We start from the raw sequence: 112126 nt of genomic DNA on the forward strand, positions 1-112126 counted from the left end.
CGCCCGCCCCGCGCCCCGCACGACCACACCCGCCCCGCCCCGCGCCCCGCACGACCACGCCGCCCCCGGAGTACGCGTCATGAGCATCTCGGTCGTCCTGTTCACCAGCGACCTGCGCCTGCACGACCATCCGCCGCTGTGCGCGGCCCTGGACGGCGCCGACGGGACCGTCCCGCTGTTCGTGCGGGACCCCGCCGTCGACGCCGCCGGGTTCGCGGCGCCCAACCGGCTGGCGTTCCTCGCGGACTGCCTGCGCGATCTGGACGCCGGGCTGCGCGAGCGGGGCGGCCGGCTGGTCGTGCGCCGGGGTGGCCTGGTCGAGCAGGTGTGCCGGGTGGTGACGGAGGCGGACGCCGACGAGGTGCACATGGCGTCCGACGTCAGCGCCCACGCCCAGCACCGCGAGGAACGGCTGCGCCGGGCCCTCGAGGCCCAGGGGGTGCGGCTGCACGTGCACGACACGGTGACGACGGCCGTGGCCCCCGGCGCGGTGACCCCGGCCTCCTCCGACCACTTCGCCGTGTTCACGCCCTACCTGCGGCGCTGGTCCGACCACCGGCTGCGGGACCCGCTCGGCGCGCCTCGGGCGGTGCGGGTGCCGGAAGGGGTGGGGTCCGAGCCGCTGCCCGGGCGCAGCGGTCTGTCGGGGCTGTCGGAGGGGCTCGCGGCGGGCGGTGAGGAGGAGGGCCGCCGCCGGCTCACGGCCTGGCTGCGCGGCGGCATCGCGGCCTACGAGGACCGGCACGACGACCTCGCCGGTGACGCGACCTCCCGGCTCTCGCCGCACCTGCACTTCGGCACCCTCTCCCCCGTCGAGCTGGTCCACCGCGCCCGCCGCGAGGGTGGCGCCGGCGCGGACGCGTTCGTACGGCAGCTCGCCTGGCGGGACTTCCACCGGCAGGTCCTCGCGGCACGGCCCGCCGCCGCCACGGCCGACTACCGCACCCGCGGCGACCGCTGGCGTCCGGAGCGGGAGGCCGCGGGGGACATCGCCGCGTGGCGGGAGGGCCGTACCGGCTACCCGATCGTGGACGCGGCGATGCGCCAGCTGCGGCACGAGGGATGGATGCACAACCGGGGGCGGCTGCTGACGGCGAGCTTCCTCACCAAGACCCTGTACGTGGACTGGCGGGTCGGCGCCCGGCACTTCCTGGACCTGCTGGTCGACGGCGACGTGGCCAACAACCAGCTGAACTGGCAGTGGGTGGCCGGCACGGGCACCGACACCCGGCCCCACCGGGTCCTGAACCCGGTCCTGCAGGCCAAGCGGTACGACCCCGAGGGGCGTTACGTCCGCCGCTGGGTGCCCGAGCTGGCGGAGGTCGAGGGCACGAGAGTGCACGAGCCGTGGCGGCTCGGCGACGACGACCGTGCCGCGCTCGGCTACCCGGCCCCGGTCGTCGGGCTCGGCGAGGGCCTGGAGCGCTTCCGGCGGGCGCGCGGCCGGTGAGCACCCCGACCTCCGTGTGCGCCCCACCGCCAGGCCTTCCAGCTCTACGCCCCCACCTCTACACATAAGGAAAAAATAAGCGCAAAATGGTTGAAGGTGGCTTCAACAGCACCCCGCTCATGGAGCGGCCAGGCCTGCAAGTCAAAGGAGACGAGTCATGGCCGACGTCTCGCACACCAGAGGTGACATGGCCAGCCATCCGGACGTATCCGAGATGCGGGACCGTTACGACCGCGTCCTCGGAGGCCGCGACGTGACGCTCCTGGACGGACCGGTGTTCCTGCTCGGTCTGTACTGCGCCGCGTCCCCCTGGATACTCCACTACACGACCAGCCAGCCCCCGCTGGTGACCCACAATCTGATCATGGGCATCGCCATCGCCCTCCTGGCCCTGGGATTCACCCGCGCCCCTGAGCGCATGTACGGCCTGAGCTGGGCCTTCTGCGCGCTGGGGATCTGGATGATCATCGCGCCATGGATCGTCGGGGACAGCCCGGACGCCGGCGTGGTCGTGAACAACATCGTCATCGGTGCGCTGGCCGTGGTCCTCGGCCTGCTGTGCGCCGGCACGGCGGCGAGGAGCACCACCAGGCGGTAGCGCACGACGGAACGGGACATCGCGTGGGCCGGTCCGCCCGACGGACCGGCCTCCACGTGCCCGCGACGCAAGTCTGTTCGACCGGATGGGGACTGTCCGCCGATCCTCGGGGAACCCGCAGTGACGCGGGCACAGTCCGCGTGACGCGGGACCGGAGAAGAGGAGCGAAATGGAGATCTCGGGGATCATCAGTGCCATCGTGATCGGCATTGTCATCGGTGTGCTCGGACGCCTCGTCGTACCGGGCCGGCAGCACATCGGCGTGCTGTGGACGATCCTCGTCGGCATCGTGGCCGCCCTGATCGGTTCGGCGATCGCCGCCGGTCTGGACGTGAACGACACGAACGGCGTCGACTGGATCGAATGGCTCATCCAGATCGGTCTCGCGGCCGTGGGCGTCGCCGCACTGGACCGTGCGAAGGCCCATCGCTGACACCCGCGCGGGAACGCACCGCGCACCAGGCAGAGGCCCGCGACCGGCTCTCCGGTCGCGGGCCTTCGCGCGGGCGGACGGTCGCGTCAGGGCGTGTGGACGTACGGTGTCGTCGTGGTCAGCGGCTCGAAGCCGAGGCGCTCCAGGATGGGCCGGCTGGTGCTCATCGCGTCGACCTGGAGGTACCGGTAGCCCCGGTCCACGGCGGCGCGGGCGCGGTGCGCGACGAGAGCCCGGTAGATGCCGCGGCCCCGCCAGCCCTCGACGGTCCCGCCGCCCCAGAGTCCCGCGAACCGTGTCCCGGGCACGAGTTCCATGCGCGCGGCGCTCACCGGCACCCCGTCGTCCGTCACCGCGACCACGGCCAGCACCGTGTCCGCGCCGGTCGCGAGATGCGCGAGCAGTTGGTGCCGGATGCGCGCGCCGTCACCGCCGAACGCCCTGCGGTGCACCTCGGCGACGAGATCGGCGCCGGCGGCGTCGGTCACCGGGACGAGGCGGACACCGGCCGGCGGCCGGACGTCCAGGTCCAGCGCCGCGGCCTCCGCGATCATCACCGTCTCCTCGGGCTCGGCCGTGAAACCGGCGTCCCGGAGCCGCCGGCCCAGGTCGACGGGGCGGTCGTGGCCGTACAGCTTCCACTCGAATTCCAGGCCGAGCCCGTCGAAGTGGGCGATCTGCGCGGCGATCGCCGCGTCGGCCGTCGTCCCGTCCAGCGCCGACCACACGACGCCGTTCCAGCCCTGGCCTGACGACACCTGACGGACGACCGGGCCGGCCCGCTCCACCACGACGTCCGGGCCGTCCGGCCGCGCGTATTCGCGAAGATCGCGGTCGAACAGGGCGAGGACGGCGGCGGGATCCATGCGGTCACCTCAGCACCAACCCGGTGCCGGGGCAAGCGCTTTACCGCGTGGCCGGCCCCTCGCCGGGCCCCACCGCGCCAGGGGTGCCGTCCGTCGGCGACCATGGGAGAGCCGGAGGAACCGCACCTGGAGGAGGACCCGCACCATGGCCGTCGAGGACGCCGAACTGCCGTACCTGCGCCGCTGCGTCGAACTGGCCGCCGATGCCCTGGACGCCGGGGACGAGCCCTTCGGCTCGGTCCTGGTGGGAGCGGACGGGAAGGTGCTGGCCGAGGACCACAACCGGGTGGCCTCCGGGGACCGCACCCGGCACCCCGAGTTCGAGCTGGCACGCTGGTCCGCCGCGCATCTGTCCCCGGCGGAACGGGCCGCGGCCACGGTGTACACCTCCGGCGAGCACTGCCCGATGTGCGCCGCCGCGCACGCCTGGGTGGGCCTGGGACGGATCGTGTACGTCGCCTCGTCGGAGCAACTGAGCGGCTGGCTGGCCGAGTTGGGGGTCGGCCCGGCGCCGGTACGGCCGCTCCCCGTACAGGAGGTGGCACCCGGTGTGACCGTCGAGGGCCCGGTCCCCGAGCTGACGGAGGACATCCGCGCCCTGCATGCGCGGTTCCACGGGCGCGCCGGCTGACACCCCGTCCGCCCGAGATGCAGGCGCCGATCGGCGGTGCCTACGATCGTAGAATGGGCACTGACCAGGTGGGGATCCCGGTCTCCTCCGACCGTGCGGGACGCCGGTCGTGGCCGTCGCCTCGGCGGCTGATGTGGGCCCTCCTCGTCCTGGTCGCGACGGCGACGGTCGTCTACATGACGGTCCCGGCCGCGCTCACCCCGGTCTGGGCACTGATCGGCCTGCTCGGTGTCGTGGCCATGCTGGTCGGCATCCATGTGAACCGGCCCGCCCGTCGCTGGCCCTGGTGGGTCCTGGCCGCGGGGCTGCTCTGCTTCATCACGGGCGACACGTACTACAACGTGATGGAGACGTACTTCCACGTCGAGAACCCGTTCCCGTCCCCCGCCGACGCCTTCTACCTCGCGAACTACGTGCTGTTCGCCGTCGGCCTGTCCGGTCTCATCCGCTACCGCTGGACCGGCCACGACCTGCCCGGGCTGGTCGACGCCCTGATCCTGACCGCGGGACTCGCGCTGCCCGTCTGGGTGTTCCTGGTCCAGCCGCTGACCGAGATCGACGGGCTCACCTGGCAGCAGCGGGCCATCAGCATCGCCTACCCGCTCGGCGACGTCCTCGTGCTGGCCCTGCTCGCCCGGCTGCTGACCCCGAGCGCGGCGAGCCGGCACAACGTGTCGCTGGCGCTGCTCGTCGTGGGCACCGTGACGCTGCTCGGCTTCGACATCACCTACGGGATCATGCAGCTGCACGACGAGTGGCGGACCGGCACCCTGGTCGACGCCGGGTGGATCGTCTTCTACACGGCGTGGGGCCTGGCCACACTGCACCCCGCGATGGTGGAGCTGACCGCGGCGGAGCCGGTGAGCGAGTCCCTGCTCCCGCCGCCACGCCGGCTGCTGCTCCTCGGGGTTGCCACGTTCGTCGCCCCGACGGTCCTGCTGTTCGAGGGACTGAAGGACAAGCCCCACGGTGTGCCGGTGATCGCCGCGTTCTCGGGCACGCTGTTCCTGCTGGTCATCCTGCGTCTGGCCGGCATGGTGGTGGCCCACCGCCGGGCCGTGGAGCGGGAGCTGGCGCTGCGCGCGGCCGGTGCCTCTCTGGTGTCGGCGGTCCGGCAGGAGGAGGTCGTCCGCTCCTGCGAGGCGGCCGTCGACCGGCTCCTCGGGCCCGCCGTCCGGCACCGCACGCTGCTGCTGCCGGCCGAGCGGCTGTCGGCGCTCGCCCCGCGCCACGCCCGGCTGGTCGGCGCCGACAGCCTGGAACCCGAGGTCGCGGCCCGACTGGACGGCCTGAGTTCCGCCCTGGTCTGCCCGATGGTCCCGCCCGACCGTCCGGCGGGCGACATCCCGGGTGTGCTGCTGGTGGCGGGGCCTCCGGCACGGCTCAACGAGACCCGGAGCTCGCTGGAGATCCTCGCGTCGCACGCCGGCCTCGCCAAGGAGCGGGTGGTGCTGCGCCAGGAGGTCATCCGGCGGGAGAGCGAGGCGTACTTCCGCACCCTGGTCCGCAACGCGTCCGACGTGATCCTGATCCTGGAGGACGACGACGTGATCCGGTACGCCAGCCCGTCCGCCGCCACCGTGTTCGGCACCTCGGACCTGGCGGGTCGGAGGCTGCCGGAGCTGGTGGACCCCCGCGACCGGCTGCGGGCGGCCCGGCAGCTCGCGGCGGTCCGTCAGATCGGGCCGCGGGCCACCCACGACCACTGGTGGGTGCGGCATCCGGACGGGCAGGTCGAGGTGGAGGTGCGGTGCAGCGACTTCCGTGACGAGCGCACGGTGGCCGGGCTCGTGGTCACCCTGCGGGACGTGACCGAGCAGCGGCGGCTGGAGCACGAGCTGACCGAGCGCGCCTTCCACGACTCGCTGACCGGGCTGCCGAACCGGACGCTGCTCCTCGAGCGGATCGAGCGGGCCCTGCTGCGGGGCCGCCGCGAGGCGTCGCTGACCTGTCTGCTCTTCATCGACCTCGACGACTTCAAGCTGGTCAACGACACGCTCGGGCACTCGGCGGGCGACCATCTGCTGAAGGACGTCGGGATCCGGCTGTCGCGGACCCTGCGCCGCACCGACACCGCTGCCCGGCTCGGCGGCGACGAGTTCGCCGTCCTGATGGAGGACGCCCGGCAGCCCCTCGACGCCGAACTGCTGGCCGCGCAGGTCATCCAGACCCTGAGCCGGCCCTTCGCGCTGGGCGGCGAGTCCGTGACCGTGTCGGCGAGCGTGGGGGTGGCCACGGCACGGGACAGCACGGACGCCGACGAACTGCTGGGCCACGCCGACCTCGCGCTGTACGCGGCGAAGGCGGCGGGCAAACGGCAGTGGCGCCGCTTCCGGCCCCTGCTGCACAGCCGCATGATCGAACGGCACGACATGCAGAGACGGCTCGCCCGAGCGGTCGCCGCCCAGGAGTTCGCGGTGCGCTACCAGCCCGTCGTGGACATCACCGCCGGCGAGGTCGTCGGCTTCGAGGCACTGGCGCGCTGGCCGCACACCGCGCAGCGGCCGGTCACACCGGAGCAGTTCATCAGCCTGGCCGAGGAGACCGGGCACATCGGCGCCCTCGGCTCCTGGGTGCTGGAGAAGGCGGCCCTGGACATCGCGGGGCTGCAGGAGGAGCGCGTGCAAGGGCGCCCCCCGTACGTCAGCGTCAACGTCTCCGCCCGGCAGTTCCGCGACAACGGGTTCGTGCAGCAGGTCGACCAGGCGCTGCGGACGCCGGGGCTCGCGCCGGGCAGTCTCCAGCTGGAGCTGACGGAGACGGTGCTGCTGCGCCGGGACACCCAGGTCCAGGCGATGCTGCGGTCCCTGAAGGACCTGGGGGTGCACATCGCGGTCGACGACTTCGGCACCGGGTTCTCGTCGCTGCGGTACCTGCGGGACTTCCCGATCGACGTCCTGAAGATCGACAAGTCGTACATCGACGACATCCCCCGCGACGCCCAGCAGGTGGCGCTGGTCGAGGGCATCGTGCACATCGCCGACACCCTGGGGCTCCAGGTGATCGCGGAGGGCATCGAGGAGCCCGAGCAGCGGGACCTTCTGGCCAGGATGGGCTGCCGGTTCGGGCAGGGCTACCTGTTCGCCCGGCCGATGACGCTGGAGCAGAGCCGGCAGGTGCTGCGCCGCGACGGCGGCCGGGCCGCACCGGCCACGGCCGAGCGGCGCAGCGACGGCGACCGCCGGGTGCTGCCGGCGCGCGGCCGGCGGGCCGCGCGGGAGGCCGACCTGGACCGGCTGCGCCGCACCAGCCCGATGACGGACGCCGTCCTGGACGAGGTCCGCGGCCGGCACATCCGCAGCCGGGGCCACTGGCTCATCGACTTCGCGTCCTGCAACTACCTCGGCTTCGACTGGGACCCGGAGATCGCCGCCACCATCGACCCGGCCGTACAGGAGTGGGGCACGCATCCCAGCTGGTCCCGGCTGCTGGGCAGCCCGCGGCTGTACCCGCGCATCGAGGAGCGGCTGGCGGAGCTGCTGGGCGCCCCCGACACCCTGCTGCTGCCGACGCTGACGATCATCCACACCTCGGTGATCCCGGTCCTCGCCGACGACGGGCACGTCTTCGTGGAGGCGACCGCGCACCGCACGGTGTACGACGGCTGCACGGTGGCCCGCGGCCAGGGCGCGACCCTGCGCCGGTTCCGCGCCGAACGCCCGGAGGAGCTGGACGCGTTGCTGGCCGCGGCCCCTGCGAGCGCGCCCCGCCTGGTCTGTCTGGACGGGGTGAACAGCATGACCGGCAACATCCCCGACCTGCCCGCGCTGGCCTCCGTGTGCCGTACCCACGGGGCCACGCTGTACGTCGACGACGCGCACGGCTTCGGTGTCATCGGCGAGCGCTCCCCCACCGAGCCGTGCCCGTACGGCACGCGGGGAAACGCCGTGGTCCGGCACACCGGCGAGTCGTACGACGGCGTCGTCCTGGCCGCGGGGTTCTCCAAGGCGTACTCGTCGCTGCTGGCCTTCCTGGCGCTGCCCGCCGAGCTGAAGAACCGGCTCAAGACGGCCGCCGCCCCCTACCTCTACTCGGGTCCCTCCCCCACGGCCTCCCTGGCGACCGCGCTCTCCGGGCTCGACGTGAACGAACGGCGCGGTGACGCCCTCAGGGCCGGCCTGTTCCGCCTGACGACCCGGGTCCTGGACCATCTGGACGCCCTGGGCGTGCACACCCTGAACACCGACCGTCTGCCGATCGTGGAGGTGCCGCTCGGCGACCCGTCCGACCTGGAGCAGGTCGCGCGGTTCCTGTGGCAGGAGGGGATCTATGTGACGGTGGCCGCCTATCCGCTGGTCCCCCGTGACCGGGTCGGTTTCCGCGTCCAGCTCACGGCGCTGCACACGGACGAGGACATCGACCGGCTGAACGACGTCCTCACGCGGCTCGCCGCGCGCTACCCGCTGCGTCCGAAGGGCTGAGCCGAGCATGACCACGCACAACGACGACGTGGACTGGGACCGCTGGCCGGTGGTCGACTACCTGGCGGAGAACTACCGTGAGGTGCACCCCTGCGACGCGGCGGTCATCGCGCATCACTCGGCGTTCTACCGCCGGCTGCCGCCCGGCTCCCTCGGCCGCTCGGTGGAGTTCGGCGCCGGACCGAACGTGTATCCGCTGATCCTGGCCGCCGCGGCGAGCCGCCGGGTTGAGGCGGTGGAGGCGGGCGCGGGCAACGTGGCCTATCTGGAGCAGCAGATCCTGGACGGCCCCGACGCCAGCTGGCTGCCGTTCCACGAGCTGTGCCGCCGCCTGAATCCCGCCCTGCCCGCCACGCTGGCCGGGTCGCTGGCGCCGGTGCACGTGGTCCACGCCGACGTCCGTGAGCTGCCTCCCGGCCGGTACGACCTGGCCTCGATGCACTTCGTGGCGGAGGGCGCCACCGAGGACCGCGCCGAGTTCGCGGCGTTCTGCCGGACGTTCGTGGGGTGCGTGGCGCCGGGCGGGTATCTGGTGGCGGCGTTCATGGAGAACATGCCGACGTACCGGATCGGCCCGGCCTCACGCTGGCCGGGCTGCCCGGTGGACCCGGACATCGTCACGTCGGTGTTCGCGCCCCTCACCCGCGAGCTGGCGGTCACCCGTATCGACGCCGACCCGACGCTCCCGGACTACGGCGACTCGGGGATGGTGCTGCTGGCGGGGCGGGCGCGTTAGCCGAGCTCCAGGGTGGTCACGCCGAACACCCGCTCGTGGGCGTGGGGCCGGACGGGGCCGGTGTACATGCGGGCCGTCTCGAACGACGGGGTGAAGCCGGCCGCCCGGACCAGAGCGATGCCGGCCGGGTTGGTCTCGGGTACGTCGACGGCGACCTCGCGGCCGCCGGTGTGGGCGGTCAGCGCGCCGAACAGGGCGCGGGCGTCCTCGGGGCCGTCGGCGAAGAGCGGGCCGACGCGCGGGCCGTCGTGTCCGGGCCGGACGACGCCGTACCCGGTGACGCGGGTGCCGCGGCGGCGGACCACGGCGTGGTGGCCGGGCGCGCCGAGCCAGTGCCGCAGGAAGCGGGGCCGGTCGGCGGGGGTGCACAGCGTGTCGTACGCGGCGATGTCGGCGAAGTCCTCCGGCCGCACGGGGCGGACGCCCGCCGGTGCGGTGGCGGTGGTGGGGGCGACGCCGGTCCAGCGGGTGGTGCGGTGGGCGTGCACGAAGCCGGAGCGGCGGTAGTTGTCCTGCTGGGCGACGACGCCGTCGAGGCCGACGGTGCGGTTCCCGGCGTGGGCGAGCGCGGTGTTCCAGGTGGCCAGGCCGAACCCGCGGCCGCGCAGGCCGGGGCGGACCAGGTAGCAGCCGAGGAACGCGTAGTCGGGGCCGTAGGTGACGACGGAGATCGCGGAGACGGGCTCGCCGTCGATCCGGCCGAGGAAGAAGCCGTCGGGGTCCTGGGCGAAGAACGCCGGTCCGTCGCCCGTCCCCGGGTTCCAGCCCTCGGCGGCGGCCCATCCGCTGATGACCGGCCAGTCGTCCGGTCCGGCCCGGCCGACGACGAGGTCCGTGGGGGCCACGAGGACCATGGGGCGCTCCGTTCCGTCAGGGTGCGGTCACGCGGCATCCTCGCGGACGGACCGGTGGGCGGTCACGACATGATCGAGCCGTTGCCGGGACGGCGGCACCTCGGGCATACACGTGTTCGGATGCCCGGACGCACGGAAGGCCCCACCTCTCGTGTCCAGCGGGTGGGGCCTTCACGCGATGCCTGACGACGAGGTCAGCGCACCGCCTGGGTACGGAACCGCCGGTAGAGGACGGCACCGCCCAGAACGAGCGCCGTGGCGCCCGCGGCGAGGGACGCGGTCGCGTCCGCGCCCGTGTGGGCGAGGACCGCTCCGGCCTCGTGCGGCACGTGCGCGGGCGGCATCGACCGCGGCTCGGGAGCCGTCGGCTTCGCCTTCTCGGGCGCCGGCAGCGTGGTGACGGGCGTCTCCTCACCGGAGACGTTCGCCGACTCGTTCTCGATCGCGGCGTTGCCGGCACCGATCACGTTCACGCTGTTGCCGGTGACGTTGACCGGCACGTGCACCGGCAGCTGAATGACGTTGCCGGACCCGAGGCCGCCGGACTCCGTCGAGACGCCCTCCGCCTTCGACCCGCTCACGGAGGACGTGGCGGACGTGCTGTCCTCCTCCTTCTTGCTGTCGCTCTTGGCGCCCGCGTCCTCGTTGACACACTTGTTGCCCACGGTGGGGTTCAGCAGCCCCACCACGTTCACGGTGTTCCCGCACACGTTCACCGGCACGTGCACCGGAACCTGGACGGTGTTCCCGGAGAGCACTCCGGGCGAGTCGGCCGCGGCACCGTCCGCCGCGGAGTCGGCGTAAGCCGGGAACGTCACGGCCATCGCGCCCGAGGCGGCAGCGATGGCGATCACACCGTTTCGGGTAACCCGTCTCATAGGGTCCCTGCCTTCCAGACATGGTCACGAGCACTCGCCCGCACCGGATAAAACGCGAGCGATCCATCCGAGTTATGGCTTATCGGCCATTCACCCCATCGAGTGCGGGGTTGTCGAACTAGGGGTAAAAAGTCCGATCACTGCACATGTCGCCCGGTCGGCGGTGGTCCCTGTCCGCCGTTCGTGCGGAGGCGTCCGTTCCGGGTGCCGCTTATCGTGAGCCGAGGACGCCGCTTCCCGGCCCGCGACGGGCGTCCCTGGAGGCTTCGATGCCGGCAAAGCTGTCAACGCGCCCCACCCTGTGGCGCGGCGCCGCCGTCACCTGCGCGGTCGGACTGGCCGTGGTCGGCACCGGTCTGCCGACGGGCAGGCCGTCCGAGTCCGCCGTGTCCCGCTTCTACGACCAGAAGGTGGCCTGGGGCAAGTGTCCTGGCGAGGGCATGCCCAAGGACATGCAGTGCGGCAAGGTCACCGTGCCGCTCGACTACGGCCACCCCCGCGACGGGACACTCGAACTGGCGCTCGCCCGTTATCGAGCGACCGGCGACCGGAAGGGTTCGGTGCTGGTCAACTTCGGCGGGCCGGGCGGCGCCGGCGTGCCCGAGTTCGCGGGTGCGGGCAAGGAGTTCATGAGTCTCACGGACGACTACGACATCGTGACGTTCGATCCGCGCGGGGTCGGCCGCTCCTCACCGGTCAGCTGCGGGGACGGCAAGGAGCAGATCGACCTCCCGGACGACCCGGCGGAGGTCCGGCGCGATCCACGGGCCGTCCTCGACGGGCTCCGCGAGGCGGCCGCCGCCTGCGCCCGGCACTCGGGCCCGGTCCTGCCGCACATAGGCACCGTCGACGCCTCGCGCGACCTGGACGTGATGCGCGCGGCGCTCGGCGACAAGAAGCTCAACTACCTCGGGTTCTCCTACGGGACGCGGCTCGGCGCGGTGTACGCCGCCCAGTTCCCGGACAAGGTCGGCCGGTTGGTGCTGGACGGTGTGGACACGCTGACGGAGCCGCTGACCGAGCAGGGGGTGGCAGGCGCCGAGGGGCAGCAGAAGGCGCTGGACGAGTTCACCGACTGGTGCGCCGAGGACGTGGCGTGCCCGTTCGGGCAGGACGCGCGCCAGGCCCGCAGATACGTCGTGATGCTCGTCGACTCGCTGGACAAGGACCCGGTGCCCTCGGTCTTCGGCGAGCCGTTCACCGGGCAGGACCTGGTCGCCGCGATCAGCAGCGCGCTGTACAGCAAGGAGCTGTGGCCCACCCTGGAGCGCGCCCTCGCCACGCTGGTCGAGGACGGCAGCACGCACGCCATCGAGGCGTTCGCCGGCGGCGGGGGCTCCCCCGTGCGGCGGGCGAAGGCCGGCGACCGCGACGGCGGCCTGGTCGACGCGGAGGACGTCCCGCTCGACAACCCCGCCGCGGCCATGATGGCGATCAACTGCGCCGACGACCCGGACCGTCCCACCGGCCGGCAGATCGTCGGCGGCCTGGACCGGCTGCGCGCCCGGTACGAGGAGGCCTCCCCGGTCTTCGGCCGGCAGCGGCTGACCGAGGTGCTGATGTGCTACGGCCGCCCCGCGGGCACGGATTTCATCCGCGAGGACGTCAAGGACCTGGACACACCGAAGGTGCTGCTCGTGGGCACCCGCGGCGACCCGGCGACGCCGTACCGCTGGACCATGGAGACGGCGCGACGGCTCGGCTCCGCCGCCGTGGTGCTGGACAACAAGGGCAGCGGGCACACCGGTTACGCCTCCTCCAAGTGCGTGCACGGCACGGTCGACGCGTTCCTGCTGTACGGCACGCTGCCGCCCGACGGCAGTTCGTGCGCGCCCGACGAGGACCGGCGGTAGTCCCGCGACCAGGTGAGAGATTGCCCCAAATGCCCTAAAGGCGAATCGGTCCTATCGTCGTCTTATGGAGCACGCACTGAGTCCCACGACCCTGTCCGAGCTGCGGCGCCCGCGCCCCTACCCGGCCGTGTCCGTGCTGACGCCCACCCATCGCCGCGAGCCCTACCGGGCCCAGGACCAGGTCCGGCTGCGCAATGTCGTGGCCGAGGCCAAGAAGCAGCTGGAGACCGATCCGTCGGTGACCCGGGAGCGCCGGGCGGCGGTCGAGAGGGAACTCGACCAGGCCCTCGCCGAAGTGGACCTCACCTACGCCGAGGACGGCCTGGTGATCTTCGCGGCCCCCGGCGAGCACCAGGTGTGGTCGCTCGCCCGTACCGTGCCCGAGCGCGTGGTGCTCTCGGACACCTTCCTCACCCGCAACCTCGTCTCCGCGCAGGCCGCCGAACGTCCGTACTGGGTCTGCTCGGTCGCCGCCGACCGCGCCACCCTGTGGACCGGCACCCTGGACCGCATCACCGAGGCCAGGACCGGGGGCTTTCCCCTCACCCGGCGCCCGGAGAACTTCGACGCCGAACGGCGCGAGCGGATCGGGGACACGCCGAGCACCTTCCGCGACGAGGACACCCGGCACTTCCTCAAGGAGGCCGACTCCGCGCTCAGCGCCATCGTGCGGCGCCACCCCCGGCGCCTGTACGTCACCGGCGAACCGGCGGCGCTGTCCCTGCTGGACGAGATCGGCGGCGCCGCGAAGCTCGCCGTGCACATCCCGCACGGCGGTCTGGCGCACGGCACGCGGGACGCGGTGTGGCAGGCGGTCGCGCCCCGGATCACCGCCGACCTGCGGGAGAGCACCGACGAGGTGATGCGTGAACTCGTCGCGGCCCGGGGGCGCAAGGCGTACGCGGCCGGTGTCGACGAGGTCTGGCGCAGCGCCCGGGAGGGCCGGGTGCGGCTGCTGGCCGTCGAGGAGAACTTCCGTATGACGGTGCGCGGCGACGAGGGCGACCATCTGGTCCCGGCGGCCAGCGGCGAACTCGACGCCCGCGAGGACATCGTGGACGAGATCGTCGAGCAGTGCCTGGAGACCGGCGCCGACGTCCGGTTCGTCCCGGACGGCACCCTGGACGACGCCGAACGGATCGCGGGCGTGCTGCGCTACTGACGATGACGATGACGAGGGACGAGGGGGCGACGAGGAGGTACGGCCGCGGTCGGCCTCCTCGTCGTGCCACCCCCAGGACGTGTCTCGCGTCGCGGGCCTGACGGGACCTGCGCCCTGGGTCACACGCCGCCGAAGAGCGCGCCCAGGCCGCGTTCCACGGCCTCACCCAGGTCCTCCTCGCCCGGCGCGACCACGGCGCACGTCCGCAGCAGGAAGCGCTCGAGGGCGGGCGTGTCGAACTGGAGGAGCGCCATGCCGTGCGGGGAGTGCAGTTCGACGACCGTGCGCTCGCGGCCGCAGGGCCACACGCGCACGTCGCCGTCCCCGGCCGGCCCGCGCAGACCGGCGTCCAGCAGTCCACGGGCGAACGTCCACACGGCGCCCCGGCCGTCGAGGGAGACCTCGCCCGGAAAGTCGAGATGCACCGCGAGCGGGTCCGAGGACCGGTACCGCAGCGTGGCGGGGACGGGGAGTTCGCGCTCCTCGCCGGTGATCAGACGGGCGCGGGCGGGTTGCTCCAGGGCGATCTCCATGGACACTCTCCCCGTGTCGGCGGCGGTGATTTTTGCGGCTTGCTTTTAGGACCCCGCAATCACCTTTCGCATGACACCTGTGCGCGGATTCTTTTTGTGAGCTGCATCACGCCGGTGAAGGCGCAACCATCCGGCACACGGCCGCCACCCGTATCGCTAGAACACGTGACCGTCGAACACGCGCATGAACCTCGTGCGACGACCCCGACGGCCCCCCACATCACGTACGCCGCATACGACATGCCCCTCCCGGGCACGTACACCATGCGTACCGCATGACCTGTTCCTGAAGACTCTGGCATATGCCGGACGCACCACCGCATCGGGTGTTGCCAAATCCCTTACGGGGCGTCGCGGGCTGTGCGACAGTCGTAACGGTCCCTCCGTCGTTCCTGGTCGTACCGTCCCCTCATCGGAGAGCGTCATGCCGCCCCATGTCTCCGCGGACCGCCCCGCCGCACAGCCACCCGGACCCGGTCCGGTCGACGCGCTGATCTCGCAGACGCGACGGCTCAAGGGCGAGGTGGACGCCGTGCGGCGGGACACCCCGAGCGACGCCTCCGGCCCCCGCGAGCGCTGGCAGCGCGCCCTGTGCGACCTGGCCCTGCACCAACTCGACGACTTGGACGCGCATCTGGCCCAGCTGCGGGACGGCCCCGCCCAGGCGCCCCGGCCCGACGCGGTGCTCAGCCGGGTCGGCAGCGCCGAGTGGAACCTGCTGACGGACGAGGCGAGCTGGTCCGGCGAGCTGTACCAGATCCTCGGCCGGGATCCGGCCGCGCCGCCGCTGACGCTCGACGAACTGCCGTCCCTGGTGCACGACGAGGACCGCCGCCGGCTCACCACGATGGTCACGGCCTGCCTGATCGACGCCCAGCCGATCGACGGGGAGTTCCGGATCGTCCGGCCGGACGGGCAGGCGCGGACCGTGCACATGATGGGCGAGCCCGTGCTCGACGCCGACGGCGCCGCGGCCTCCATGTGGGCCGTGCTCCGGGACGTCAGCGAGGTCCGCCGCCGCCGGCACACGGTCAGCGAGACCCGTGACGCGCTCCCCGGGACCCGGCGTCCCGCGCAGGGGGAGCACCGCCTCGCGGCCGGGGCGCGCGAGACGGTACCGCCGCCGTGGGGGGCCTCCCTGAACCCGGCCCGGCGCGAGCCCGGCACGCTGGACGTCGCGGCGCACCGGCTGTCGTCTCCCGCCGGCACACCGATCGGGGTCGACTGGTACGACTCGCTCGAACTGCCGGACGGGGCCGCGCTGTTGAGCGTCGGCGACCTCACCGGTCACGACGTCGCCGCGGCCTCGGGCACGGCGACGCTGCTGGGCGCCGTACGCGGCATGGCGATGGCCGGGACCCAGCCGGGACAGCTGCTCTCCTGGCTGGGCCAACTGCTCGACACCGGTGACCAGCCGGCCCTCGGCAGCGCCGTGTGCTGCCGCTACCGGCCCGCCACCCGCACGCTCACCTGGGCGAGGGCCGGACACCCCGCCCCGCTGCTGTTCCGCGGCGGCACCGGGCGCAGGCTGGACTCCCCCTGCGGGCCCCTGCTCGGGTCGACCCCGGGTGTCGGCTACGGCGACGCCGAGGAGGCCCTCCAGGCGGGCGACCTGATCGTGCTGCACACCGACGGACTGCTGCCGGGGCACGACGACATGGACGCCTCGCGCCGGCTCCTCGACCTCGCCCCCCGCTTCGTCGAGGCGGGCACCGCACAGGACTGCGTGCGGCTGGTCGCCGAGGAGTTCGGTGACAGGGAGCACCAGGGCGGCGCCTGCGTGCTCGTGGCCAGGGTGACGGCCTAGCCGTCACAAAGACGGCCGTCACGGAGACGGACCGCGCACTCCGAGCGCACGCTCCTGCTTACGCCTGGGCGCTGGTACCCCCCTGCGGCTTCCTCGCCTTGGGCAGCGCAAGCCGGATCTCCTCCCGCAGCTCATGGATCTTCGGGTAGCTGGAGTACTCGGCGGTGAGCCGGTACATCTGCCGGAGCCGGTCCCATGTGCGGCCCGAGGAGTTGGAGCCCATCGACATGAGCGCCAGCCGGGCATAGCGGTCGGCCTGTTCGGGGTCGTCCGCGATGAAACAGGCGGACGCCATGGACAGATGGTCGAAGATCTTCGACCGCTCGCGCCCGTCGACGCGCAGGGCCAGGGCCTTCTCCGCGAAGTGCTGGGCCTGGGCGGCCGCACCCGGCTCGAACTCGGCCAGGGTGCGGTAGGCCAGGGCCTGCATGCCGTACAGATCCTCGTCCTTGAAGGTCTGCATCCAGCTCGGCGGCGGTACGTCGCTCTTGTCGGAGACGAAGAGGTCCTCGGCCTGTCCCAGGGTGCGGCGCATGGCCTGGCCCTTGCCCATGGACGCCTGGGCCCAGGCCTCGATGGTGTGGAACATGGCCTTGGTGCGCGGCAGGACCTGGTCGCCCGAGCCGGACTGGGCGAGCTTCATCAGGTCGAGCGCGTCGTCGGGCCGGCCGAGGTGCACCATCTGGCGCGCGGCCCGGGAGAGGGCCTCCCCGGCGCGGGGCCGGTCGCCGCCCTCACGGGCCGCGTGGGTGGCGATGACGAAGTACTTCTGGGCCGTGGGCTCCAGGCCGACGTCGTGCGACATCCAGCCCGCGAGCACGGCGAGGTTGGCGGCGACGCCCCACAGGCGCCGCTGGAGATGGTCGGGGTGCCGGTAGGCGAGCATGCCGCCCACCTCGTTCAACTGGCCCACCACGGCCTTGCGCTGGAGTCCGCCGCCACGGGCGGCGTCCCAGGCCCGGAACACCTCGACCGAGCGCTCCAGCTCCTCGATCTCCTGCGATCCGATGGGTGCGGCCTCGTAACGGTCGAACCCGGCGGGGTCGGCGTGCAAGGGGTCGTCGAACTGGGGGGCGTCGGCCCTGAGGGCCGGGTCGGTGCGCAGCCAGTCGTGCATGGCGCTGCTGAGTGCGGATCCCGCGGCGAGCGCGGCACCCGCGCCCACCAAGCCGCGTCGGTTGAGCATGAGGTCCATTCCCGTGAATTCGGTGAGGACCGCGGCGGTTCGCTCGGGCGCCCACGGCACACCGTCGGGATGCTCCACGCTCCCGGCGTCCTGCCGTCTCCCCGCACGCCCGTGCCGGACCAGACCGAGGTCCTCGATGGTCACGACACGGCCGAGACGCTCGGTGAACAGGGCCGCCAGCACCCGCGGCACCGGATCGCGCGGGATCTCTCCCATGTCGATCCACCGCCGCACCCGTGAGGTGTCGGTCGCCAGCTGGGGGTGGCCCATGGCCGCCGCCTGCCGGTTGACCAGCCTCGCGAGTTCGCCCTTGGACCAGCCGGCCAGGCCGAACAGATCCGACAGACGGGTGTTGGGTTCTCCGCTCACGTCAAGCCCCCAGGTTCTCGGCTGAGTTGACAGTAGCCCGGTGAAAGGTGCCCCGGGACTATTCGCCAGGGTTCGCCAGGGTGCGCCAGATGGTGTGCCACTGGGCGCCGGGTGTCAGGTAGGAATGCGCCACCCCGACCCGGTCGCCGGGGGCCACTCCCCAGGGTGTATCCGGGCGGCCGGGTCGGATGGCGCACTGTCGTCGCAGGCACACGAAGGGATCTGTTTCTCCCATGTACGCAGCATCGTCCTCCGTGTCCGCCCCGCCCCGGCCGCTGCGTGCCCGCCCGGCGGGTGGCGGTCCCTACCTCGACCCCGCCCGTCCGGCGCCCGCCCCCGTGCTCGGCGCGGGCCGGCCACGGCGCCCCGCGGGGCTCGGCACCCAACCGCTCAGCGGGAGACTCGACTTGTCCGGTCCCCAGGGCGCCCAGCTGCGCGCGGCGATCGCGTCGGTGCACCGGATCTGTCCGGAGTTCGCGCCGGTGCAGGTGCTGCGCCGCAGCGGACGGTCCGTGCTCCTGGTCGGCACGACCGGTCGCAGCACGGCGGTCGCCAAGTGCTTACTCGACCAGTCCCCCGCGTGGGCGGAGCGGATCCGGCACGAAATAGCGGCCTACCGCTCGTTCGTCCGGCACCGCCCCCCGGTGCGGGTGCCGAGACTGATCGCGGCGGATCCGGACAACGGCACCCTGGTCATCGAACGGATGCCGGGCCGGGTGGCGGCACTCCAGCGGCATCCGGTGGAGGCCCCGCCGCGGGCGGACATCAGAGCGGCGCTCGGCGCGATCTGCCGGCTCAACGCATGGCGGCCGCCCGCGGGGACGTTCGACGCGCCGCTGGACTACGCGTCCCGGATCTCCCGGTATCACGATCTGGGTCTGCTCACCGACCGGGACATGGGTGACCTGCAGAAACTCCTGCACGGCATCGCGGCCTCCGCGGGCCGGCAGGGCATGGGCCAGTTCTGCCACGGCGACGCACTGCTCTCGAACATCCTGCTCTCACCGGCCGGTCCAGTGCTGGTGGACTGGGAGCACGCGGGCTGGTACCTGCCGGGCTACGACCTGGCGACGCTGTGGTCGGTGCTCGGCGACGCGCCGGTGGCCCGGCGGCAGATCAGCCAGATCGCCCAGTCGGCGGGCCCGGCCGCCCGGGACGCCTTCCTGGTGAACCTGGTGCTCGTCCTGACCCGCGAGATCCGCACCTACGAGATGGCGGTGCAGCGTTCGATGCACGACCCGGCCCCGACGGCACCGGGAACGGCCCACCAAGGTGCCGCGCCGTCCGGCGAGGAACAGCGGCTGCTGCTGAGGCGGCTGCACGACGACTGCCAGCTGGCCCGCCGGGCCGTGCGTGCGGCGGTCGGCACTCGCTGACGGGGACGGCGGCCCGCGGCGCGCTCTCTGGAGACAGAAGCGTTCCGCGGGCCTTCGTGCGTCCGGTCATTGGGGTAGGCCACTGACGCCGCGCAGGCCCGGCCGCCGCCCCCGCGAAACTCCCGGGAACACTCGGTTGACATGGGTATTCGCCCAGCCCTTGGCATGATTGACGGATCGTCGGACAGCGGGTACCACTGACCACGCCCGGCCCGCACGGCTCACCGCGCACGACCGTCCCAGGAGGCTGCTTTGCGAGGATCCGTCACCGCCGTCGCCGCCGCGGCCCTGTTGGTGCCCCTGCTCGGCGCCGCCCCGTCCGGGGTCAGCGCCGACTCCGGCGACCGGCTCCAGTCGGCGTTCACCGCGGCCGCCGCCGAGTACCACGTGCCGTCGAGCGTCCTGCTCGGCGTCTCCTATCTCCAGTCCCGCTGGGACGCGCACAGTGGCGCGCCCAGCGTGTCCGGCGGCTACGGACCGATGCACCTGACCGACGCGCGGGCGGCGCTGGCCGGCCCGGCCGCGCACCACAGCGAGGGCACCGAGGACCCGCGCGGCGACAGCGCCCGCCCGGCGCCGCCGCCCGTGGCGAAGGCGCTGAAGACCGCCGGGATCCCGGCCCGGCTCAGGACGCTGCCGAGGGCGGCGGAGCTCACCGGGCTGAGCCCCGAACGGCTGCGCAGCGACCCGGCCGCCAATGTGGCGGGCGGCGCCGCGCTGCTCGCGGCCGCGCAGCGCGAGCTGGGCGAGCCGCTGAGCTCCGACCCGGCCGACTGGTACGGGGCGGTGGCCCGGTTCTCCGGCGCCGACGACACGTCGACGGCCACGGCGTACGCGAACGACGTCTTCGAGGTGCTGCGCACCGGTCAGGAGCGGCGCACCGACCAGGGGCAGCGGGTGTCGCTGGCCGCCCGTCCCGGCCTCGCCCCCGATCCCGCGCAGCTGCGGCACGCCGGGCTGCGTCGGGCGAGGGCCGCGGAGACGGAGTGCCCTCCGACGGTGTCCTGCGAGTGGATCCCGGCGCCCTACGAGGAGTTCGGGGACGGCGACTACGGCAATCACGACCTGGGCGACCGACCGGCGGACCAGAAGATCGAGTACATCGTCGTCCATGACACCGAGGGCGCCTGGGAGGGCGTCCTGGACATGGTGCAGGACCCGACCTACGTGTCCTGGCAGTACACGCTGCGGTCCACCGACGGGCACGTCGCCCAGCATGTGAAGGCGAAGGACGTGGCCTGGCACGCGGGGAACTGGTACGTCAACGCCAAGTCGATCGGCCTGGAGCACGAGGGCTTCCTGGCCCGCCCGGACTCCTGGTACACGGAGGCGATGTACCGCTCGTCGGCGCGGCTGGTGGCGTATCTCGCCAAGAAGCACGGCATCCCGCTGGACCGGCAGCACATCCTCGGGCACGACACCGTGCCGGGCCCGACGACGTCGACGATCGGCGGGATGCACACCGACCCCGGCCCGTACTGGGACTGGCGGCACTACTTCGAGCTGCTCGGCCGGCCCCTGGCGCCGACCGCCGGCGCGAAGGGCGGCCTGGTGACGATCCGCCCCGACTACGCCACGAACCGGCCCGAGTTCACGGGCTGCACGACGGCGGGCGAGCGGTGCGCCGACCACGGTTCCAGCGCGGTGCGGCTGTACTCCGGGCCCGGCACGTCGTACCCGCTCATCAAGGACATCGGTCTCGGGTCCACTCCGACCAAGGACGTCAACGACCTGTCCTCGCGGGTGTCGACCGGGCAGCAGTTCGCGGTGGCCGGCCGGGACGGCGACTGGACGGCGATCTGGTACCTCGGGCAGAAGGCGTGGTTCAGGAACCCGGCGAAGACACCGACGGCCGTGCACGCGGTCGGTGACGTGGTCACGCCGAAGGACGGCGCGCAGAGCGTGCCGGTGTACGGACGCGCCTACCCGGAGGCGTCCGCGTACCCGGCGGACGTGCCCGTGCAGGCGGTGTCGCCGCTGCCGTACACGCTGCCGGCCGGGCAGCGGTACGTGGTGGGCGGCAAGGTGCGGGGCGAGTACTACTACGCGGTGACCTTCGACGAGGGCTCGCACCGGGTGGTGCGGGGCGAGGACCAGTACTACGAGATCCAGTACGGGCACCGGGTGGCGTTCGTCCGGGCGGCCGACGTGAAGGTGGTGCGGTCGGGCGGCTGACGGGGCCGCCCCGCCGGGCTCAGCCCTGCTGGAAGAGCTCGGCGGGCAGCGGCTTCAGCAGCGCGTACAGGTCGTCGGTGATGGGGCGGTCCCAGGCGGCGATGGTCACCAGGACGTTGTCGCTGCGGTCGAACTGCACGCAGGAGATACGGCTCTCGGAGAGCTTCAGCCGCCGCACGATCAGCAGGTTGTCGCCCTGCATCACGGGCACGTCCTCGCTGCCGACGACGGTGACGTCCTCCTCGTTCTCCAGGGCGAGCAGCAGCTGCGCCACCTCGAACGGGATCTCGCCCTCGTCGGTCTCGCGGGCCGGGGAGCCCTCGGGCAGATTGCCGATGATCATGGCGGGACCGCGGCCGCCGAAGAGGTCGTACCGCAGGAAGACGCCCTGGCAGCTGCCGTCGGGGGCGGGCAGCAGCCCGGCGCCGAGGTTGCCGGGCCAGTCGCCCGGGTCCATGGCCAGTACGTCGAAGTCGGGCCCGGCGGGCGTGGCGCTGCGGCGGCGGAGGAACGACATGCCGCCATGGTACGTGGCCGGGCCTCTTCCACGTCGTGCGGGCAGGTCGTGCGGGACACCGTTCCCCTGGTCCGCTCACTCCTCCGCGGAGGCGGGCGGGACCACGGCCACCGGGCTCGCGGCGTGCAGGAGGACCGCCTGGGTGACCGAGCCCATCATGCGGGCCGGGGCCAGCAGCCGGCGGCGGTGCCGGCCCACGACGACGAGGGCCGCGTGCCGGCTGGCGGCGACGAGCTGACCGGCCGCGTCGCCGGGGGCCACGACCGCCTCGGCGCGCACCTCGGGGTGGCGGGCCCGGTGCGGGGCGAGGAAGCCCTCGGCGAGGCTGCGGGTCTCCGCCTCGACGGCGTCCTGGTCCTCGTCCGGGGGCAGGATCTGCGCGGTGGCCGTCGTCCACAGGTGCAGCGGCCAGGTGTAGGCGGCGACGGCCTGGAGCCGGGCGCCGCGCCGGGCGGCCTCGGCGAAGGCGAAGGACAGCGTGGCCTCGTCGGGGCTGTCGACCTGGAGGCCGACGACGACGCGCGGCCCGGGTCCGACGGGCACGGCGCCCTCGTGGACCGGGCGTCCCGGCTTCGGCACGACGACGACCGGGCACTCGGCGTCCCGGGCGGCGGCGAGGCCGGTGGAGCCGAGCAGGAGGCTGGCGAAGCCGCCGCGGCCCCGGGAGCCGAGCACCAGCAGCTGGGCGGTCGCACCGAGCGCGGACAGCGTCCCGACGGCGCCTTCCAGGGCGTGGTACGCGATCGGCGGCCTCTTGTCCCGGCCCTCCAGGTAGCGGCGCGCGAGGTTCAGGACCGTGTCGTCCTCCGGTTCGGGACGGCCGACGGGCAGGGCGTCGGGCCTGGCCCAGGCCGGGTACTGCTGGACGTGGACCACGCTGAGCTGCGCGTCGCGCGTGAGCGCGGCCTCGAACGCCCAGTCCAGTGCGATCAGGCTGTCGTCCGAACCGTCGACCGCAGCGATGACCGGCAGGGTGCTCATGGGTTCCTCACCTCCGGAGTACGACCTTCGCGCCCCGGGGCCAGCCTGACGCAGGCACCGGCCGGGGGGCGGCTGTCCAGGTCGCGTGTCCGGAAAAACGGGTGCGACACACCCGGATCGGCTCCGGAACGATCCCCTACGTCAGGTCGAACTCGCCTTCCCTGGCGCCCGACACGAACGCGCCCCATTCGGCCGGGGTGAAGATCAGGGAGGGGCTCTCCGGCCGGTCTCCGTTGCGCATGGCGATGAAGCCCTCGACGAAGGCGATCTGGACATCGCCGAGGCCACGGCTGCTCGAGTGCCAGTCGGCGTTGCTGAGGTCCAGCTCCGGCTTGTCCCAGCCCGCGAGCGGCGACTGCTGCTGGATGGTGCTCTCGGCCACGTCCGTGCTCCTCCCGGTTCGTCGTCCGCGGCCAGCCTAGCGACCGGTTCCTGGTGCCAACAGGCCACGTGAGGCGGACCTTTGTGCCAACGGTCGCCGCCGTCGCACGGGGGTGCCGCTCACGCGTCCGGCGGGGCGGAGCCCACGAGCCACATCGCGAAGAACTGCGAGCCGCCGCCGTAGGCGTGCCCGAGGGCCCGGCGGGCCCCGTCCACCTGGTGTTCCCCGGCCTGCCCGCGTACCTGGAGGGCCGCCTCGGCGAAGCGGATCATGCCCGAGGCGCCGATCGGGTTGGTGGACAGGACGCCGCCCGACATGTTGACGGGCAGGTCGCCGTCGAGTTCGGTGACGCCGGCCTCGGTGAGCTTCCAGCCCTCGCCCTCGGCGGCGAAGCCCAGGTTCTCCAGCCACATCGGCTCATACCAGGAGAACGGCACGTACATCTCGACGGCGTCGATGTCGCGGCGGGGGTCGGTGACGCCGGCCTGCCGGTACACGTCGGCCGCGCAGTCGCGTCCGGCCCGCGGCGAGACGAAGTCCTTCCCGGCGAACAGGGTCGGCTCGCTGCGCATCGCGCCACCGTGCACCCAGGCAGCCGGCCGGGGCGAGCGGGCCGCGCCGGCCCGGTCGGTGAGGACCATGGCGCAGGCGCCGTCGGAGGAGGGGCAGGTCTCGGAGTAGCGGATCGGGTCCCACAGCATCGGCGACGCCTGGACCTTCTCCAGGGTGATGTCGTGCTCGTGGAGGTGGGCGTACGGGTTCTTCAGCGCGTTGCGCCGGTCCTTGTAGGCGACGAGCGAGCCGATGCCGTCGGGGGCGCCGCTGCGCCGCATGTAGGCGCGCACGTGCGGGGCGAAGAAGCCGCCGGCGCCGGCCAGCAGGGGCTGCTGGAAGGGGATCGGCAGGGAGAGCCCCCACATCGCGTTGGACTCGGACTGCTTCTCGAAGGCGACGGTGAGCACGGTGCGGTGGACGCGGGCGGCGACCTGGGTGGCGGCGACGAGGGCGGTGGACCCGCCGACGGACCCGGCGGTGTGCACCCGGAGCAGCGGCTTGCCGACCGCGCCGAGGGCGTCGGCGAGGTACAGCTCGGGCATCATCACGCCCTCGAAGAAGTCGGGCGCCTTGCCGATGACCACGGCGTCGACGTCGGCCCAGGTCAACTCGGCGTCGTCCAGGGCGCGTCGGGCGGCCTCCCGGACGAGTCCGGCGATCGAGACGTCCCGGCGGGCCGCCACGTGCTTGGTCTGGCCGACGCCGACCACGGCCACGGGTTCCTTGCTCATCGCGGATCCCCTTCGAGTACGGCGACCAGGTTCTGCTGAAGGCAGGGGCCGGACGTGGCGTGCGCGAGCGCCCGGTCGGACGCGCCGCGGTGGATGCGGGCGGCGGCCTCGCCGATGCGGATGAGCCCGGCGGCCATGACGGGGTTGGCGGCGAGGGCGCCCCCGGAGGGGTTGACGCGGACGGTGCCGTCGAGCCGCAGCGCCTTGCGCAGGACGATCTCCTGCGAGGTGAACGGCGCGTGCAGTTCGGCCGTGTCGACGGGCCGTTCGAAGGCTCCCGCGTGTTCGGCGGCGAGCCGGGTGGAGGGCGAGTCGGTCAGGTCGCGTACGCCCAGGGCGTGCGCCTCGACGCGGTGGTCGATGCCGCGGATCCAGGCGGGGCGTGCGGCCAGGGCGCGGGCCCGCTCCCCCGCCGCGAGGATCACCGCGGCGGCGCCGTCGCCGACGGGCGGGCAGTCGCCCCTGCGCAGGGGCCGTACGACGTGGTCGCCGTGCGGGACGGGGCCGCGCAGCTGGGCGTGCGGGTTGCCGGCGGCGTTCTCCCGGTCGCGGGCGGCGACGGCGGCGAGCGCGGGTTCGTCCGCCTCGCCCGCGTCGATCAGGGCCTGCGCCTGGAGGGCGGCCAGGGCGATGGAGTCGGGCCAGAGCGGGGCGACGTAGTAGGGGTCGAGCTGGCGGGTGAGGACGTCCCGCAGGGAGCCCGGGGAGGACTTGCCGTAGGCGTAGACGAGGGCGGTGTCGGCGTCGCCGGTGAGCAGCTTGGTCCAGGCTTCGTACAGGGCCCAGGCGCCGTCCATCTCGACGTGCGACTCGGAGATCGGGGGCCAGGCGCCGACGCCGTCGAGGGCGAGGGTGAAGGAGAAGGCGCGGCCGGCGAGGTAGTCGCTGGAGCCGGAGCAGACGAAGTCGAGGTCGGCGGTGCGCAGTCCGGTGCGCGCGAGCACGTCGTGCAGGACGGGCATCAGCAGCTCGACCTCGGACAGCTCCTCGCCGGCGCGCCGGTGGTCGGTCTGGGCGAAGGCGACGACGGCGATCTCGCGGTTCACAGCAGCTCCCGGTAGGTGTCGTAGTCCGCGTCGGGCTCGCCGGTGGGCCGGTAGTGGTCGGGGTGGCGCGCGCCCCCGGTCCATACGGGTTCGACGCGCAGCCCCATGCGCACCTGGTCGTAGGGGATGCCGCCGATCCGGCCGTGCAGGGCGAGATCGGCGCCGTCCAGGGCGATGTGGGCGTAGACGTACGGCACCTCGATGTCGAGGCCCCGCGCCTTGATGTTGACGACGCAGAAGGTGGTGACGGTGCCGCGGGGGCCGACCTCGACCTGTTCGGACGTGGCGACGCCGCAGGTGGGGCAGGCGCCTCTGGGCGGGACGTACACCTTGCGGCAGGAGGGGCAGCGTTCGCCGACGATGCGCCGCTCCGCGAGGGCTTCGAGGTGGGCGGTCTGGGCGCGGCCGGGCGTGTAGGTGTAGTCGAGGCGGGCGGGGGCGACGATGCCGGTCACCGGGTCCGCGAAGTCGCCGCGGTGGCCGTCCGGTTCGGCGGCCGCGCCGTCGTACGGCTCGAAGCAGGCGATGTCGGTGATGGCGCCGGAGCGTTCGGCGGCCCAGCGGACGCGGACCCGCATGCCGGTGCGCACGGTGTCGGGGCCGGGGGCGTCGAGGGCGTGCAGGAGGGCGGTGTCGGCGCCGTCGAGGCGGACGAGCACCCAGGCGAAGGGGGTGGCCAGGGGCTGGCCGCGGCGGGGGGCATGGTTCCAGGCCCAGGTGGTGACCGTGCCGGTGGGGGCGACCTCGACGAGGTCGCGGATCTCGTCGGCGGTGACGGGGTCGTACTCGACGGGCGGGACGAGGGTGCGGCCGTCGGTGGTGCGCACGCCGAGGACGACGCGTTCGCGCAGGCCGGTGAGGAAGGCGCTCTGCACGGGTCCGAGGGAGCGGGTGAAGGGGAACTCGACGACCAGGGGGGCTTTCAGGACGTCCGGCACGGTGACTCCCTCGCTAGGCGCGTTTGTAGACGGGTGGCCGCTTCTCCGCGAAGGCGCGGGCGCCTTCCCTGGCGTCGGCGGTGTCGAAGAGGGGCCATCCGCGGGTGAGTTCGGCGGCGAGGCCGTCGGTCTCCGTCATCTCGGCCGTCTCGTACACGGACGCCTTCACGGCCTCCACGGCGAGCGGAGCGCAGGCGTTGACGCGGTCGGCGATCTCCAGGGCCTTCGCGAGGGCGGTGCCGTCGGGCACGACGTGCCCGATCAGGCCGATGGCCGCGGCCTCGCGGGCGCTGTAGGGCCGTCCGGTGAGCAGCATCTCCAGGGCGTGGGTGCGGGGGATCTGACGGGGCAGGCGCACGGTGGAACCGCCGATCGGGAACAGGCCGCGCCGGACCTCGAACAGCCCGAAGACGGCCGACTCTCCGGCGACCCGGATGTCGGTGCCCTGGAGGATCTCGGTGCCGCCCGCGACGCAGTGCCCCTCGACGGCGGCGATCACCGGTTTGCGCGGCCGGTGGTGGCGCAGCATGGCCTTCCAGTGCAGGTCGGGGTCGGCCTTGAGCCGGTCGCGGTACCCCTCCCCCGCCATGCCGTCACCGGCGAGGGCCTTGAGGTCCATGCCGGCGCAGAAGGCGCCGCCCGCTCCGGTGAGCACGACCGAGCGGATCGCGTCGTCGGCGTCGGCCTCGGCCCAGCCGTCGTGGAGGCCGACGAGCATGGGCAGCGACAGGGCGTTCCTCGCCTCGGGCCGGTCGAGCGTGAGCACGAGGGTGGCGCCCTCGCGCCGCACGGTGAGGTGTTCGGTGCCGCCCATGAGCCCTCTCCCCTCTGCCGGAACGAGAACAGGTTGCAGGAGGCGACGGAGCACTTCAAGGGTTTTCTGACAGACAGTCAGATTCTTTTGCGCGGAGGGTTCCCACTTGTGCCGCCCTTTGCTCTGATGACCGGCGAACCGTCACACAGCCAGGCCCAGCCGAGGTCAGGAGGAGCGGTGGAGTACAACCTCGCCGACCTGTTCGAGTCGGTCGTCGACGCGGTCCCGGACCGTGAGGCGCTCGTGTACCTCGACCACCCCCGCTCGGGCGCCGAACGCCGTCTGACCTACGCCGAGCTGGACGCCGCCGCCAACCGGATCGGCCACCACCTGATCGACAGCGGCATCCGTCCGGGCGAGCACCTGGGCCTGCACCTGTACAACGGCGTCGAGTACCTGCAGACGGTGCTGGGCTGCCTCAAGGCCCGGATCGTCCCCGTCAACGTCAACTACCGCTACGTCGAGGAGGAACTGGTCCATCTGTACCGGGACGCCGATCTGGTGGCCCTGGTCTTCGACGCCGAGTTCACCGAGCGGGTGGCCGCAGCGCTGCCCGGCGTCGAGGCGCTGCGGCATCTGGTGCGGGTGGGCCGGGCCGGGCCGGGCGCCGCCGCGACGGCCGCCGTGCCCTTCGCCGACGCGGAGGCCGCCGGGTCGCCGGAGCGCGGGTTCCCGGCCCGGTCGGGCGACGACCAGTTCATCGTCTACACGGGCGGCACGACCGGGATGCCGAAGGGCGTGATGTGGCGGCAGGAGGACCTGTTCTTCGCCGGCCTGGGCGGCGGCGCGCCGACCGGGGAGCCGGTGCGCAGGCCGCAGGAGCTCGCCGAGCGGGTCGTCGCGAGCGGTGACGGCATCACGTTCTTCCCGACGGCCCCGCTGATGCACGGGACGTCCACCCTGACGGCGTTCATCGGCTTCGGCTTCGGACAGCGCGTGGTGATCCACCGCCGGTTCGTGCCGGAGGAGGTGCTGCGCACGGTCGAGCGGGAGCGGGTGACGAGCGTGTCCCTGGTCGGCGACGCGATGCTGCGGCCCCTGGTGGACGCGCTCGACGGGCCGTTGAAGGGCACGGACTGCTCGTCCCTGTTCAGTGTGTCGTCCTCCGGCGCGGTCATGTCCGACACCGTGCGGCGGCAGTTCCAGGAACTGGTCCCGAACGCGCTGCTGCTGAACAACTTCGGGTCCTCCGAGTCCGGCTTCAACGGCACGGCGACGGCGGACTCCGGTCCGGAGCGCGGTTTCCGCATCCGCGTCAACTCCCGTACCCGGGTGGTGGACCCGGTGACCCGGGAGCCGGTCGGCGCGGGCGAGGTGGGCCGGGTCGCGCAGTGCGGCCATGTGCCGCTCGGCTACTACAACGACCCGGTGAAAACCGCCGAGACGTTCTTCGAGAGGGACGGCGAACGCTGGGTGCTGCTCGGCGACATGGCCACGGTCGACGAGGAGGGGGTCGTGACCGTGCTGGGCCGCGGCTCGCAGTGCATCAACACCGGGGGCGAGAAGGTGTACCCGGAGGAGGTCGAGCAGGCACTCAAGTCCCACCCCGACGTCTACGACGCCCTGGTGGCCGGGGTGCCGGACGCGAGGTGGGGCAGCCATGTCGCCGCGGTGGTGCAGGTGCGCGACGGGGCGCCGCGGCCGTCCCTGGAGGACGTCCAGACCCACTGCCGCACCCGTCTCGCCGGGTACAAGATCCCCCGGCAGCTGGTGATCACGGACGCGATACGACGGTCGCCGAGCGGCAAGGCGGACTACCGCTGGGCACGGGAGGTGGCGGAGACCGCCGATCGGACGGGACGTGGGGCGTAGTCTTTGCCCGCGATTGACCTGCGGATCTGAACGGACGGCGGGGGCGCGCCGTACGCGAGGGAGGCGGTCCCGACCCACGGGCCCGGTCCGCCGTACCAGCAGGGAAACCGCACGGAAGGACTTCGGGTGTCGCACCTCACGCCCTCTCGCCAGCTGCCGGACACGGACGCGGACGCCGACGGGAGCCCGGACCCCGACGTGACGGCGACGGAGGAGCCCGGCAAGGACTCCGAATCCGGCGTACAGGAACCGGACGCGCAGGATCCCTCACCCTCCCCCGGCGGCTGGTTCGGCTGGCGCCGGCGTTTCCCGCGGACTGCCCGTGGGGTGTGGCTGGGCACGACCGTGCTGGCCGCCGTGCTGGTGTACGTCGTACTGATCGTGCCCAACCGGCTCGACCGGATGCCCGTCGAGTCGTTCTTCCGCCTCCCCGTCGAAGCGCTGTTCCTCGCGGGCCTCCTGCTCGCGCTGCCGCCGCGGCCGCGGCGGATCACGGCCGCCGTCCTGGGCGTGTTCCTCGGGATGTCGGCCGTCCTGAAGTGTCTCGACATGGGCTTCCGGCAGACCCTGGCCCGGCCGTTCGACCTGGTCTTCGACTGGGTGCTGCTCGCGGACGCCGCGGACTTCCTGAAGGACTCGCTCGGCCGCACGGGCGAGGCGCTGGCGGTGATCGGGGTCGTCGCCCTGGCCGTGGCCGTGCTGGTCCTGAGCGGGCTCGCGATGCTGCGGCTGGCGGACGTGCTGGCCCGCCACCGCCGGGTGGCCGCACGTTCCACGCTGGTCCTCGGCGTCGTGTGGATCATCTGCTTCACCCTGGGGGTGCAGTCCGGCGGCGTCACGTTCGCCACCAAGGGCTACGCCCAGTACCTGTCGAACCGTGTGCAGTACGTCCGCGACGGCCTCGCCGACGCCGAGGTGTTCGAGAAGCAGCTCACCGCCGACGCCTACGCCAGGACGCCGTCCGACCAGCTGCTGACCGGGCTGCGCGGCAAGGACGTCATGCTCACCTTCATCGAGAGCTACGGCCGGGTCGCCATCGACGACCCGAAGATGGGACCGGCGGTCGACGCCACGCTCAGGGCGGGCGACGCCCGGCTGAAGGCCGCCGGCTTCTCCGCGCGCAGCGGCTGGCTCAGGTCGCCGGTGACGGGCGCCGGCAGCTGGCTCGCCCACTCCACGTTCCTGTCGGGCCTGTGGGTGAAGAACCAGCAGCGCTACCGGTCCCTGACCACCAGCGACCGCGCCACCCTCACCAGCTATTTCCAGAAGACCGGGGCCTGGCGGACGGTCGGCATCGTCCCCGGCGTCCGCAAGGCCTGGCCCGAGGGCAAGTACTTCGGCCTCGACCACATCTACGACTCCGAACACCTGGGGTACCAGGGCCCGTACTTCAGCTGGTCGCCGGTGCCGGACCAGTTCAGCCTGGAGGCGTTCCAGCGGCTGGAGCACGGGAAGAAGAACCGCGACCCGATCATGGCGGAGATCATCCTCGCCTCCAGCCACAACCCGTGGTCGCCGATCCCCCGCATGGTCGACTGGGACGACCTCGGTGACGGATCGGTGTTCGACGGGATCGAGAAGAAGGGCACCGACCCGGCGCAGGTCTGGAAGGACTCCGACCGGGTGCGCACCGAATACCGGCGTGCCATCGAGTACTCGGTGCAGAGCCTCACCGAGTGGGTCGAGCGCTACGGCACCGACGACACGGTGCTGGTCTTCCTCGGCGACCACCAGCCCGTCCCGACGGTCACGGGAGGGAGCACGAACAGGGACGTGCCGGTCACGATCGTGGCCCGGGACCCGAAGGTCCTGGAGCGGATCGAGGGCTGGGACTGGACGCCGGGCCTCAAGCCCGCCGACGACGCCCCGACCTGGGGCATGGACCGGTTCCGGGACCGCTTCCTGACGGCGTACGGCCCTCAGGGCCGCTGACCGGCCTCCAGGAAGGCCCTGATCCGCCGGACGAACCACACCGGGTCGTCCAGCCACGGGTAGTGCCCGGCGCCGGGCTGCACGGCCAGTTCGGCGCCCGGCAGGGCGGCCGCCGTACGCCGGGCCAGGGCGGGGCTGGGGCCGCCGTCTGCTCCGCCCGCGAGGACGAGGACCGGGGCCGTCGCACGGGCCAGGGCGGCACGGGTGGCCGCCGGGTCGAAGGCACCCTCGGAGAAGTACACCTCGGCGGCCTCGTCGTTCGACTCGTCCTCGGCGCGGGCGTCGTGCTCCCGGGCGGCGTCGTCCCAGCGGCCGTAGAAGAAGGGGGCGATGGCCGGGTCGAAGTCGCCGTCCCCGGTCAGCCACCGCTCGAACAGGGGGTACGCCTCGGCGAACCAGGGCTCGCCCTCCCGCTGCCGCGCGGCCGCCCGGCGCTCCTCGGCCGTGGCCGGCATGCCCAGGACCCACGGGGTCGCGGTGACCAGCGCCAGCCGGTTCACCCGCTCGGGATGCCGGGCGGTGTACAGGAGCGCGAGGCTGCCGCCCGCCGAGTGGCCGAGCACGTCCACGCGGGACAGCCCCAGGTGCTCCCGCAGCCGCTCGACGTCGTCCACGAGCCGGTCGCAGCGGTAGGTGGCGGGGTCGGCGGGTGTCCCGGAGGCTCCGGTGCCGCGCAGGTCGAACAGGACGAGGCGCCGGTGCGCGGACAGCCCGCCCAGGTCGCCCAGGTAGGCGGAGGCCCGCATCGGTCCGCCCGGCAGGACGAGCAGCGGTTCGCCCTCCCCTCGGAGGTGGTAGGCGAGTTCGGTGCCGTCGGTGGCGCGCAGGGTGGGCATGGGCCCGATCATGGTCGTGGCACGCGCCCGCCCGCAAGGTGATGCGGGGGCGCCGGCGACGACGGCCGTTCTCAGGGGCTCAAAAATCCGCCCGACCCCCTTGCCTGATCACGCACCGCCTGAATTACTGATCCCGAAAGACCCAGACCGAATGATCGGTCGTCCGGATTGGTGCGGTTGGTGGGAGATCTCCCTATGACGGATGTGACGGACCTGCGGGACGCGGGGGAACGCCTCGACCTGGAGGGGCTGCGGGCGCTCCAGCTGGAGCGGCTGCGGGCCTCGCTGCGGCACGCGTACGACAACGTGCCGTTCTACCGGGAGTCCTTCGACAAGGCCGGGGTACGGCCGGAGGACTGCCGTTCGCTCGCCGACCTGGCCCGCTTCCCCTTCACGGCCAAGGCCGACCTGCGCGCGAACTACCCGTACGGGATGTTCGCGGTGCCCCAGGACCGTATCCGCCGTCTCCACGCCTCCAGCGGCACCACGGGGCGGCCCACGGTCGTCGGCTACACCGACGGCGATCTCTCCCTGTGGGCGGACATGGTGGCCCGCTCGATCCGTGCGGCGGGCGGGCGGCCGGGCGACAAGGTGCACGTGGCGTACGGCTACGGGCTGTTCACCGGCGGGCTCGGCGCGCACTACGGGGCCGAGCGGCTCGGCTGCACGGTCATCCCCGCGTCCGGCGGCATGACCGCCCGCCAGGTGCAGCTGATCCAGGACCTCAAGCCCGAGATCATCATGGTGACGCCGTCGTACATGCTGACGCTGCTCGACGAGTTCGAACGGCAGGGCGTCGACCCGCGCGGGACGTCGCTGCGGGTGGGGATCTTCGGGGCCGAGCCGTGGACCGAGCAGATGCGGCGCGAGATCGAGGAGCGCTTCGCGATCGACGCGGTCGACATCTACGGGCTGTCCGAGGTCATCGGTCCGGGCGTGGCCCAGGAGTGCGTGGAGACCAAGGACGGCCTCCATGTGTGGGAGGACCACTTCTTCCCGGAGATCGTCGACCCGGTCACCGGTGAGCCGCTGCCCGACGGCGAGGAGGGCGAGCTGGTCTTCACCTCGCTCACCAAGGAGGCCATGCCCATCATCCGGTACCGCACCCGGGACCTGACCCGGCTGCTCCCGGGCACGGCCCGGGTGTTCCGGCGGATGGAGAAGATCACCGGGCGCAGCGACGACATGGTCATCCTGCGCGGGGTCAACCTGTTCCCCACCCAGGTCGAGGAGATCGTGCTGCGCACGCCGGGCGTGGCCCCCCACTTCCAGCTGCGGCTGAGCCGGGAGGGCCGGATGGACGCGCTGACCGTGCGGGCCGAGGCCCGTCCGGACGCGTCGCCTGAGGTCCGGGACGCCGCCGCGCGGTCGATCGCGGCGGCCGTGAAGGACGGCATCGGGGTCTCGGTCACCGTGGAGATCGTCGAGCCGGAGTCGCTGGAGCGCTCGGTGGGCAAGATCCGGCGGATCGTGGACCTGCGTTCCAAGTGACCTCGGTGACCTCGGTGACCTCTAGGCGGTCTCCCTCGCGAACCGGTCGCGCAGTTCGCGCTTGAGGATCTTGCCGCTGGCGTTGCGCGGGAGCTCGTCCACGAACACGACCCGCTTCGGGGCCTTGAAGTGGGCGAGCTTCTCGCGCGTGTGCTCGATCAGCTCCGCCTCGCTGACCTCGCCACGCGGCACGACGACCGCGGTGACCGCCTCGATCCACCGGTCGTCCGGCAGCCCGATCACGGCGGCCTCGGCGACGGCCCCGTGGGTGTAGAGGGCGTCCTCGACCTGCCGTGAGGCGACCAGGACGCCACCGGAGTTGATGACGTCCTTCACCCGGTCGACGATCGTGAAGTAGCCGTGCGCGTCACGCACCGCGAGGTCGCCGGAGCGGAACCAGCCGTCCCGGAAGGCCGCGGCGGTCTCCTCGGGCTTGTCCCAGTAGCCCTCGCACAGCTGCGGGGAGCGGTACACGATCTCGCCGGGCGTGCCGTCGGGCACGTCCTTGCCGTCCTCGTCGACCACGCGCGCGTCCACGAACAGCACGGGCCTGCCGCAGGAGTCCATCCGGCCCTTGTGCTCGTCCGGCGCGAGGACGGTGGCGAGGGGGCCGATCTCGCTCTGCCCGAAGCAGTTGTAGAAGCCCAGCTTCGGGAGCCGTTCGCGCAGCCGCTCCAGGACGGGCACCGGCATGATCGAGGCGCCGTAGTACGCCTTGCGCAGCCCGCTCAAGTCGCGGTCGGCGAAGTCGGGGCGGCCCGCGAGGGCGATCCACACCGTGGGCGGGGCGAACAGGCTGTCCACCCGGCCGGCCTCGATCAGGTCCAGGAGCCGGTCGCCGTCGGGGGCGTCCAGGATGATGTTGGTGGCGCCGACCGCGAGGTAGGGCACCAGGAAGACGTGCATCTGCGCCGAGTGGTACAGCGGCAGGGAGTGCGCGGGGCGGTCGCCCGCGCTGAGGTCGAGCGCGGTGATGGCGCTCAGGTACTCGTGGACGAGCGCGCGGTGCGTCATCATCGCGCCCTTCGGCAGGGCCGTCGTCCCGGAGGTGTAGAGGAGCTGGACCAGGTCCTCGGTGCGCGGCTCGGGGCCGTCGTAGGGCTCCGCGCCGGCGAGCCGGGCGAGCAGGGAGTCGTCGGCGTCGCGCAGCGCCAGGGTCCGGGTGCCCTCGGGCAGCCGGGCGGCGAGGCCGGGGTCGGCGAGGACCAGCGCGCTGCCGGACTGGTGCACGAGATAGGCGAGGTCGTCGCCGGTCAGGTTCTGGTTGACCGGGACGTGGACGAGGCCCGCGCGGGCGCAGGCGAGGAAGCCGATCAGATAGGCGTCCGAGTTGTGGCCGTAGGCGCCGACCCGGTCGCCGGGGGCGAGGCCCTGGCCGAGCAGGACGGTCGCCGCGCGCGAGACGGCGTCGTCGAGTTCGGCGTACGTCCACGAGCGGTCGCCGTACTCCACCGCCGTGCGTGCCGGGGTGCGGTGGGCGCTGCGCCGGAGCACCCCGTCAACCGTGCTGCCCTGTCCCTGCGTCATGACTCATGATCCTCGGTGCGCCGCCGGGGACAGGTCAAGCATCCGGGGGGTCGATTGCACCGACCAGTAGGTACGCTCAACCGCTCCTTCCCTCAACGACGTCGGGAGGCACGATGCGCACCACCCGTCTGAGACGACTGGCCGCCGCGGCCACCGTCCTGTTCACCGCCACCGCGGCCCTGCCGGCCGCCGCGGCCGAACGGCCGGGCCGCCACGACAACCCCTCGCACGGCGGCCTGTCGGCCGAGATCCGCTACACCGAGTACGGCATCCCCCATATCGTCGCCGGCAACTACAAGTCCCTGGGTTTCGGCACCGGTTGGGCGCAGGCCGCCGACCAGGTGTGCACCCTCGCCGACGGGTTCCTGACCGTGCGCGGCGAGCGCTCCCGGTTCCTCGGACCGGACGCGGCGACCGACTTCTCGCTGTCGTCGGCGGGCACGAACCTCTCCAGCGACCTGTACTTCCGCGGGGTGCGCCAGACGCGGACGGTCGAGAAGCTGCTCGCGCGGCCCGCGCCGCTCGGCCCGAGCCGTCAGGTCTCCGACCTGCTGCGCGGTTTCGCCTCCGGGTACAACGCGTGGCTGCGGCAGAACCGTGTCACCGACCCGGCCTGCAAGGGGGCCGCGTGGGTGCGGCCGGTGACCACGCTGGACGTGGTGGCCCGCTTCTACGCCTTCGCGGTGCTCGGTGGCCAGGGCGGTTCCGTCGACGACATCACGGCCGCACAGCCGCCCACCGGTGCCGCCGCCGGCGCCAAGAGCGCCGCGCCGGACGCCGACGCCGTGATCCGGGCCGTGCGGCAGCGGACCGCCGACGCCGCCATGGGGTCGAACGCGGTGGCCTTCCGGGGCGACACCACGGCGAGCGGACGCGGTCTGCTGCTGGGCAATCCGCACTACCCGTGGCAGGGCGGCCGCCGGTTCTGGCAGTCGCAGCAGACCATCCCCGGTGAACTCGACGTCGCGGGCGGGTCGTTGCTGGGCTCCCCCACGATCTCCATCGGCTACAACGCGCATGTGGCGTGGAGCCACACCGTGTCGACGGGTGTGCCGTTCGCCCTGCGCCAGCTCACGCTGGATCCCGCCGACCCCACCGTCTACCTCGTGGACGGCCGGCGCGAGCGGATGACGAAGCGGACCGTGACGGTGCCGGTCAAGGGCGCCGCCCCGGTGACCCGCACCCAGTGGTGGACCCGGTACGGCCCCGTCGTCGCCGATCCCACCGGGAACCCCCCGCTGCCCTGGACGGCGACGACGGCGTTCGCGCTGCACGACCCGAACGCCGCGAACATGCGGTTCGCCGACACCTCGCTCGGCTTCGGCAAGGCCCGGAGCACGGCCGACGTGCTGAAGTCCCTGTCCCGGCACCAGGGTCTGCCGTGGGTGAACACCATCGCCGCAGACTCCTCGGGGCACTCGCTGTTCAGCCAGTCGCAGGTGCTGCCCCGGATCACCGACGAGCTGGCGGCGCGCTGCTCCACCCCGCTGGGGAAGGCCACCTATCCGGCGGCGGGCCTCGCGGTCCTCGACGGCTCCCGCGGTGACTGTGCGCTCGGCCGGGACGCCGACGCCGTCCAGCCGGGGACGTTCGGACCGAAGCGGATGCCGACGCTGAAGGACGCTCCGTACGTGGAGAACTCCAACGACAGTGCCTGGCTCGCCAACGCCGACCGGCCGCTGACCGGGTACGAGCGGATCTTCGGCACGGTCGGCACCCAGCGGTCGCTGCGTACGCGCGGTGCCGTCGAGGACGTGGCGGCGATGGCGCGCAAGGGCTCGCTGACCGTACGGGACCTTCAGCGGCAGCAGTTCGCGAACCGGGTGCCCGCCGCCGATCTGGCGGCGGCCGACGTGGCGACGGCGTGCGCCGCGCTGCCGGGCGGCACGGCGACGGGCGGCGACGGCACGGCGGTCGACGTGTCGGAGGCCTGCCGGGTGCTCGCGAAGTGGGACCGCACCATGGACACCGGCAGCCGTGGCGCCCTCCTGTTCGACCGGTTCTGGCGCAAGTTCAACACCTCCGTGCCGTCGGCCGAGCGGTGGAAGGTGCCCTTCTCGGCGGCGGATCCGGTGCGCACGCCGAACACCCTCAACACCGGCGCGCCCGGGTTCGCGAGGGCGCTCGCGGACACGGTGGCCGAGCTGCGGGGCGCGGGCGTCGCGCTGGACTCGCGGCTGGGCGAGCACCAGTTCGTCGTACGGAACGGGCAGCGCATCGCCGTTCCGGGCGGCACCGAGCAGCTCGGGGTGTGGAACAAGGTCGAGCCGGTGTGGAACCCGGCGCAGGGCGGCTACACCGAGGTGACGACCGGCTCCAGCCACATCCAGGCGGTCGGCTGGGACGGCAGCCGCTGCCCGGTGGCGCGGACGCTGCTGACGTACGCGCAGTCGTCGAACGCGAAGTCGCCGCATTTCAGCGACCAGACGCGGCTGTTCTCGGGTGAGAGGTGGGTGACGGCGCGGTTCTGCGAGAAGGACGTCCTGGCGTCGCCCGCGCTGCGGATCGTGCGGGTGCGCGAGCGCTGAGCGGCCACGGCCCCGCCGCGCGTCCTGGCCGGGCGCGGGGCGGGGCCGTGCCGTCTCACACGGGGCGGGCACGGCCCTGCCAGTACGGGTCGCGCAACCGCCGTTTGTACAGCTTGCCGTTGGGGTCCCGGGGCATCTCGGCGACGAAGTCGACGCTGAGGGGCCGCTTGTAGCCGGCGAGCCGTTCGGCGCAGTGGGCGAGGACGGCGGCGGCGAGGTCCGGGCCGGGGTCGTGGCCGGGGGCCGGTTCGACGACGGCCTTGACCTCCTCGCCCCAGTCGTCGTGCGGGACTCCGAAGACGGCGGCGTCGGCGACGGCGGGGTGGGAGAGCAGCACGGACTCGATCTCGGCGGGGTAGATGTTGACGCCGCCCGAGATGATCATGTCGATCTTGCGGTCGCGGAGGAAGAGGTAGCCCTCCTCGTCGAGGAGGCCGAGGTCGCCGACGGTGAAGAAGTCGCCGACGCGGTTCGCACGGGTCTTGGCCTCGTCCTTGTGGTAGCTGAAGCCGCCGGTGTCCATCCGCAGGTAGACGGTGCCGAGTTCGCCGGGCGGGAGCCGGTTGCCGTCGTCGTCGAGGACGGCGATCTCGCTGATCGGCCAGGCCCGGCCGACCGTGCCGGGCCTCTTCAGCCAGTCCTCGGCGGTCGCGAAGGTCCCGCCGCCCTCGCTGGCCGCGTAGTACTCCTCGACGCACGGACCCCACCAGTCGAGCATCGCCCGCTTCACGTGCCCGGGGCAGGGCGCGGCGCCGTGGAGGGCGTGCCGCATGGAGGAGACGTCGTAGCGGGCCCGTGTCTCCTCGGGCAGGGCGAGCAGCCGGTGGAACTGGGTCGGGACCATGTGGGTGTGGGTGCAGCGGTGGGTGTCGATGGCGCGGAGCATGTCCTCGGGGGTCCACTTGTCCATCAGCACCAGCCGGTGGCCGATGTGCAGGGACGCGCCCGCGAACTGGAGCACGGCGGTGTGGTAGAGCGGCGAGGACACGAGGTGGACGTTGCCGTCGAACGGCCGGATGCCGAAGATGCCGAGGAAGCCGCCCAGGTGGGCCTCCTCGGGCGCCCTGCCGGACAGGGGGCGGCGGATGCCGCGCGGGCGGCCGGTGGTGCCCGAGGTGTAGTTCATGACCCAGCCGAGGGTGCGGTCGGCGGGCGCTGACTCCGGCTGCCCGTCGAGGAGTTCGGGGTAGGGCCGGAATCCCTCGGCGGCGCCGACCGCGTACCGGTGGGCCGGCGGGAGACCGGCCTCGTCGGCGGCCTGGCGTGCGGCGTCCGCGTACCGCTCGTGCGCGACGAGCACCTTGGCGCCGGAGTCGGCGACGATCCAGGCGATCTCGGGGCCGACGAGATGGTGGTTGACGGGGACGAGGTAGAAGCCGGCCTGTCCGGCCGCGAGGTAGGCGGTGAGGAACTCGGCGCCGTTGGGGAGGACGACGGCGAAGGCGTCGCCGCGTTCCAGGCCGGCGGCCCGCAGGCCGTGCACGAGACGGTTGGCGTCGGCGTGCAGCCGTCCGGCGGTCCACCGCTCGCCGTCGGGGGCGACGAGCACGGTGCGGCCGGGTTCGGCGGCGGCCTGTGCCCAGAAGCCGACGGGCGCCTTGTTCTCCGCGTGTGCCGCGGGCCCGCCGGTCATCGTCCGCTCCGGCCCGCGACGCGGTTCAGGCGGTCGACGGCCCGTTCGAAGCCCCGCGTGAGGTCGTCGAAGACCTCCCGGACGCTGCGTTCGGTGGTCATCCGGCCGACGATCTGCCCGACCGGGGTGCCGAGCAGGGGTTCCACCTCGTACCGCTGGATGCGGGAGACGGCGTCGGCGACCAGGAGCCCTTGGAGGGGCATGGGCAGGGTGCCGGGGCCGTCCGGGTCGTCCCAGGCGTCGGTCCAGTCGGTGCGCAGCTGACGTGCGGGTTTGCCGGTGAGGGCGCGGGAGCGGACGGTGTCGGAGGAGGTGGCCGCGAGGAGCTTGCGGGTGAGGGCGGGCGAGTGGAGGTCCGCCTCGGTGGTGGTGAGCCACACGGAGCCCAGCCACACGCCTTGGGCGCCGAGCGCGAGCGCGGCGGCCACCTGCTGTCCGCTGCCGATGCCGCCGGCGGCGAGGACCGGCAGCGGGTGGACCTCCTCCACGACCTCCGGGGTGAGCACCATGGACGCGATCTCACCGGTGTGGCCGCCCGCCTCGTAGCCCTGCGCGACGACGACGTCGATTCCGGCGTCCCTGTGCTTGCGGGCGTGGCGGGCGCTTCCGGCGAGGGCGGCGACGAGCACGCCCTGCTCGTGGGCGCGGGCGACGACGTCGGCGGGCGGGGAGCCGAGGGCGTTGGCGAGCAGTGCGATGGGGTGGCCGAAGGCGACGTCGAGCTGGCGGCGGGCGACCTGTTCCATCCAGCCGGTGATGCGCCAGCCGGCGGCCTCCCCCGCGGGCAGTTCGGGTACGCCGTACTTGGCGAGGGTGTCCTGGACGAACTGCCGGTGCCCGGCCGGGATCATGGCCTCGGCATCGGTCTCGCCGACGCCCTCGACCTTGGCGGCGGGCATGACGACGTCGAGGCCGTAGGGCAGCCCGCCGACGTGGGCGTCGATCCAGTCGAGGTCGCGGGCGAGGTCGTCCGGGGCGGTGTAGCGGACCGCGCCGAGCACCCCGAAGCCGCCGGCCCGGCTGATGGCCGCGGCGACGGCGGGGAACGGCGTGAAGCCGAAGACGGCGTGCTCGACTCCCAGGGTGGTGCTCAACTCCGTCTGCATGGGCGCAGGATGCCGCAGTCGTCCGGACGACGGAAGGCTTTTTCTGATACACCGTCAGATCTTTTCGGTGTCATTGGATGGGCACACACCGTTGACATGACCCCGTTCTGACAGGAAAGTTTCACCCGGCACGGCGATCACGAAAGATACTTTCATCCGGATGGCGGGAGGCCCTCGGTGGCGGACGGCAACGCAGGCATGACGCGACGTCAACTCGGCAAGGGCGTCATGGCCCTGGGCGGCGCGCTCGCGCTCGCCCCTCTCCCGGCCGTCCCCGCGGCCGCCGCGACGGGCCGCGCCGGCACCCTGCGGCACGGCTCCCCAGAGCGCGCCGGCCTCCTCTCCTCCGCGCTGCGCCGGCTCGTCACCGACGCCGAGGCGTTCCTCGGCCCCTCGCCGCAGCACCCCTGGTACGCGGGCGCGGTCCTGCTGGCCGGGCGCGGCGGTACGGTCGCCCTGCACGAGCCGATCGGCATGGCGGTGCGCTACCAGGCGTACGACGAGAAGACCGACACGGGCGTGGAGTTCCCCGCCGAGCAGCAGATACCGATGACCGAGGACACCGTCTTCGACCTGGCCTCCGTCTCCAAGCTGTTCACCTCGATCCTCGCCGTGCAGCAGATCGAACGCGGCACGCTCGGCCTGGAGGCGACGGTCGCCTCCTACCTCCCGGACTTCGGGCGGGCCGGCAAGCAGGACATCACCATCCGTCAGCTCCTCACCCACACCTCCGGGTTCCGGGCCTGGATCCCGCTCTACAGCGCCCCCACCCACGAGGGGAAGCTCCAGCTCATCTGGGACGAGGCGCCGCTCAACCCGCCCGGCAGCACCTACCTCTACTCCGACCTCAACCTGATCTCCCTCCAGCTGGTGCTGGAGAAGATCACGGGCCGTACCCTCGACACCCTGCTCCACGACGAGATCACCGGCCCCCTCGGGATGAGGCACACCCGCTACAACCCGCCCGCCTCGTGGAAACCGCGGATCGCGGCGACCGAGGACGCCCGCACGCCCTGGTCCGGTCTGGACCGGGGCCTCGTGTGGGGCGAGGTGCACGACGAGAACGCCTTCAGCCTCGGCGGCGTCGCGGGCCACGCCGGGGTGTTCTCCACCGCCTGGGACCTCGCGGTCCTCGGCCGGACCCTGCTCAACGGCGGCTCCTACGGCCGGACGCACATCCTGTCGCCGGACTCCGTGGAGCTGATGTTCACGGACTTCAACACCGCCTTCCCCGGGGACGAGCACGGCCTCGGCTTCGAGCTCTACCAGCACTGGTACATGGGAGCCATGGCCACCCCCCGCACGGCCGGCCACACCGGCTTCACGGGCACCTCGCTGGTCCTCGACCCGACGACCGACTCCTTCCTCGTCGTCCTGGGCAACTCCGTGCACCCGGTGCGCGGTTGGCGGTCCGGGTCGGCGCCCCGGGTGGCCGCCGGCAACAACATGGCGCGCGCGGTGCCGGTGCGCCCGGCCCACGGCCGTACCGCGTGGTTCTCCGGCATGGCCAGCGCCACGACCGCCACGCTCGCGCTCCCCGCGCTCGACACCTCGCGCGGCGGCGCGCGGCTGACCTGCGCCGTGTGGTGGGACACCGAGCCGGCGGCGGACGTCCTCGCGCTGGAGACGTCCACGGACGAGGGCGCCACCTGGAAGCCGCTGCCGTTCACGGCCGCGCGCAAGGGCGACGGGGACGAGGAGCACCCGGCGGGCACGGCCACCGGCTGGTCGGGGCGGGCCTGGCACCGGCTGACCGCGCCACTGCCCGCCGCCCCCGCGCTGCGGGTGCGCTGGCGCTACACCACCGACCGGCTGTACGTGGGCCGGGGCGCGTACGTGGACGGGCTGCGGGTCGAGAGAGCGCACCGGGTCCTGTTCGACGAGTCACGGCCCGCGGACGCCGCACGGCTGACGGCCACCGGCTGGACGGCGTCGCGGGACTGACGCGCCGTCACGCCCTGTCGCCGGCCTCCAGCACGGCCATGGCGGCGTTGTGGCCGGGCACACCGCTCACGCCTCCCCCGCGCACGGCTCCCGCGCCGCACAGCAGGACGTTCGCATGGCGGGTCTCCACACCCCAGCGGCCGGTCGACTCGTCGGCGTAAGGCCAGGACAGGTCCCGGTGGAAGATGTTGCCGCCGGGCAGGCGCAGGTCCCGCTCCAGGTCGAGGGGCGTCTTCGCCTCGATGCAGGGACGTCCGTCCGCGTCGGTCGCCAGGCAGTCGGCGAGCGGTTCGGCGAGGTGGGCGTCCAGCTGGGCCAGCGTGGACTTCAGCAGGTCCTCGCGGACCGCGTCGTTGTCCCGCTCGAACAGCCGGGCGGGGGTGTGCAGGCCGAACAGGGTGAGCGTCTGGTGGCCCTGGTCGACGAGGTCAGGGCCGAGGATCGTCGGGTCCGTCAGCGAGTGGCAGTAGATCTCCGACGGCGGCGCGCCGGGGAGTTCCCCGGCGGCGGCCTGGGCGTGTGCGGCGGCGAGCTGGCCGTAGCCCTCGGCGATGTGGAAGGTGCCGGAGAACGCCTCACGAGGGTCGACGGAGGTGTCGCGCAGCCGGGGCAGCCGCTTCAGCAGCATGTTGACCTTCAGCTGGGCGCCCTCGGCGGGCGCCGGGGCCGGGTCGCCGGTGAGGGCGGCCAGCACCTGCGGCGAGGCGTTCACCAGGACGTGGCGGGCGGCGGCGACACCCTCGCCGTCCGCGGTGCGGTAGGTGACCTCGGCGGTGCGCCCGTCGGTGTCGACGCGCACGACCTCGTGGCCGGTGACCAGATCGGCGCCGGCCGCGCGGGCCGCCGCGGCCAGGGCGTCGGTGAGCGCGCCCATGCCGCCGACGGGGACGTCCCAGTCGCCGGTGCCGCCGCCGATCACGTGGTACAGGAAGCAGCGGTTCTGCTTCAGCGAGGCGTCGTGGGCGTCGGCGAACGTGCCGATGAGGGCGTCCGTGAGGACGACGCCCCGCACCAGGTCGTCCTTGAACCGCTCCTCGATCGCGACCCCGACCGGCTCCTCGAAGAGCATCCGCCAGGCGTCGTCGTCCGCCACCCGCCGGCGCAGCTCGTCGCGGCTCGGGAGCGGTTCGGTGAGGGTCGGGAACACGCGCCGGGCGACCTCGCCGGTCATGCCGTAGAAGCGCTGCCACGCCTCGTACTCGCGGTCGCCTCCGGTGAGCCGGGCGAACGCCTCCCGGGTGCGCTCCGGTCCACCGCCGACCAGCAGCCCCGTGGGCCGTCCGTCCCGCTCCACCGGCGTGTACGAGGAGACGTCCCGCTTGCGGACCCGGAAGCTCAGCCCCAGATCCCGGACGATCTTGTCGGGCAGCAGGCTGACCAGGTAGGAGTAGCGCGACAGCCGGGCGTCGACCCCGGCGAAGGGGCGCGTGGACACGGCGGCCCCGCCCGTGGTCCCGAGCCGCTCCAGCACCAGCACGGACCGTCCGGCCCGGGCCAGATAGGCGGCGGCGACCAGGCCGTTGTGACCTCCGCCGACGATCACGGCGTCGTAGGTGCGGTGTCCCGGGCGTGCGTCGTGTGCAGGCATGGTCCTTGGTAACACGGGGTGATCCACTGCGGCCAGGGCTGGGGCGCGCCCGGGTCACCGGCCCTCGGCCACCCGCTGCCGGCGCAGCACCGCCACCCGGCGGTACAGCTCGGCCGCCTCCGTGGCGCGGCCGAGCTGGTCCAGGCAGTGGGCCTCGTCGTTGCGGCTGGCGAGGGTGTCGGGGTGGCCGGCGCCCAGGACGCGTTCCCGGGCCTCGGCCACCCGGTGGTACTCGGACAGCGCGTCCGGCCAGCGGCCCAGCCAGCCCAGGCCGACGGCGACCTCGCGACGGCTGACCAGGGTGTCCGGGTGGTCGGCGCCGAGGACGCGCTCGCGGATCGCGCACACGTCGCGGGCCTCGGCGAGCGCCTCCTCCCAGCGGCCCAGCCGGCCCAGGTTGACGCCGAGGCCGTGGCGGGCCCGCAGGGTCTCGGGGTGGGCTGGGCCGTGCACCCGGGTGCGGTCGTCGACGAGGACGCGGTAGAGCTGGAGCGCCTCCGCGCCGCGGCCGAGCCGCCCGAGGCTGATGCCGACCTCGTAGCGGGCGGCGAGGGTGTCGGGGTGGTCCGGGCCGAGGGTGTGGGCGCGGGCGTCGGCGACCTCGCGGTAGGTCTGGAGCGCCTCCGTCCAGCGTCCGAGCTGGCCGAGCGCGTAGGCGACCTCGTAGCGGGTGACCAGGGTGTCGGGGTGGTCCGGGCCGAGGACGCGGGCGCGGGCGGCGGCGACCTCCTCGGCCATGCGGTGGGAGTCCTCGAGCCGGCCGAGTCTGCTGAGGTTGAAGGCGAGGTTGTGGCGGCAGCGCAGGGTGTCGGGGTGGTCGGCGCCCATCGCGCGCACCCGGTCGGCCAGCACCGACGCGTAGACCTGGTGGGCGTCGACGTGCCGGCCCAACTGGCCCAGGACGTAGGCCATCTCCTGGCGGGCGGCGAGCGTGTCCGGGTGGTCCGCGCCGAGCGCGAGGCTGCGGGCGCGGGCGACGTGCTTGTACTCGCGCAGCGCGTCGGCGGCGCGGCCGGTGCGGCTGAGGGTGAAGGCCAGTTCGTAGCGGCTGGCGAGGGTGTCGGGGTGGTCGGGGCCGAGGAGGTGTTCGCGTTCGGCGGCCACCGCCCGGTGCACCTCACGGGCCTCCGTCCAGCGGCCGACGCGGCCCAGGCTCAGCCCGGCGTCGTGCCGTCCGGCCAGCGCGGTGAGCGTGCCCGCCGAGGGAACGGGCTTCGCGCCCGCGGCGCCGGAGGGCCGCGGGATCCACTCGCCGGTGAGACCGGCCGCGGCGTCCGGGGGTGTGCTGCGCGGTCCGGTGCCGGTGGCCTTGTGGCCGGTGGTCATGCCCCGGGTCCAGGACGGCAGGCGGGGGGCGCGGCCGGCGGGCCGCTCGGGGTCGGCCGGCGGACGGGCGGTCACCATCGTGGGCACGTACGCCGGTGTGGTGCGGCCGAGGCTGATGCGGCGGCCCAGTTCGCGTCCGTCGGGCGGGCGTTCCTCGGGGCGTTTGGCGAGCAGGTCGAGGATGACGCGCTCCAGGTACTCGGGGAGGTCGGCGCGGTGGCCGCGCGGCGGCCGGGGCGGGGTGTCGCGGTGGCCGACGAGGACCGCCCAGGGGTCGTCGAGGTCGAACGGCGGGACGCCGGTGGCGATCTCGTACAGCACACAGCCCAGGGAGTACAGGTCGCTGCGCTGGTCGACGTCCTCGCCGCCTATCTGCTCCGGCGACATGTAGTGGGGGGTGCCCATCGCGACACCGGTGCCGGTGAGCCGGGAGGTGAACCCGACGTCCTGGGCGAGGCGGGCTATGCCGAAGTCGCAGATCTTCACGGTGCCGTCGGCGACACGCATGATGTTCGCCGGTTTGAGGTCGCGGTGCACGATGCCCTGCTGGTGGGTGTAGGCGAGGGCGGCGGCGACCTGCTCGGCGATGTCGACGACGTCGGCGACGGGCAGCGGGTGGTGCTTGTTGTCCTCCAGGAGCTGGCTGAGGTTGCTGCCCTCCAGCAGTTCCATCACCAGGAACAGCACGCCGTCGGCCTCGCCGAAGTCGTGGACGACGGTGACCCCGCGGTGCTGGAGCGCGGCCGCGACCTGGGCCTCCCGGCGGAACCGCTCCCGCAGGACCCGCATGAAGGACGGGTCGTGGTGCGGCCCCAGCGGATTGAGGCACTTGACGGCCACGCGCCGGCCCAGGGACTCGTCCCGTGCCTTCCAGACCTCGCCCATACCGCCCCGCCCGATCGGTTCGAGCAGCCGGTACCGGCCCTGGATCAGCCTGCTTTCCCCCATCTGCCGCGCTCGCCCCCCGTATGGTCCGCCCTCCCGGCTCGTCCAGTATGGCGGGCTATCGCCCGAGTTTGTACGGTGCCGGGCGGGCGCCGGGGCCGAGCCGGTCCATGGCGCGCAGGATGTGTTTGGGCGGGAGTTGCCAGCGCAGACGTGCGGGAACACGGCGCAGCACGGTGCCCGTGGCACGCAACCGGCGGGTGACGACGGCGGGTTCCGGGGCCGGCCGTCCGTACAGGTCGTGGGCGTACGGCGGCAGAGCGGCGTACGCGAGCCGGGCCACGCGCCGCCACAGCACCTCGCGCGCCGGGACGAGCAGGGGGTGCGTCGGCGGACGGAGCAGGAAGTCGTCCACGACGCGTGCCTCGGGTCCGCAGGACAGCTCGGGACGCACGGTCTCGAAGTACGCCGCCATCTCCTCCCGGTCGCCGGGTACGGAGTCGGGGTCCAGGCCCACCAGGCGGGCGCTGACCCGGTGTTCGGCGATGTACCGGTCGGCCTGCGCGTCGGTGAGCGGGAAGCCGGAGCGGCGGGCGACCTGGAGGTAGGAGTCGATCTCGGCGCAGTGCACCCACAGCAGCAGCGCGGGCTCGTCGACCCCGTACCGCTCGCCGGTGCCGGGGTCGGTGGCGCCGAGCATGCTGTGGATCCGCCGGACCCGGGCGCCGGCCTTCTCGGCGGCCTCCGTGGTGCCGTAGGTGGTGGTGCCGACGAAGTCGGCGGTGCGCAGCAGCCGGCCCCAGGCATCCCGGCGGAAGTCGGAGTTCTGCAGGACACCGCGCACCGCGCGCGGGTGCAGTGCCTGGAGGTAGAGGGCACGGATGCCGGCGACCCACATCATGGGGTCGCCGTGCAGCTGCCAGGTGACCGAGTGCGGCGTGAACAGCCCGGGATCGCCCATACCGGCAGGTTAACGCCGCACCCGCGGCATCCCCAGCCCGATCCAGGCGATGATCTCGCGCTGGATCTCGTTGTTGCCGCCGCCGAAGGTGAAGATGACGGCCGAGCGGTAGCCGCGTTCCAGTTCGCCCCGCAGGACGGCGCCCGCCGAGCCCTCCTTCAGGGCGCCGGGGGCGGCGGTGACCTCCATCAGCCAGGCGTAGGCGTCGCGGCGGGCCTCGGAGCCGTAGACCTTGACGGCGGAGGCGTCCTGCGGGGTGAGGCTGCCGTCCTCGACGGCGCTGACCATCTTCCAGTTCAGCAGCCTGAGGGCGTCGAGGCGGGTGTGCGTCTGCGCGAGGCGGCGGCGCACCCAGGGCAGGTCGATCACCCGGCGGCCGTCGGCGAGCTTGGTCTCCATGGCCCAGCGCTGGACGTCGTGCAGGGCGCGGACGGCCATGGTGCCGTGGGCGGCGAGGGTGACGCGTTCGTGGTTGAGCTGGTTGGTGATCAGGCGCCAGCCCTGGTTCTCCTCTCCGACGCGGCGGGAGACGGGAACGCGGATGTTCTCGTAGTGGCTGGCCGTGGTGTCGTGGGAGGCGAGGGTGTGGATGAGGGTGCAGGAGTAGCCGGGGTCGCTGGTCGGCACCAGGAGCATGGTGATGCCCTTGTGCGGCGGGGCGTCCGGGTCGGTGCGCACCGCCAGCCACACCCAGTCGGCGGTGTCGCCGTTGGTCGTCCAGATCTTCTGCCCGTCGACGACGTAGTGGTCGCCGTCGCGGACCGCGCGGGTGCGCAACGCGGCCAGGTCGGTGCCGGCCTCGGGTTCGCTGTATCCGATGGCGAAGTCGATGTCGCCCGAGAGGATTCTCGGCAGGAAGAACGCCTTCTGCTCGTCCGTGCCGTACCGCATGATCGTCGGCCCGACGGTGTTGAGCGCCATGAGCGGCAGCGGGACGCCGGCCTGCGCGGCCTCGTCGAAGAAGACGAACTGCTCGACGGCGGTCAGTCCGCGTCCGCCGTACTCCTCGGGCCAGCCGACGCCGAGCCAGCCGTCCGCCCCGAGCCGCCGGATCGTGGCCCGGTAGTGCCGCTTCTGGGCGGCGTGGTCGCCGGGCGGGATGGGGTTGTCCGGCACCAACGTGGCGAAGTAGGCGCGCAGTTCGCTGCGCAGCCGCTGCTGCTCGGGCGTGTATGCGAGGTGCACGGCGCCTCCAGGCTCCCAGGGCTGGTCCTGACGGCGCACACCGTAGAACGTGTTCCAGAAATAGGGAATGGCAAGGAGGGCCCGCGATCCGTGCGAGGGGCGGGTCTCAGACGAGCAGCGCCATGAAGTCGGTGCAGGCCCGGGCGCACGCGCGGCAGGCCAGGGCGGTCTCCTCCGCCTCCGGGTGCCGCTCGAAGACGTGCGCGCTCTCCAGGCAGACCGTACGGGTCCACTCCAGCTGCATGCGCAGCGTGTCCTCGGCGTCCTCGTCGAAGTGGCCGTGGTCGGACAGCATCCGGCAGGTCGCGTCGCAGACCTCGGCGCACAGGATGCCCTTGCGGCGCAGCAGTTCGTGGTCCTCGGCCGCGTCCGGGTCGACGAGGCTGGCGCGCAGGGCGCACGCCCGGGCGCACTCCGTGCAGGCCTGCGCACAGGTGAACCGGTCCTCCAGGAACCGGACGAGTTCTTGCTGCGATGCCGTCGATGTCACGGTGGCCGGGTAGCCCCGCCCGTACGGCGTCAAACCCACGCCCGGCATCGGCGGCGGCCTGGTTCACCCGGGGTTCCGGGGGTACACGCGGGCCATGAACATCGCATCGACGGACATCGCCGCATCGGGTGCCCTGGGTATCGGACTGGCCGTGGTCGGCCTGGTGCTCGTGGTGCTGCTCATCGGCGCCTTCGCCCTGGGGGTGCGCTCCAAGCGCAGGGAACCTCCCCGCCCCCGCCCCGAGGAACAGCCCCGGCTGCCCGCGGACGGCCCGGTCCACGAGATCCGGGAGAACCGCGAGCCCGACGAGGTGCCCCGCAGCGACCAGCGCCTGACCCCGCACGAGATGCCCGGGAGCGGCAACGTCTCCTCCCGCGGCAGCGACGTCGAGGGGCGGCCCCGGTGGGACGAGGGCCGCAGCGGCTCTTTCGGCAGCGGCGGCTCGGGCTGACGCCCGTCCCGTCCGCGCCGGACACGGGTGTGCCGGGCGCCCCGCGCCCCGACAGCTGCGCGGGGTCCCCGGTGTCGCCCGTCACCACGCCGCAGCCCTTCGGGCCTCCGCCGCACGGCACGCCCGGCCGGCGGGGCCGCCCGGAGGGCGATCGCGCATGACAGTCCGTCGCGACGGCGCGGACCTCCGGTACACCCGGGGTCCGCGCCGTCGTCGTGCACCGCACCGGGCGTGCCCGGCGTGCGCCCGGCGACCCCGGTCAGTACGGTGCAGTTCCGGTGTCCGGGATCGGGTAGTGGGGAGACGCCATGTCCGGCGACAAGACGGGGAAACTGCCGCGCAAGACGTACGAGAAGGAGCTGCTGCGGCTGCAGACGGAGCTGGTGAGGCTCCAGGAGTGGGTGCGCGCCGAGGGAGCCCGGCTGGTCGTGGTCTTCGAGGGCCGGGACGCGGCGGGCAAGGGCGGCACCATCAAGCGCGTCACGGAGCATCTCAACCCCCGGGTGGCCCGGATCGCGGCGCTGCCCCGGCCGACCGAGCGCCAGCGCACCCAGTGGTACTTCCAGCGGTACATCGAGCATCTACCGGCGGCCGGTGAGATCGTGCTGTTCGACCGCAGCTGGTACAACCGCGCGGGCGTCGAGCACGTCATGGGGTTCTGCACCAAGGAGGAGTACCAGCTCTTCCTGCGCCAGTGCCCGCTGTTCGAGCGGATGCTGGTGGAGGACGGCGTCCTGCTGCGCAAGTACTGGTTCTCGGTGAGCGACGAGGAGCAGCAGGAGCGCTTCCGGCGGCGTCTGGAGGACCCGCTGCGCCGCTGGAAGCTGTCCCCGATGGACCTGGAGTCGATCAGCCGCTGGGAGGACTACTCCCGGGCCAAGGACGAGATGATGGTCCACACCGACATCACCGAGGCCCCCTGGTACGTCGTGGAGAGCGACGACAAGCGGCGGGCCCGGGTGAACATGATCGCCCACCTGCTGCAGTCCGTGCCCTACGGCGACGTCCCCCCGCCGGTCTTCGAGCTGCCCGAGCGGCCGGAGTCGACCGGCTACCAGCGCCCGCCGCGCGAGCTGCGCACCTACGTCCCGGACCACGCCGCCGGGCTCTAGGAATCGTCAGACACCCCCTAGTGCGTACGGACGACGGCGACCGGGCAGGGCGCGTGGTGGAGGACGGCCTGGCTGACCGAGCCCAGGAGCAGTCCGGTGAAGCCGCCCCGGCCGCGGGCGCCGACCACGAGGAGCCCGGCGTCCGCGCCCGCCTCGATCAGGGTGTGCCGGACCCGGCCGCGCACCAGCCGGCGCTCGACCCGCACGTCCGGATAGAGGTCCCCCATGCCGCCGAGGGCCTCGGCGAGCACCCGCTCCTCCTCGTCGTGCAGCCGCCCCTCGTCGTACGTGACGAAGGGCGGGTCGGCCGGTGAGGCGTAGGCGCGCTCGGTCCGGTTGCTCCACACGTGCAGTGCCACCAGGTCCGTGCCGTGCCGGGACGCCTGGGAGAAGGCGAACTCGACGGCGCCGCGGGCGGCGGGCGAGCCGTCGACGGCGAGCAGGACCGGTCCGGCCTGGCGGGGGTCGCCGCGCACCACGAGGACCGGGCAGGAGGCGTGGGCGGCGAGCTGTCCTGCGGTGGACCCCACCAGCAGGGTGCCGAAGCGGCCCAGGCCCCGGCTGCCGACGACGATCATGGACGCGGTGCGCGACTCGATCTCCAGCACCTCCACGGGGTCGCCGACGACGACCTCGTGGTCGGCCTGGACGCCGGGGGCCGCCGCGTGGGCACGCTGCTCGGCCTCGCCGAGCGTGCCGTCGATGAGCTGGGGCACCCCGGCCGCCGAGGCGGGCTCCCAGGGGCGGCCGCCGGCCGGTATGCGCGCGGGCGGCCTGCCGAAGGCGTGCACCACCCGCAGGGCGACACCGTGCGCGCGGGCCTCGCGGGCGGCGGTCTCCACCGCCGTGAGGCTCGACGGCGACCCGTCCACACCCACCACGACCGGGCCGGCCTCGTCCATGGTCGTCCCCTTTCCGGGCCGCTTCCCCGCCCTTCCAGGGTCGCCCCGCGGCCGGTGTCCCGCACGGCTACGAGGAAGCCGCCGATCCGGAGGCCGGCCGGCGCCGGCGCGTCGGGCCGGCCTGTCCTCAGACCGCGAGGGCTCCGCCGTCGACGGGCAGGAGCACACCGTGGATGTGTGACGCGTCTTCACCGGCGAGGAAGATCACGGCTGCGGCGGTGTCCTGCACGCTGCCCGTGCGCCTGTCCGGGTTGCTCTCGGCGATCTTCTCCAGCATGGGGCGGAGTTCGTCGTTCGACTCCGTCATGGTGGGTCCGGGTGCGACGGTGTTCACCCGCACCCCGTCGGCGGCCAGCTCCGCTGCCCACGACCTCGTCAGCGAGTGCAGGGCGGCCTTGCTGGCGCCGTACAGCGACGTGAACCTGATTCCCTCCACGCCGCCGATCGAGCCCATGTTGATCACGGAGCCGCCGCCGTTCTCCACCATGCCGGGCACCAGGGCTGCCGTCAGGAGATACGGAGCCTTGATGTTGACCTCCAGTACCCGGTCGATCTGCTCCTCGGTCGATTCGGTCATGGGGTGGGGCGGCACGAGGTAGGCCGCGTTGTTGACCAGAACGTCGATCGGCCGGCCCGCCAGGGCCGTCGCCTCCTGTGCGAGGCGGCGGATCTCGGAGCCGCCCGCGGAGAGGTCCGCCTCGACGAAGTGGGCGATGCCGCCCTCCGCGACGATTCCGTCGACCACCCGGGCGCCGTCCTCCGCCCCGAGTCCGGTCACGACGACGACGGCACCCTCACGGGCCATCGCCTCAGCGACACCGCGCCCGATCCCGCTCGTCGAGCCTGTGACCAGTGCTGCGCGCCCTTCGAGACGATTCATGTCAGTACCTCCGGCTGTGCGGTGATATCGATGGACACGGAACGCCGAATCCTCGTCGACCACGTCCATATTTGCTTGCTCAAGCAATAATATCAGATGCTTGCTTGCGCAAGTACTGCTCGACCCGGTCAGCCGGGGAGGACCAGCCGGGCCGTGTCACCGGGCTCGACGGAGACCTCGCGGTCCGGCAGCCGGAAGGTGATCGGCGAGATGTCGGAGGACGGCACCGTGATCTCCAGCAGTCCGCGTTCGAGACGCAGCCGTACGCCCCAGTTCCCCTGGTAGCGCAGCGAGAAGCCGTACGAGGACAGCTCGGGCAGCGGTACCGGGTCCAGGCGCAGGGCGCCGTCGCGGGTCTCCAGGCCGGTCAGGCCGCGCTGGACGAGGTCGAGGGTGCCGGCCATGGCGCCCAGGTGGATGCCCTCGCCGGTGGTGCCGCCCTGCACGTCGGCGATGTCGCCCTGGAGGGCCTCCTGGACGAACGTCCACGCGTCGCTGCGCCGGCACCGGGCGAGCACCCAGCCGTGCACGAGGCCGCTGAGGGTGGAGCCGTGACTGGTGCGGTGCAGGTAGTACTCGACGGTGCGCCGCCACACGCCCTCGTCCAGCCGGTGCCCCAGCCGGCGGAACAGCGCGCCCAGTTCGGACGGTGAGAACAGGTAGCCGAGCATCAGGACGTCGGCCTGCTTGGACGCCTTGTAGCGGTTGACGGTGTCGCCCTCCGCCTCCAGGATCCGGTCGAGCCGCCGGATGTCGCCGTACCGCTGCCGGTAGCCGTGCCAGTCCAGCTCGGACAGCTCGCCGTAGCCCTCGAACTGGCTGATGACCCCGTCGTGGAAGGGGAGGTGCAGGGTGCGGGAGACCTCCTGCCAGCGTTCCAGCTCCCCGCCGTCCAGGGCGGTCCGCTCGACGAGTTCGCGGCGGCGCGGCTCGGGCAGGGTGTCCATGAGGTCGAGGGTGCGGGCGAGCACCCAGGCGGCGGTGACGTTCGTGTACGCGTTGTCGTCGAGCCCGGGGCTGTCGGCGTCCGGGTAGGCCTCGTGGTACTCGTCGGGTCCGACGACGCCCTTGATGCGGTGCCGGCCCAGGGCGTCGTCGTACTCGGCCCTGTCCGCCCAGAAACGCGCGATCTGGAGCAGCGTCTCGGCGCCCTTGGTGTGCAGGAAGTCCGTGTCGCCGCTGGCCTCGCAGTACTGCCAGACGTTGTACGCGATGGCCGAGCCGACGTGGTGCTGGAGCCAGGAGTGGTCGGGCAGCCAGCGCCCGGAGCGCGGGTTGAGGTGCAGCTGCTGGGTCTCCTCGCGTCCGTCGCTGCCGCTCTGCCACGGGTACATCGCGCCGCGCCGGCCGGCCCGCGCCGCGGTGGTGCAGGCCTGTTCGAGGCGCCGGTGGCGGTAGTGCAGCAGGGCGCGGGAGACCTCCGGGAAGTGCAGGTTGAGGAAGGGCAGGACGAACAGCTCGTCCCAGAAGACGTGGCCGCGGTAGGCCTCGCCGTGCAGACCGCGCGCGGGCACGCCGACGTCGAGGTCGGCGGTGTGCGGGGAGAGGGTCTGCAGGACGTGGAAGAGGTGCAGCCGCAGGACGCGGCCGGGTTCGCCGGGCACGTCGAGTTCGGCGCGGCGCCACAGCTGGCCCCAGGCGACGCGGTGGGTGCCGGTCAGCGTGTCGAATCCGGGCGCGCGGGCGACGCGGTCGACGGCGGCGTGCAGGGGGTCGCTGATGGCGGGGTCGTGGGAGGTGTGCAGGGCGACGGTCTTGTCGACGGTGGCGGGGCGGCCGGGCGCGAGGTCGAGGGTGACGCACTGGACGATCCGGGAGGTCTCCCAGCGGACCGTGACGGGGGCGTCGGCGGTGAGCCGGGCGGCGAGGCCGATCCGCACGTCGGACGTACGGGTGCGGCAGCGCAGCCAGACCGCGTCCGGGGCGGAGGTGCCGGTGTGCACGTGGGTGAGGTGCCGGCCGTCGAGGTCCCGGTAGCGCGGGACGCCCGCGTTGGTCACTCCCCCGTCCAGGGCCGCCTCCACCTCCAGCGGTCCGGTGAGGCCCTCGGCGGTGAACCAGGTGCGCAGCGCGGCGACATGGGGGTCGGCCATGTGCACCAGCCGCCGCTGACGCACGGTCAGGATGCGTCCGCCGCCGAGGCTGTACCGGGTGGTGCGCTCCAGCACGCCCGCGGCCAGGTCGAGGCCCTGCCGGTGCTCCAGCACGTCCGCGGAGTCGGGGTCGATCCAGTCCCCCTCGGGCAGGCGGTAGCGCAGTGGAAGCCAGTTGGGGACGTTGACCATGTCCTCGTTCTCGACCTCGCGGCCCGAGACCTCCGAGGTGAGGCGGTTGTAGATGCCCGCCACATAGGTCCCCGGGTAGTGGACGTCGTCGGCGTCGCACTCGGGGAGCGCGCCCCGGGTGGCGAAGTAGCCGTTGCCGAGCGTGCACAGGGACTCCCGCAGCCGCTCGTCGGCGGCCTTGTACCCCTCGTACTCCCAGCTCCAGCCGTCCACCTCGGCGTCGCGGCCCACGTCCGTCACTTCGGCTCTCCTCCCACGCACAGTTCCCCGAGGTCGCGTACGACGATGTCGGCGCCGTGCCGCAGCAGGCGCGCGGCGGTGTCCTCCCCGGCCGCCCGGTCCACGCCGACGACCAGGGCGAAGCCGCCGCGCCGTCCCGCCTCCACGCCGGCCAGGGCGTCCTCGACGACGGCGGCCCGTCCGGCGGGCACGCCGAGCCGGCCGGCCGCCTCCAGGAACAGGTCGGGTGCCGGCTTGCCCGCGAGGCCCAGCCGGGCCGCCTCGCCGCCGTCCACGAGGGCGTCGAACAGGTCGAGCACCCCGGCCCGGCTCAGCAGTTCCCCGGCGTGCCGGGACGCGGAGGCGGCGGCCCGGGGCACTCCCGCCGCCCGCAGCTCCCGCACCAGCCGCACGGTCCCCGGGTAGGCGTCGACGCCCTGCTCCCGGAGCCGGTCGGTGAACAGGCGCTCCTTGGCCGCGGCGACGTCCCGCACGGTCTCGGGGGTGGCGTCGACACCGCGCGCGGCGAGGAATGCGGCGGCCCCGTCGAGCCGGGATCTGCCGTCCACGTGGCGCAGGTAGTCGTCCCGTACGTCGAAGGGGCGGCGCGCCGCGGGGTCGGCGGGCGGGTGCGCGCGCAGGTAGTCGTCGAAGGCCACCTTCCACGCCGCCGCGTGCACCTTGGCGGAGTCGGTGATCACCCCGTCGGTGTCGAAGACGACGGCGGCCACGCCCCGCAGGACGGGAGCGAGGGACCCTTCGGGCGCGGGGGCGGTCACGGCCGGTGCCCTGGACGGATGAGGGGCGGGAACGGGCGGGCCGCCGGGGGAAGCGGTGCCGGTGGGCCGTCCGGGTGGTGGCCTGCCGGGCCGGCGTCGCGGATCGTGAGGTCCACGGCCTCCTCACCTCCCTGTCACGGCGGTCCCGCGTCCGGCGGGATCCGCTCATGGGTACCCGCCGATCCTCGCCCTGTCACCACCGTGCCCCCCATGGGCCGAACGTCCCGCGCGGCGGACAGAGTGGGGTCACAGCAGGGACGATCCGCCGCTCAGCTGCGGGTACAGGGCCTCGGTCCCCTGGGACAGCACGCCCTGCACGCGCCGGCTGACGTCGTCGGCGACCACCTCGTGCAGCCCGGCGCCGACGCCCTCCAGGGTCGCGCGGGCCACCACGGCGGGGTCGGCCTTCGGGCCGGGCACGGCGGCCGCCATGTCCGTGGCGAGATAGCTGACGTGCAGGGCGGTGACCTGGGTCCCCTGGTCCGCGAGGGCCAGCCGCAGGGCGTTCGTCACCGACCACTCGGCGGACTTCGCGGCGGCGTATCCGGCGCTGGGGACGATGGACAACCAGGACAGCACGGACAGGACGTTGACGAGGGCACCGCCGCCGTTGCGCCCGAGCACGGGGGCGAAGGCCCGGCTCATGGCGAGCGTGCCGAGCACATGGGTCTCGAACTCCGTGCGGAACGAGTCGAGTTCCGTGGTGAGGATGTGCGCCCGGGTCGTGGAGCCGGCGTTGTTGATCAGCAGGGTGACGTCCTGGGCGAGGTCGGCGGCGGCGAGGACCGACGCGTGGTCGGTGATGTCCACGGCGACGGGTTCGGCCTCCGGCACGGTGATCTTCGCGGGATCACGGGCCCCGGCGTAGACCTTGGCGGCTCCGGCGTCGAGCAGTGCCCGGACGAACTGCTCGCCGAGCCCGCGGTTGGCTCCGGTGACGAACGCGACAGACCCTTCCACCTTCATGCGCGTACCTTCCCGGCAGGTGGTCCGGGGGCCGACGACCGGTCGCTCACGCTGCGGTCGGCCGCCCCGTGGCGGTCCTCCGAAGCTATATCGCCTGACCAATCGCCACCACTTGACACCGGACGCGCCCCGCGGCCCCGTGCCCGGAACGGGTCGTCACCGTCCCGGGCACGGAAACCGCGCGGGTCACCAGGCGCTCGCGCCGCCGTCTACGGGGTAGTCGGCGCCGGTGATGTAGCTTGCCCGGTCCGAGGCGAGGAACGCGGCGAGTTCGACGATCTCCTCGGGGCGGGCGAACCGCTTGAGGAGCGTCTTGGCGGTGATCGCGTCCCGGGCGGCCTGGTTGTCGCCGAGGTCGCGGTCGCTGGCCGGGGTGAGCACGGGTCCGGGGCTGATGGCCACCGCGCGGATGCCGTGCGGTGCCCCCTCCAGCGCGAGCTGCCGGGTCATGCCGATGACACCGGCGTTGGCGGCGGTGTGGGCGACCATCGGAGGGGTGGCACCGGCGATGAGACCGGCTTCCGAGGCGACGTTGATGATGACGCCGCCGCCGCGCCTGACCAGGTGCGGCCAGGTGAACTTCGACACCAGGAAGGGAATGTCGAGTTCCCCGGCGACGGTCGCGTGCCAGTCCTCCACCGAGAAGTCGGGCATCGGGCCGAAGCGCTGCATGGCCGCGTTGTTGTAGATCACGTCGAGTCCGCCGTACGCCGCGGCCGCCTCCTCGGCGAGCCGGCGCACCGCGTCCGCGTCGGTGAGGTCGACCGGGGCGATGCCCGTCATCTCACCGCCCGCGCGGCGGACGAGTCCGGCCGTCTCCTCGTTGGCGGCGACCTGGATGTCGGCGCCGACGATACGGGCGCCTTCGCGGGCGAAGATCTGGGCCGCGACCCGGCCCATGCCGCCCGCGGTGCCGGTGATGAGCGCCACCTTGCCGTCGAGTGTTCCCATGGCACTGCTCCTGAGTGTGAGGCGCGTGGAGCGGGGGTGCGCCACGCGGTGGGGGCGGGGCTCTGAGGCCTCGCATTTTGCTTGACTCGTCAAGCATTCTCCTCAACCACACCCGGCGCCGATCCATTCCCGGGCAACCCGCCTTCTCAGGCCGCCTCTCAGGCCGCCTCGCCGGACGCCGTCGGGGCCGCCGCGCGGACCCGGCTGACGGCGCGGCCCAGCTCGGTCCGCGGGAACCGGTCGAGCATGGCGCGCAGTTCACCGGCGCCGACGTACGCGCCGAACGGTTCGGTGCCCGGCTGGAGCCGCACGCCGTCGACGAGGGTCCCGGCCACCACCGGGTCGAAGCCGAGACTCCGGACCAGCCGGGCCACGACCGACCGGTCCTCGGGGCGGTCGCCGGCGAGGGCGATCGCCGTGCGGTCGGCGGCGCCTGCGGGCCGGGCCCCGCCCTCCAGGTCGCGGTAGCCCACGTGGTTGAACGCCTTGACCACGCGCGCGTCCGGCAGGAACGCCTGGACCAGTTCGCTGGTGGAGCGGCGCGGGTCGGCGAACTCCACGCGCACGCCGTCGGTCTCCCACCAGTGGTTCATGGCGTCGACCACCAGCCTGCCCCGCAGCGCCTCCACCGGGAGGTCCCGGTACCGGCCCAGGGGCAGGGCGAGGATCACCACGTCGGCGGCAGCGGCGGCCTCGGCGGCGGTGACCGGGACCGCGCCGGGGGCGAGGAGGTCCACGGTGAGGGCGATCGCGGCGGGCTCGCCCGAGCCCGCGATCAGCACCCGGTGGCCCGCGGCGAGGGCGAGCCGGGCCAGTGCGGTGCCGAGCCTGCCGGCGCCGAGGATGCCGATCGTGCGTATGTCCGTGCCCATCGGGCTGTCCTTCCTTTCGGTCCGGGCCGGCAAGCGCGGGCGCACGGCCGCCGTTTTGATTGACACGTCAAGTATCACTCAGCATACTTGACCCACGCCCCGCCGGTGGTGCCGTAGATTCCGTGACATCACGATCGTTTTCCTCCCACGCACGCTCTCGGCACCATGTGCCCGACCATCGGACGGAGTCGCCATGACGACCACGCCACTCGCTCGCCAGGACTGCGCCGTCACCGTCCTCGGCGGACCGACCGCCGTCATCGACATGGGCGGCCTGCGGATCGTGAGCGACCCGACCTTCGACGAGGCGGGCCCGCACGGATACCTGACCAAGACGGCGGGGCCGGCCCGGGCCGAGGACGCGGTGGGCCCGGTGGACCTCGTCCTGGTCAGCCACGATCTGCACCCGGACAACCTCGACGAGCGGGGCCGCGCGTTCGCGCTGACCGCCCCGCTGGTCCTGACGGGGCCCGTCACCGCCGCCCGGCTCGGCTCGCCCGCGCTCGGCCTCGCCCCCTGGACCAGCCACTCCCTTCCTCGCGCCGACGGCGAGGGCGACCTCACGGTGCTGGCGGTGCCCGCGACGCACGGCCCCGAGGACGCCGAACGCGACGCCGACGGAAACGTCAACTGCGAGGTCACCGGCTTCGTCGTGTCCGGCAGGGGGCTGCCCACCCTGTACGTCAGCGGCGACAACGCCTCGATCCGGGTCGTGGCGGAGATCTCCCGCCGCGTCCCGGACATCGCCGCCGCCCTGCTGCACGCCGGAGCGGCCCGGGTGCCGGCCAAGTACGACGGGCGTCCGCTGTCCCTCGACAGCCGGCGGGCCGCCGCCGCGGCGGCCGTCCTGGGAGCCGACGTGGTCGTGCCGGCCCACTACGACGGCTGGGCCCACTTCTCCGAGGGGTTCACCGACCTGGAGCTGGCCTTCCACGAGGCGGGCCTGTCCTCGCTGCTGCGGACCGCGCCGCACGGATCCTGGGTGGATCTGCGCCCCTGACCGCCGCCGCCCCGGGGGCGGTTGGGGGTGCCCCACCAGGGGCATCGGGTGTCCGCGGGTGCGCCCCGAGGGGATCGGGAGCAGCATGGGGCCGTGGGGAACGCGGTCATGGCTCCGTGCGCAGGCGTGGCGAGCGCCCCCTTTCACAGCACGCCGCGACGACGGGAGTGACCATGAGCGCGAAGCTGCTTTTCGTGATGACCGGGGCCGCGTACTGGACGCTCAAGGACGGCACCAGGCATGCCACCGGCTACTGGGCCGAGGAGTTCGCCGCCCCCTACAAGGCGTTCACGGACGCCGGACACCAGGTCACGGTGGCCACCCCGCGCGGCGTGGTCCCGACCGTCGACATGATGAGCCTGCGCCCCGACATGGCCGGCAGCGCGGAGACCGCGCTCGAACTCGAGGGGATCATCCGCTCCGCGGAGGAGATGCGGCGGCCGCTTCTGCTGTCCTCCGCGCGGCTGGAGGACTACGACGCCGTCTACTTCCCGGGCGGCCACGGCCCGATGGAGGACCTCTGGGAGGACCCCGACGCGGGACGGCTGCTGACCGCGGCCCTCGCCTCGGGCAGGCCGCTGGCCGTCGTCTGCCACGCCCCGGCCGCCATGCTCGCCACCAGGCTGCACGGCGTCTCCCCCTTCGCGGGCTACCGGCTGACCGCGTTCACCAACGACGAGGAGGAGGGCGTCGGGCTGGCCTCCCGGGCGCGGTGGCTCCTGGAGGACGAACTGAAGGTGCTCGGCGTGGACTTCGTGCGCGGCGAGATGTGGAAGCCGTACACGGTGGTGGACCGCAACCTCTACACGGGGCAGAACCCCGCGTCGGCGGCGGCGCTCGCGGCGGAGCTGCTGAAGGTCCTCTAGTGCTGTGACCGGGAAGGGTCGCCGGGAAGCTCCTCCACGGCGGGGTGCCGGTCAGCGGGCCGCGACATGCGGCCCGTTGTGCTGGTGCATCTGTCCGAGGCCCCGGAGAACCGTCTGCGGATGAGCGATCTGGCCCGGATGTGCGGGCTCTCCCTGAGCGGAGTGACCCGCGTGGTCAAACGCCTGGAGGCGCAGTCGCCGGTGCTCCGGGCCTCGAGGGCTGTGACGTCGCCGCCGCCGCCCGGGCCCTGGAGCGCATCGCCGCGGGCGACTGACCGGTCACCCGGGCGGGTGCGGTCGTGTGGGCGCGGTGCCCCGGCCGGGCACAGTCACGAGCGATGCCCCCCTCACGAAGGACCGGATCATGAGCGCCGCCGAGCAGTTCGCCGTCCGGGAGGTCAGCCCGTCCTACTGGCAGGTGACCTTCTCCAACGGAGCGATCAACCTGATCGACGCAGACACCCTCGAACAGCTCACGGAGCTGATCACCCGTATCGAAGAGGCCCCCGACCTCACGGTCGTCGTCTTCCGCAGCGCCCGTCCGGGCTTCTTCATGGCGCACTGGGACCTGCTGGCCGACACCGCGCGGGTGGCCGCCATGAGCCCGGCCGCCGCCGGACTGCACCCCTACGCCGACAACCTGTACCGGCTGGCGCGGGTCCCCGCCCTCACCGTCAGCGAGATCGCCGGCCGCACGCGGGGGGCCGGGAGCGAGTTCGTGCTGGCGACCGACGTACGGTTCGCCGGTCCGGGTGCCGTCCTCGGGCACTTCGAGGTCGGCATCGGCTCGGTGCCCGGCGGGAACCCCACCGGGCGGCTGTCCCGGCTGCTCGGACGGGGACGCGCCCTGGAGGTCCTGCTGGGGGCCGACGACTTCCCCGCCGACCTCGCGGCCGAGTACGGCTATGTCAACCGCGTGGTGCCGGAGGACCGGCTGGAGGGCTTCGTGGACGCCTTCGCGCGCCGTGTCGCCGGTTTCGACAAGGTCGCGGTGCGGGAGGCGAAGGCCCTGGTCGACGCGGTCACCGAGCCGCCCGCCGAGGAGTTCGCAGCGGCTCTGGCCGCCTTCTTCCGGACCTCGGGGCGTCCGGAGAACAGCGCTCGCGTCAAGCGGCTGTTCGACGCCGGGCTGCAGCGGCCGGACGGTGCCGAACGCGACCTGGGGCGGCACCTGGGACCATCGTCCTGAGAGACTTCCCCGTCCACGCCTCGCCTCACGATGAACAGGAGGTCGCGCCATGCGGATCACCTTCCCGGGAGCCGTGGCGGACGCCGCGTACACGCACGTGAGCGAGGTGCTCGCCCCGCCCGTCCTCCAGCACAGCGTCCGGGTGTGGCTGCTCGCCGACCACATCGGCCGGCCGCAGGGTGTCGACGGACTCGAACGCGAAGCCCTCGCCGTGGCCTGCCTGTTCCACGACGCGGGCACGGCCGACGTCTACGACGGGCCGCAGCGGTTCGAGGTGGAGGGCGCGGACGCGGCGCGCGCGTTCCTGGCGGAGCACGACTGGCCGCGGCCGCTCGTCCAGAGCGTGTGGGAGGCGATCGCCCTGCACACGTCGCCCGGGATCGCCGAGCGGATGGGTCTCCTGCCCCGCCTCGTCCGGGAGGGCGTCCTGGCCGACTTCGGCCATACCGACCTGATCCCGCCCGGCGACGAGGAGGCCCTGAAGGCAGCCCTCGCCGCCTTCCCGCGTATGGACGTCGAAGCCGTGCTGAGCGGCGCGGTGGTCGCGCAGGCGCTCCGGCAGCCGGAGAAGGCCCCGCCGTCCAGCTGGCCGGGCGGGCTGCTCGCCGCGCACCGGGCCGGCCCGGAGGCGGACCCGGCCTTCTGACCCGCCGATCCGGTCCCGCGGCTCGCCTCCTCCGGGACACCGGCACGCCCGTCCAGGTGACCCGCGCTCCCGCAGGACCGATACTTCCGACAGCGGGACTTCTCGGCGCCCCGCGTGCGATCGTTGGCCCGTACCCACTCTGAACAGCACCGACACAGGTCGCCTGGCCACCTGTGAGAGCTACCCGGGAGGTACCCATGAAGATGCTGATCAACGTCGCGGAGACCGTGGTCGCGGACGCGCTGCGGGGGATGGCCGCCGCCCACCCGGAACTGATCGTCGACGTGGAGAACCGGGTGATCGTCCGGCGGGACGCCCCCGTCGCGGGCAAGGTCGGGCTGGTGTCCGGCGGCGGATCGGGACACGAGCCGCTGCACGGCGGGTTCGTCGGACCCGGCATGCTGTCGGCGGCCTGTCCCGGCGAGGTCTTCACCTCTCCCGTGCCGGACCAGATGGTGCGGGCGGCGGCCGCCGTGGACAGCGGGGCCGGCGTGCTCTTCATCGTGAAGAACTACACGGGCGACGTCCTCAACTTCGACATGGCCGCCGAACTCGCCGAGGACGAGGGCATCCAGGTCGCGAAGGTACTGGTCAACGACGACGTCGCGGTGACCGACAGCCTCTACACGGCAGGGCGGCGCGGCACGGGCGCGACCCTGTTCGTCGAGAAGATCGCCGGGGCCGCGGCCGACGAGGGCCAGCCGCTGCAGCGGGTGGAGGCGATCGGGCGGCAGGTCAACGAGAACGCGCGCAGCTTCGGTGTCGCCCTGAGCGCGGTCACCACACCGGCCAAGGGCAGCCCCACCTTCGACCTGCCGGCGGGCGAGCTGGAGCTGGGCATCGGCATCCACGGCGAGCCCGGCCGGGAGCGGCGGGCCATGATGACCTCGGGCGAGATCGCGGACTTCGCGGTCGGCGCCGTCCTGGACGACATGTCTCCGCGCAACCCGGTGCTCGTCCTGGTCAACGGCATGGGCGCGACACCGCTGCTGGAGCTGTACGGCTTCAACGCCGAGGTGCAGCGGGTGCTCGCCGAGCGCGGGGTCGCGGTCGCGCGCACGCTGGTGGGCAACTACGTCACCTCGCTGGACATGGCCGGCGCCTCGGTCACCCTGTGCCAGGTCGACGAGGAGATGCTGCGGCTGTGGGACGCGCCGGTCAGTACACCGGGCCTGCGCTGGGGTATGTGATCCGGGGCCGCACGAACACGAGCCACCCGCCACGCAAGGAGATCAAGTGCTCGACGCCGACTTCTTCCGCCGTTGGATGACGGCGGCCGCCGCCTCCGTGGACCGCGAGGCGGAACACCTCACCGCCCTCGACTCCCCCATCGGCGACGCCGACCACGGCAGCAATCTGCAGCGCGGGTTCGCCGCCGTCACCGCCGCCCTGGAGAAGGAGCAGCCGCGGACGCCCGGCGCGGTCCTGATCCTGGCCGGGCGGCAGCTCATCTCCACGGTGGGCGGCGCGTCGGGGCCGCTGTACGGCACGCTGCTGCGCCGCACCGGCAAGGCCCTGGGCGAGGCGGCGGAGGTCGACGCCGAGCAGTTCGCGCAGGCCCTGCGCACCGGGGTGGACGCGGTCATGACGCTCGGGGGCGCCGCGCCGGGCGACGCCACCATGATCGACGCCCTGGTGCCCGCCGTGGAGGCGCTGGGCGACGGCTTCGCCGCCGCGGCGACGGCCGCGCGGGAGGGTGCCGTGGCGACGACCCCGTTGCAGGCGCGCAAGGGGCGGGCCAGCTATCTCGGGGAGCGGAGCATCGGGCACCAGGACCCCGGCGCCACCTCCTCGGCCCTGCTCGTCGAGGCCCTCGTGGAGGCGTCCGATGAGTGACGCGAAGGAAGGACGGCTGGTCGGCATCGTGCTGGTCTCGCACAGCGCGCAGGTGGCCGCCTCGGTGGCCGAGCTGGCGCGAGGGCTGGCGGGCGGCGGGACCGAGGTGCCCGTGGCGCCGGCGGGCGGTACCGAGGGCGGTGAGCTGGGCACGAGCGCCGAGCTGATCGCCGCCGCGGCGGCTTCGGTGGACCGGGGTGCCGGGGTCGCCGTCCTCACCGATCTGGGGAGCGCGGTCCTCACCGTCAAGGCCCTGCTGGCCGAGGGCGACGAACTGCCGGAGAACACCCGGCTGGTGGACGCGCCGTTCGTGGAGGGCGCGGTGGCCGCGGTCGTGACGGCGGCGACGGGCGCCGACCTCGCGGCGGTGGAGGCCGCGGCGGCGGACGCGTACACGTACCGCAAGGTGTGAGCGGGCGGGGGCGGTGGGGCGGGTGACGGCCGGTGGCGGGCCCCGGGTCCGTCACTGTCCCCGGGTGAACTTCCTGGCGGCCCGTTCCCCGGCCCGTACGGCCTCGGCCGCGTCCTCGATGGGTTTGACCACCTCGTCCTTGAAGACGATGTAGGTGACGCCGGAGGGGGCGCCCCCGGCACGGGGGTCGGCGGGGATGCCGAGCGCCTCGGCGGCGGCGTACGACGCCTCGCCGATGATGTCGCTCGGGCCGACGTCACCGACGACCGCGTAGCGCACCCGCCCCTGGTACACGACGGCGGCCAGGGAGCCGCCGCGGACGCCGTGGGCCTTGTAGTCCCATATGGCGCTCGGGGTGGGCACCACGATGTAGGGCAGCCGCTCGGCACTGAGATGGCGGCCGTCGGACTGCGTGAACGCGGTGGCGGAGGAGAAGTGCGGATCCGTACGGCTGCTGCACCGGGCGGTGGGGCGGCCGTCGCAGTCGATGTCCATGTCGGCCTTCCAGAACACCGCCTCCTTGGTCCCGCAGACGGGGACGGCGGCGGGGCGGCCGCTGTCGGTGCGGTAGCGGCCCCGGGAAACCTGGGTGCACGTGGCGACCTTGGCCAGCAGTTCGGCGGCGCTGACGTCGGCGTCCTGGCTGACGGCCGGCTCCTCGGGGGCGGGTGGCGGCGGGGTCGGCGGGCTCGTCGGGGCGAGCAGGGCGGCTCCTGCCGCGGCCAGCGTCAGCGCATGCGATCGCACGATGGGGGGCCTCACGTCGGGGACACGGACACGCGTCCACCGGCGACCCGGGGAGGGGCCCGGCGGTCACGCACTGTGCACCGCGTGGGCACCGGCGAACACTCAGCCCAATCTGGCGGCCGTCCGATCATGCTGCCACCAGAGGGGTCCGTACGGTGCACACCGGCGGCGACGACACGGCGGGAGGGCCCCGGCCCCCCCCCCCGGCCGGGGGCCGGCCCCCCCGCGGGCCCCCCCCGGGGCCCCCGCCGGTGGCCGGGGCCTGACTCCCTGACGGACCCAGGCCCCGGGCCACCCGCGTCCGGCGCGGGATCAGCGACGACAGCGGCCCCACGCCGTGGGCATGAACTCCCGAGCCCTCGAGGGAAGTTCAGCCATGAGGACCTTCAGCATACGGAACGCCCCGCACCGGTCTCCAGCGGCCACCCCTCCGCACCGCACTCTTGATGTGAGCGCGTCAGCAGGTCATATTGGTCCGGACCATTGCCGTCGGTCCCCTCCGGGAGGCAGAGCCGTGCGACGCCTGTCCGCCCTCGTCCCCGCCGTCTGCGCCGGTCTCCTGCTCGTGTCCTGCGGCCGGGGAGGGCCCGGCGACGAGGGCGCCCGCCTGCCCGCGGCACCGACCGGGGTCACGGCCCGGGCGGGCAGCGCGACCAGTGTCCACGTGATGTGGAACGCCGTGGCGGCGCGAGACGCCGGCGGGATCCGCGGCTACGAGGTGTACCGGGACGGCACGAAGGCCGCGGAGGTGCCGGCCTCCGCGCACATGGCCGACATCACCCGGCTGGAGCCCTCCCACGGCTACGCGTTCACCGTGCGGGCCCGGGACGAGGACGGGCGGCTCGGGCCGCCGAGCCGGACGGTCCGGGCGACCACCCCCGCGGCCGTCGCCGCGGACCGGGCGGCACCCGGCCGTCCCGGACGGGCCGCCGGACGGGCGGTCGGCAGCCGGGCCGTCCAGCTGTCCTGGACGCGGGCGACCGACGACAGAGGCGTGGTGTCGTACGACGTCTACCAGGGCGCCACGAAGATCCACAGCGTGGGCGGGAACCAGACGGCCACCGTGGTCACGGGGCTGCGGCCCGGCACCCGGTACTCCTTCACGGTGCGGGCGCGGGACGCGGCCGACAACCTGTCCCCGGCGTCGGCCGCCGTGCGCCTGGCGACGCCGGGCACCGACGACGGCCGGGGCACCGCGCCGACGGACTTCCGGGCCACGACCCGGCGCGCGGACGGGGCGTACCACCTCCATCTGAGCTGGACACCGCCGCGCACCGAGGGCACCGTCACCGAGTACCAGGTCCAGCTCGACGGGCGGGCGGCCACCTCGCTCGTGTTCGGCGGGAACCCCCCGCGCGGGAAGGCCACGTACAGCTTCTACCTGGGCCCGGAGGCCGGGGTGCGGCACCGGGTGCGGATCCGGGCCATGCTGCCGGACGGCACCTGGGGCGGGTTCTCGGCGGAGCGGACCGTGACGACCGGGCCGTGACGGTCCACCGGAGCCGGCCGTGCGCCAAACCGGTTCCGGCCGCCGGTCCCCCGAACGCGGTGCCGTGTCACCTGACCGGCCGACGCCCGCATGCGCACCCGTCCCGGTACGCGTTGGCTGCACCTGAGGCAGCACGGGCGTTCCCGACTACGGCGGCGCAACGGACGTACCGCCGACCGTGCCGCCGGAGGGCATCTCATGCGCAACTCCTCGCTCTTCCGCTCGGGCCTGACCGTGGCAGCCGCCTCCGCACTTCCCCTGTTCGCGGCCGCCGTCCCGGCCACCGCACAATCGGGGATCTCCGTGAGCACCACCGGCTCCACGGTCTCCGTCACGACCAGTGCCTGCACCCGGTCGAACGGCAGTTGGGGCACCGCCTCGCTGCTCAACAGCCGGCAGTCGAACTTCTCGCAGGGCCGCCGGGTCTCCCTGACCGGCACGGAGGCCCTGCAGTCTGCGGCGTGGTCGGACGTGAGCGCCGGCACCTTCACCGTCATCGTCATCTGCTCGGACGGGACGAGGGCGGGCACCCAGGCGGTCATAGTCTCCCCGACCGCCCGGCCCACGATCTCGGCGACGACCTCGCCCTCCCCCTCGCGGGGGGTGATGGGCGGGATGGGCGGCGGCAGCCGCGACTACGGCACGCTCACCATGGTGGGCGGCGGTGTCCTGGTCGGCGCGGGTGTCGGGGGGGCCGTCTGGTTCCTGCGCCGCCGGTCGTCGCGTCCGGGCCACCTCTGACGTCCACCCGCCGCCCGCACGGCCCCGGACTCACGCGGTCCCGGGGCCGGGCAAGTCCGGGAACTCCTCCAGCGCGTGCGTGAGCCACCGCGTCCAGAAGGTCTCCAGGTCGATGCCGGCCCGCAGCACGAGGTGCCGCAGCCGGTCCTGGGAGCTGTCCTTGCCGGGCGGGAAGTCGCGCTTCTCGATCTCCTCGTACTCGGCGAGCTGACGCCGGTGCAGATCGAGGTGGCGGCGCAGGTCCGCCTCGATGCCCTCGGTCCCCACGACCGCCGCGGCACGCATCCGCAGCAGCAGCGTGTCCCGCATGGGCCGCGGGTCCTGGGACGCCGCGGTCCAGCGGGCCAGTTCCTCGCGGCCCGCGGGCAGGACCTCGTAGCTCTTCCTCTGCCCGCGCGCGGGCTGTTCGGACGGCAGGGTCCGGATCAGCCCGCCGCTCTCCAGCCGCCCCAGCTCGCGGTAGATCTGCTGATGCGTCGCCGACCAGAAGTAGCCGATCGACTTGTCGAAGCGACGGGTCAGCTCCAGCCCCGACGACGGCTTCTCGAGGAGGGCGGTGAGGATCGCGTGCGGGAGTGACATGGGGTCATCCTAGGGACGGCCGCATCCGCTCCTACAGGCTCGCCGCCAGCTCCGTGCCCTGCTTGATGGCCCGCTTGGCGTCGAGTTCGGCGGCGACGTCCGCGCCGCCGATCAGGTGCGCGCTGCGGCCCGCGGCGACCAGCGCCTCGTACAGGTCGCGGCGCGGCTCCTGGCCGGTGCAGAGCACGACGGTGTCGACCTCCAGGACCGTGCTCTCGTCGCCGACGGTGAGGTGCAGTCCGGCGTCGTCGATGCGGTCGTAGCGCACGCCCGGGACCATGGTGACACCGCGGTGCTTCAGCTCGGTGCGGTGGATCCAGCCGGTCGTCTTCCCGAGGCCCGCGCCGACCTTGCTGGTCTTGCGCTGGAGCAGGTGCACGGTGCGCGGCGGTTCGGGGCGCTCGGGGGCGGCGAGGCCGCCGGGGGCCGCGTAGTCCATGTCGACGCCCCAGAGCCGGAAGTACGTCTCGGGGTCCTCGCTGGCCTTGTCGCCGCCGTCGGTGAGGAACTCGGCGACGTCGAAGCCGATGCCGCCCGCGCCGAGGACGGCGACGCGTTCGCCGACCGTGGCCTCCTCGCGCAGGACGTCGAGGTAGCCGACGACGCTGGGGTGGTCCACGCCCGGGATGTCCGGGACGCGCGGGGTGACGCCGGTGGCGACGACGACCTCGTCGTAGCCGGCGAGGTCGTCCACGGAGACCCAGGTGCCCAGGCGCACGTCGACGCCCTGCCAGTCGAGCTGGTGGCGGTAGTAGCGCAGCGTCTCGTCGAACTCCTGCTTGCCGGGGACCTTGCGGGCGACGTTCAGCTGGCCGCCGATCTCGTCGGCGCCGTCGAACAGCGTGACGTCGTGGCCGCGTTCGGCCGCGCTCACCGCGCAGGCCAGGCCGGCGGGCCCGGCGCCGACGACCGCGACGCGCTTGCGCAGCCGGGTCGGGGAGAGCGTCAGCTCGGTCTCGTGGCAGGCGCGCGGGTTGACCAGGCAGGAGGTGATCTTGCCGCTGAAGGTGTGGTCGAGGCAGGCCTGGTTGCAGCCGATGCAGGTGTTGATGGCCTCGGGGCGGCCGGCCGCGGCCTTCGCCACGAAGTCGGGGTCGGCGAGCATGGGGCGGGCCATCGACACCATGTCCGCGCAGCCGTCGGCCAGCAACTCCTCGGCCAGCTCGGGGGTGTTGATGCGGTTGGTGGTGACCAGTGGGACCGACACCTCGCCCATCAGGCGCTTGGTGACCCAGGTGTACGCGCCGCGCGGCACGGACGTGGCGATGGTGGGGATGCGGGCCTCGTGCCAGCCGATGCCGGTGTTGATGATGGTCGCCCCGGCGGCCTCGACGGCCTTGGCGAGGGTGATCACCTCGTCCAGCGTGGAGCCGCCGGGGACGAGGTCGAGCATGGACAGCCGGTAGACGATGATGAAGTCCTCGCCGACGGCCTCGCGCACCCGGCGCACGATCTCGACCGGGAAGCGCATCCGGTTCTCGTACGCGCCGCCCCAGCGGTCGGTGCGGTGGTTGGTCCGGGTGGCGATGAACTCGTTGATCAGATAGCCCTCGGAGCCCATGATCTCCACGCCGTCGTAGCCGGCCTGCCGGGCGAGGCGGGCGGTGCGGGCGTAGTCCTCGATGGTCCGCTCGATGTCCGCCTCTGTGAGCTCGCGGGGCGGGAACGGGCTGATCGGCGCCTGGAGGGGGCTCGGGGCGACCAGGTCCTGGTGGTAGGCGTACCGGCCGAAGTGCAGGATCTGCATCGCGATCCGGCCGCCCTCTCGGTGGACGGCCTCGGTGACGACCTTGTGCTGCTCGGCCTCCGCGTCGGTGGTGAGCTTGGCGCCGCCCTCGTAGGGCCGGCCCTCGTCATTGGGCGCGATGCCGCCGGTCACGATGAGGCCGACGCCGCCGCGCGCCCGTTCCGCGTAGAACGCCGCCATGCGCTCGAAGCCGCGCTCGGCCTCTTCCAGGCCGACGTGCATGGAGCCCATGAGGACACGGTTGGGCAGCGTGGTGAAGCCCAGGTCCAGCGGGCTCAGCAGATGCGGGTAACGGCTCATGGGGGCGGTCCTCCGTCGCGGTGTGGTCTGACGTAGTTGTAGAGGACCGCGCCCGGGTTATGCAACTAGTTGCACAACCAGAGGAGCGTGACTCCGGCCACGGGCGGCCCGTGCGACCGGGCCCGGCACGCCGGAAGCCCCGGCCCCGCACGCGAAAGCCCGCGTACCGGCGGTACGCGGGCTTCCTTCGGTTCGACGGGCGGGCGGGCGCTCCTACGACGCGTCGGGCCTGCTCTCCAGGACCACGTGGAGTTCACGCTCCTGGTCGCCGGAGGCCGACGTCTGGTCGTGGACGGTGAACAGGGAGTCCAGGGTGGTCCGGAGCCGTTCGATGGCCCAGTAGCCCCCCTGCGCGTCCGCCTCGACACGTGACGAGAGCCGGGCCGGGGGCGGGCACTCCTGCGCGTCCGTCACCTCGAACGTGCCGAGCCACACCATGGGCCGGGACTCGTGGAGCTGCTGCGGCACCTCGTCCGGTGCCCGGTCGGACTCGAAGCATGTGGACAGCGCCTCGAAGACGATCCGGGCGTCGTCCTTGTCGCATCCGCTGATCTCGACGGACACAGCTTCGTCGTGCAGTCGTTCACGATCCATCGTGATCGCTCCTCTCGTGGCCACACCGCGGTGCCACGGGTAGCCCGCGGAACCGGACCCCAACCCAAGAAAAGCACCACACGTGCCGGCGCACTACCGGCGAGGACGCCCCGGCGACCCCTCGGACGCGGCTCAGCCCCTGGTGAACCGGTACGTCTTGCTGTCCGTCAGCACACAGAACCCGGGCGAGATGACGATGACGCGCAGGGTGCCGGTGCGGCGGTCGTAGTCGATGCCCTCCGTCTCGAAGGAGCCCGAACAGGAGCTGCGCAGCGGGAGCTGACGCAGGGCGGTGACCCGGCCCGTCACGTCCGAGGCGCCCGGCGCGGCGGAGAGGTCGATCTGGAGCAGCGGCTTGGTGGTTCCGAAGAGGCTGCCGTCGGGGTCGTCGGACGAGCACAGCAGGGTCGTCGCGTCGCGGAAGTCGCAGCCCTGCACGTCGCGGACCGGGCGGTCGAGCCGGATGCTGGAGGTCCAGGGCAGGTTCGCCGAGGGGGACGTGGACGGGTTGAGGCCGGGTGTCGGGTGGACGAGCAGGCGGGTCATGGTCCCCCACTCGCCGGACACCATCCACTGGCCGCTCGGGGAGATCGCGACGAAGGAGTTGTTCAGCGCCTCGCCCGGGCCCAGCGCGTGGACGTACTCGGACCAGCCGCCGTTCGGCGCATGGACCCGGAACATCTTCGCGGAGCCCGAGTCCGCCTGGTAGGGCTCGATGTAGTAGCCGTCGTAGGACGCGTCGGGGTCACCCACGTGGCTCCAGCCGCGGGTTCTGACCGACAGGGGGATGGTGCCGATGCCGGTGTAGCGGTTGGGGCTGCTCGCCGGGACCTCGACGGAGGCCAGGCCCTGGCTCTCGGTGAGCGGCTCGGCGCGGTCGGAGCCCACCTCCGTCCAGGTGTCGGCCGCCTGCGCGGGCGTGGCGGCGGACAGGACGGCGGCCGAGGCGAGGGCCACGAGGCCCGTCACGAAGGCATGGCAACGGTGCCGGGCACGCTGGGCCATGGCGGCGACTCCTTGGGGGGTGGGTGCGCGTCGGCGGACAGTGTGGCCGCCCCACATGGTCATGTACAGACCAATGACAGCCATGTGTGCTGTCGTGTCCGCCACAGCGGCGCCCCCACGTGTGGTTTCACGCCACACCCGCCGCCGTGTCGAGACATGGTGGAGGTGGGCGACCGAGAGGGCCCGGAAACGGTTGGACGCGGTAGAACAAGGGGAGTCGGCACGGGGGAACGACGTGCCGCGACTACGGCGAAGGCGGTGCGTGGGATGTCTCCAGGCGAACGTCCCATGGTCGGGCGCGACGAGCCGGTGCGGGGCCCGGTACGCCCGAGCGGGCTCCTCGACGTGCTCGGGGTGGCCTCCGTCGTACTGGACATCCAGGGCCGCATCGTGCTCTGGAGCCCCCAGGCCGAAGAGCTGTTCGGCTATCCGGCCCGCGAGGCGCTCGGTGAGTACGCCGCCCGGATCATGGTCCACGAGCAGCACCTGGACCTGGTCGTCAAGCTCTTCGCCGACGTGATGGAGACCGGCGAGGGCTGGGCGGGCGCCTTCCCGATCCGCCGCAAGGACGGCAGCACCCGCCTGGTCGAGTTCCGCAACATGCGGCTCCTGGACGACCAGGGCGACGTCTACGCCCTCGGCCTGTGCGCCGACCAGTCGGCCGTCCGCCAGGTCGAGCGGGACGTGGCGCTGTCCACCCGCACCATCGCCCAGGCGCCGGTCGGCCTGGCCGTCCTCGACACCGACCTGCGCTACGTCTCCGTCAACCCCGCGCTGGCCGAGCTGAACGGCCTCCCCGCCGAGGCGCACCTCGGCCACATGCCGCACGAGCTGATGCCGGACACCGAGGCGGCCCAGGCCGTGGAGGCGGCACTGCGCGCGGTGCTGCGGACCGGCGAGCCGGTCGTCGACCGGCGGGTCGTGGCCCGTACCCAGGCCCACCCCGACGTGGACCACTTCTGGGCGGTCTCGCTGTACCGGCTCGAGGACACCACCGGGACGGTGCTCGGAGTCGCCGGGATGGCGGTCGACATCACCGAGCAGCACCAGGCCGCGGTCGCGGCGGAGACGGCACGGCGCCGGCTCGCGCTCATCGCCGACGCGTCCACCCGCATCGGTACGACCCTGGAGCTGGACCGCACGGCCGGCGAGCTCGCGGACGTCGCCGTACCCGAACTGGCCGACGTGGCCGCGGTGGACCTGCTGGACGCCGTCGTGCAGGGCAGGCGCAGCACCCTCGGTCCCGCCCAGGCGGCGGTGATCCGCGCCCTGGCCGTCCGCTCGGCGCACGACACCGGCGCGCTCCAGGCCGCGGATCCCCCCGGGCACATCGCCCGCTACGGGCCGGACCGCCTCGTCACCGAGTGCGTGCGCACGGGCACGCCGGTGATGGTGGCGCACGTCCGCGAGGAGGACCTGCCGCGCATCGCCCGCTCCCCCGAGGCCGCCCGCCGGCTCGGCCGTGCGGGCCTGCACTCCTATCTGGCGGTGCCGCTGATCGCGCGCGGCGAGGTCCTCGGCGCCCTGGACCTCAAGCGCATCCACAACCCGCTGCCGTTCAGCGACGACGACCTGCTGCTCGCCCGGGAGCTGGCCGCCCGTGCGGCGATCCAGATCGACAACGCCCGCTGGTACCAGAACGCCCGCGACACGGCCCTGACCCTCCAGCGCAGCATGCTGCCCACCCATCCGCCGGTCACCGGCGGCCTGGAGGTCGCCTCCCGCTACCAGCCGGCCGGCGCCGGTGCCGAGGTGGGCGGCGACTGGTTCGACGTCATCCCGCTGGAGGGGGCCAAGACGGCGCTCGTCGTCGGCGACGTCATGGGCAGCGGCATCGAGGCGGCCACCACCATGGGCCGGCTGCGCACCGCCACGCACACCCTGACCTCCCTCGACCTGGAACCGACCCGGCTCCTGGAGCACCTCGACAGGATCACCGACGGTCTGGACCACTCCATCGCGACCTGCGTGTACGCCGTCCACGACCCGGAGCTGCGGCAGTGCCGCATCGCCAACGCCGGGCACCTGCCCCCCGTCCGCGTCCGCCCCGGCCGGCCCCCCGAGCTGCTGGAACTGCCGACGGGTGCGCCGCTCGGCGTGGGCGGCGTCGCCTTCGCCACGACGACGGTCGACCTCGCACCCGGCGACCGGCTGGTCTTCTACACCGACGGCCTGGTGGAGACCCGCCAGCATCCGCTGGACGAACGCCTCGACGCGCTCCTCGCCCTCCTGGACGGCCCGGAGCGCCCGCTGCAGGAGTGCTGCGACCTCCTCCTGCGGACGCTGCGCCAGCCCGAGAACTCCGACGACGTGGCGCTGCTGATCGCCCGGGTGCTCACGCCCGCGTGACCCCTCAGGTCGTGACGGCCCCGCCGCGGACCTCTCCGACCACGACATGGGCGTACAGCTCGTCGGAGACCAGCAGGCGGGCCGACAGTCCACTGGCCTCGAAGGTCTCCAGGGCCACGGGGGCCTGCCGCTCGCTGGTCTCGATCAGCAGGCGGCCACCCGGCGCCAGCCAGCGGGGCGCCTCGGCGGCGACCCGGCGCAGCACGTCCAGGCCGTCCGGGCCCCCGTCGAGCGCGACCAGCGGTTCGTGCTCACGCGCCTCCGCGGGCAGCAGCGGCACCTCGTCGGTGGGGACGTACGGCACGTTCGCCGCGAGGATGCCGACCCGGCCGCGCAGCCCGGCCGGCAGCGCCTCGAACAGGTCGCCCTCGTGCACGCGGCCCCCGAAGGGCGCCACGTTGCGGCGGGCGCAGCGCACGGCGACGGGGTCGATGTCCGCGGCGTGCAGTTCGGCCCCGTCGAGCGCGGCGGCCAGGGCGGCGCCGACCGCGCCGGAGCCGCAGCACAGGTCGACGACCACGCGGGCGCCGGGGACGTGGGCGAGTGCCTGCCGCACGAGGAACTCGGTCCGGCGTCGCGGGACGAAGACACCGGGGGTGACGGTGACCCGCAGACCGGCGAACTCGGCCCAGCCGACGACGAGTTCGAGGGGAAGACCGCTCACGCGCCGGTCCACCAGGGCGTTGAGTTCGCCGGGACCGCCGGCGGCGGACCGCAGGAGCCGGGCCTCGTCCTCGGCGAACACACAGCCTGCGGCGCGCAGGGCGCTGACCACGGCGTCGTGGGTGTGCGGTGAGGGGGAGGCGGGAGACGGGGACGCAGGGGGCATGGAAGCCGAGAGCCTTTCGGGAAGCCGAAGGGTGCTCTGGCGGTCGCCTACCGGCGGTGGCCCGCGTCGTTCCGAGGGGTGAGCACCCGACCTGACACAGCGGTGATGGGTCCCACCTCCCGGTCTCCAGGGCCGGGGCTCTCCCGGCTGGACGGCACACCCTACCGCAACGGTCCGGGCCGTTCCCGGTGATGGCGACGGGGCCGGAGGCAGCCGCTCGCGAGGGCGGCGGCCGTCCGCCGCCCTCTCCGCCGTCACCGCCGTCACCGCCGTCACCGCCTCACCGCCCGTGTGTGTCCGGTCGTCCCGCGCGCGGGTTCTCCTCCGGGACGTCGTACGGTGGTACGCGCACCTGCCGATCCCGTTCGACCAGCGGGCCGTCGCCCGCGGCGGCCTGGAGGCCCCACCCCCATGCATGTCACCCGAGGCTTCACCGGACGCCCGCGCGTCCAGAACGCCGCCCTGCCGCCGGGCCAGTACGACGCCGGGGACGACTGGCCCGTCCTGTCCGCGGAGGTCACCCCCGAGCTGACGCCCGAGGAGTGGACGTTCCGCGTCGACGGCCTGGTGGAGCGTCCGCGGACCTGGACCTGGGAGCAGGCGCACGCCCTGCCCGCCTCCGCGTACGAGGGCGACATCCACTGTGTGACGAGCTGGTCGAAGTTCGGTGTGCGGTTCGGCGGTGTCTCGCTGGACGCCTTCCTGGATGTGGTCCGGCCCCATGGGTCCGCCACCCATGTGGTCGCCTACGCGCACACCGGGTACACCACCAACCTCCCGCTCGCCGACGTGACCGGTGGACGGGCCTGGATCGCCTGGGAGTACGACGGGCGGCCGCTCGCCCCCGAGCACGGCGGACCGGCACGGCTGATCGTGCCGCACCTGTACTTCTGGAAGAGCGCGAAGTGGATCGCGGGTCTGCGCCTCCTCGACCACGACGAGCCGGGCTTCTGGGAGAGCAACGGCTACCACCCGCGCGGCAACCCCTGGGAGGAGCAGCGGTACTCCGGTGACTGAGACCCTCGGGACGCCCCCGTCCTTCACTCCCCCGACCCGGTTCGCCGTGCCCGGCCGTATCGCCGTCGACGACCAGGCCGCGTCCGAGTGGCAGACCGCGACGATCACCGGGATCCGCCGTGAGACGCCGCGGGTGGCCACGTTCCGGCTTTCGGTACCCGCCTGGCCGGGGCACCTGCCGGGCCAGCATCTGATGGTGCGGCTCAGGGCGCACGACGGCTATGTGGCGCAGCGCCACTACTCGATCGCGTCCGCGCCCGACGGCACCGGCCACATCGAGCTGACGCTGGACCATGTCGACGGTGGTGAGGTGTCGGGCTGGTTCCACACGGTGGCCGAGCCGGGCGACACGGTCGAGGTGCGCGGCCCGGTGAGCGGGTTCTTCGCGTGGCCGGGCGACCGGCCGGCGCTGCTGCTCGGCGCGGGTTCCGGCGTGGTCCCGCTGATGTCGATGGTGCGCCACCACCGCGCCCGTGGCTCGCGCGTGCCGCTGCGGCTGCTGGTGTCGGCCCGCAGCCCGGAGGAGCTGGTCTACGCGTCGGAGTACGGCTCCGAGACGACGGCGGTGTTCACCCGCAGGGCGCCGGCCGGTGTGCCCGTGGGACGTATGTCCGCCGCCCATGTGGCGCCGCACCTGGCCGAGCGGCCTCCCGGTGGGTGGGAGGCCTACGTGTGCGGCTCCAACGGGTTCGCCGAACACGCGTCGCGGCTGCTGGTGGCCGCGGGCCAGCCGGTCGACCGCATCCGGATCGAACGCTTCGGCTGACCCGGGCACCGGCACGGAAGTGCCCACCGCGCCGGGGTGCGGCGGAAGCCGGGTCCCGGCGGGGAACAGGGGCCGGTGTTCGGGGTACTTGGACGGCATGCGAAGCCGGGTGCGTGGCCGGCGTCTGCGGCACAACGAGCTGCGGCGCCGGTCGGATGTCGTCGAGACGTGGACCCTGCTCGGGGTGGGCCTGCTGCTGTTCGTGGTCGCGCCCCTGGTGGGGGTGGTCGCGGGCTGGTGCGCCCATGGGGACGCCCGGGCCACGGCCGAGAAGCAGCGTGCCGAACGACGGCAGGTGCCGGCGATGGTCGTCCGCACGGTCTCGGGTGCGCTGCACACCCCGCAGACCGGACGGCGGCCGTCGGCGAAGGTGACGGTCCGCTGGACGGAGCCGGCAACCGGGCCGCGGACGACGGCCGTACGCGTCCCCACGGGCACACGGCCCGGCGAGACGGTCCATGTGTGGCTGGATGCCGCCGGACGGAGCGTGCACCCGCCGCCCGACGACTTCGCCGTACGGCAGCACGCGGTGACCATGGGCGTGTGCGCGACCGGCGCCTCGGCCGCGGTCGTCGTCCTCGGCCACGGCCTCGTCCGGCACGCGGCGATGCGACGCCGGCTGGCCGAGTGGGACCGGGCGTGGGCCGCCACAGAACCGGCGTGGACGGGCCGCGGCGTCTGAGCCGCGCCCGCCTCGTCCACGCGGGGAGCCCTGGTCAGCTCGCCGATCTTCGACGTAGCGTGCGGTGTCCGTGCTCCCTCCTCGCAAGGTGGTCTCCATGGCCCTGTTCGACCTCCCGCTCGACGAGCTGCGCGCCTACCGCAGCGCGTCCGCCGAGCCCGAGGACTTCGACTCCTTCTGGTCCAGGACGCTGGACGAGGCACGCGAACACGACCTCGATGTCCGCTACGAGCCGGTAGACACAGGCCTGACCACGGTGCGGGTGTACGACGTGACGTTCGCCGGGTTCGGCGGGCACCCCGTCAAGGGCTGGCTGCGGCTGCCCGCGGGGGCGAGCGAACCGCTGCCGCTGATCGTGGAGTTCGTCGGGTACGGCGGTGGACGCGGGCTGCCGCACGAGAACCTGCTGTGGGCGTCCACGGGCCGCGCGCACTTCACGATGGACACCCGCGGGCAGGGCAGCACCTGGGGCGGGGGCGGCGGCACCCCGGACCCGGTGGGCGCCGGGCCGGCGTTCCCCGGCCATATGACGCGGGGTGTCGACGCGCCCGAGAACTACTACTACCGCCGGGTGTTCACGGACGCGGTCCGTGCCGTCGAGGCGGCCCGCGCCCACCCGCTCACCGACGCCGCCCGGACCGTCGTGGCGGGCGAGAGCCAGGGCGGCGGCATCGCGATCGCGGTCGGTGGACTGGTGCCCGACCTGACGGCGGTGGCGCCGGACGTGCCGTTCCTGTGCGACTTCCCGCGCGCGACGACGCTGACGGACCGTCGCCCGTACCGGGAGATCGGCTTCTACCTCTCGACGCACCGGGGGCGCACGGCCGACGTCCTGCGCACTCTGTCGTACTTCGACGGCGTCCACTTCGCCGCGCGCGGCCGGGCACCCGCCCTGTTCTCGGCGGCGCTGGAGGACCAGACCTGCCCGCCGTCGACGGTCTTCGCCGCGTTCAACGCCTGGGCGCACGACGAGAAGGCCATCGAGGTCTACGACTTCAACGACCATGAGGGCGGCGGCCCGTACCACGAGGCCGTCAAGCTGGACTGGCTGCGCTCCCGCGTCTGACGGCGTCCCGCCGCGGCGCGCCGTACCGGCACCCTTCCGCACAGTCCGACCAGTCGGTACGTTCTGGTCCGGGGCCGCACCGTGGCCCTCATTCTCCGGTGGACGACGAGGGGTGGGCGACTCATGACGGACCTTGCGGCGCGGGTGCACGGGCACTGCGATCCACGGTTCGAGGCGGTGCGCACGGCGTTCGAGGCGAACTTCCGGGAGCGGGACGAGCTGGGGGCCGCCGTCGCCGTCACGGTCGGCGGTGAAACGGTCGTGGACCTGTGGGGCGGCTGGGCGGACAGGGCGCGCAGTCGGCCCTGGGAGCGCGACACCCTGGTCAACGTCTGGTCGACGACCAAGGGACCGACAGCGCTGTGCGCGCACATCCTGGCCGACCGGGGGCTGCTCGACCTGGACGCACCGGTGGCCGCCTACTGGCCGGAGTTCGCGGCGGCGGGCAAGGAGGAGGTCCTCGTCCGGCATCTGCTGGCGCACCGGGCCGGCCTGTCCGGCCTGCGCGAGCCGCACACACTCCAGGAGCTGTACGACTGGGAGGAGACGACCCGGCGGCTCGCGGCGACGGAACCCTGGTGGACGCCGGGGACACGGTCCGGATACCACACCCTCACGTACGGCTTCCTGGTCGGGGAGGTCGTGCGGCGGGTGTCGGGGCTGCGGCCCGCGGCGTTCCTGGAGCGCGAGGTGACCGGTCCGCTCGGCGTCGACTTCACGATCGGGCTGCCGGAGAAGGAGTCCGGCCGCGCTGCCGAACTGGTCCAGCCCCCGGCCGGCCCGGGGAGCGAAGGGCCGGCCGCGCTCGCCGCGATGCCGCCCGCGGTGCTGGCCGCGCTGGCCAATCCGGCGGTGGGCGCGGACCAGGCCAACACGCCCGCGTGGCGGGCGGCCGAGATCCCCGCCGCGAACGGGCACGGCACCGCGCGCGCGGTCGCCGCCCTGTACGGGATCTTCGCGGGCGCCGGCTCGTACGGCGGCCGGCGGTTCCTGTCCCCCGAGGCGGCCGAGCGGGTGCGGGAGGGGCAGGGCAGGTGCCGCGACCTGGTGCTGGGGGCCGGACTGGGCCATGAGACGGAGCTCGGGCTCGGGTTGTGGCTCAGCGGCCCGAACGGCTCGTACGGGCCGAACCCGCATGCTTTCGGACACGACGGCTTCGGCGGATCCTGCGGTCTGGCCGACCCGGAGGCCGGGGTGTCGCTGGGGTACGTGATGAACCGGATGGGACCTCATATCGCCGACGATCCCCGCAAGACGACCCTGGTCGACGCCGTGTACGCCTCACTCTGAGTCAAGGGACGACCACGCGGTTTCGGCCGAAGTGGAGGTCCACCCTTCCCTCATGGTTTAGACCAATGCTTGGATCTGGTGACGCAAGGAGCCCGCACGGCTACGACACGTCACCGATCAGGAGGCGCGGCATGGTCCGCACCACCCCGCACGAACGCCCTCTCACCACCACGCAGCCGCTGTACTGGCGGATCGCCACCCAGCTGCTGGGCGAGCTGCGCGACGGCACCATCCCGCCCGGCGAACGGCTGCCGGGGGAACGCCAGTTGGCAGGGCATTTCGGAGTCAGCAGGGAGACCGTACGGCAGGCGCTGGAGGTGCTGCGCCGCAGCGGTCTGGTCGCCACCGACCGGCGCGGCAGCCACGCCAGCCTGCCGGGGCTGCCGGTCGAGGCGCCGACGTCGGTGGCGTTCCCGATCGGCGCCCGGGCCGCGGGTCCCGGTGCCGTGGACCGGTCCGTGGTGCTCTGGGAGCCGCCGTCGCCGGAGCACGCCGCAGCGCTGGGGATCGACCGGCACCGGCCGACGCTGGTGCACCGCTACGAGTCCGCCGGCGCCGACGGGCGGGCCCGGCGCACGGCGGTGACCACGTTCTCGGCGCTCGCGCTCGCGGAGGTGGTGGAGCTGGCCCGCTACCGGGACCGCGCGGACGGTTCCGGTGCGGCCCAACTGCGCCGCGCCTACGACTGGATGCGCAGCGCGGGCCTGACCCTGCATCACCGGGACGCCATCACCCGGCTCCCGGGCGGCTCCTCGGTCCGGGTCACCCGGCGTTCGCACGACCAGTACGGGCGCCCGCTGGAGATCACGGACCTGGTGATGGAGGCCCACCAGGACGCCTTGGTCTACGAGTTCACGGTCCCGGCGGCGGGCTGAGGGCGTACGACCCTCGACTGGCGGCCCAGGGCGAGCAGCCGGCCGTCGGCGGCCCAGACGGCACTGTCGTCGACGGCCCAGCCGCCGCCCGCGTGTTCGGTGCGGATCCTCACCAGCGCCCAGCCGTCGAGGGCGCCCTCGTCGAGGGCGTCGGTGAGGTGGACGGTGAGTTCGGCGGTGGGAACGGGACGCGGGGTGTCCCAGACGGCGTACAGCGCGGGCGGCAGGGCGTCGGTGAGGGTGACGACCGCGGCCGGGTCGAGCGGCCGGCCGTCCAGGAAGCGGATCCACGCGGTGAGTTCGGCCCGTTCCCCGCCGGCGAGCGGGCGGTCCGCGGTCGCGGGGCGTATCTCCAACTGCTGCGAGAACGGGGACAGGTCGGCCGGCAGACGCAGCAGCGGGGAGTCGCCGGGTCCGGGCACGCGGGGTGCCGGGTGCGTGTCGTGCCGCACTCCCTGGCGCCCGGCACCGAAGAGCGCGGACCCGAGGAGGACCGGGACGCCGTTCTGGTGGCCGGTGAAGACGCACGTCGCCGTGCGCCGGCCGGGGGTGGCCGGGGCGGTGCCGGAGAAGTGCAGCGGACTGCCGTCCACGGGCGCGAGGTAGTGGGCGGTCAGCGTGCGGACCGGATGCGCTCCGCCGGCGAAGCGGTCGCGGACGGTGGTCAGCGCGAGGGCGGCGACATGGCCGCCGTGCGCCCCCTCCCAGGAATACCAGGCGGGGTCGACGCGGGTCTCGGTGTCGGTCGAGGTGCTCACCCGGCCACGATAGCCAGGTAAGTTTGAAAAACAAACCCTTACCCTGCATTCGGTTCGAAAATCCAACCCACCTGGTCGGGTGCCGCTGACTCACTCAGGAGGACGGTGTGCCATCACCATCCGCACCCGAGGGCTGCCGTCCCGCCGCGTCCCGAACCCGGGCAGCGGCTGCCAGGTCACCTCGAACCCGGCCTCCACGAGAGCCGCGCGCACCTCCGGCAGCCGGAAGGTCCGGTAGTACATGACGAACGGCGGCCGCCGGACGGCGTTGCGGACCCGCATCACCGCGTCGAACCCGAGCAGCGCCCAGTAGCCGGGGGACGAGGGGCGCGGCGGTGCCACGACCGGGAAGGCGAAGCGTCCGCCCGGCCGCAGGACGGAGTGGACCTGGCCGAAGAGGCCGGGCAGTTCGCGCGGCAGGAAGTGCCCGAACGCCCCGAAGCTCACCACCAGGTCGAAGGCGGCGGTGAACGGCAGGGCCCGGGCGTCCGCGCGCACCCAGCCCACCCGTGGCCCGGCGTCCGCGTTCCGGGCCGCGTCGCCCCGCTCCCGTGCGACCTCGAGCATGCCCGCGCTGAAGTCGACGCCGGTGACACCCCGCCGGCACAGCTCGGTCAGGACGCCCAGCCCCGCCCCCGTGCCGCAGCACAGGTCGAGGCCCTCGTCGTAGGGGCCGCCGCGCGCGAGGGCCGCGGTCACGGCGGTCAGCACGGAGTCCGGGGTCCGGAAGGGCGTGTGGTCGAACTTGGGGGCGAGCAGGTCGTAGCCGCGCTCGACCGACGACAGGGCATGGACGGTGAGTTCGCGCAGGCCGGGACCCTCGGGACCGAACATCGGCTCACCCCGCCGCGACGCGTCGTCCGAGGACCGCGAGGACGCGGTCGCACCAGCGCAGGTTCTCCTCCTCGAAGGAGATGCCGGCCAGCAGTGTCAGATACGGCCCGACGCGTTCCGCCTCCTCCAGGTACGCGTCCTCGGTGCGCCCGTCCAGGAGGCGTTCACGGACGCGTTCGTAGCGGTCGAGCTTGCCGCGTGCCCAGCCCCGCCGCTCCTCGACCAGGGCGCGGGCGGTCTCGGGATCGTCCATCGCCTGCACCTTGATCAGCAGTTCGTCGCGGATGGCGGTGGGCCGCCGGGGCGGCTCGGCCGCGAAGCCGCGCAGTTCCTCGCGGCCGGCGGCCGTGAGGGTGAACATCCGCTTGTTGGGCCGCCGTTCCTGCTGTACGAACCGGGCCTCGACGAGGCCGTCCTGGGCGAGGCGTTCGAGTTCGCGGTAGAGCTGCTGCGGGGTCGCGGGCCAGAAGTTCGCGAACGAGATGTCGAAGATCTTGGACAGCTCGTAGCCCGAGGCCTCGCCCTCCAGCAGGGCGGCCAGCACGGCGTACTTGAGGGACATGTGGACACCGTAACAGCGGGTGATTATTGTCAACCGCACCTACTCAACTAATTGACTATGAGGTGATCCGGATGCACGCGTTCCGTGCGGCGGTCGAGGCGGGCGACACCGACGCCATCGAGGCTCTGCTGGCGGAGGACGTCGTCTTCACCAGCCCGGTGGTGTTCAAGCCGTACACCGGCAAGGCGATCACGGCGTCGATCCTGCGCGGGGTCGTCCGGGTCTTCGAGGACTTCCGGTACATCCGCGAGATCCACGACGAGGGCGGCCGCGAGCACGCGCTCGTCTTCACCGCACGGGTCGGCGACAAGCAGATCACGGGGTGCGACTTCCTGTCGGTGGACGAGGACGGGCTGATCGACGACTTCATGGTCATGGTGCGCCCGCTGTCCGGCGCCCAGGCGCTGGCCGAGGCCATGGGAGCCCAGTTCGACCAGATCCTGGCGGACGCCGAGGCGCGCTCCGCGTAGGCGTTCACCGGCCGGCCCTCGGCCGGCGGAGACGGCGGCTCCCCCGAGCCGCCGTCCACCCGTTTCACGGGACTTCTCGCCACGCGCCGAATGCGCGTGCTACCGTCGAGTCAGCACTTGTGTACGCCCCGTCGTGGGCGCCGGTGCTGATCTTCTCCCGAGTTCGCCGGTCGGCGTACCGGTGGCTTTCTCCTTCCACCTCTGTGACGAGCGGTTCGCACCGTTCGACGAGGTGCTGTTCCCCCCGCATGCGAAGGCCCGTTCCACGCCTTCCCGTCTCCGCGGCCTCCCTTCCCCTACGCCTGTTCCCTGCCCTCCGTCCGAAAGGACCCCGCACCATGACCACCACACTCGAACACCCCCCGGCCGCACGACAGCGGAGCGCCGTCCACGCCGTCACCGGCGTGCTCGACGTCGACGCGAGCGGGAAGGGACATCTGCGGGCCACGAACCTGCTCCCCTCCCCCGCCGACCCGCAGGTCTCCCCCGCGCTGATCCGCCGGTACGGCCTGCGCAAGGGCGACCTCGTCGACGGCGAACGCGGCGACCGCCGCACCCTCACCGACGTCGTCCGCGTCAACGGGCGCGCCCCCGGCGGCGACCGGCCCCTCTTCGCCGACCTCACCCCGCTGCACCCCCGCGAGCGCATCCGCCTGGAGCATCCGGCGTCCGGACCGGCCGGGCGGGCCGCCGACCTGATGGCCCCCGTCGGCAAGGGGCAGCGCGGGCTGATCGTGGCCCCGCCCAAGACGGGCAAGACCGTGCTGCTCCAGCAGATCGCGGCGGCCGTCGCCGGCAACCACCCGGAGTGCCGGCTGATGGTCGTCCTCCTGGACGAACGCCCTGAGGAGGTCACCGACATGCGGCGCTCCGTGCGCGGCGAGGTGTACGCCTCGACCTTCGACCGGGCGCCCAGGCAGCACATCGCGCTGGCCGAGCTGGTCGTCGAGCGGGCCAAGCGGCTCGTGGAGGCCGGTGAGGACGTCGTCGTGCTCTTCGACTCGCTGACCCGGCTGTGCCGGGCGCACAACAACGCGGCCGCGTCCGGCGGCCGCACCCTGAGCGGCGGCGTCGACGCGGCCGCGCTGCAGGGGCCGAAGCGGTTCTTCGGCGCCGCGCGGCTCGCCGAGGAGGGCGGCTCGCTCACCATCCTCGCCACGGCCCTCGTGGAGACGGGGTCCCGGGCCGACGACTTCTTCTTCGAGGAGCTCAAGAGCACCGGCAACATGGAGCTGCGGCTCAGCCGGGAGCTGGCCTCCCGCCGGGTCTTCCCCGCCATCGAGATCGACCCGTCCGGCACCCGCCGCGAGGAACTTCTGCTGTCCCCAGCCGAGTTGACCGTCGTAAGGGGTCTGCGCCGGGCCCTGCGCGCCCGCGACGGCCTCAGCGGAACCGAGACCCTGCTGGAGCGGATGCGGGAGACCCCGGACAACGCCACCTTCCTGCGGCGCATCCAGCCGACCCTGCCGGGCGCCTGACACGCGGGCGGGCATCGCCCGTCCGGGTGCCGCAGCGGCCCGACCGGCCGGGGCAGCGCCCCGTGACGGCCTCCCGTTCCTACGTTGAGCAGTATGAAGATCGGATTTACTGCCCGGACCCTCCTGTCCGCCTGCGCCCTCGGCGCGGCCGGCCTGCTGGCGCTGGCGCCCGCCTCCGCGTCCGCGCTCACCGGGCACGACCCCGACCCGCCCCGCGGGCCCCGCGCGACTCCGCCCCCCGCGCTGCTGTACCGGTCCGGCACCCAGGTGCGGCCGCACGCGGACGCGCCCGCGCTGCCCAGGCTCTCCGCGCGCTCCTGGCTGGTGGCCGACGCCGGCTCGGGCGAGGTCCTCGCCGCGCACGAGGCGCACCGCCCGCTGCCGCCCGCCAGCACCCTCAAGACCCTGTTCGCCCTCACGGTGCTGCCCACGCTGCCCGCCGGTGTCCCGCACACCGTGCGCCCCCAGGACCTCGCGGGCATCGGTGCCGGCAGCAGCCTGGTCGGCGTCGCGGAGGGCCGGACGTACCGCGTCGCCGACCTGTGGCGGGGGGTGTTCCTCAGCTCGGGCAACGACGCCGTCCACGTGCTGGCCTCGCTCAACGGCGGCTGGCGGGAGACGGCGGAGCGGATGCAGGAGAAGGCTCGGGCCCTGGGCGCCCTCGACACCCGGGTGCTGTCGCCGGACGGCTACGACACCCCCGGCCAGGTGTCGTCGGCGTACGACCTGGCGGTGTTCGGCCGAGCGGGGCTGCGCAACGCCGACTTCGCGCGGTACTGCGGTACGGCGGAGGCCCTGTTCCCCGGCGTCGGCGGCCGGGCGTACGGGATCCGCAACACCAACCGGTTGCTGACCGGCGCGGACGGGGTGGCGCGCTACCCCGGCGCGATCGGCGTCAAGAACGGATACACCACCGAGGCGGGCAACACCCTGATCGCCGCCGCGCGCCGTGGCGGGCGCACCCTCGTGGTGACGGTGCTCAACCCCAGGGCGGGCGGCGGGCACCCCGTGTACGAGGAGGCGGCCGCCCTGCTCGACTGGGGCTTCGGCGCGGCCGGGCACGTCGAACCGGTCGGATCGCTCGACGGCCGCAGGGCTCGCCCCGGCCCGGGGCCCAGCGCGGAGCCTGTGGCGTCCGCCCCGGGGCCCGGGAAGGAGGCGGCGGGCTGGGCGGAGGCGTGTGCGATCGCCGGTGCGGCCGGCGTGGGGGCGGGTGCCGTGTCGCTGGCGACGCGGGGACGCACGCAGTGACCGGGGTGGGTCAGAAGACCGACACGCCGGTCAGCGTGGTGAACCGGTCGAGGGCCGCCACGCCGGCCACCGAGTTGCCGCGCTCGTCCAGCCCGGGGCTCCACACGCACAGCGTGCAGCGGCCGGGGACGACGGCGATGATGCCGCCGCCCACCCCGCTCTTGCCGGGCAGGCCCACCCGGTAGGCGAAGTCGCCCGCGGCGTCGTACGTACCGCAGGTCAGCATGATCGCGTTGATCTGCTTGGCCTGGCTGCGGCTGAGCAGCCGGGAGCCGTCGGCACGGACGCCGTGCCGGGCCAGGAACATGGTCGCCAGCGCGAGGTCCGCGCAGGACGCCGTGATCGAGCACTGCCGGAAGTACGCGTCCAGCAGCTCCGGCACCGGGTTGTCGATGTTGCCGTAGGACGCCATCAGGTGGGCCAGGGCGGCGTTGCGGTCGCCGTGCGCGGTCTCGGAGGCGGCCACGTCGTGGTCGAAGTCCAGGCCGGCGTCGCCGCTCTCGGCGCGCAGGAAGGACAGCAGCTCGCCCGCCGCGTCGCCGGTGCGGGTGTGCAGGCGGTCGGTGACGACGAGGGCGCCGGCGTTGATGAACGGGTTGCGCGGGATGCCGTTCTCGTACTCCAGCTGCACCAGCGAGTTGAAGGGGTTGCCGGACGGCTCGCGGCCCACGTGCTCCCACAGCGCGTCGCCCTCGCGGGCCAGGTCCAGGGCGAGGGTGAACACCTTGGTGATGGACTGCGTGGAGAACGGCTCGCGCCAGTCCCCCACGCCGTACACGGTGCCGTCGAGCTCGGCGACCGCCATGCCGAAGCTGCGCGGGTCGCGGGCCGCGAGCGCCGGGATGTAGTCGGCGGGCCGGCCCCGCCCAGGGGTCCGGCCGATCTCCTCGGCGATGCGCTCCAGGACCGGCTGGAAGGTCAGGGACGACGTCGACGCTGCCATGATCACATCATGCCCTTCCGAGGGTTCCCGCGTGTCCCGCGGCCGGGTCCGGCCGTCAGGCCGGGGCCGGCGTGGGCTCCAGCGCGGGGACGGGCCGCACCCGGCCGACCTCGCGGCCGCCGCCCAGCAGGGCCTCTCCCCGGAACTCGGCGAGCGACGCGGGGTCGACGCCGGCCCACGCGAGCGCCGCCGCGGCGACCGGGACGCGCGCCCGGTCGGCCCCGTCGGCGATCTTCACGGCGACGGCCCGTCCGTCCGGGAGGGCGGCGACCTGCACGCCCTCGAAGCCGTCCTTGGCGAGCAGTCCGGGCACCGCCCGCATGAGGGCCGCGACGTCCCGGCCCGAGCCGGAGGCCATCTCGGCGTGGGTGCGCATGGCGTCCGCGACACGCGCCTCGGGGGTGCCGGGCGCGGCCGTGGTGATCCGGGCGGCGGCGCGCGCCAGCCCGTGCAGCGACACGGAGAACAGCGGCGCCCCGCACCCGTCGACGCTCACCCGGGCCACGCGCTGCCCGGTGAGGTCCTCGACGATCTCGGCGATGGCCTGCTGGAGCGGGTGGGCGGGGTCGAGGTAGTCGTCCAGGGACCAGCCGTTGAGCCGGCACGTGTACAGCATGGCCGCGTGCTTGCCGGAGCAGTTCTGGGCGAGCCGGGACGGCGGACGGCCCTCGCGCACCCAGGTGTCCCGCACGACCGGGTCGTACGGCAGGTCCGGGACGTTGCGCAGGTCGTCCTCGGTGAGTCCGGCGAGTTCGAGGATGCGCCGGGTGCCCGCGAGGTGGCGTTCCTCGCCGGAGTGGCTGGCCGCGGCGAGCGACAGCAGGTCCCCGTCGAGCGGGAGTCCGGCGCGCACCATGGCGACCGCCTGGACGGGCTTGATCGCGGAGCGCGGGTAGAAGGCGGCCTCGATGTCGCCGAGCTGGAACCGTACGGCGCCGTCGGGGCCGAGGACGACGACGGAGCCGTGGTGGATTCCCTCGATGACGCCGCTGCGTATCAGGTGGGCGACGGGGGCGTGGAGAGGGGCGCGGACAAGGGGTGCGTCCGCCATGGTGCTGGTGTACATCACTGCCTGGGGGTCGTGGGTCGGTGAGGGGTGGCCGGCCGTCACGGGGGTCACGTGGCGGGCCTGGGGTTCGGGGGCCGGTGCCCGGCGGCAGGGGTGGCGCCGTCGGGCCGCCCGCGGCGCACGATGTCGGTGAGGGTGGTGCCGACGCGGTCGAGGTGGTGGGTCATGGCCTCGGCGGCGTCGGGTTCGCTGCCGTCGGTCAGGGCCCGGAGGATCGCGCGGTGTTCGCGGTCGGACTGCTCGCGGCGGCCGCCCAGTTCGTTGAGGAAGGCCGACTGGCGGGCCAGCGCGTCGCGGATCTCCTCGATGACCCGCCGGAAGACGGGGTTCTGGGCGGCCTCGGCGACGCCGAGGTGGAAGAGGGTGTCCATCGCGACCCACGCGGTGGTGTCCGTCTCCCGCTCCATGCGGTCCAGCAGGTGGGCGAGGTGGTCGAGGTTCTCCGGGGTTCGGCGCCGTGCCGCGTACCCGGCGACCGGGATCTCGACGTGCCGGCGCACCTCCATCAGGTCGCCTGCCGTGTAGTCGCCGAACACGGGTTCCTCGACGCTGCTCGCGACGACGAAGGTGCCCTTGCCCGTCTTGGAGACGGTCAGCCCCATGGTCTGCAAGGCCCGCAGGGCCTCCCGCAGCACGGGCCGGCTGATCTCCAGGGTGCGGCACAGCTCCGCCTCGGAGGGCAGTTTGTCGCCCACGGCGTAGTCGCCGCGCTCGATGGCGTCGCGCAGGTGCGCCAGCACGGCTTCCATGGCGCTGACCCGGCGCGGCGGCTGTCCGGCTGTCCGGCTGTCTGACAGGTTCACGGGATCGATGGTCCGTTCGAGTGGCGGTTCCTGTCAAGCGGCGTGCTCACGGGCGTCCTAGGGGGTGTCAGACACCCCCTACGCCCAGACCGCCTCGGCGATCGTGACGCCCAGGAAGACGGCGCCGAGGCCCGCGACCAGGCTGCCCGCCACGTTCGCGAGCGCGTAGCGCCCCGCCCCGGTCTCGGTGAGCCGCAGAGTCTCGTAGGAGAACGTCGAGTACGTGGTGAGGGCGCCGCACAGGCCGGTGCCGATGAGCAGCCGGAGGTGGGAGTCCGCCGCGCCGGCGGCGACGGCGCCGGTGAGCAGGCCGAGGACGAGACAGCCGGCGATGTTGACGGTGAAGGTGCCCCACGGGAACACCGAGTCGTGGCGGGACTGCACCGCGCGGTCGGTGAGGTAGCGCAGGGGCGCGCCGACGGCGGCTCCCGCGATGACCAGGAGCCAGTTCACGCCGGTGTCTCCCCTTCCCCCGGTTCCCCGGGCCCGGTGCGGCGGGGGTAGTGGACGGCCTCGCACGCGTCGAGGGTGACGAGCCCTTCGGTGACGATGTCGTCGAGCTGCGGCAGGAAGGCGCGGACGCGTTCCTCGGTGTCGACGATCACGACGGCCACCGGCATGTCCTCGCTGAGGGACAGCAGCCGTGAGGTGTGGATCATCGAGGAGGAGCCGAACCCCTCGATGCCGCGGAAGACGCTGGCGCCGGCGAGACCGGCCTCGTGGGCGCGGTGCACGATCTCCGAGTACAGCGGGCGGTGGTGGCAGGTGTCGTGTTCACCGACGAGGACGGTCAGGCGCAGGGCGCGGCCGGTCGGTCCGGTCATGACGGCCTCCTCCTCAGGGCGTGGCGGGTGGCCGTCGACGCGAGCCAGACGGCGGTGAGCGCCGCGGCCAGGGTCGCGGCGAGGTAGGCCAGGGCGGTGCGCGGATGTCCGTCGTCGACCAGGGTGCGGATGTCGACGGCGTAGGTGGAGAAGGTGGTGAAACCGCCGAGCACCCCTGTGCCGAAGAAGGGGCGCAGCAGACGGTGCCCCGGCCATCTCTCGGTGATGAGGACCATGAAGACGCCGATCACGGCACAGCCGGTGACGTTGACCCAGAAGGTCGCCCAGGGGAACGCGCCCGGTCCGGCGGGCCACGCCAGGGAGGCCGCGTAGCGGGCGGTGGCCCCGAGGGCCCCGCCGAGCGCCACGACCGCGACGACCGGCACCTGGGCCCGCCAGGCCGGCGGCCGGGTGGCCCGCGCGGGGGCACGCAGGGGGTCGGTGTCCTGGGTGGTCATGCGGATGTCTCCTACTCGCCTGGGCCCGGCAGCGGGCCGCGCGGTTGCAAGTAGGGACCGTTGGCGGCGCACTGCCGCGGTTCGGGTACGGCGGGCCCCACCGCCGCGCCGCGAGGGTGATCGCGGCCGGACACCAGCCTATCGGCCCCGCCCGTGGGCCGCCCCGCCCGTGGGCCGCCCCGCCCGCCCCTCGCAGCGGATGCCGGGCGGGTGCCCGCCGGTTACGGTCGAGATGCCCGACGAGTCGGTACGGGGGAAGGAACGTGGTCGGCATGGCCCGCAACCGCCGTCTGATCCTCAGCTCACCGTCCGAGGTCTGGAGCCTGCTGGCCGACGGCCGGCGGTACGGGGAATGGGTCACGGGGACCCAGCGGGTGCTCACCGTGGACCCGCACTGGCCCGACGTGGGCGCCCGGCTGCGCGTACGCGTCGGAGCCGGTCCCGTGACGCTGGACGACACCGTGGTGGTCCGGATCTGCGAGCCGGGGCGGCGGCTCGAACTGGAGGCCCGGGCCGCCCCCTTCGGCGCGGCCCGTGTCGCGATGCGGCTGATCCCCTGGGACGAGCACACCCTCTTCGTCATCGACTGGCACCCCCTGCGGGGACCCGGCACCCGGATGCACGGGCTGCCCGTCGACTACGTCGTGGCGATCCGCAACGGCATGATGCTGACGAAGCTGGCCCGGATCGCGGTGCGCGAGCACCACGGGCCCGGCCGGGAGCCGGTGCCCCCCACCCGGTAGGGCGGCTACCAGCCCTTCTCGAACATGCGGGCCAGTTCGGCGATGCGGACCTCGTCGCGCCGGTAGTGGGTGCGTCGCCGGACGCGTGTGGCGCGCACCAGGCCGAGGGCGGCGAGGAGGGCGAGGTGGGTCTCGGCGACCTCGCGGGGCACGCCGAGGCGCGCGGCCACGGCGGAGGCGGTGACGCCGTCCTCGGCGGGGTCGCCGTGCCGCTGCTCGGGGAAGTGCGCGGCCGGATCCCTGAGCCATTCCAGGATGGCGAGGCGCGTCTCGTCGACGGGAGTCCTCAGCATGTCGTTCCCCTCCGTCCGGCGCGGCGTGGCGCGCGCTTCCACTGTCCCGCAGGGCGCACCTCCGTGTCCGGGACTCACGGGTCGTTGTCCGGTACCGAACGCCCGTGTACGGCACGGGAGTTCGTGTCCGCACGCCACGGCCGGCGCGGACGTCGCGACAGGGGGCGGTGAGGCCCGGCGGGCGACCGGAAAGAGCAGAGGGGGCCCGACGCCGGCGGCCGGTCAGGAATCGAGAAGCAGTCCGGCGCGGGGCGTCCTAGCGTGAGAGCACCGACGAGGGACGTCGGGACAGCTCACCAGGAGGGCGCCATGACCGCCGGAGCCAGCACGATCATCTACCCCGTCAAGGACCTCGCCGCGGCGAAGGCCGTGTTCGGCGCACTGCTGGGCGTGGAGCCGTATGTGGACGAGCCGTACTACGTCGGCTTCAAGGACGCCGGGCAGGACGTCGGCCTGGATCCCAACGGGCACGCGAAGGGCATGACCGGCCCGGTCCCCTACTGGCACGTGAGCGACATCCGGGCGACCTGTGCCGCGCTGGTGGCGGCGGGCGCCGAGACGGTGGAGGACGTCCATGACGTCGGGGGCGGCCGGCTGATCGCCTCGGTCCGGGACGCCGACGGCAACCCCGTCGGGCTGCTCCAGGATCCGACCGGCTGAGCGGCACCCATCCGGGCGCGCGTCCACCTACCCGGTACCGGTACGGGGGCGCGCCGCCGCCCCTTGCGCATGCACTAGTTGCGTGGTCAACAAATGCTCGGATCGGTGCTACCGTGCGGGTATGGCAGCGAACACGGCCGAGGCGGGGCTGGCGGAACGGTGGCGCGACATCCTGTCGGTGCACGCCAGGACGATGTGCGAGATCGACCGCGTCCTGCATCCGCACGGACTGGGCGCCAGCGACTTCGAGGTGCTGGACATCCTCGCGTCCTCCGTCCCCGACACGGGCTCGGCGTGCCGGGTCCAGAATCTCGTCGGGCGGGTCCATCTGAGCCAGAGCGCGCTGTCACGGCTGATCGGACGCCTGGAGAAGGACGGTCTCGTCGAGCGTTCCGTCTGCGTGGAGGACCGGCGCGGCGTGTACGTCACCCTGACCCCCAAGGGGCGTGACCTGCACGCCGAGGTCCTGCCGTTGCAGCGCGCCGCGCTGGCCCGGATGCTCGGCGCCTGACCCGTGGGCCGGCGCCGGGCGTCCGGCGCGTTCAGGGCCGGGCCAGCAGCGTGCGCACCCCTTCGGACGTGAGGGTCAGCGGGTGCTCGGACCCGGCGTCTATCGACAGGGCCAGTTCGTCCGCGGGCCACTGCGAGGCGAGCGCGCCGAGCGGCACCACGCGGTAGCGGGAGACATAGGGCAGGAGCTCGGCCATGGCGGGCTCCGAGGTGAACACGGGGACCACGGGCTCGGCGCCCGACCGTTCGATCACCGGGAGCGCCACGACACCGGGGTCCATGGCGTCGCCGTCGCCGGCGTCGTCGGGCACGGGCACCAGGACGTCGCTGCTCGCCAGCGTGTCCATCGCCGTCCGGTCCTCGGTGTTGTCGGCCAACGCGTCCAGCGCGCGCCTGGCCGGGGTGGCGGAGTTGTCGTGCGCGGGTGTGTTCATGACGAATCCCCTGGTAGCGGCAGTCGTACGACCCGCCAAGGGCAGCTTCGGCCTCGGCGCGGTCCTGCCCGCCTACCCGATCCGGAGTGGGGCATTCCTCCGTGCGCCGCGAAGCGCTGAGGACGGCACGGAACGGTCGTAGCCTGAAGACACGGGACGCGGCGAATTCCGGTCCTCGCGGGTGCGGGAGGCGGGTATGCGGTACGACGACCGCCGGACTGCCGGGCGGCTCCTCGCCGGGGAGCTGGCGGAGCTGCGCGGCCCCGGCGCCGTGGTGCTGGGCCTGCCGCGCGGCGGGGTGCCGGTGGCGGCGGAGGTCGCCCGGAGCCTGGGCGCACCCCTCGACGTGCTGGTGGTGCGCAAGCTGGGGGTGCCCGGTCAGCCGGAATGGGCGTTCGGGGCGATCGGCGAGCACGGCGTACGGGTCCTCAACCAGGACGTGATGTCCTCGGCCGGGATCACGTCCACCGCCCTTGCGTCGGTCGAGGCGGCCGAGCGCGCGGAGCTGGAGCGGCGGGTGCGGGCCTACCGGCGGGACCGGAAGGCGGTGCCGGTGACCGGCCGCACGGCCGTGGTGGTGGACGACGGACTCGCCACCGGCGCCACCGCCGAGGCCGCCTGCCGGGTGGTGCGGGGGCAGGGCGCGGCCCGGGTCGTGCTCGCGGTGCCCGTGGCGCCCGAGCGTTCGGTGGCCCGGCTGCGGCAGGTGGCCGACGCGGTCGTGTGCCCGCGCACGCCAGGGGACTTCGGCTCGGTGGGCGCCTGGTACCGGGACTTCGCCCAGGTCCCGGACGCGGAGGTCGTCTCCCTGCTCGCGGGGGCCGGGGCGCCGGACCCGCCCGCCCGGGAGGGCGCGACCGGGACGGCCGCCGGGGTGGACCGTGAGGTGCGGATCCCGGCCGCGGGGACGCACCTCGGCGCGTGGCTGGTGGTGCCCGACGGGGCCACGATGGCGGTGGCCTTCGCACATGGGAGCGGCAGCAGCCGGCACAGCCCGCGCAACCGGTACGTGGCGGCCGAGCTGCACCGGGCCGGTTTGGCCACCCTGCTGCTCGACCTGCTCACCGACGGCGAGGCGCACGACCGGCACAACGTGTTCGACATCCTGCTGCTGGCCCGGCGGCTGCACGCCGCGTCGGTGTGGCTGCACGCGGGGACCGGCCTGCCCGTCGCCTACTTCGGCGCCAGCACCGGGGCGGCGGCCGCGCTGGAGGCGGCCGCGCTGTCGGGCTCCGGTATCCGCTCGGTCGTCTCCCGGGGCGGCCGGCCCGACCTCGCGACCCCGGCTGCGCTGACCCGGCTGCGCGCGCCGACGCTGCTCGTCGTGGGCAGCCGGGACCGCCAGGTGCTCAGCCTCAACCGGCTGGCGGCGGACAGGATGCACTGCGAGCACCGGATCGCCGTCGTCCCGGGCGCGACCCACCTCTTCGAGGAGCCGGGCGCCCTGCGCACGGTCGCCGAACTGGCCCGCGACTGGTTCGCCGGGCACCTCGGACGGCCGGCCACGGGGGTCCCGCCACGCCGTTCTGCCTGAGGGTGCGGCTGCTTTCGGCCGCCCGGGGACGGGCCTCCGCCATCCTCTCGCTACGTGGAGATTGAGTGTTGAACTTATGCCTAGACTCTGGGGTCCCGCATGGAGAAGGACCCTCACGTGAGCGAACCCGACCGTCTCGTCTGCCCGGCCTGCGGCGCCGCACGGGCGCCTGACGGCACCCCTGCCTGCGACTGCGCGGACCGAGCGGCCGAGGCCCGCCGCCAGGCGCGCACGGCGGAGGTGGCGGCCGCGGAGGACTTCGATCCGGTGCGGATCCGTCCGTTCGTGGGGCTGGGCGAGACGGACGACGGCGGGGCGGACACACCACCCCCGGCCGGAGAGCCACCGGCCGGGAGTCCGGCTGTGTCCTCCCCCAGGGTGGACGAGGTGGCAGCGGCCGTCCCGGAGCGCCCCCGCCGCCGGCACACCCCGCTGATCGCCGGGGCCGGTGCCCTGCTGGCCGTGGCGGTGACGGGCGCGTCGTTCGGCGGGCTGTTCGGCTACGACGGCCCGGAGCGGGGCAACACCGGCGAGGGCCTGCGGGCACCCCTCCCCGACGCCACGTCGTCCGGGGCCGCGACCGGGAGCACCGCCACCGCCGGGGCGTCCTCCGCCGGCGCGTCCCCGTCATCGCCCGGGCCATCCGTGGACACGCCCTCGGCGACCCGGTCCACCGACCTCTCCCCCACACCGACGAAAGGTTCCGGCACCCCGTCGGCGGGGCCCTCCGCCGCGGCCCCCTCCGGGGGGCAGACCCCTTCCCCGACCGGGCAGGCGGGGGAACCGCCGGTCCTGCGCCGGGGCGACCGGGGCCCCGAGGTCGTCGAACTCCAGCTCCGTCTGCGCCGGACCGGCCTCTATGCGGGCGAGGCCGACGGGGTGTACGGCGGGTCCGTCGAGAGCGCGGTGCGCGCCTTTCAGCTGACCCGCGTCGTCCTCGACGACGAGTCCGGCGTCTACGGGCGTCCGACGCGCGCCGTGCTGGAGTCCGAGACACCGGAGCCCCGAGGGACGCCGGACCCGTAAGAGGCGCCGGACTGCTGGGAGGCGCCGAGCCCTGACGGCCGCCGGCGCCTTGACGGCCCGTCAGCCGAGGCGCTTCAGCAGTTCCGCGGCGAGGGGGGCCGAGGACGCCGGGTTCTGACCGGTGACCAGGTTGCGGTCGGTGACGACGTGCGGGGCCCACGGCTCGCCCGCGTCGACCTCGATGCCCGCCTCGGTGAGCCGGTCCTGCAGGAGCCACGTGAGCCGGCCGGCGAGGCCGCCCTGGGTCTCCTCCTCGTTGGTGAAACCGGCCACCCGGTAGCCGGCGAAGGCGTTGCCGCCGTCACCGGTGGCGGCGAGCAGCGCGGCCGGGCCGTGGCAGACGACGCCGAGCGGCCTGCCGGAGCGCAGCGCGCGGGTCAGCAGGTCGCCGGAGGCGGCGTCGGCGGCCAGGTCCCCCATTGGGCCGTGGCCGCCGGGGTAGAACACGGCGGCGTAGTCGTCGAGGCGCACGTCCTCCAGCCGCAGCGGGGCGTCGAGTTCGGTCATGGAGGCGAGCACTGCGGCGACCCGGTCGGCGCCCTCCTGGCCGCCGTTGAACTCGGGTGCCAGGCTCGCCTTGTCGACGGTCGGCACGACACCGCCCGGCGTGGCGACGGTGATCTCGTGGCCCGCGGCCCTGAACGCCTCGTAGGGGGCGACGGCCTCCTCGGCCCAGAAGCCGGTGGGGTGCTCGGTGCCGTCGGCCAGCGTCAGGTGGTCGGCGCCGGTCATCACGAAAAGGATCTTCGACATGGGAGCTCTCTCGGGAGACGGAGTTGCTGCGTACCGGGCGACGGGCGAGGGGCCGCCCCTGCCCGGCGACGTCGACCGTACGCGCGCCCACCCATGCGAATCCAATAGGCTTGTCCATATGAGCCATAGGGATTCCGATGACAGCCTGGAGAGCGGGGAGGACGGGGCGCGGGTCCCTCCGGGCTCCGCGGCTCCGGTGGACCTGAACCTGCTGCGGACCTTCCTCGCCGTCTACCGCACCGGCTCGTTCACGGCCGCCGCCCGGCTGCTGGCGCTGTCCCAGCCGACGGTGACCACCCAGATCCGCACCCTGGAGCGGCAGCTGGGCCGGGAGCTGTTCCGGCGTCTGGCGCGCGGGGTCGCCCCGGTGCCGTACGCGGACGAGCTGGCCGCCCGGATCGTGGAGCCGCTGGACGCGCTCGCCGGGGTCACCGGGCCGGGCGGCGCGGACGACACCCACCCGGCGGAGCCGGTGCACCTGGCCGGTCCGGCCGAGCTGCTGACCCGCCGGGTGATGCCCGCCCTCGCGCCCCTGGTCGACCGGGGCGTACGGCTGCGGGTCACGCCGGGGCTGACGGAGCCGCTCCTCGCGGATCTGCGGGCGGGCCGCTACGACCTGGTGATCGCGACCTACCGGCCGCGTGGTCGCGCGCTGGCCTCGGTGCCGCTGATGGACGAGGAGTTCGTGCTGGTCGCCTCGCCCGGCTGGGCCGAGCGGGTGGGCGGTCCGGCCCGGCTCGCGGCGGACGGCCCGGCCGCCCTGCACGGGGTGCCGCTGGTCGCCTACGCCGAGGACGTGCCGATCGTGCGCCGCTACTGGCGTCATGTCTTCGGCCGCCGGCTGACCCGGCAGCCGGCGGTGACGATGCCGGATCTGAACGCCGTCACGGCGGCGGTCGCGGGCGGCACGGGGTTCAGCGTGCTCCCCCGCTACCTGTGCGCCGCCGAGCTGGCCTCCGGGGCGCTGACGCTGCTGCACGACCCGGACGACCCGCCGATCAACACCGGTTTCCTCGTCCAGCGCCCGGGGTCCTCCGGGAACCCGCATGTCGCCCTGGTCCGCGACCATCTGCTGGAGCTGGCCGCCGCCTGGTGAGGTCCGCGGCCGCGCGGGGCGCCCCCGCGCGGCCGCGGACCGTGGCTCAGCCCGCCGTGGTGGCGGCCGCGCAGGCGCCCGCGGCGCACTCCGTCAGCCAGGCGTCGAAGTCGGCGTCGTAACGGGTGCCGATCCCGGTGGCGTACACGGCGTGCCCGCCCGCGTAGTCACCGGCGCGGAACCGCTCCAGCATGCGGTGCACGTCCGCCGGGTGCCGTTCGAGCATGTAGCGCACGGCCAGGTATCCCCAGGCGTAGGTGCGGGTGACGTCGCTGTTGGCGTAGGTGCTCTGGAACAGTGTGCTGAGCCGGTAGGTGTGCCGTCCAGCCTCGCTGACCGCGTCCGTGTAGGTGCGGCCCCGGTAGCCGTAGGAGGCGTACTCGGCGAAGCCCTCGATCCACCAGACGTCCGGTACCGAGGTCTGCCGGCCGAAGTCGCCCTTCAGGTTGTCCCGGGCGTCCAGGTAGTGCGTGTACTCGTGGTTGAGGTTCCAGATGCGGGCCGCGTGCCCGGTGTCCTCGCTCTTCCGGTACATGACGGCGAAGGGCGCGTTCGCCGGGTCGTCCGGATCGCCGATGAGGGTCATGCCGCCGTTGTCGGTGCTGATGCCGAAGATCGCGCCGGCGTAGGTGCGGTAGTCCTCGCGCCCGGCGAAGACGTAGAGGTCGAGGGTCGACAGGTGCTGGCCCGGGATGGGTCCCGGGTCCCGGACGAGGTCGTGGACGTAGGCGTCCTGTCCGAGCAGGCTGGCGCACGCCGCGTCGAGGTCGGCCCGGGTGAGGGACTGGGCGCGGATCGTGCGGGCGGCGTCGCAGCGGTGGGTGATCGGCAGGGCCGCCCGCATCAGCCGGCCCTCGAGGTCGCAGATGCCGTAGTAGGCGCAGTTGCCGGCGTCGTAGGCGTCGGCCTGGGTGGCGACGCTCACCCAGAGCGCGGCGGTGCGGCCGGTGATCCGGGCGGTGTCCAGCAGGTGCCGGACGCGGGGCCGGACAGTGGTCCGCAGCTCGGGGTGCTCGACGTGCCGGGCCAGGTTCATGCCGGCGTTGGAGGTGAGGTACCCGCGGTCGGTGCCCAGCAGGTCGAGATGGGCGAGGGCGAAGGTGTGCAGGGTCCGTACGACGGAGCGGTCGGCGATGACCGCCCGGACGTAGGCGGGGTTCCAGTTGCCGCGCCAGAGCGGGGTGTGGACGGCGTTCACGGCCGCGAGCATGCTCGGGAGGCTGTCGTAGGAGCGGTCGTAGTCGTCGAGTATCCGCTGGTAGACGTCGAGGTAGCGGGCCTGCCTGCCGGCGCTGTCGGTGAGGACGACGACCTCGCGCAGCACGTCGCCGTTGGCCGCGGTGACGTCGCGGGAGCGCGGGCGGGCGAAGAAGGCGTCCATACCGCGTGTGGTGGCGGCGCTGAGGGAGGGGCCGTAGGGGCCGGTGCCGTCGGGGTGGTTGTACTGCACGTAGTACCCGGCCCGCAGGAAGAGGACGAGCTGGCTGATACGGGAGGCGTTGTCGCCGCCGTACGTCCGCGCGACGCGCGTGAAGGCGTCGGCGACCGTGACCATCTGGGCCTCCCGGAAGACGGCCCGGGCGTCCGTGGCGCCGACGGAGAAGAGGCTGTTCACGCAGTCCGTGGTGGCCGCCCGGACGAAGGCGACGAGCTCCGCCCCGGTACGGCTGCCGAAGTCGGCGGGGGTGCAGGCGGCGGCGCGCAGGCCGGGTGCCGGGGTCCGGTGGACGGGGAGGCGGGTCGGTGTCAGGGGCGGCAACTCGACCGATTTGACCGGCCGTTCCTGGACGGCGGGTGCGGAGGTGGTGTCGGGGGACGGCCCGGCCGGGGGCGGTGCGGGTGTCCCGGTGGACGCGGCGGTGGGGGTGGGGCCTGACTGCGCGGCCGGTGCGGGGGCCGTGATCACGGCCGTGAGGGCGGCGCCGGCGATCAGTGCGGACGCCATGCGTCTGGGCAGCACGAAGCGGTAGCGCATCGAGGGATCCTCCAGGGACGGATGCGCCTCGGGGTGGGGTGCTGAGGCGTGTGGGGACTGTCTCAACACCGATGCGCGCCAACAATGCCATGTGACATAGCACTTGGAGCCGCGCGGTCATAACGCCCGCGGTCTCCACCGCCGTTGCGGCTACGCGCCCGGCACTCCCCAGGTGCGTGCGGCCCAGGCCCTCAAGTGCGGTGACTGGGCGACGAGTTGGCGGTGCGCCTCGGCGGCGGACTGGAACAGCGCGTCGACGAGTTCCGCGGAGACGGCCGTGGGCCGCCAGGCCAGCACGTACCGGCACCACAGCGGCGTGCCCTGCAGCGGCTTCACGACCACCTGCGGGAGGGGCCGCATGGTGGGCTGTACGGCGGCCACGCCCAGACCGTCGGCGATCATGCCCTGCAGTTGCCGGTGGTCGCCGAGGAACTCGTGGGCCACCGCGGGGGTGAACCCGGCGGCCGCGCAGGCCGCGTGGAACACCTCGGGCCAGCCGGCCCCGTCGTCCGGTGTCAGGAACCACTCCTCCCCCGCCAGGTCGGCGAGGGCGACCTGGGAGCGCTGGGCGAGCGGGTGCCGGGACGGCAGCGCGACGAAGGTCGGCTCGGTGACGATCCCGCGGTGGGCGACCGCGTCGGAGTGCCGCAGCTCACGCCCCGGATAGTCGGCGGCGAGGCCGGCGTCGACCGCGCCCTCCTCCAGCAGCTCGACGATCCGCGAGGACGCGTACACGCTGTTCACCGCGAGGGAGACGTCCGCCATGCGGGCGCGCAGCCCGGACACCATGCCCGCCAGCATCGGCGAGTTCGTGGCGGCGACCCGCAGCGTCCGCCGGGCCGCGACGGCCCCGGCGGCGGGGCGCCGGCCGATGGCGTCCGCGCGGGCCAGCACGTCCCGCGCGGAGGCGACCACCTCGAAGCCGTACGGCGTCAGCTGCACCCCGGCCGGGCCTCGCTCGAAGACGGGCTCGCCGAAGTACCGCTCGATCCGGCGGAGCTGCGTGCTGACCGCGGGCTGCGAGTACCCCAGCTCGGCGGCGGCCCGGCCGACGCTCCCCGCGTCCGCGATGGCGCACAGCACACGCAGATGCCGTAGCTCCAGCTCCACCCGTCACACCCTCCTCGTCGGGGCCGCCGCTCCGCCGTACTCCGGCGAAACGGTGCGATACAGGGCCATCCCATCACGGGCGGACCCCCCTTCGAACACGCATCGGACCCTGCGGTTAGCATATGAGCGCCACCTAGCTCGAAAGATAGGCCCGCGCCCGTGACTGTCAACGACGACTCGTTCACCAGCTGGAAGAACCGCGAGGAGATCGCGGAATCGATGATCCCGATCATCGGGAAGCTGCACCGGGAGAGGGACGTCACCGTCCTCCTCCACAGCCGCTCCTTGGTGAACAAGTCGGTGGTCAGCATCCTGAAGACGCACCGCTTCGCCCGGCAGATCGCGGGTGAGGAGCTCTCGGTCACCGAGACGCTGCCGTTCCTCCAGGCCCTGGCCGCCCTCGACCTCGGCCCCTCCCAGATCGACCTGGGCATCCTGGCGTCCACCTACAAGGCCGACGACCGCGGCCTGACCGTGGAGGCGTTCACCGCCGAGGCCGTCGCGGGTGCCACCGGCGCCAACAAGATCGAGCGGGGCGAGGGACGCGACGTCGTCCTGTACGGCTTCGGCCGGATCGGCCGGCTCGTCGCCCGACTGCTCATCGAGAAGTCCGGCTCGGGAAACGGCCTGCGGCTGCGGGCCATCGTCGTGCGCGGCGGCGGCGAGCGGGACATCGTGAAGCGCGCCTCGCTGCTGCGCCGCGACTCCATCCACGGGCAGTTCCAGGGCACGATCACCGTGGACGAGGCGAGCAGCACGATCTTCGCCAACGGCAACGCGATCAAGGTGATCTACGCGAACGACCCCTCCGAGGTCGACTACACGGCGTACGGCATCAAGAACGCCATCCTCATCGACAACACCGGCAAGTGGCGCGACCGCGAGGGCCTGTCGAAGCACCTGCGCCCCGGTGTCGACAAGGTCGTGCTGACCGCGCCCGGCAAGGGCGACGTCCCGAACATCGTGCACGGCGTCAACCACGACACGATCAAGCCGGACGAGCAGATCCTGTCCTGCGCCTCCTGCACCACCAACGCCATCGTCCCGCCGCTGAAGGCGATGGACGACGAGTACGGCGTGCAGCGCGGGCACGTGGAGACCGTCCACTCGTTCACCAACGACCAGAACCTGCTGGACAACTACCACAAGTCCGAGCGCCGGGGCCGTTCCGCGCCGCTCAACATGGTCATCACTGAGACCGGTGCCGCCTCCGCCGTCGCCAAGGCGCTGCCCGACCTCAAGGCCCGCATCACCGGCAGCTCCATCCGGGTGCCGGTGCCGGACGTCTCCATCGCGATCCTGAACCTGCAGCTGAAGCGGGAGACGACCCGCGAGGAGGTGCACGACTACCTGCGCGAGGTGTCGCTGACCTCGCCGCTGCGCCGCCAGATCGACTTCATCACGGCGCCCGACGCGGTCTCCAGCGACTTCATCGGCTCCCGGCACGCGTCGATCGTGGACGCGGGCGCGCTGAAGGTCGAGGGCGACAACGCCATCCTCTACCTCTGGTACGACAACGAGTTCGGCTACTCCTGCCAGGTCATCCGGGTCGTCCAGCACGTCTCCGGGGTGGAGTACCCGACCTACCCGGCACCGGCCGTCTGATCCGGTCCCCCGTGCCCCGCGGCCGGGGCGGACGCCCTCCGGTGGGCGTCCGCCCCGGCCGCCGCGTCGACCTGTCCTGCGACCCAGGCCAGGAAGTCCCGCACCTCTTCGGCGGGCAGCGCGGCCGCGTCCGTGCGTGAGGGCCGCTCGTAGCTGCGCAGGGCGGCCTCGACGAGGGGGCGGAAGCGTTCCTCGGCGGCGGCGACCTCACGGGCCGCGCGGCGCTTGGGCTGCCAGTGCCCGGTCCGGCAGTAGCGCACCGAGCGGCAGCCGTTGAGGACCCGGTTGTCCGCGAGGTGCCCGTCGCCCGCGCTGTGCTCCCGGACGGAGGCGCGGATCGCGGCGAGCAGGTCGGCGCAGGCGGGCTCGGCGATCGCCTCGCGCGCAGGGGCCCCGTACAGCGTCCGCCCCGCCTGGTGGGCGACGGAGCGGTCGATGACGTACCAGAAGGCCGGGGACCCGGCCGGGTCGAGGCTGAGCCGGGCGGGCAGCAGCGGCCCGGTGTTGAGGTCGAGCAGATATCCGGCGCCGCCGGACGGCCGGGCCGCGAAGCCGGCTTCGTACACCACGAGTTCCAGTCCGGCGGCCGGGCAGGGCAGCGCGGGGTGCGTGAGGGCGGCGGCGAGATCGGTGAGCAGCGGGGCGGGCGGTGTCCCGTCCAGCACGACGGTGACGTCGGTGTCGCTGCGGCCGTGCCGGTAGTCGCCGAGCGCGACGGAGCCGACCGCCACCACGCTCACCAGGCGCGTGCCGCACAGGCGGTGCGTGCGGCGGACCAGTTCGGCGAGGTAGGGCCGCAGTTCGGCGGGGACGGCGTGCGGGTCCACGAGTGTCCGGGTCATACGCCCAGTGTTCCGCACGGCCGGAAACCGCTGATTGCCCGATGACGACCGGTCGGGTCCGGGCGTTCGGGTCGCGCCGGTGTCCCGGTTCCGGCCAATATCGGCGCACGGCACGACAGGCGCCGCGCGGGTGCTCTGCACCGGGCCACCGGCCGGCGCCCTCGATCTGTCCTGCGCGGACACCGCCCCACTCACGCCTTCACATCGCTGCCACACCTCCTCCACATGCCGGACACATCCAGCCGGGGTGCGCAGCGCGGGGCAGACGGTACGCGCGCCACCTGCCTAGCCTCCCGGGCCATGCGATCACCACGTATGAGACGCCTGGGTCTCACCACCGTCCTCGCCCTCCTGCTGGCCGTGTTCGGGCTCGCCCCCAGCGCGAGCGCGGCGGACCCCGGACCGGCGGACCTGGCCTTCGCCACCGACGCCGCGACGACCACGCCCGGCGGCACGGTGCAGCTCTCGATGACGCTCACCAACAACAAGTCGTACGACGTCCTGTTCGTCTACCAGACGATCCAGCCCACCTGGCTCACCACTCAGCGCCCCGACCTGAAGTACAGCTTCACCGGCTGCACGCTCGCCACCGCCGCGGGCAGCGCCCCGTGCGCCGGCACCGGGCCCGCCGACCTCGGCGCGAACTACGGGGCGACCATCCCGCCCGGGCAGAGCCGCACCGTCACGCTGACGCTCCAGGTCGCCGCCGACTCCGGCTGCAACGGCAACATCGGCTTCTACTCGTACTACTACGCCGAGTTCAGCGACGCGACCAACGTCAGCGGCGGCCCGGTCTTCACCCCGGAGACCCGGGTGCTCTGCGCCTGAGGTCCGGCCGGCCGGTTTCGTGAGCGCCGTGCCCCGCGCGCGGGCCTCTCCCCGCGCGGGGCACGGTGACGAAAGCGAGCCGTATGGAGCAAGAGACCGGCCAGGGGGCGGCGAAACGCCGTCGTGGTCCTTCTCGCCCCACGCCAAAGGGACGAACATGCCCGGTCATGGAGATCTTGCTCGTCGCCAGCGCGTTCAACAGCCTGTCCCAGCGCGTGTACGCGGAACTGTCCGACCAAGGGCACCGGGTGGACGTCGTCCTCGCCTCGCAGGGCGACGACGCGGTCCGGACCGCGGTACGCGCGGCCCGCCCGGAACTGATCGTCGCCCCCATGCTCAAGACGGCCCTGCCGGAGGAGGTGTGGCGGGAGCACACCTGTCTCGTCGTGCACCCCGGCCCGCCGGGGGACCGCGGGCCGTCCGCCCTGGACTGGGCGATCGCCGACGGGGTGACCCACTGGGGCGTGACCGTGCTCCAGGCCGAGGCGGGCATGGACGCGGGCGCCGTGTGGGCGGCCGAGACCTTCCCGGTGCCCGACGCCGGCAAGAGCGACCTGTACCGGGGCGAGGTCTCCGACGCCGCCTCGGCCGCCGTGCTGCAGGCCGTGCGCCGCTACGCCGAAGGATCGTTCAAGCCGAAGCCCCAGACCGACCCCGCGATCCGCGTGCTGTGGCGCGACGCCTTCCGCCAGGACCAGCGCCGCATCGACTGGGACAAGGACGACACCCGTACGGTGGTGCGCAAACTGCGCGGCGCCGACTCCCAGCCCGGCGTGCTGGACGAACTCCTCGGCCGTGAGCTGTTCCTGCACGGCGGGCACCCCGAGGACCGGCTGCGCGGACGCCCCGGCGAGCTGCTGGCGACCCGCGCGGGCGCGATCTGCCGGGCCACCGTCGACGGTGCGGTCTGGATCCCCGAGCTGCGCCCCCGCAAGGCGTCCGGCGACCCGGCGCCGTTCCGCCGCCCGGCGGCCTCCGTGCTGGACTCCTACCAGCGGCCCGCCGAGCCCCGGCTCCCGGAGATCGCCGCGCCGCTCGAACTGCCCGCCGACCGCACCACCTGGACCGACATCCGCTACCGGCAGCGCGGCGACGTCGGCTTCCTGCGCTTCTCGTTCCCCGGCGGCGCGATGAGCACCGAGCACTGCCGCCGGCTGCACGCCGCCTACCGGTACGCCCTCACCCGCCCGACCCGGCTGCTGGTGCTCGGCGGCGCCCGGGACTTCTTCTCCAACGGCATCCACCTCAACGTCATCGAGGCGGCGCAGGACAGCGCGGGCGAGTCCTGGTCGAACCTCAACGCCATGGACGACCTGGTCGAAGCCGTGCTGCGGACCACCGACCGGCTGGTCGTGGCGGCCCTCGGCGGCAACGCGGCGGCCGGCGGGGTCATGCTCGCCCTGGCCGCCGACGAGGTGTGGTGCCGCTCCGGCGCCGTCCTCAACCCGCACTACCGCCGGATGGGCCTGTACGGCTCCGAGTTCTGGACGTACTCGCTGCCGCGCCGGGTCGGCGTCGAGACGGCGCACCGGCTGACCACCGAGGCGTTCCCGGTGAGCGCCGCGAGCGCCGCGCGGATCGGCCTGGTGGACCGTCTGGTGCCCGTGCCTCCGCGCGAGTTCGGCGCCGAGGTGGACCGGCTGGCCGGCGCGCTCGCCGCCGCCCCGGACCTGGAGCGGCGGATCGAGGCCAAGGCCGCGGCCCGCCAGGCCGACGAGAAGCGGCAGCCGCTCGCCGAGTACCGGCGGGACGAGCTCGCCCGGATGCGGGCCGTCTTCTTCGACCCGCGCGCCCCCTACCACGCCCTGCGGTCGGCCTTCGTACGGAAGCTGCCGGCGGGCGCGCGGTGAGCGCGCGGCTGCTGGTGGCGGGTGTCGGGAACATCTTCCTCGCGGACGACGCGTTCGGCCCGGAGGTGATCCGCGCCCTGGACGAGCGGCCCCTGCCGTCCGGGGTGACCGTGCGGGACTTCGGCATCCGCGGGCTCGACCTCGCCTACACCCTGCTCGACGGCTACGACACGGCCGTCCTGGTCGACGCGGCGGTCCGGGGCCACACCCCGGGCACGCTGTCGCTGATCGAGCCGGAGCTCCCCGGCGCCACGGCCGCCGGGCCGCCGCCCGAGGCGCACGGCATGGACCCGGCGAAGGTCCTGGCCCTCGCCGCCCACCTGGGTGACGAACCGCTCCCCCGGGTCCTCGTCCTGGCCTGCGAGCCCGAACGGGTCCCGCAGGGCGACGAGGACATCACACCCGGCGTCAGCGCGACCGTGCGGGCGGCGGTGCCGGAGGCGGTGGCGGCGCTGCACACCCTGGTCCCGGAGCTGCTCGCCGACCCCGCGGCGACGCCCGCGTTGCGCCGCCCGGACGAATCCGCCGCCCCCGCCCCGGCCGGGGTCCGGCCCGCGGAGGCCGGGGGCGCGGAGGATCGGCAGCGGACCGGCCCCCCGGTCCCTCCCCCACCGACCGCGAGGAGCAGCGCCGATGTGTGAGTCCGTGGACGAGGTCGGCCAGGCCGTCCTGGCGAGGAACGACGGTCTGGCCGCCCACCTGCACGAGGAGCTGGCCGGGCGCGGGGTGAGCGTGGTCAACCTGCTGTCCAGCCCCGGCAGCGGCAAGACGGAACTGCTGGGACGCGTCCTCGCCCGGGCGGTCGAGCGGGGCGTCCCGGTGGCCGCGCTCACCGCCGACCTGGCCACCGAGAACGACGCCCGGCGCCTCGCGCGGTCCGGCGCCCCGGTGAAGCAGCTCCTCACCGACGGGCTGTGCCATCTGGAGGCCCGTCAGCTGCGCGGGCACGTCGAGTCCTGGCTGCCCGAGGGCACCTCGCTGCTCTTCGTGGAGAACGTCGGCAACCTGGTCTGCCCGGCCTCGTACGACCTCGGGGAGAGCCTGCGGATCGTCCTCATGGCGGTGACGGAGGGCGAGGACAAGCCGCTGAAGTACCCCACCGCGTTCGGCTCGGCCCATCTGGTGGTGCTGACCAAGTCCGACCTGGCGGAACCGGCCGGTTTCGACGCGGCCGCGTTCGAGGAGCATGTGCGGCGGGTCAACCCGGGCGTCGAGGTGGTCCGGTCCTGCGCCCGCACCGGGGAGGGCGTCGACACCGTGCTGGAGCGGGTGCTGGCCGTCCGGGACGGCGCCCCGGCGCACACGCCTCCCCTGGCCCCGCGGCCCCACACCCACGCGCACGCGGCGGGCCCCGTCTCGTGACCGCGCCCGTCGACAAGGGGGCGGTGCGCCGCCGGGTCGTCGTGCGCGGCACCGTGCAGGGGGTGGGGTTCCGGCCGTTCGTGCACCGTCTCGCCACCGATCTCGCGCTGGCCGGCTTCGTCAGCAACACGGCGAACGGGGTCCTCATCGAGGTGGAGGGCCGGCCGGACGGCGTCGACCGGCTGTGCGACCGGCTGGCCGCCGAGCCTCCGCCGCTGGCGGCGGTCACCGGCGTCGACGTCGAGGATCTTCCGGTCACCGGCGCCGACGACACCTTCACCATCCGCTCCACCGACCGCTCGCCGGGCCGGACGCACCTGCCGCCCGACACGGCGGCCTGCGACGCGTGCCTGCGCGAGCTGGCCGATCCGGAGGACCGCCGCCACCGGCACCCGTTCGTCACGTGCACCCACTGCGGCCCCCGCTTCACCATCGCCACGGGCCTGCCCTACGACCGGTCCGTCACCACCATGGACGGCTTCCCGATGTGCGCCGCGTGCGCCCGGGAGTACGGCGATCCCGCCGACCGCCGCTTCCACGCCCAGCCGGTGGCCTGCCCGGACTGCGGGCCCCGGCTGCGTCTGGAGCCGGCCCCGGGCACCGGGGTCCGGGGCGCGCGGGACGGTGACGCCCTGGCCGTGGCCCGGGCGCTGCTGGCGGGCGGCCGGATCGTCGCGGTGAAGGGACTCGGCGGCTACCACCTGGCGTGCGACGCGACCGACGCGCGCGCCGTGGACACGCTGCGGGCCCGCAAGGAGCGCGGCGGCAAGCCGTTCGCCGTGATGTGCGCGGACACCGACGCCGTACGGCGGGTCGCGCTGCCGTCGGCGGCCGAGCTGGCCGCCGTGACCGGCCCGTGCCGGCCGATCGTGCTGATGCGCCGACGCGGGGCGGACGAGCCGCTCGCGCCCGGCGTCTGTCCCGGCAGCCCGCACCTCGGGGTGATGCTGCCGTACACCCCGCTGCACACCCTGCTGTTCGGGCTGCCGGGCGATCCGCCGGGTCCGCGGGTGCTGGTGATGACCAGCGGCAACCGGTCCGGGGAGCCGATCGTCACGGACGACGACGAGGCGCTGATCCGGCTGGCGGGCCTCGCGGACGCCTGGCTCGCGCACGACCGGCCCATCGCCTCGCCGTGCGACGACTCCCTGCTGCGGGTGCGCAGCGACGGCACCGAGCAGGTGCTGCGCCGCTCCCGCGGGTACGTACCGCGTCCGCTGCGGCTGCCGGTGACGCTGCGTCCGGCGCTCGCGGTGGGCGGCGACCTGAAGAACGCCCTGTGTGTCGGCGAGGGCGACCTGGCCTGGTTCGGACCGCACATCGGGGACATGGGGGAACTCTCCACCCTGGAGGCGGCGGGCCGGGCCGAGGCGCACATGCGGCATCTGACCGGCGTGGCCCCCGAGGTGGTCGCCGCCGACCGGCACCCCGGGTACCACTCGGCGCGCTGGGCCCGGCTCCAGGCCGCCCAGTCGGGGCTGCGGTCGCCGGTCTTCGTCCAGCACCACCATGCGCACGTCGCCTCCGCCATGGCCGAGCACGGGCTCGACGGCACCGATCCGGTGATCGGGGTCGCGTTCGACGGCACGGGGTACGGCGACGACGGCACCGTCTGGGGCGGTGAGTTCCTGCTCGCCGGGTACGGCGGCTACCGGCGGCTCGCCCATCTCACGCCGGCTCCGCTGCCCGGCGGGGACGCCGGGGTGGCCAACCCCTGCCGGCTGGCGCTGGCCCGGCTGTGGGCGGCCGGGGTGCGGTGGGAGCCGGACCTGCCGTGTGTCGCCGCCTGCGAACCCGGCGAACTCGCGCTCCTGGAGCGCCAGCTGACGCGGGACGTGGCGTGCGCGGCGACCTCCAGCATGGGCCGCCTCTTCGACGCGGTGTCGTCCCTGCTGGGCGTCTGCCATCGCGCCGAGTACGAGGCGCAGGCCGCCCTGGAGCTGGAGGCGGCGGCCACCTCGGCCTGGGACGCCGACGACGGGGCGTACGCCTTCGGGACGGCCGGGGGTCTGTGCGACCCGGCGCCCGTGCTGCGCGCTCTCGTCGCCGATCTGCGGACGGGCGCGCCCGTCCCCGTGCTCGCCGCGCGCTTCCACCGGGGTGTCGCGCGGGCCGTGGCGGAGGTGTGCCGGCGGGCCCGGGAGGACACCGGCCCGCGCACGGTCGCCCTGAGCGGCGGGGTGTTCGCCAACGCGCTGCTGGAGGAGGAGTGTGCGCGGCTGCTGGCCGCGGACGGCTTCACGGTGCTGCGGCACGGCGAAGTCCCGCCGAACGACGGCGGGTTGGCCCTCGGCCAGCTGGTGGTCGCGGCGCACCGACGAACGAAGGAGTGACGCATGTGTCTGGCAGTGCCCGGCAAGGTGGTGGCCATCGAGGACGGCGCCGACCCGCTCACCGGGCTGATCGACTTCGGCGGGGTGCGGAAGCAGGCGTGCCTGGAGTACGTCCCCGACGTGCGGGTGGGTGAGTACGTCATCGTGCACGTCGGGTTCGCGCTGCAGCGCCTCGACGAGGAGTCCGCCCTGGCCTCGCTGAAGCTGTTCGAGGAACTGGGGCTGCTGGAGGAGGAGTTCGGGGACGCCTGGCAGCAGGCGGCCCGGGAGGCCGGAGAGCCCGCGCCCGCGGGACACCCGGACGGCGGGAGTGAGGCCCGGTGAAGTACATCGACGAGTTCAACGACCCGGAGCTGGCCCGCCGGCTGCTGGACGAGATCCGCGCGACCGCCACCCGCCCCTGGGCGCTGATGGAGGTGTGCGGCGGTCAGACCCACTCGATCATCCGGCACGGCATCGACCAGCTGCTGCCCGAGCAGGTCGAGTTGATCCACGGCCCCGGCTGCCCGGTGTGCGTGACGCCGCTGGACGTCATCGACCAGGCCCTGGAGATCGCCGCCCGCCGGGAGGTGATCTTCTGTTCGTTCGGGGACATGCTGCGGGTGCCGGGCTCCGACCGGGACCTGTTCCGGGTGAAGGGCGAGGGCGGCGACGTACGGGTGGTGTACTCGCCGCTCGACGCGCTGGAGCTGGCCCGCCGCAATCCGGACCGGCAGGTGGTGTTCTTCGCGATCGGCTTCGAGACGACCGCGCCCGCGAACGCCATGGCCGTGCACCGGGCCCGCCGCGAGGGGCTGGGCAACTTCAGCCTGCTCGTCTCGCACGTACGGGTGCCTCCGGCGATCGAGGCCATCATGACGGCGCCGTCCTGCCGGGTGCAGGGGTTCCTCGCCGCCGGGCACGTGTGCAGCGTGATGGGGACGGCCGAGTACCCGGGGCTCGCGGACCGGTTCGGCGTGCCGATCGTGGTCACCGGGTTCGAGCCGCTGGACATCCTGGAGGGCATCCGGCGCACCGTGCGGCAGCTGGAGCTGGGCGAGCACCGGGTGGAGAACGCCTACCCGCGCGCCGTCCGCGACGACGGCAACCCGGCCGCCGTACGGATGATCGAGGAGGTGTTCGAGGTCACCGACCGCAACTGGCGGGGCATCGGGTGCATCCCGTCCAGCGGCTGGCGGCTGAGCGAGGCCTTCCGGGCGTACGACGCCGAGCACCGCTTCGACGTGGCCGGCATCCGGACCGAGGAGCCGGCGGAGTGCCGCAGCGGCGAGGTGCTGCAGGGCCTGATCAAGCCGACCGAGTGCGCGGCGTTCGGCACCACGTGCACACCGCGCACACCGCTCGGCGCCACGATGGTCTCCAGCGAGGGCGCCTGCGCCGCCTACTACCTGTACCGCCGGATGAACGCGCCCGCGCCGCAGGGCGTCCGGCCCGCGGCCGAGGAGATGAACCCCGTTGCCTGAGCCTCTGACGGATGTGGTCGACCCGGCCGCCTGGACCTGCCCCGCTCCCCTGCGCGACCAGCCGGTCGTCGTGATGGGGCACGGGGGCGGCGGCGCGCTGTCGGCGGAGCTGATGGAGCAGGTCTTCGCCCCGGCGTACGGCAACAGCACGCTGGCCGCGCTCACCGACTCCTCCGTCCTCGAACTGGGCGGCGCACGCCTCGCGTTCTCCACCGACTCGTACGTGGTGCGGCCGCTGTTCTTCCCGGGCGGCTGCCTCGGCGACCTCGCGGTGAACGGGACAATCAACGACCTGGCGATGAGCGGGGCCCGGCCGGCCTACCTGTCCGCCGCGTTCGTCCTGGAGGAGGGCGTGGAACTGGCGGTCGTGGAGCGGATCGCGCGGGCCATGGGCGCCGCGTCCGAGGCGGCCGGGGTCACCATCGCCACCGGGGACACCAAGGTGGTGGAGTCGGGCCACGGCGACGGGGTGTACGTCACCACCGCCGGGGTCGGGCTGGTGCCGGACGGGGTGGACATCCGCCCCCAGCGGGCGCGGCCCGGTGACGTCGTCGTCGTCAGTGGTCCGATCGGGCTGCACGGTGTGGCGATCATGAGTGTCCGGGAGGGCCTGGAGTTCGGGGTCGAGGTGGCCAGCGACAGCGCGCCGCTGGCGGACCTGGTGGCGGCCATGCTGGCCGTCACGCCGGACATCCACGTGCTGCGCGACCCCACGCGCGGCGGTCTCGCCGCGTCGCTCAACGAGATCGCCCGCGCCTCCGGGACGGGGGTGCGGCTCAGCGAGCGGGCCGTCCCGGTGCCGGACGCGGTGGCCAACGCCTGCGGGTTCCTCGGGCTGGACCCGCTGTACGTGGCCAACGAGGGGCGGCTGGTCGCGTTCGTGCCCCCGGCGGCGGCGGAGGAGGTCCTCGCGGCGATGCGGGCCCATCCGAACGGGGCCGAGGCCGTGGTGATCGGTGAGTGCGTCGCCGAGCACCCCGGCATGGTCGTGGTCGCGACGGGCCTCGGCGGCACCCGGGTGGTGGACCTGCCGCTCGGCGAGCAGCTGCCGCGGATCTGCTGACGGCGTGCGAGGGCCCCGGTGGTGCGTGACGGCACCGCCGGGGCCCTCGTGTGTCAGGGGATCGCCGGTTCGATCCCGGTGATCTCCAGTTCCCGGCCGCTGCGCAGGTCCGAGGAGGGACGGTCGCAGCGCGGACACCAGAAGAACGGCGGCATGCCGACGGCGAACTCCTCGGCGCACGTCCCGCACCAGGCCTGGGCCAGGACCTGCTCGACCACCAGCCGCGCCGAGGCGAGGGCGGTGCCGTCGCGGGCCACCTCGAAGGCGAAGTCCAGGGCGTCGGGGACGACACCGGCCAGTTCGCCGACGCGGACGGTCACCGCCGACACGGTGTCCGTCCCGTCGGCCAGGGCCAGCTCGCCGGCCCGCTCGATGATCGCGGTCGCGATCGACAGTTCGTGCACGGCCGGCTCAGGGGTAGCGGCGGCCCGCGCGCAGGCCGCCCGCCATCCGCCAGATCCGCGCCTCGCGCCGCAGGCTGGGCAGTTCCCACGCCAGCAGGGCGACCGCGAGGGCGCCCAGCAGGACGGCCTCGGCCTTCAGCACCCGCTTCCCGCTCATCTCGGCTCCTTTGCTCCGCGCGCCGCACCGGCGCGCCCGTCGGTCGTTCATCGCGGCCACTCCCCGCCGTCCGTCATCCCGGTGAGATGTTCGGCATGGCGTCCACCAGGGCGTCGTGCCGCTTCCAGTGGATCCCAGTGGAGCGGCGCGCGTCGGAGGTGCCGTCCCGGTGATGGCCCGTCTGGTCCTGGTAGCGGCCCTGGTTGCCCTGGTGCATGCCGGACACGTGGCCGGGGGTGTCGGGCTTGGCCTGGGCCCTGCCGACCCGGATGCTGCCCATGGTGTTCTCCTTCCTCGTCGGCGCGCCGCGGGGCGCGCTCACGACCTCTCGGTGAGGCCGGCGAAGAACTGCTCGACGGCCGGCCAGACCGCGCCGCCGCCGGACAGCCCGCGCCAGTGCCGGCGGACGACGGCGACCATGCGGTAGCAGTCGTCGACCGGCACGATCCAGTGGTGGTCGGCGCCGTGCACGGTGTTCACCAGCAGTGCCTCCACCTCGGGTTCCACGGTGGCGAGCGGCGGACACGTCTCGGCGAGGCGCCGCCAGGCCGCCGCGTCCACCTCCCACCGCATGGCCCCGGCCGGGCTCGGTCCTTCGGCGGTGACCGTGCCGTCGGCGCGGGGCACGAAGAAGACCAGCCCGACGGGGACGCC

At 73.6% G+C, this 112126-nt stretch carries 105 protein-coding genes (1 of these 105 cut by a window edge); 52 read left to right on the forward strand and 53 right to left on the reverse strand.

Annotated elements, in window-relative coordinates:
- Positions 1–79 precede the first annotated feature (79 nt).
- From ADL34_RS02080 to ADL34_RS02090, 3 genes are all read left to right on the forward strand, one after another.
- Positions 80–1450 carry a cryptochrome/photolyase family protein gene (locus tag ADL34_RS02080; RefSeq protein ID WP_062669635.1) on the forward strand — a complete coding sequence of 457 codons (1371 nt, stop codon included), beginning with the start codon at positions 80–82 and terminating at the stop codon, positions 1448–1450.
- A 157-nt stretch (positions 1451–1607) separates the two neighbouring features.
- Positions 1608–2048, forward strand: a complete 441-nt coding sequence (locus tag ADL34_RS02085) for an SPW repeat protein (protein WP_062669637.1) — start codon at positions 1608–1610, stop codon at positions 2046–2048.
- 169 nt (positions 2049–2217) lie between these two features.
- The gene (locus ADL34_RS02090; RefSeq protein WP_062669638.1) at positions 2218–2481 is read left to right on the forward strand and encodes a GlsB/YeaQ/YmgE family stress response membrane protein; all 264 of its coding nucleotides are present in this window, start codon (positions 2218–2220) and stop codon (positions 2479–2481) included.
- An 86-nt stretch (positions 2482–2567) separates the two neighbouring features.
- Here ADL34_RS02090 and ADL34_RS02095 read toward each other — a convergent pair whose 3' ends face one another.
- Positions 2568–3347: a GNAT family N-acetyltransferase gene (locus tag ADL34_RS02095; RefSeq protein WP_062669639.1), complete on the reverse strand. Its 780-nt coding sequence runs from the start codon at positions 3345–3347 to the stop codon at positions 2568–2570.
- Positions 3348–3492: 145 nt separating this feature from the next.
- Here ADL34_RS02095 and ADL34_RS02100 point away from each other — a divergent pair, with 145 nt between their 5' ends.
- From ADL34_RS02100 to ADL34_RS02110, 3 genes are all read left to right on the forward strand, one after another.
- Positions 3493–3978: a nucleoside deaminase gene (locus tag ADL34_RS02100; RefSeq protein WP_062669640.1), complete on the forward strand. Its 486-nt coding sequence runs from the start codon at positions 3493–3495 to the stop codon at positions 3976–3978.
- Positions 3979–4109: 131 nt separating this feature from the next.
- On the forward strand, positions 4110–8399 hold the full coding sequence (locus ADL34_RS02105; RefSeq protein ID WP_062669641.1) for an aminotransferase class I/II-fold pyridoxal phosphate-dependent enzyme: 4290 nt from the start codon (positions 4110–4112) through the stop codon (positions 8397–8399).
- A 7-nt stretch (positions 8400–8406) separates the two neighbouring features.
- Complete coding sequence (locus ADL34_RS02110) at positions 8407–9135, forward strand: hypothetical protein (protein ID WP_062669642.1); 729 nt, start codon at positions 8407–8409, stop codon at positions 9133–9135.
- On the opposite strand, the gene ADL34_RS02115 is transcribed toward ADL34_RS02110, so the two are convergent.
- On the reverse strand, positions 9132–9989 hold the full coding sequence (locus ADL34_RS02115; RefSeq protein WP_062669644.1) for a GNAT family N-acetyltransferase: 858 nt from the start codon (positions 9987–9989) through the stop codon (positions 9132–9134). The genes ADL34_RS02110 and ADL34_RS02115 overlap by 4 nt on opposite strands.
- Positions 9990–10183: 194 nt before the next feature.
- Positions 10184–10867 carry a chaplin gene (locus tag ADL34_RS02120; protein ID WP_062669645.1) on the reverse strand — a complete coding sequence of 228 codons (684 nt, stop codon included), beginning with the start codon at positions 10865–10867 and terminating at the stop codon, positions 10184–10186.
- Positions 10868–11136: 269 nt separating this feature from the next.
- Here ADL34_RS02120 and ADL34_RS02125 point away from each other — a divergent pair, with 269 nt between their 5' ends.
- Together ADL34_RS02125 and ADL34_RS02130 are read left to right on the forward strand one after the other, a co-directional pair.
- A complete protein-coding gene (locus ADL34_RS02125; RefSeq protein ID WP_062669647.1) occupies positions 11137–12720 on the forward strand; it encodes an alpha/beta hydrolase in 1584 nt (527 codons plus the stop codon).
- A 64-nt stretch (positions 12721–12784) separates the two neighbouring features.
- On the forward strand, positions 12785–13882 hold the full coding sequence (locus ADL34_RS02130) for a hypothetical protein (protein WP_062669649.1): 1098 nt from the start codon (positions 12785–12787) through the stop codon (positions 13880–13882).
- 119 nt (positions 13883–14001) lie between these two features.
- Here the strand turns inward: ADL34_RS02130 and ADL34_RS02135 are convergent, their stop codons facing one another.
- Positions 14002–14415, reverse strand: a complete 414-nt coding sequence (locus tag ADL34_RS02135) for an SsgA family sporulation/cell division regulator (protein ID WP_062669651.1) — start codon at positions 14413–14415, stop codon at positions 14002–14004.
- Positions 14416–14839: 424 nt separating this feature from the next.
- Between ADL34_RS02135 and ADL34_RS02140 the strand changes: the two genes are divergently transcribed.
- Complete coding sequence (locus tag ADL34_RS02140; protein WP_062669653.1) at positions 14840–16222, forward strand: PP2C family protein-serine/threonine phosphatase; 1383 nt, start codon at positions 14840–14842, stop codon at positions 16220–16222.
- A 58-nt stretch (positions 16223–16280) separates the two neighbouring features.
- Here the strand turns inward: ADL34_RS02140 and ADL34_RS02145 are convergent, their stop codons facing one another.
- A complete protein-coding gene (locus ADL34_RS02145) occupies positions 16281–17777 on the reverse strand; it encodes a hypothetical protein (protein WP_062669655.1) in 1497 nt (498 codons plus the stop codon).
- 233 nt (positions 17778–18010) lie between these two features.
- Between ADL34_RS02145 and ADL34_RS02150 the strand changes: the two genes are divergently transcribed.
- Together ADL34_RS02150 and ADL34_RS02155 are read left to right on the forward strand one after the other, a co-directional pair.
- Positions 18011–19153, forward strand: coding sequence for an aminoglycoside phosphotransferase family protein (locus ADL34_RS02150; RefSeq protein WP_079034282.1), 1143 nt, complete (start codon positions 18011–18013; stop codon positions 19151–19153).
- A 252-nt stretch (positions 19154–19405) separates the two neighbouring features.
- Positions 19406–21328 carry an N-acetylmuramoyl-L-alanine amidase gene (locus ADL34_RS02155; protein ID WP_062669659.1) on the forward strand — a complete coding sequence of 641 codons (1923 nt, stop codon included), beginning with the start codon at positions 19406–19408 and terminating at the stop codon, positions 21326–21328.
- Between the two features lie 19 nt (positions 21329–21347).
- Here ADL34_RS02155 and ADL34_RS02160 read toward each other — a convergent pair whose 3' ends face one another.
- The 7 genes from ADL34_RS02160 to ADL34_RS02190 form a co-directional block, all read right to left on the reverse strand.
- Positions 21348–21845, reverse strand: coding sequence for a hypothetical protein (locus tag ADL34_RS02160; RefSeq protein WP_055619707.1), 498 nt, complete (start codon positions 21843–21845; stop codon positions 21348–21350).
- 75 nt (positions 21846–21920) lie between these two features.
- The gene (locus tag ADL34_RS02165; RefSeq protein ID WP_062669660.1) at positions 21921–22826 is read right to left on the reverse strand and encodes a universal stress protein; all 906 of its coding nucleotides are present in this window, start codon (positions 22824–22826) and stop codon (positions 21921–21923) included.
- 136 nt (positions 22827–22962) lie between these two features.
- The gene (locus ADL34_RS02170; protein ID WP_062669662.1) at positions 22963–23208 is read right to left on the reverse strand and encodes a DUF397 domain-containing protein; all 246 of its coding nucleotides are present in this window, start codon (positions 23206–23208) and stop codon (positions 22963–22965) included.
- 119 nt (positions 23209–23327) lie between these two features.
- A complete protein-coding gene (locus ADL34_RS02175) occupies positions 23328–24494 on the reverse strand; it encodes a thiolase domain-containing protein (RefSeq protein WP_062669664.1) in 1167 nt (388 codons plus the stop codon).
- Positions 24491–25540 (reverse strand): thiolase domain-containing protein, encoded by a 1050-nt coding sequence (locus tag ADL34_RS02180; protein ID WP_062669666.1) that lies wholly within the window; start codon positions 25538–25540, stop codon positions 24491–24493. Before ADL34_RS02180 ends, ADL34_RS02175 begins: the two co-directional genes overlap by 4 nt.
- Positions 25537–26478 carry a Zn-ribbon domain-containing OB-fold protein gene (locus ADL34_RS02185; RefSeq protein ID WP_062669668.1) on the reverse strand — a complete coding sequence of 314 codons (942 nt, stop codon included), beginning with the start codon at positions 26476–26478 and terminating at the stop codon, positions 25537–25539. Before ADL34_RS02185 ends, ADL34_RS02180 begins: the two co-directional genes overlap by 4 nt.
- Before the next feature lie 13 nt (positions 26479–26491).
- Entirely contained in the window at positions 26492–27292 is an 801-nt protein-coding gene (locus ADL34_RS02190) for a crotonase/enoyl-CoA hydratase family protein (RefSeq protein ID WP_062669670.1), read from the reverse strand.
- Positions 27293–27469: 177 nt separating this feature from the next.
- Between ADL34_RS02190 and ADL34_RS02195 the strand changes: the two genes are divergently transcribed.
- A complete protein-coding gene (locus ADL34_RS02195) occupies positions 27470–29104 on the forward strand; it encodes an acyl-CoA synthetase (RefSeq protein ID WP_062669672.1) in 1635 nt (544 codons plus the stop codon).
- A gap of 126 nt (positions 29105–29230) precedes the next feature.
- On the forward strand, positions 29231–31036 hold the full coding sequence (locus ADL34_RS02200) for a hypothetical protein (RefSeq protein ID WP_062669674.1): 1806 nt from the start codon (positions 29231–29233) through the stop codon (positions 31034–31036).
- Here the strand turns inward: ADL34_RS02200 and ADL34_RS02205 are convergent.
- Entirely contained in the window at positions 31024–31872 is an 849-nt protein-coding gene (locus tag ADL34_RS02205; protein WP_062669676.1) for an alpha/beta fold hydrolase, read from the reverse strand. The genes ADL34_RS02200 and ADL34_RS02205 overlap by 13 nt on opposite strands.
- Before the next feature lie 195 nt (positions 31873–32067).
- Between ADL34_RS02205 and paaK the strand changes: the two genes are divergently transcribed.
- A complete protein-coding gene (gene paaK, locus ADL34_RS02210; protein ID WP_062669678.1) occupies positions 32068–33363 on the forward strand; it encodes a phenylacetate--CoA ligase PaaK in 1296 nt (431 codons plus the stop codon).
- A gap of 21 nt (positions 33364–33384) precedes the next feature.
- Here the strand turns inward: paaK and ADL34_RS02215 are convergent, their stop codons facing one another.
- The gene (locus ADL34_RS02215; protein WP_062669681.1) at positions 33385–34890 is read right to left on the reverse strand and encodes an acyl-CoA synthetase; all 1506 of its coding nucleotides are present in this window, start codon (positions 34888–34890) and stop codon (positions 33385–33387) included.
- Positions 34891–35003: 113 nt separating this feature from the next.
- On the opposite strand from ADL34_RS02215, the gene ADL34_RS02220 reads away from it, so the two are divergent.
- On the forward strand, positions 35004–37418 hold the full coding sequence (locus tag ADL34_RS02220; protein ID WP_062669683.1) for a penicillin acylase family protein: 2415 nt from the start codon (positions 35004–35006) through the stop codon (positions 37416–37418).
- Between the two features lie 55 nt (positions 37419–37473).
- Here ADL34_RS02220 and ADL34_RS02225 read toward each other — a convergent pair whose 3' ends face one another.
- Together ADL34_RS02225 and ADL34_RS02230 are read right to left on the reverse strand one after the other, a co-directional pair.
- A complete protein-coding gene (locus tag ADL34_RS02225; RefSeq protein ID WP_062669685.1) occupies positions 37474–39051 on the reverse strand; it encodes an acyl-CoA synthetase in 1578 nt (525 codons plus the stop codon).
- Positions 39048–40157 carry an NAD(P)H-dependent flavin oxidoreductase gene (locus ADL34_RS02230; RefSeq protein WP_062669687.1) on the reverse strand — a complete coding sequence of 370 codons (1110 nt, stop codon included), beginning with the start codon at positions 40155–40157 and terminating at the stop codon, positions 39048–39050. Before ADL34_RS02230 ends, ADL34_RS02225 begins: the two co-directional genes overlap by 4 nt.
- 198 nt (positions 40158–40355) lie before the next feature.
- Here ADL34_RS02230 and ADL34_RS02235 point away from each other — a divergent pair, with 198 nt between their 5' ends.
- Positions 40356–42101, forward strand: coding sequence for a serine hydrolase domain-containing protein (locus ADL34_RS02235; RefSeq protein ID WP_062669863.1), 1746 nt, complete (start codon positions 40356–40358; stop codon positions 42099–42101).
- Between the two features lie 7 nt (positions 42102–42108).
- Here ADL34_RS02235 and ADL34_RS02240 read toward each other — a convergent pair whose 3' ends face one another.
- The 5 genes from ADL34_RS02240 to ADL34_RS02260 all read right to left on the reverse strand — a co-directional run bounded on the left by ADL34_RS02240 (position 42109) and on the right by ADL34_RS02260 (position 48536).
- Positions 42109–43689: a phytoene desaturase family protein gene (locus tag ADL34_RS02240; RefSeq protein WP_062669689.1), complete on the reverse strand. Its 1581-nt coding sequence runs from the start codon at positions 43687–43689 to the stop codon at positions 42109–42111.
- 54 nt (positions 43690–43743) lie between these two features.
- Positions 43744–45963 (reverse strand): serine/threonine-protein kinase, encoded by a 2220-nt coding sequence (locus ADL34_RS02245; RefSeq protein ID WP_062669691.1) that lies wholly within the window; start codon positions 45961–45963, stop codon positions 43744–43746.
- 55 nt (positions 45964–46018) lie between these two features.
- Entirely contained in the window at positions 46019–46861 is an 843-nt protein-coding gene (locus ADL34_RS02250; protein ID WP_062669693.1) for an oxygenase MpaB family protein, read from the reverse strand.
- A 9-nt stretch (positions 46862–46870) separates the two neighbouring features.
- The gene (locus ADL34_RS02255) at positions 46871–48046 is read right to left on the reverse strand and encodes an acyl-CoA dehydrogenase family protein (RefSeq protein ID WP_062669695.1); all 1176 of its coding nucleotides are present in this window, start codon (positions 48044–48046) and stop codon (positions 46871–46873) included.
- A gap of 106 nt (positions 48047–48152) precedes the next feature.
- Positions 48153–48536 (reverse strand): ferredoxin, encoded by a 384-nt coding sequence (locus ADL34_RS02260; RefSeq protein ID WP_062669865.1) that lies wholly within the window; start codon positions 48534–48536, stop codon positions 48153–48155.
- A gap of 94 nt (positions 48537–48630) precedes the next feature.
- On the opposite strand from ADL34_RS02260, the gene ADL34_RS02265 reads away from it, so the two are divergent.
- Positions 48631–48987: a DUF6479 family protein gene (locus ADL34_RS02265; RefSeq protein WP_062669697.1), complete on the forward strand. Its 357-nt coding sequence runs from the start codon at positions 48631–48633 to the stop codon at positions 48985–48987.
- 308 nt (positions 48988–49295) lie between these two features.
- Positions 49296–50099, forward strand: a complete 804-nt coding sequence (gene ppk2, locus ADL34_RS02270; protein ID WP_062669699.1) for a polyphosphate kinase 2 — start codon at positions 49296–49298, stop codon at positions 50097–50099.
- Between the two features lie 17 nt (positions 50100–50116).
- Here ppk2 and ADL34_RS02275 read toward each other — a convergent pair whose 3' ends face one another.
- The 7 genes from ADL34_RS02275 to ADL34_RS02305 form a co-directional block, all read right to left on the reverse strand.
- The gene (locus tag ADL34_RS02275; protein WP_062669701.1) at positions 50117–51001 is read right to left on the reverse strand and encodes a universal stress protein; all 885 of its coding nucleotides are present in this window, start codon (positions 50999–51001) and stop codon (positions 50117–50119) included.
- Positions 51002–51128: 127 nt separating this feature from the next.
- Positions 51129–51881, reverse strand: coding sequence for an SDR family NAD(P)-dependent oxidoreductase (locus ADL34_RS02280; protein ID WP_062669703.1), 753 nt, complete (start codon positions 51879–51881; stop codon positions 51129–51131).
- Positions 51882–52009: 128 nt separating this feature from the next.
- A complete protein-coding gene (locus ADL34_RS02285) occupies positions 52010–54379 on the reverse strand; it encodes a glycoside hydrolase family 65 protein (protein ID WP_062669867.1) in 2370 nt (789 codons plus the stop codon).
- A gap of 23 nt (positions 54380–54402) precedes the next feature.
- Positions 54403–55164 (reverse strand): HAD family hydrolase, encoded by a 762-nt coding sequence (locus tag ADL34_RS02290; protein ID WP_062669705.1) that lies wholly within the window; start codon positions 55162–55164, stop codon positions 54403–54405.
- Between the two features lie 246 nt (positions 55165–55410).
- Complete coding sequence (locus ADL34_RS02295) at positions 55411–56130, reverse strand: SDR family oxidoreductase (protein ID WP_062669707.1); 720 nt, start codon at positions 56128–56130, stop codon at positions 55411–55413.
- 186 nt (positions 56131–56316) lie between these two features.
- A complete protein-coding gene (locus ADL34_RS02300; RefSeq protein ID WP_062669708.1) occupies positions 56317–57081 on the reverse strand; it encodes an SDR family NAD(P)-dependent oxidoreductase in 765 nt (254 codons plus the stop codon).
- 158 nt (positions 57082–57239) lie between these two features.
- Positions 57240–57953, reverse strand: coding sequence for an NADPH-dependent F420 reductase (locus ADL34_RS02305; RefSeq protein WP_062669709.1), 714 nt, complete (start codon positions 57951–57953; stop codon positions 57240–57242).
- A 193-nt stretch (positions 57954–58146) separates the two neighbouring features.
- On the opposite strand from ADL34_RS02305, the gene ADL34_RS02310 reads away from it, so the two are divergent.
- The 7 genes from ADL34_RS02310 to ADL34_RS02340 all read left to right on the forward strand — a co-directional run bounded on the left by ADL34_RS02310 (position 58147) and on the right by ADL34_RS02340 (position 63902).
- The gene (locus ADL34_RS02310; RefSeq protein WP_062669710.1) at positions 58147–58953 is read left to right on the forward strand and encodes an MBL fold metallo-hydrolase; all 807 of its coding nucleotides are present in this window, start codon (positions 58147–58149) and stop codon (positions 58951–58953) included.
- A gap of 173 nt (positions 58954–59126) precedes the next feature.
- Positions 59127–59819, forward strand: a complete 693-nt coding sequence (locus ADL34_RS02315) for a type 1 glutamine amidotransferase domain-containing protein (protein ID WP_062669711.1) — start codon at positions 59127–59129, stop codon at positions 59817–59819.
- 364 nt (positions 59820–60183) lie between these two features.
- Positions 60184–61008, forward strand: a complete 825-nt coding sequence (locus tag ADL34_RS02320; RefSeq protein WP_062669713.1) for an enoyl-CoA hydratase/isomerase family protein — start codon at positions 60184–60186, stop codon at positions 61006–61008.
- A gap of 49 nt (positions 61009–61057) precedes the next feature.
- The gene (locus ADL34_RS02325) at positions 61058–61654 is read left to right on the forward strand and encodes an HD domain-containing protein (RefSeq protein ID WP_062669715.1); all 597 of its coding nucleotides are present in this window, start codon (positions 61058–61060) and stop codon (positions 61652–61654) included.
- A gap of 197 nt (positions 61655–61851) precedes the next feature.
- Positions 61852–62844: a dihydroxyacetone kinase subunit DhaK gene (gene dhaK / locus ADL34_RS02330; RefSeq protein ID WP_062669717.1), complete on the forward strand. Its 993-nt coding sequence runs from the start codon at positions 61852–61854 to the stop codon at positions 62842–62844.
- A 46-nt stretch (positions 62845–62890) separates the two neighbouring features.
- Entirely contained in the window at positions 62891–63490 is a 600-nt protein-coding gene (gene dhaL, locus ADL34_RS02335) for a dihydroxyacetone kinase subunit DhaL (protein WP_062669719.1), read from the forward strand.
- Positions 63483–63902, forward strand: a complete 420-nt coding sequence (locus tag ADL34_RS02340) for a PTS-dependent dihydroxyacetone kinase phosphotransferase subunit DhaM (RefSeq protein ID WP_062669721.1) — start codon at positions 63483–63485, stop codon at positions 63900–63902. The genes dhaL and ADL34_RS02340 overlap by 8 nt, the downstream gene beginning before the upstream one ends.
- A 51-nt stretch (positions 63903–63953) precedes the next feature.
- Here ADL34_RS02340 and ADL34_RS02345 read toward each other — a convergent pair whose 3' ends face one another.
- Positions 63954–64649, reverse strand: a complete 696-nt coding sequence (locus ADL34_RS02345; protein ID WP_062669723.1) for a glycoside hydrolase family 75 protein — start codon at positions 64647–64649, stop codon at positions 63954–63956.
- A gap of 514 nt (positions 64650–65163) precedes the next feature.
- Between ADL34_RS02345 and ADL34_RS02350 the strand changes: the two genes are divergently transcribed.
- Together ADL34_RS02350 and ADL34_RS02355 are read left to right on the forward strand one after the other, a co-directional pair.
- Positions 65164–66138: a fibronectin type III domain-containing protein gene (locus ADL34_RS02350; protein WP_062669725.1), complete on the forward strand. Its 975-nt coding sequence runs from the start codon at positions 65164–65166 to the stop codon at positions 66136–66138.
- A gap of 198 nt (positions 66139–66336) precedes the next feature.
- The gene (locus ADL34_RS02355) at positions 66337–66879 is read left to right on the forward strand and encodes a hypothetical protein (RefSeq protein WP_062669727.1); all 543 of its coding nucleotides are present in this window, start codon (positions 66337–66339) and stop codon (positions 66877–66879) included.
- A gap of 30 nt (positions 66880–66909) precedes the next feature.
- On the opposite strand, the gene ADL34_RS02360 is transcribed toward ADL34_RS02355, so the two are convergent.
- From ADL34_RS02360 to ADL34_RS02375, 4 genes are all read right to left on the reverse strand, one after another.
- The gene (locus tag ADL34_RS02360; RefSeq protein WP_062669729.1) at positions 66910–67461 is read right to left on the reverse strand and encodes a PadR family transcriptional regulator; all 552 of its coding nucleotides are present in this window, start codon (positions 67459–67461) and stop codon (positions 66910–66912) included.
- Positions 67462–67492: 31 nt separating this feature from the next.
- On the reverse strand, positions 67493–69508 hold the full coding sequence (locus tag ADL34_RS02365; RefSeq protein ID WP_062669732.1) for an NADPH-dependent 2,4-dienoyl-CoA reductase: 2016 nt from the start codon (positions 69506–69508) through the stop codon (positions 67493–67495).
- Positions 69509–69721: 213 nt separating this feature from the next.
- On the reverse strand, positions 69722–70102 hold the full coding sequence (locus tag ADL34_RS02370) for a hypothetical protein (RefSeq protein WP_062669735.1): 381 nt from the start codon (positions 70100–70102) through the stop codon (positions 69722–69724).
- A gap of 132 nt (positions 70103–70234) precedes the next feature.
- Positions 70235–71107 carry a hypothetical protein gene (locus tag ADL34_RS02375; RefSeq protein WP_062669737.1) on the reverse strand — a complete coding sequence of 291 codons (873 nt, stop codon included), beginning with the start codon at positions 71105–71107 and terminating at the stop codon, positions 70235–70237.
- A 288-nt stretch (positions 71108–71395) separates the two neighbouring features.
- On the opposite strand from ADL34_RS02375, the gene ADL34_RS02380 reads away from it, so the two are divergent.
- Complete coding sequence (locus ADL34_RS02380; RefSeq protein WP_107115681.1) at positions 71396–73456, forward strand: SpoIIE family protein phosphatase; 2061 nt, start codon at positions 71396–71398, stop codon at positions 73454–73456.
- A 4-nt stretch (positions 73457–73460) separates the two neighbouring features.
- Here the strand turns inward: ADL34_RS02380 and ADL34_RS02385 are convergent, their stop codons facing one another.
- On the reverse strand, positions 73461–74285 hold the full coding sequence (locus ADL34_RS02385) for a putative protein N(5)-glutamine methyltransferase (RefSeq protein ID WP_062669741.1): 825 nt from the start codon (positions 74283–74285) through the stop codon (positions 73461–73463).
- Positions 74286–74696: 411 nt separating this feature from the next.
- Here ADL34_RS02385 and ADL34_RS02390 point away from each other — a divergent pair, with 411 nt between their 5' ends.
- The 6 genes from ADL34_RS02390 (at position 74697) to ADL34_RS02415 (ending at position 79981) form a co-directional block, all read left to right on the forward strand.
- A complete protein-coding gene (locus ADL34_RS02390) occupies positions 74697–75302 on the forward strand; it encodes a sulfite oxidase-like oxidoreductase (RefSeq protein WP_062669743.1) in 606 nt (201 codons plus the stop codon).
- Positions 75295–76068 (forward strand): ferredoxin reductase, encoded by a 774-nt coding sequence (locus ADL34_RS02395; protein ID WP_062669745.1) that lies wholly within the window; start codon positions 75295–75297, stop codon positions 76066–76068. Before ADL34_RS02390 ends, ADL34_RS02395 begins: the two co-directional genes overlap by 8 nt.
- A 97-nt stretch (positions 76069–76165) precedes the next feature.
- Positions 76166–76750: a hypothetical protein gene (locus ADL34_RS02400; RefSeq protein ID WP_062669747.1), complete on the forward strand. Its 585-nt coding sequence runs from the start codon at positions 76166–76168 to the stop codon at positions 76748–76750.
- A gap of 97 nt (positions 76751–76847) precedes the next feature.
- Positions 76848–77816 carry an acetylxylan esterase gene (locus ADL34_RS02405; RefSeq protein WP_062669749.1) on the forward strand — a complete coding sequence of 323 codons (969 nt, stop codon included), beginning with the start codon at positions 76848–76850 and terminating at the stop codon, positions 77814–77816.
- Positions 77817–77939: 123 nt separating this feature from the next.
- A complete protein-coding gene (locus ADL34_RS02410) occupies positions 77940–79106 on the forward strand; it encodes a serine hydrolase domain-containing protein (protein ID WP_062669751.1) in 1167 nt (388 codons plus the stop codon).
- A 131-nt stretch (positions 79107–79237) separates the two neighbouring features.
- Complete coding sequence (locus tag ADL34_RS02415) at positions 79238–79981, forward strand: GntR family transcriptional regulator (RefSeq protein WP_062669753.1); 744 nt, start codon at positions 79238–79240, stop codon at positions 79979–79981.
- Here ADL34_RS02415 and ADL34_RS02420 read toward each other — a convergent pair.
- From ADL34_RS02420 to ADL34_RS02430, 3 genes are all read right to left on the reverse strand, one after another.
- The gene (locus tag ADL34_RS02420; protein WP_062669755.1) at positions 79951–80739 is read right to left on the reverse strand and encodes an acyl-CoA thioesterase; all 789 of its coding nucleotides are present in this window, start codon (positions 80737–80739) and stop codon (positions 79951–79953) included. The genes ADL34_RS02415 and ADL34_RS02420 overlap by 31 nt on opposite strands.
- Positions 80740–80829: 90 nt before the next feature.
- Complete coding sequence (locus ADL34_RS02425) at positions 80830–81573, reverse strand: class I SAM-dependent methyltransferase (protein WP_062669757.1); 744 nt, start codon at positions 81571–81573, stop codon at positions 80830–80832.
- Between the two features lie 4 nt (positions 81574–81577).
- A complete protein-coding gene (locus ADL34_RS02430) occupies positions 81578–82135 on the reverse strand; it encodes a PadR family transcriptional regulator (RefSeq protein ID WP_062669759.1) in 558 nt (185 codons plus the stop codon).
- A gap of 71 nt (positions 82136–82206) precedes the next feature.
- Between ADL34_RS02430 and ADL34_RS02435 the strand changes: the two genes are divergently transcribed.
- The 3 genes from ADL34_RS02435 to ADL34_RS02445 all read left to right on the forward strand — a co-directional run bounded on the left by ADL34_RS02435 (position 82207) and on the right by ADL34_RS02445 (position 85334).
- Positions 82207–82605 carry a nuclear transport factor 2 family protein gene (locus ADL34_RS02435; protein ID WP_062669869.1) on the forward strand — a complete coding sequence of 133 codons (399 nt, stop codon included), beginning with the start codon at positions 82207–82209 and terminating at the stop codon, positions 82603–82605.
- Between the two features lie 248 nt (positions 82606–82853).
- Positions 82854–84083: a transcription termination factor Rho gene (rho, locus tag ADL34_RS02440; protein ID WP_420714266.1), complete on the forward strand. Its 1230-nt coding sequence runs from the start codon at positions 82854–82856 to the stop codon at positions 84081–84083.
- Between the two features lie 93 nt (positions 84084–84176).
- Entirely contained in the window at positions 84177–85334 is a 1158-nt protein-coding gene (locus ADL34_RS02445; RefSeq protein ID WP_062669763.1) for a D-alanyl-D-alanine carboxypeptidase family protein, read from the forward strand.
- 10 nt (positions 85335–85344) lie between these two features.
- On the opposite strand, the gene ADL34_RS02450 is transcribed toward ADL34_RS02445, so the two are convergent.
- The 6 genes from ADL34_RS02450 to crcB (ADL34_RS02475) all read right to left on the reverse strand — a co-directional run bounded on the left by ADL34_RS02450 (position 85345) and on the right by crcB (ADL34_RS02475) (position 89431).
- Positions 85345–86277, reverse strand: a complete 933-nt coding sequence (locus ADL34_RS02450; protein ID WP_062669765.1) for a glutaminase — start codon at positions 86275–86277, stop codon at positions 85345–85347.
- Between the two features lie 55 nt (positions 86278–86332).
- Positions 86333–87343 (reverse strand): asparaginase, encoded by a 1011-nt coding sequence (locus tag ADL34_RS02455; protein WP_062669767.1) that lies wholly within the window; start codon positions 87341–87343, stop codon positions 86333–86335.
- 50 nt (positions 87344–87393) lie between these two features.
- Positions 87394–88095, reverse strand: coding sequence for a FadR/GntR family transcriptional regulator (locus ADL34_RS02460; RefSeq protein WP_062669768.1), 702 nt, complete (start codon positions 88093–88095; stop codon positions 87394–87396).
- 132 nt (positions 88096–88227) lie between these two features.
- Complete coding sequence (crcB, locus tag ADL34_RS02465; protein WP_062669770.1) at positions 88228–88602, reverse strand: fluoride efflux transporter CrcB; 375 nt, start codon at positions 88600–88602, stop codon at positions 88228–88230.
- Complete coding sequence (locus ADL34_RS02470) at positions 88599–88973, reverse strand: DUF190 domain-containing protein (protein ID WP_062669772.1); 375 nt, start codon at positions 88971–88973, stop codon at positions 88599–88601. The genes crcB (ADL34_RS02465) and ADL34_RS02470 overlap by 4 nt, the downstream gene beginning before the upstream one ends.
- Positions 88970–89431: a fluoride efflux transporter CrcB gene (gene crcB, locus ADL34_RS02475; RefSeq protein ID WP_062669774.1), complete on the reverse strand. Its 462-nt coding sequence runs from the start codon at positions 89429–89431 to the stop codon at positions 88970–88972. Before crcB (ADL34_RS02475) ends, ADL34_RS02470 begins: the two co-directional genes overlap by 4 nt.
- Positions 89432–89703: 272 nt before the next feature.
- Here crcB (ADL34_RS02475) and ADL34_RS02480 point away from each other — a divergent pair, with 272 nt between their 5' ends.
- Positions 89704–90174 (forward strand): SRPBCC family protein, encoded by a 471-nt coding sequence (locus tag ADL34_RS02480; protein WP_086870093.1) that lies wholly within the window; start codon positions 89704–89706, stop codon positions 90172–90174.
- Positions 90175–90179: 5 nt separating this feature from the next.
- Here the strand turns inward: ADL34_RS02480 and ADL34_RS02485 are convergent, their stop codons facing one another.
- Positions 90180–90467, reverse strand: coding sequence for a helix-turn-helix domain-containing protein (locus tag ADL34_RS02485; protein ID WP_062669776.1), 288 nt, complete (start codon positions 90465–90467; stop codon positions 90180–90182).
- Between the two features lie 309 nt (positions 90468–90776).
- On the opposite strand from ADL34_RS02485, the gene ADL34_RS02490 reads away from it, so the two are divergent.
- Positions 90777–91127, forward strand: a complete 351-nt coding sequence (locus ADL34_RS02490; protein ID WP_062669777.1) for a VOC family protein — start codon at positions 90777–90779, stop codon at positions 91125–91127.
- A 121-nt stretch (positions 91128–91248) separates the two neighbouring features.
- The gene (locus ADL34_RS02495; protein WP_062669779.1) at positions 91249–91638 is read left to right on the forward strand and encodes a MarR family winged helix-turn-helix transcriptional regulator; all 390 of its coding nucleotides are present in this window, start codon (positions 91249–91251) and stop codon (positions 91636–91638) included.
- Positions 91639–91669: 31 nt separating this feature from the next.
- Here ADL34_RS02495 and ADL34_RS02500 read toward each other — a convergent pair whose 3' ends face one another.
- Positions 91670–92071, reverse strand: coding sequence for an SseB family protein (locus tag ADL34_RS02500; protein ID WP_062669781.1), 402 nt, complete (start codon positions 92069–92071; stop codon positions 91670–91672).
- A 196-nt stretch (positions 92072–92267) separates the two neighbouring features.
- Between ADL34_RS02500 and ADL34_RS02505 the strand changes: the two genes are divergently transcribed.
- Both ADL34_RS02505 and ADL34_RS02510 read left to right on the forward strand, forming a co-directional pair.
- Entirely contained in the window at positions 92268–93605 is a 1338-nt protein-coding gene (locus ADL34_RS02505; protein WP_062669783.1) for a phosphoribosyltransferase family protein, read from the forward strand.
- A gap of 117 nt (positions 93606–93722) precedes the next feature.
- Positions 93723–94631 carry a peptidoglycan-binding domain-containing protein gene (locus ADL34_RS02510; RefSeq protein ID WP_062669873.1) on the forward strand — a complete coding sequence of 303 codons (909 nt, stop codon included), beginning with the start codon at positions 93723–93725 and terminating at the stop codon, positions 94629–94631.
- A gap of 60 nt (positions 94632–94691) precedes the next feature.
- On the opposite strand, the gene ADL34_RS02515 is transcribed toward ADL34_RS02510, so the two are convergent.
- On the reverse strand, positions 94692–95384 hold the full coding sequence (locus ADL34_RS02515) for a type 1 glutamine amidotransferase domain-containing protein (protein ID WP_062669785.1): 693 nt from the start codon (positions 95382–95384) through the stop codon (positions 94692–94694).
- 118 nt (positions 95385–95502) lie between these two features.
- Between ADL34_RS02515 and ADL34_RS02520 the strand changes: the two genes are divergently transcribed.
- Positions 95503–96480: a LysR family transcriptional regulator gene (locus ADL34_RS02520; RefSeq protein ID WP_062669787.1), complete on the forward strand. Its 978-nt coding sequence runs from the start codon at positions 95503–95505 to the stop codon at positions 96478–96480.
- A 46-nt stretch (positions 96481–96526) separates the two neighbouring features.
- Here the strand turns inward: ADL34_RS02520 and ADL34_RS02525 are convergent, their stop codons facing one another.
- The gene (locus tag ADL34_RS02525) at positions 96527–98455 is read right to left on the reverse strand and encodes a collagenase (RefSeq protein ID WP_062669789.1); all 1929 of its coding nucleotides are present in this window, start codon (positions 98453–98455) and stop codon (positions 96527–96529) included.
- Between the two features lie 150 nt (positions 98456–98605).
- Entirely contained in the window at positions 98606–99565 is a 960-nt protein-coding gene (locus ADL34_RS02530; RefSeq protein WP_062669790.1) for a LysR family transcriptional regulator, read from the reverse strand.
- Positions 99566–99724: 159 nt separating this feature from the next.
- Between ADL34_RS02530 and ADL34_RS02535 the strand changes: the two genes are divergently transcribed.
- Complete coding sequence (locus ADL34_RS02535) at positions 99725–101170, forward strand: glyceraldehyde-3-phosphate dehydrogenase (RefSeq protein ID WP_062669792.1); 1446 nt, start codon at positions 99725–99727, stop codon at positions 101168–101170.
- Here the strand turns inward: ADL34_RS02535 and ADL34_RS02540 are convergent.
- A complete protein-coding gene (locus ADL34_RS02540) occupies positions 101149–102012 on the reverse strand; it encodes an aminoglycoside adenylyltransferase domain-containing protein (RefSeq protein WP_079034284.1) in 864 nt (287 codons plus the stop codon). The two genes, ADL34_RS02535 and ADL34_RS02540, sit on opposite strands and share 22 nt — an antisense overlap.
- 315 nt (positions 102013–102327) lie before the next feature.
- On the opposite strand from ADL34_RS02540, the gene ADL34_RS02545 reads away from it, so the two are divergent.
- The 8 genes from ADL34_RS02545 (at position 102328) to hypE (ending at position 110911) form a co-directional block, all read left to right on the forward strand.
- Positions 102328–102840 (forward strand): hypothetical protein, encoded by a 513-nt coding sequence (locus ADL34_RS02545; protein ID WP_234374928.1) that lies wholly within the window; start codon positions 102328–102330, stop codon positions 102838–102840.
- Between the two features lie 167 nt (positions 102841–103007).
- Positions 103008–104690: a hydrogenase maturation protein gene (locus tag ADL34_RS02550; protein ID WP_062669802.1), complete on the forward strand. Its 1683-nt coding sequence runs from the start codon at positions 103008–103010 to the stop codon at positions 104688–104690.
- Positions 104687–105331: a hydrogenase maturation protease gene (locus tag ADL34_RS02555; RefSeq protein WP_062669804.1), complete on the forward strand. Its 645-nt coding sequence runs from the start codon at positions 104687–104689 to the stop codon at positions 105329–105331. The genes ADL34_RS02550 and ADL34_RS02555 overlap by 4 nt, the downstream gene beginning before the upstream one ends.
- Positions 105324–106052, forward strand: a complete 729-nt coding sequence (gene hypB / locus ADL34_RS02560) for a hydrogenase nickel incorporation protein HypB (RefSeq protein WP_062669807.1) — start codon at positions 105324–105326, stop codon at positions 106050–106052. The genes ADL34_RS02555 and hypB overlap by 8 nt, the downstream gene beginning before the upstream one ends.
- Positions 106049–108385, forward strand: a complete 2337-nt coding sequence (gene hypF, locus ADL34_RS02565) for a carbamoyltransferase HypF (protein WP_062669809.1) — start codon at positions 106049–106051, stop codon at positions 108383–108385. Before hypB ends, hypF begins: the two co-directional genes overlap by 4 nt.
- Positions 108386–108388: 3 nt before the next feature.
- Positions 108389–108709: a HypC/HybG/HupF family hydrogenase formation chaperone gene (locus ADL34_RS02570; protein WP_062669811.1), complete on the forward strand. Its 321-nt coding sequence runs from the start codon at positions 108389–108391 to the stop codon at positions 108707–108709.
- On the forward strand, positions 108706–109848 hold the full coding sequence (gene hypD, locus ADL34_RS02575; RefSeq protein WP_062669813.1) for a hydrogenase formation protein HypD: 1143 nt from the start codon (positions 108706–108708) through the stop codon (positions 109846–109848). Before ADL34_RS02570 ends, hypD begins: the two co-directional genes overlap by 4 nt.
- Entirely contained in the window at positions 109841–110911 is a 1071-nt protein-coding gene (hypE, locus tag ADL34_RS02580) for a hydrogenase expression/formation protein HypE (RefSeq protein ID WP_062669815.1), read from the forward strand. Before hypD ends, hypE begins: the two co-directional genes overlap by 8 nt.
- Before the next feature lie 53 nt (positions 110912–110964).
- Here hypE and hypA read toward each other — a convergent pair whose 3' ends face one another.
- The 4 genes from hypA to ADL34_RS02600 all read right to left on the reverse strand — a co-directional run.
- The gene (hypA, locus tag ADL34_RS02585) at positions 110965–111315 is read right to left on the reverse strand and encodes a hydrogenase maturation nickel metallochaperone HypA (RefSeq protein WP_062669817.1); all 351 of its coding nucleotides are present in this window, start codon (positions 111313–111315) and stop codon (positions 110965–110967) included.
- A gap of 7 nt (positions 111316–111322) precedes the next feature.
- Positions 111323–111472 (reverse strand): hypothetical protein, encoded by a 150-nt coding sequence (locus tag ADL34_RS36315; protein ID WP_179199369.1) that lies wholly within the window; start codon positions 111470–111472, stop codon positions 111323–111325.
- A 73-nt stretch (positions 111473–111545) separates the two neighbouring features.
- Entirely contained in the window at positions 111546–111752 is a 207-nt protein-coding gene (locus ADL34_RS02595) for a hypothetical protein (protein WP_062669818.1), read from the reverse strand.
- 38 nt (positions 111753–111790) lie between these two features.
- Positions 111791–112126 carry the 3' portion of a DUF5947 family protein gene (locus tag ADL34_RS02600; protein WP_062669820.1) on the reverse strand. 261 nt of this gene lie beyond the right edge of the window, so only the last 336 of its 597 coding nucleotides appear in the window; its start codon lies off the right edge, out of view; it ends in the stop codon at positions 111791–111793.

It is taken from the genome of Streptomyces sp. NRRL WC-3605, from assembly GCF_001509795.1.
In the GTDB taxonomy this organism is placed as follows: Bacteria; Actinomycetota; Actinomycetes; order Streptomycetales; family Streptomycetaceae; genus Streptomyces; species Streptomyces viridochromogenes.

What these genes read in the sequence shown, in the direction of transcription:
- ADL34_RS02445 (WP_062669763.1), top strand. Translation starts at nt 84,177, where the DNA reads ATGAAGATCGGATTTACTGCCCGGACCCTCCTGTCCGCCTGCGCCCTC.
- ADL34_RS02240 (WP_062669689.1), bottom strand. Translation starts at nt 43,689, where the DNA reads ATGCCTGCACACGACGCACGCCCGGGACACCGCACCTACGACGCCGTG.
- ADL34_RS02405 (WP_062669749.1), top strand. Translation starts at nt 76,848, where the DNA reads ATGGCCCTGTTCGACCTCCCGCTCGACGAGCTGCGCGCCTACCGCAGC.
- ADL34_RS02310 (WP_062669710.1), top strand. Translation starts at nt 58,147, where the DNA reads ATGACGACCACGCCACTCGCTCGCCAGGACTGCGCCGTCACCGTCCTC.
- ADL34_RS02175 (WP_062669664.1), bottom strand. Translation starts at nt 24,494, where the DNA reads ATGAGCAAGGAACCCGTGGCCGTGGTCGGCGTCGGCCAGACCAAGCAC.
- dhaK (WP_062669717.1), top strand. Translation starts at nt 61,852, where the DNA reads ATGAAGATGCTGATCAACGTCGCGGAGACCGTGGTCGCGGACGCGCTG.
- ADL34_RS02295 (WP_062669707.1), bottom strand. Translation starts at nt 56,130, where the DNA reads ATGAAGGTGGAAGGGTCTGTCGCGTTCGTCACCGGAGCCAACCGCGGG.
- ADL34_RS02355 (WP_062669727.1), top strand. Translation starts at nt 66,337, where the DNA reads ATGCGCAACTCCTCGCTCTTCCGCTCGGGCCTGACCGTGGCAGCCGCC.
- ADL34_RS02250 (WP_062669693.1), bottom strand. Translation starts at nt 46,861, where the DNA reads ATGGGCGATCCCGGGCTGTTCACGCCGCACTCGGTCACCTGGCAGCTG.
- ADL34_RS02320 (WP_062669713.1), top strand. Translation starts at nt 60,184, where the DNA reads ATGAGCGCCGCCGAGCAGTTCGCCGTCCGGGAGGTCAGCCCGTCCTAC.
- ADL34_RS02165 (WP_062669660.1), bottom strand. Translation starts at nt 22,826, where the DNA reads ATGAGCACCCTGCCGGTCATCGCTGCGGTCGACGGTTCGGACGACAGC.
- ADL34_RS02160 (WP_055619707.1), bottom strand. Translation starts at nt 21,845, where the DNA reads ATGTCGTTCCTCCGCCGCCGCAGCGCCACGCCCGCCGGGCCCGACTTC.
- ADL34_RS02150 (WP_079034282.1), top strand. Translation starts at nt 18,011, where the DNA reads ATGTACGCAGCATCGTCCTCCGTGTCCGCCCCGCCCCGGCCGCTGCGT.
- ADL34_RS02460 (WP_062669768.1), bottom strand. Translation starts at nt 88,095, where the DNA reads ATGGAAGCCGTGCTGGCGCACCTGCGCGACGCCATCGAGCGCGGCGAC.
- ADL34_RS02520 (WP_062669787.1), top strand. Translation starts at nt 95,503, where the DNA reads ATGAGCCATAGGGATTCCGATGACAGCCTGGAGAGCGGGGAGGACGGG.
- ADL34_RS02110 (WP_062669642.1), top strand. Translation starts at nt 8,407, where the DNA reads ATGACCACGCACAACGACGACGTGGACTGGGACCGCTGGCCGGTGGTC.
- ADL34_RS02485 (WP_062669776.1), bottom strand. Translation starts at nt 90,467, where the DNA reads ATGCTGAGGACTCCCGTCGACGAGACGCGCCTCGCCATCCTGGAATGG.
- ADL34_RS02105 (WP_062669641.1), top strand. Translation starts at nt 4,110, where the DNA reads ATGTGGGCCCTCCTCGTCCTGGTCGCGACGGCGACGGTCGTCTACATG.
- ADL34_RS02490 (WP_062669777.1), top strand. Translation starts at nt 90,777, where the DNA reads ATGACCGCCGGAGCCAGCACGATCATCTACCCCGTCAAGGACCTCGCC.
- ADL34_RS02515 (WP_062669785.1), bottom strand. Translation starts at nt 95,384, where the DNA reads ATGTCGAAGATCCTTTTCGTGATGACCGGCGCCGACCACCTGACGCTG.
- ADL34_RS02415 (WP_062669753.1), top strand. Translation starts at nt 79,238, where the DNA reads ATGGTCCGCACCACCCCGCACGAACGCCCTCTCACCACCACGCAGCCG.
- ADL34_RS02455 (WP_062669767.1), bottom strand. Translation starts at nt 87,343, where the DNA reads ATGTACACCAGCACCATGGCGGACGCACCCCTTGTCCGCGCCCCTCTC.
- ADL34_RS02425 (WP_062669757.1), bottom strand. Translation starts at nt 81,573, where the DNA reads ATGTTCGGTCCCGAGGGTCCCGGCCTGCGCGAACTCACCGTCCATGCC.
- ADL34_RS02365 (WP_062669732.1), bottom strand. Translation starts at nt 69,508, where the DNA reads ATGAGCCGTTACCCGCATCTGCTGAGCCCGCTGGACCTGGGCTTCACC.
- ADL34_RS02215 (WP_062669681.1), bottom strand. Translation starts at nt 34,890, where the DNA reads ATGACGCAGGGACAGGGCAGCACGGTTGACGGGGTGCTCCGGCGCAGC.
- ADL34_RS02500 (WP_062669781.1), bottom strand. Translation starts at nt 92,071, where the DNA reads ATGAACACACCCGCGCACGACAACTCCGCCACCCCGGCCAGGCGCGCG.
- ADL34_RS02190 (WP_062669670.1), bottom strand. Translation starts at nt 27,292, where the DNA reads ATGGGCGGCACCGAACACCTCACCGTGCGGCGCGAGGGCGCCACCCTC.
- ADL34_RS02235 (WP_062669863.1), top strand. Translation starts at nt 40,356, where the DNA reads ATGACGCGACGTCAACTCGGCAAGGGCGTCATGGCCCTGGGCGGCGCG.
- ADL34_RS02225 (WP_062669685.1), bottom strand. Translation starts at nt 39,051, where the DNA reads ATGACCGGCGGGCCCGCGGCACACGCGGAGAACAAGGCGCCCGTCGGC.
- ADL34_RS02080 (WP_062669635.1), top strand. Translation starts at nt 80, where the DNA reads ATGAGCATCTCGGTCGTCCTGTTCACCAGCGACCTGCGCCTGCACGAC.
- ADL34_RS02410 (WP_062669751.1), top strand. Translation starts at nt 77,940, where the DNA reads ATGACGGACCTTGCGGCGCGGGTGCACGGGCACTGCGATCCACGGTTC.
- ppk2 (WP_062669699.1), top strand. Translation starts at nt 49,296, where the DNA reads ATGTCCGGCGACAAGACGGGGAAACTGCCGCGCAAGACGTACGAGAAG.
- ADL34_RS02325 (WP_062669715.1), top strand. Translation starts at nt 61,058, where the DNA reads ATGCGGATCACCTTCCCGGGAGCCGTGGCGGACGCCGCGTACACGCAC.
- ADL34_RS02470 (WP_062669772.1), bottom strand. Translation starts at nt 88,973, where the DNA reads ATGACCGGACCGACCGGCCGCGCCCTGCGCCTGACCGTCCTCGTCGGT.
- ADL34_RS02085 (WP_062669637.1), top strand. Translation starts at nt 1,608, where the DNA reads ATGGCCGACGTCTCGCACACCAGAGGTGACATGGCCAGCCATCCGGAC.
- ADL34_RS02360 (WP_062669729.1), bottom strand. Translation starts at nt 67,461, where the DNA reads ATGTCACTCCCGCACGCGATCCTCACCGCCCTCCTCGAGAAGCCGTCG.
- ADL34_RS02275 (WP_062669701.1), bottom strand. Translation starts at nt 51,001, where the DNA reads ATGGACGAGGCCGGCCCGGTCGTGGTGGGTGTGGACGGGTCGCCGTCG.
- ADL34_RS02100 (WP_062669640.1), top strand. Translation starts at nt 3,493, where the DNA reads ATGGCCGTCGAGGACGCCGAACTGCCGTACCTGCGCCGCTGCGTCGAA.
- ADL34_RS02300 (WP_062669708.1), bottom strand. Translation starts at nt 57,081, where the DNA reads ATGGGAACACTCGACGGCAAGGTGGCGCTCATCACCGGCACCGCGGGC.
- ADL34_RS02370 (WP_062669735.1), bottom strand. Translation starts at nt 70,102, where the DNA reads ATGGATCGTGAACGACTGCACGACGAAGCTGTGTCCGTCGAGATCAGC.
- ADL34_RS02545 (WP_234374928.1), top strand. Translation starts at nt 102,328, where the DNA reads ATGAGACGCCTGGGTCTCACCACCGTCCTCGCCCTCCTGCTGGCCGTG.
- paaK (WP_062669678.1), top strand. Translation starts at nt 32,068, where the DNA reads ATGACGGATGTGACGGACCTGCGGGACGCGGGGGAACGCCTCGACCTG.
- ADL34_RS02280 (WP_062669703.1), bottom strand. Translation starts at nt 51,881, where the DNA reads ATGAATCGTCTCGAAGGGCGCGCAGCACTGGTCACAGGCTCGACGAGC.
- ADL34_RS02140 (WP_062669653.1), top strand. Translation starts at nt 14,840, where the DNA reads ATGCCGCCCCATGTCTCCGCGGACCGCCCCGCCGCACAGCCACCCGGA.
- ADL34_RS02435 (WP_062669869.1), top strand. Translation starts at nt 82,207, where the DNA reads ATGCACGCGTTCCGTGCGGCGGTCGAGGCGGGCGACACCGACGCCATC.
- rho (WP_420714266.1), top strand. Translation starts at nt 82,854, where the DNA reads ATGCGAAGGCCCGTTCCACGCCTTCCCGTCTCCGCGGCCTCCCTTCCC.
- ADL34_RS02340 (WP_062669721.1), top strand. Translation starts at nt 63,483, where the DNA reads ATGAGTGACGCGAAGGAAGGACGGCTGGTCGGCATCGTGCTGGTCTCG.
- ADL34_RS02120 (WP_062669645.1), bottom strand. Translation starts at nt 10,867, where the DNA reads ATGAGACGGGTTACCCGAAACGGTGTGATCGCCATCGCTGCCGCCTCG.
- hypB (WP_062669807.1), top strand. Translation starts at nt 105,324, where the DNA reads ATGTGTGAGTCCGTGGACGAGGTCGGCCAGGCCGTCCTGGCGAGGAAC.
- ADL34_RS02245 (WP_062669691.1), bottom strand. Translation starts at nt 45,963, where the DNA reads ATGGGGGAAAGCAGGCTGATCCAGGGCCGGTACCGGCTGCTCGAACCG.
- ADL34_RS02505 (WP_062669783.1), top strand. Translation starts at nt 92,268, where the DNA reads ATGCGGTACGACGACCGCCGGACTGCCGGGCGGCTCCTCGCCGGGGAG.
- ADL34_RS02305 (WP_062669709.1), bottom strand. Translation starts at nt 57,953, where the DNA reads ATGGGCACGGACATACGCACGATCGGCATCCTCGGCGCCGGCAGGCTC.
- ADL34_RS02315 (WP_062669711.1), top strand. Translation starts at nt 59,127, where the DNA reads ATGAGCGCGAAGCTGCTTTTCGTGATGACCGGGGCCGCGTACTGGACG.
- ADL34_RS02095 (WP_062669639.1), bottom strand. Translation starts at nt 3,347, where the DNA reads ATGGATCCCGCCGCCGTCCTCGCCCTGTTCGACCGCGATCTTCGCGAA.
- ADL34_RS02400 (WP_062669747.1), top strand. Translation starts at nt 76,166, where the DNA reads ATGCGAAGCCGGGTGCGTGGCCGGCGTCTGCGGCACAACGAGCTGCGG.
- ADL34_RS02525 (WP_062669789.1), bottom strand. Translation starts at nt 98,455, where the DNA reads ATGCGCTACCGCTTCGTGCTGCCCAGACGCATGGCGTCCGCACTGATC.
- ADL34_RS02430 (WP_062669759.1), bottom strand. Translation starts at nt 82,135, where the DNA reads ATGTCCCTCAAGTACGCCGTGCTGGCCGCCCTGCTGGAGGGCGAGGCC.
- crcB (WP_062669774.1), bottom strand. Translation starts at nt 89,431, where the DNA reads ATGACCACCCAGGACACCGACCCCCTGCGTGCCCCCGCGCGGGCCACC.
- ADL34_RS02220 (WP_062669683.1), top strand. Translation starts at nt 35,004, where the DNA reads ATGCGCACCACCCGTCTGAGACGACTGGCCGCCGCGGCCACCGTCCTG.
- ADL34_RS02265 (WP_062669697.1), top strand. Translation starts at nt 48,631, where the DNA reads ATGAACATCGCATCGACGGACATCGCCGCATCGGGTGCCCTGGGTATC.
- ADL34_RS36315 (WP_179199369.1), bottom strand. Translation starts at nt 111,472, where the DNA reads ATGAGCGGGAAGCGGGTGCTGAAGGCCGAGGCCGTCCTGCTGGGCGCC.
- ADL34_RS02450 (WP_062669765.1), bottom strand. Translation starts at nt 86,277, where the DNA reads ATGGCAGCGTCGACGTCGTCCCTGACCTTCCAGCCGGTCCTGGAGCGC.
- ADL34_RS02480 (WP_086870093.1), top strand. Translation starts at nt 89,704, where the DNA reads ATGGCCCGCAACCGCCGTCTGATCCTCAGCTCACCGTCCGAGGTCTGG.
- ADL34_RS02595 (WP_062669818.1), bottom strand. Translation starts at nt 111,752, where the DNA reads ATGGGCAGCATCCGGGTCGGCAGGGCCCAGGCCAAGCCCGACACCCCC.
- ADL34_RS02380 (WP_107115681.1), top strand. Translation starts at nt 71,396, where the DNA reads ATGGTCGGGCGCGACGAGCCGGTGCGGGGCCCGGTACGCCCGAGCGGG.
- ADL34_RS02550 (WP_062669802.1), top strand. Translation starts at nt 103,008, where the DNA reads ATGGAGATCTTGCTCGTCGCCAGCGCGTTCAACAGCCTGTCCCAGCGC.
- ADL34_RS02090 (WP_062669638.1), top strand. Translation starts at nt 2,218, where the DNA reads ATGGAGATCTCGGGGATCATCAGTGCCATCGTGATCGGCATTGTCATC.
- ADL34_RS02495 (WP_062669779.1), top strand. Translation starts at nt 91,249, where the DNA reads ATGGCAGCGAACACGGCCGAGGCGGGGCTGGCGGAACGGTGGCGCGAC.
- ADL34_RS02205 (WP_062669676.1), bottom strand. Translation starts at nt 31,872, where the DNA reads ATGCCCACCCTGCGCGCCACCGACGGCACCGAACTCGCCTACCACCTC.
- ADL34_RS02540 (WP_079034284.1), bottom strand. Translation starts at nt 102,012, where the DNA reads ATGACCCGGACACTCGTGGACCCGCACGCCGTCCCCGCCGAACTGCGG.
- ADL34_RS02115 (WP_062669644.1), bottom strand. Translation starts at nt 9,989, where the DNA reads ATGGTCCTCGTGGCCCCCACGGACCTCGTCGTCGGCCGGGCCGGACCG.
- ADL34_RS02570 (WP_062669811.1), top strand. Translation starts at nt 108,389, where the DNA reads ATGTGTCTGGCAGTGCCCGGCAAGGTGGTGGCCATCGAGGACGGCGCC.
- ADL34_RS02125 (WP_062669647.1), top strand. Translation starts at nt 11,137, where the DNA reads ATGCCGGCAAAGCTGTCAACGCGCCCCACCCTGTGGCGCGGCGCCGCC.
- ADL34_RS02375 (WP_062669737.1), bottom strand. Translation starts at nt 71,107, where the DNA reads ATGGCCCAGCGTGCCCGGCACCGTTGCCATGCCTTCGTGACGGGCCTC.
- ADL34_RS02385 (WP_062669741.1), bottom strand. Translation starts at nt 74,285, where the DNA reads ATGCCCCCTGCGTCCCCGTCTCCCGCCTCCCCCTCACCGCACACCCAC.
- ADL34_RS02130 (WP_062669649.1), top strand. Translation starts at nt 12,785, where the DNA reads ATGGAGCACGCACTGAGTCCCACGACCCTGTCCGAGCTGCGGCGCCCG.
- ADL34_RS02390 (WP_062669743.1), top strand. Translation starts at nt 74,697, where the DNA reads ATGCATGTCACCCGAGGCTTCACCGGACGCCCGCGCGTCCAGAACGCC.
- ADL34_RS02135 (WP_062669651.1), bottom strand. Translation starts at nt 14,415, where the DNA reads ATGGAGATCGCCCTGGAGCAACCCGCCCGCGCCCGTCTGATCACCGGC.
- ADL34_RS02230 (WP_062669687.1), bottom strand. Translation starts at nt 40,157, where the DNA reads ATGCAGACGGAGTTGAGCACCACCCTGGGAGTCGAGCACGCCGTCTTC.